121 protein-coding genes, 1 other RNA gene, 7 pseudogenes and 1 other annotated feature (1 of these 130 running past the window's edge) are annotated in these 115,343 nt (G+C 41.1%); of the genes and pseudogenes, 89 read left to right on the top strand and 40 right to left on the bottom strand.

Annotated elements, in window-relative coordinates; all coding sequences use genetic code 11:
- Nucleotides 1–824, bottom strand: partial view of a stage V sporulation protein B gene (gene spoVB, locus M0696_RS13815; protein WP_248602067.1) — the 5' portion only. 733 nt of this gene lie to the left of the window's left edge; only the first 824 of its 1,557 coding nucleotides appear in the window; the start codon lies at nt 822–824; the stop codon falls past the left edge of the window.
- 114 nt (nt 825–938) lie between these two features.
- Here spoVB and comN point away from each other — a divergent pair, with 114 nt between their 5' ends.
- The 8 genes from comN (at nt 939) to dtd (ending at nt 10,324) form a co-directional block, all read left to right on the top strand.
- Nucleotides 939–1,235, top strand: coding sequence for a post-transcriptional regulator ComN (gene comN / locus M0696_RS13810; RefSeq protein WP_003222684.1), 297 nt, complete (start codon nt 939–941; stop codon nt 1,233–1,235).
- Between the two features lie 38 nt (nt 1,236–1,273).
- A complete protein-coding gene (secDF, locus tag M0696_RS13805; protein ID WP_248602066.1) occupies nt 1,274–3,487 on the top strand; it encodes a protein translocase subunit SecDF in 2,214 nt (737 codons plus the stop codon).
- A gap of 156 nt (nt 3,488–3,643) precedes the next feature.
- Entirely contained in the window at nt 3,644–4,141 is a 498-nt protein-coding gene (locus tag M0696_RS13800; RefSeq protein ID WP_019715225.1) for a cation:proton antiporter regulatory subunit, read from the top strand.
- A gap of 79 nt (nt 4,142–4,220) precedes the next feature.
- Nucleotides 4,221–4,553 carry a LapA family protein gene (locus tag M0696_RS13795; RefSeq protein ID WP_019715224.1) on the top strand — a complete coding sequence of 111 codons (333 nt, stop codon included), beginning with the start codon at nt 4,221–4,223 and terminating at the stop codon, nt 4,551–4,553.
- Nucleotides 4,554–4,619: 66 nt separating this feature from the next.
- Nucleotides 4,620–6,980: a single-stranded-DNA-specific exonuclease RecJ gene (recJ, locus tag M0696_RS13790; protein WP_248602065.1), complete on the top strand. Its 2,361-nt coding sequence runs from the start codon at nt 4,620–4,622 to the stop codon at nt 6,978–6,980.
- A gap of 5 nt (nt 6,981–6,985) precedes the next feature.
- Nucleotides 6,986–7,498, top strand: a complete 513-nt coding sequence (locus M0696_RS13785) for an adenine phosphoribosyltransferase (RefSeq protein ID WP_019715222.1) — start codon at nt 6,986–6,988, stop codon at nt 7,496–7,498.
- A 168-nt stretch (nt 7,499–7,666) separates the two neighbouring features.
- Nucleotides 7,667–9,871: a GTP diphosphokinase gene (relA, locus tag M0696_RS13780; protein ID WP_248602064.1), complete on the top strand. Its 2,205-nt coding sequence runs from the start codon at nt 7,667–7,669 to the stop codon at nt 9,869–9,871.
- Nucleotides 9,872–9,883: 12 nt separating this feature from the next.
- Nucleotides 9,884–10,324: a D-aminoacyl-tRNA deacylase gene (gene dtd, locus M0696_RS13775; protein WP_166850192.1), complete on the top strand. Its 441-nt coding sequence runs from the start codon at nt 9,884–9,886 to the stop codon at nt 10,322–10,324.
- 24 nt (nt 10,325–10,348) lie between these two features.
- On the opposite strand, the gene M0696_RS13770 is transcribed toward dtd, so the two are convergent.
- Entirely contained in the window at nt 10,349–11,902 is a 1,554-nt protein-coding gene (locus tag M0696_RS13770) for an N-acetylmuramoyl-L-alanine amidase family protein (RefSeq protein WP_166850195.1), read from the bottom strand.
- 133 nt (nt 11,903–12,035) lie between these two features.
- Here M0696_RS13770 and M0696_RS13765 point away from each other — a divergent pair, with 133 nt between their 5' ends.
- The 5 genes from M0696_RS13765 (at nt 12,036) to M0696_RS13745 (ending at nt 16,751) form a co-directional block, all read left to right on the top strand.
- Nucleotides 12,036–12,206 carry a YrzK family protein gene (locus M0696_RS13765; protein WP_166850198.1) on the top strand — a complete coding sequence of 57 codons (171 nt, stop codon included), beginning with the start codon at nt 12,036–12,038 and terminating at the stop codon, nt 12,204–12,206.
- Nucleotides 12,207–12,265: 59 nt separating this feature from the next.
- Nucleotides 12,266–12,497, top strand: a binding site (T-box leader).
- 89 nt (nt 12,498–12,586) lie between these two features.
- Nucleotides 12,587–13,861: a histidine--tRNA ligase gene (gene hisS / locus M0696_RS13760; RefSeq protein ID WP_222143255.1), complete on the top strand. Its 1,275-nt coding sequence runs from the start codon at nt 12,587–12,589 to the stop codon at nt 13,859–13,861.
- Between the two features lie 13 nt (nt 13,862–13,874).
- Entirely contained in the window at nt 13,875–15,653 is a 1,779-nt protein-coding gene (gene aspS, locus M0696_RS13755; RefSeq protein WP_222143254.1) for an aspartate--tRNA ligase, read from the top strand.
- Nucleotides 15,654–15,713: 60 nt separating this feature from the next.
- Nucleotides 15,714–15,906, top strand: a non-coding RNA gene (gene ssrS / locus M0696_RS13750) — 6S RNA.
- An 80-nt stretch (nt 15,907–15,986) separates the two neighbouring features.
- Entirely contained in the window at nt 15,987–16,751 is a 765-nt protein-coding gene (locus M0696_RS13745; protein WP_166850204.1) for a tRNA threonylcarbamoyladenosine dehydratase, read from the top strand.
- Nucleotides 16,752–16,797: 46 nt separating this feature from the next.
- Here the strand turns inward: M0696_RS13745 and M0696_RS13740 are convergent, their stop codons facing one another.
- Complete coding sequence (locus M0696_RS13740; RefSeq protein ID WP_222143253.1) at nt 16,798–18,063, bottom strand: replication-associated recombination protein A; 1,266 nt, start codon at nt 18,061–18,063, stop codon at nt 16,798–16,800.
- Nucleotides 18,064–18,265: 202 nt separating this feature from the next.
- Between M0696_RS13740 and cymR the strand changes: the two genes are divergently transcribed.
- The 21 genes from cymR to M0696_RS13635 all read left to right on the top strand — a co-directional run bounded on the left by cymR (nt 18,266) and on the right by M0696_RS13635 (nt 38,441).
- A complete protein-coding gene (gene cymR, locus M0696_RS13735) occupies nt 18,266–18,682 on the top strand; it encodes a cysteine metabolism transcriptional regulator CymR (RefSeq protein ID WP_166854618.1) in 417 nt (138 codons plus the stop codon).
- Between the two features lie 18 nt (nt 18,683–18,700).
- The gene (locus M0696_RS13730; RefSeq protein WP_222143252.1) at nt 18,701–19,843 is read left to right on the top strand and encodes a cysteine desulfurase family protein; all 1,143 of its coding nucleotides are present in this window, start codon (nt 18,701–18,703) and stop codon (nt 19,841–19,843) included.
- A 27-nt stretch (nt 19,844–19,870) separates the two neighbouring features.
- Nucleotides 19,871–20,986: a tRNA 2-thiouridine(34) synthase MnmA gene (gene mnmA, locus M0696_RS13725; protein WP_222143251.1), complete on the top strand. Its 1,116-nt coding sequence runs from the start codon at nt 19,871–19,873 to the stop codon at nt 20,984–20,986.
- An 85-nt stretch (nt 20,987–21,071) separates the two neighbouring features.
- Entirely contained in the window at nt 21,072–21,692 is a 621-nt protein-coding gene (locus M0696_RS13720) for a tetratricopeptide repeat protein (protein ID WP_217501620.1), read from the top strand.
- A gap of 24 nt (nt 21,693–21,716) precedes the next feature.
- Nucleotides 21,717–24,113 carry an SF1B family DNA helicase RecD2 gene (gene recD2, locus M0696_RS13715; RefSeq protein ID WP_248602063.1) on the top strand — a complete coding sequence of 799 codons (2,397 nt, stop codon included), beginning with the start codon at nt 21,717–21,719 and terminating at the stop codon, nt 24,111–24,113.
- Between the two features lie 56 nt (nt 24,114–24,169).
- Nucleotides 24,170–24,694 carry a PRC-barrel domain-containing protein gene (locus tag M0696_RS13710; RefSeq protein ID WP_166850221.1) on the top strand — a complete coding sequence of 175 codons (525 nt, stop codon included), beginning with the start codon at nt 24,170–24,172 and terminating at the stop codon, nt 24,692–24,694.
- Nucleotides 24,695–24,705: 11 nt separating this feature from the next.
- Complete coding sequence (locus M0696_RS13705; protein ID WP_003225893.1) at nt 24,706–24,897, top strand: hypothetical protein; 192 nt, start codon at nt 24,706–24,708, stop codon at nt 24,895–24,897.
- A gap of 21 nt (nt 24,898–24,918) precedes the next feature.
- Nucleotides 24,919–25,050 (top strand): YrzQ family protein, encoded by a 132-nt coding sequence (locus tag M0696_RS13700; RefSeq protein ID WP_019715211.1) that lies wholly within the window; start codon nt 24,919–24,921, stop codon nt 25,048–25,050.
- Between the two features lie 97 nt (nt 25,051–25,147).
- Entirely contained in the window at nt 25,148–26,209 is a 1,062-nt protein-coding gene (locus tag M0696_RS13695; protein ID WP_248602062.1) for an AI-2E family transporter, read from the top strand.
- A 333-nt stretch (nt 26,210–26,542) separates the two neighbouring features.
- Complete coding sequence (gene alaS, locus M0696_RS13690; protein WP_248602061.1) at nt 26,543–29,179, top strand: alanine--tRNA ligase; 2,637 nt, start codon at nt 26,543–26,545, stop codon at nt 29,177–29,179.
- Nucleotides 29,180–29,263: 84 nt separating this feature from the next.
- Complete coding sequence (locus tag M0696_RS13685) at nt 29,264–29,530, top strand: IreB family regulatory phosphoprotein (RefSeq protein WP_003225903.1); 267 nt, start codon at nt 29,264–29,266, stop codon at nt 29,528–29,530.
- A gap of 7 nt (nt 29,531–29,537) precedes the next feature.
- Nucleotides 29,538–29,954 (top strand): Holliday junction resolvase RuvX, encoded by a 417-nt coding sequence (gene ruvX, locus M0696_RS13680; protein ID WP_003225905.1) that lies wholly within the window; start codon nt 29,538–29,540, stop codon nt 29,952–29,954.
- Nucleotides 29,955–29,971: 17 nt separating this feature from the next.
- Nucleotides 29,972–30,253 carry a DUF1292 domain-containing protein gene (locus tag M0696_RS13675; RefSeq protein ID WP_003237470.1) on the top strand — a complete coding sequence of 94 codons (282 nt, stop codon included), beginning with the start codon at nt 29,972–29,974 and terminating at the stop codon, nt 30,251–30,253.
- Between the two features lie 140 nt (nt 30,254–30,393).
- Nucleotides 30,394–31,476, top strand: coding sequence for an endolytic transglycosylase MltG (gene mltG / locus M0696_RS13670; RefSeq protein ID WP_166850232.1), 1,083 nt, complete (start codon nt 30,394–30,396; stop codon nt 31,474–31,476).
- Nucleotides 31,477–31,627: 151 nt separating this feature from the next.
- On the top strand, nt 31,628–32,281 hold the full coding sequence (locus tag M0696_RS13665; RefSeq protein ID WP_166850235.1) for an O-methyltransferase: 654 nt from the start codon (nt 31,628–31,630) through the stop codon (nt 32,279–32,281).
- Between the two features lie 5 nt (nt 32,282–32,286).
- Nucleotides 32,287–33,216: a peptidase U32 family protein gene (locus M0696_RS13660; protein WP_166850238.1), complete on the top strand. Its 930-nt coding sequence runs from the start codon at nt 32,287–32,289 to the stop codon at nt 33,214–33,216.
- An 18-nt stretch (nt 33,217–33,234) separates the two neighbouring features.
- Nucleotides 33,235–34,503: a peptidase U32 family protein gene (locus M0696_RS13655; protein WP_166850241.1), complete on the top strand. Its 1,269-nt coding sequence runs from the start codon at nt 33,235–33,237 to the stop codon at nt 34,501–34,503.
- Nucleotides 34,504–34,508: 5 nt separating this feature from the next.
- Complete coding sequence (udk, locus tag M0696_RS13650) at nt 34,509–35,144, top strand: uridine kinase (RefSeq protein ID WP_003225916.1); 636 nt, start codon at nt 34,509–34,511, stop codon at nt 35,142–35,144.
- 249 nt (nt 35,145–35,393) lie between these two features.
- Entirely contained in the window at nt 35,394–35,867 is a 474-nt protein-coding gene (gene greA, locus M0696_RS13645) for a transcription elongation factor GreA (RefSeq protein WP_166850244.1), read from the top strand.
- 53 nt (nt 35,868–35,920) lie between these two features.
- Nucleotides 35,921–37,675, top strand: coding sequence for a peptidoglycan D,D-transpeptidase FtsI family protein (locus M0696_RS13640; RefSeq protein WP_166850247.1), 1,755 nt, complete (start codon nt 35,921–35,923; stop codon nt 37,673–37,675).
- Nucleotides 37,676–37,739: 64 nt separating this feature from the next.
- A complete protein-coding gene (locus tag M0696_RS13635) occupies nt 37,740–38,441 on the top strand; it encodes a YrrS family protein (protein WP_222143247.1) in 702 nt (233 codons plus the stop codon).
- Between the two features lie 36 nt (nt 38,442–38,477).
- On the opposite strand, the gene M0696_RS13630 is transcribed toward M0696_RS13635, so the two are convergent.
- Nucleotides 38,478–38,681: a YrzA family protein gene (locus M0696_RS13630; protein ID WP_003225924.1), complete on the bottom strand. Its 204-nt coding sequence runs from the start codon at nt 38,679–38,681 to the stop codon at nt 38,478–38,480.
- Nucleotides 38,682–38,872: 191 nt separating this feature from the next.
- Between M0696_RS13630 and M0696_RS13625 the strand changes: the two genes are divergently transcribed.
- The 5 genes from M0696_RS13625 (at nt 38,873) to M0696_RS13605 (ending at nt 42,671) form a co-directional block, all read left to right on the top strand.
- Nucleotides 38,873–39,514, top strand: coding sequence for a class I SAM-dependent methyltransferase (locus M0696_RS13625; RefSeq protein ID WP_222143246.1), 642 nt, complete (start codon nt 38,873–38,875; stop codon nt 39,512–39,514).
- Between the two features lie 20 nt (nt 39,515–39,534).
- A complete protein-coding gene (gene mtnN, locus M0696_RS13620; RefSeq protein ID WP_222143245.1) occupies nt 39,535–40,230 on the top strand; it encodes a 5'-methylthioadenosine/S-adenosylhomocysteine nucleosidase in 696 nt (231 codons plus the stop codon).
- Nucleotides 40,231–40,293: 63 nt separating this feature from the next.
- Nucleotides 40,294–41,217 carry an O-acetylserine dependent cystathionine beta-synthase gene (locus tag M0696_RS13615; RefSeq protein ID WP_248602060.1) on the top strand — a complete coding sequence of 308 codons (924 nt, stop codon included), beginning with the start codon at nt 40,294–40,296 and terminating at the stop codon, nt 41,215–41,217.
- Nucleotide 41,218: 1 nt separating this feature from the next.
- Nucleotides 41,219–42,358, top strand: coding sequence for a bifunctional cystathionine gamma-lyase/homocysteine desulfhydrase (locus tag M0696_RS13610; protein WP_222143243.1), 1,140 nt, complete (start codon nt 41,219–41,221; stop codon nt 42,356–42,358).
- 82 nt (nt 42,359–42,440) lie between these two features.
- Nucleotides 42,441–42,671, top strand: coding sequence for a YrhC family protein (locus tag M0696_RS13605; protein WP_248602059.1), 231 nt, complete (start codon nt 42,441–42,443; stop codon nt 42,669–42,671).
- 36 nt (nt 42,672–42,707) lie between these two features.
- Here M0696_RS13605 and M0696_RS13600 read toward each other — a convergent pair whose 3' ends face one another.
- Both M0696_RS13600 and fdhF read right to left on the bottom strand, forming a co-directional pair.
- Nucleotides 42,708–43,190: a helical membrane plugin domain-containing protein gene (locus M0696_RS13600; protein ID WP_222143242.1), complete on the bottom strand. Its 483-nt coding sequence runs from the start codon at nt 43,188–43,190 to the stop codon at nt 42,708–42,710.
- Between the two features lie 18 nt (nt 43,191–43,208).
- On the bottom strand, nt 43,209–46,151 hold the full coding sequence (fdhF, locus tag M0696_RS13595; RefSeq protein WP_222143241.1) for a formate dehydrogenase subunit alpha: 2,943 nt from the start codon (nt 46,149–46,151) through the stop codon (nt 43,209–43,211).
- Nucleotides 46,152–46,464: 313 nt separating this feature from the next.
- On the opposite strand from fdhF, the gene M0696_RS13590 reads away from it, so the two are divergent.
- The 7 genes from M0696_RS13590 (at nt 46,465) to cypB (ending at nt 53,475) form a co-directional block, all read left to right on the top strand.
- A complete protein-coding gene (locus M0696_RS13590; protein ID WP_166850270.1) occupies nt 46,465–46,833 on the top strand; it encodes a Na-translocating system protein MpsC family protein in 369 nt (122 codons plus the stop codon).
- Nucleotides 46,834–47,096: 263 nt separating this feature from the next.
- Nucleotides 47,097–47,897, top strand: a complete 801-nt coding sequence (locus M0696_RS13585) for a formate/nitrite transporter family protein (RefSeq protein WP_222143240.1) — start codon at nt 47,097–47,099, stop codon at nt 47,895–47,897.
- Nucleotides 47,898–48,291: 394 nt separating this feature from the next.
- Entirely contained in the window at nt 48,292–48,441 is a 150-nt protein-coding gene (locus tag M0696_RS13580; RefSeq protein WP_003237348.1) for a YrzI family small protein, read from the top strand.
- A 156-nt stretch (nt 48,442–48,597) separates the two neighbouring features.
- A complete protein-coding gene (locus tag M0696_RS13575) occupies nt 48,598–48,756 on the top strand; it encodes a hypothetical protein (RefSeq protein WP_003229817.1) in 159 nt (52 codons plus the stop codon).
- A 189-nt stretch (nt 48,757–48,945) separates the two neighbouring features.
- A complete protein-coding gene (locus M0696_RS13570) occupies nt 48,946–49,488 on the top strand; it encodes a class I SAM-dependent methyltransferase (protein WP_166850276.1) in 543 nt (180 codons plus the stop codon).
- A 220-nt stretch (nt 49,489–49,708) separates the two neighbouring features.
- The gene (gene fatR / locus M0696_RS13565; RefSeq protein WP_166850279.1) at nt 49,709–50,293 is read left to right on the top strand and encodes a transcriptional regulator FatR; all 585 of its coding nucleotides are present in this window, start codon (nt 49,709–49,711) and stop codon (nt 50,291–50,293) included.
- A gap of 17 nt (nt 50,294–50,310) precedes the next feature.
- Entirely contained in the window at nt 50,311–53,475 is a 3,165-nt protein-coding gene (gene cypB, locus M0696_RS13560; RefSeq protein WP_222143239.1) for a bifunctional cytochrome P450/NADPH--P450 reductase CypB, read from the top strand.
- Between the two features lie 242 nt (nt 53,476–53,717).
- Here the strand turns inward: cypB and M0696_RS13555 are convergent, their stop codons facing one another.
- The 5 genes from M0696_RS13555 to M0696_RS13535 all read right to left on the bottom strand — a co-directional run bounded on the left by M0696_RS13555 (nt 53,718) and on the right by M0696_RS13535 (nt 58,554).
- Nucleotides 53,718–54,014 (bottom strand): YrhK family protein, encoded by a 297-nt coding sequence (locus M0696_RS13555; RefSeq protein ID WP_222143238.1) that lies wholly within the window; start codon nt 54,012–54,014, stop codon nt 53,718–53,720.
- A gap of 125 nt (nt 54,015–54,139) precedes the next feature.
- Nucleotides 54,140–56,056, bottom strand: a complete 1,917-nt coding sequence (locus M0696_RS13550; protein WP_248602058.1) for an acyltransferase family protein — start codon at nt 56,054–56,056, stop codon at nt 54,140–54,142.
- A 110-nt stretch (nt 56,057–56,166) separates the two neighbouring features.
- A complete protein-coding gene (rsiV, locus tag M0696_RS13545; protein ID WP_222143236.1) occupies nt 56,167–57,024 on the bottom strand; it encodes an anti-sigma-V factor RsiV in 858 nt (285 codons plus the stop codon).
- The gene (gene sigV, locus M0696_RS13540; RefSeq protein ID WP_222143235.1) at nt 57,024–57,524 is read right to left on the bottom strand and encodes an RNA polymerase sigma factor SigV; all 501 of its coding nucleotides are present in this window, start codon (nt 57,522–57,524) and stop codon (nt 57,024–57,026) included. Before sigV ends, rsiV begins: the two co-directional genes overlap by 1 nt.
- Before the next feature lie 202 nt (nt 57,525–57,726).
- Nucleotides 57,727–58,554 carry a TrmB family transcriptional regulator gene (locus M0696_RS13535; RefSeq protein ID WP_166850311.1) on the bottom strand — a complete coding sequence of 276 codons (828 nt, stop codon included), beginning with the start codon at nt 58,552–58,554 and terminating at the stop codon, nt 57,727–57,729.
- A 151-nt stretch (nt 58,555–58,705) separates the two neighbouring features.
- On the opposite strand from M0696_RS13535, the gene M0696_RS13530 reads away from it, so the two are divergent.
- Nucleotides 58,706–59,338: a LysE family transporter gene (locus M0696_RS13530; protein WP_222143420.1), complete on the top strand. Its 633-nt coding sequence runs from the start codon at nt 58,706–58,708 to the stop codon at nt 59,336–59,338.
- Nucleotides 59,339–59,447: 109 nt separating this feature from the next.
- Here M0696_RS13530 and M0696_RS13525 read toward each other — a convergent pair whose 3' ends face one another.
- Entirely contained in the window at nt 59,448–60,836 is a 1,389-nt protein-coding gene (locus M0696_RS13525; protein WP_222143234.1) for an amino acid permease, read from the bottom strand.
- Between the two features lie 250 nt (nt 60,837–61,086).
- Between M0696_RS13525 and M0696_RS13520 the strand changes: the two genes are divergently transcribed.
- From M0696_RS13520 to M0696_RS13475, 10 genes are all read left to right on the top strand, one after another.
- Nucleotides 61,087–61,299 (top strand): hypothetical protein, encoded by a 213-nt coding sequence (locus tag M0696_RS13520; protein WP_248602057.1) that lies wholly within the window; start codon nt 61,087–61,089, stop codon nt 61,297–61,299.
- A 26-nt stretch (nt 61,300–61,325) separates the two neighbouring features.
- Nucleotides 61,326–61,721, top strand: coding sequence for a hypothetical protein (locus M0696_RS13515; protein WP_248602056.1), 396 nt, complete (start codon nt 61,326–61,328; stop codon nt 61,719–61,721).
- A 127-nt stretch (nt 61,722–61,848) separates the two neighbouring features.
- Nucleotides 61,849–62,475 carry a hypothetical protein gene (locus M0696_RS13510; protein ID WP_248602055.1) on the top strand — a complete coding sequence of 209 codons (627 nt, stop codon included), beginning with the start codon at nt 61,849–61,851 and terminating at the stop codon, nt 62,473–62,475.
- Between the two features lie 391 nt (nt 62,476–62,866).
- Nucleotides 62,867–65,671 (top strand): transcriptional regulator LevR, encoded by a 2,805-nt coding sequence (gene levR, locus M0696_RS13505; protein ID WP_248602054.1) that lies wholly within the window; start codon nt 62,867–62,869, stop codon nt 65,669–65,671.
- A 190-nt stretch (nt 65,672–65,861) separates the two neighbouring features.
- Complete coding sequence (gene levD / locus M0696_RS13500; protein WP_166850329.1) at nt 65,862–66,302, top strand: PTS fructose transporter subunit IIA; 441 nt, start codon at nt 65,862–65,864, stop codon at nt 66,300–66,302.
- Nucleotides 66,302–66,790 (top strand): PTS fructose transporter subunit IIB, encoded by a 489-nt coding sequence (levE, locus tag M0696_RS13495; protein ID WP_166850333.1) that lies wholly within the window; start codon nt 66,302–66,304, stop codon nt 66,788–66,790. The genes levD and levE overlap by 1 nt, the downstream gene beginning before the upstream one ends.
- 16 nt (nt 66,791–66,806) lie before the next feature.
- Nucleotides 66,807–67,613, top strand: coding sequence for a PTS fructose transporter subunit IIC (gene levF, locus M0696_RS13490; protein WP_166850336.1), 807 nt, complete (start codon nt 66,807–66,809; stop codon nt 67,611–67,613).
- A gap of 21 nt (nt 67,614–67,634) precedes the next feature.
- Nucleotides 67,635–68,462 carry a PTS fructose transporter subunit IID gene (levG, locus tag M0696_RS13485; protein ID WP_024714937.1) on the top strand — a complete coding sequence of 276 codons (828 nt, stop codon included), beginning with the start codon at nt 67,635–67,637 and terminating at the stop codon, nt 68,460–68,462.
- 118 nt (nt 68,463–68,580) lie between these two features.
- Complete coding sequence (locus tag M0696_RS13480) at nt 68,581–68,685, top strand: hypothetical protein (protein ID WP_248602053.1); 105 nt, start codon at nt 68,581–68,583, stop codon at nt 68,683–68,685.
- Nucleotides 68,642–70,651, top strand: coding sequence for a glycoside hydrolase family 32 protein (locus tag M0696_RS13475; protein WP_248602777.1), 2,010 nt, complete (start codon nt 68,642–68,644; stop codon nt 70,649–70,651). Before M0696_RS13480 ends, M0696_RS13475 begins: the two co-directional genes overlap by 44 nt.
- 83 nt (nt 70,652–70,734) lie before the next feature.
- Here the strand turns inward: M0696_RS13475 and yraA are convergent, their stop codons facing one another.
- The 4 genes and pseudogenes from yraA to M0696_RS13455 form a co-directional block, all read right to left on the bottom strand.
- Nucleotides 70,735–71,244 carry a cysteine protease YraA gene (yraA, locus tag M0696_RS13470; RefSeq protein WP_222143230.1) on the bottom strand — a complete coding sequence of 170 codons (510 nt, stop codon included), beginning with the start codon at nt 71,242–71,244 and terminating at the stop codon, nt 70,735–70,737.
- Between the two features lie 150 nt (nt 71,245–71,394).
- Nucleotides 71,395–72,444, bottom strand: coding sequence for an NAD(P)-dependent alcohol dehydrogenase (locus M0696_RS13465; protein ID WP_222143229.1), 1,050 nt, complete (start codon nt 72,442–72,444; stop codon nt 71,395–71,397).
- A 185-nt stretch (nt 72,445–72,629) separates the two neighbouring features.
- A complete protein-coding gene (locus M0696_RS13460) occupies nt 72,630–73,025 on the bottom strand; it encodes a cupin domain-containing protein (RefSeq protein ID WP_248602776.1) in 396 nt (131 codons plus the stop codon).
- A 48-nt stretch (nt 73,026–73,073) separates the two neighbouring features.
- Nucleotides 73,074–73,364, bottom strand: a pseudogene (locus M0696_RS13455) (carboxymuconolactone decarboxylase family protein); the annotation flags it as partial.
- A gap of 187 nt (nt 73,365–73,551) precedes the next feature.
- Between M0696_RS13455 and adhR the strand changes: the two are divergent.
- Nucleotides 73,552–73,956 carry an aldehyde stress transcriptional regulator AdhR gene (gene adhR / locus M0696_RS13450; protein WP_222143227.1) on the top strand — a complete coding sequence of 135 codons (405 nt, stop codon included), beginning with the start codon at nt 73,552–73,554 and terminating at the stop codon, nt 73,954–73,956.
- Between the two features lie 100 nt (nt 73,957–74,056).
- The gene (locus M0696_RS13445) at nt 74,057–74,464 is read left to right on the top strand and encodes a MerR family transcriptional regulator (RefSeq protein ID WP_396021421.1); all 408 of its coding nucleotides are present in this window, start codon (nt 74,057–74,059) and stop codon (nt 74,462–74,464) included.
- A gap of 186 nt (nt 74,465–74,650) precedes the next feature.
- Here M0696_RS13445 and M0696_RS13440 read toward each other — a convergent pair.
- The 6 genes and pseudogenes from M0696_RS13440 to M0696_RS13415 all read right to left on the bottom strand — a co-directional run.
- Nucleotides 74,651–74,866: pseudogene (locus M0696_RS13440) on the bottom strand (helix-turn-helix domain-containing protein); the annotation flags it as partial.
- Between the two features lie 61 nt (nt 74,867–74,927).
- Complete coding sequence (locus M0696_RS13435) at nt 74,928–75,227, bottom strand: spore coat protein (RefSeq protein ID WP_003226009.1); 300 nt, start codon at nt 75,225–75,227, stop codon at nt 74,928–74,930.
- 15 nt (nt 75,228–75,242) lie between these two features.
- The gene (locus M0696_RS13430) at nt 75,243–75,440 is read right to left on the bottom strand and encodes a hypothetical protein (protein WP_003226012.1); all 198 of its coding nucleotides are present in this window, start codon (nt 75,438–75,440) and stop codon (nt 75,243–75,245) included.
- A gap of 19 nt (nt 75,441–75,459) precedes the next feature.
- The gene (locus M0696_RS13425; RefSeq protein WP_061186638.1) at nt 75,460–76,596 is read right to left on the bottom strand and encodes a zinc-dependent alcohol dehydrogenase; all 1,137 of its coding nucleotides are present in this window, start codon (nt 76,594–76,596) and stop codon (nt 75,460–75,462) included.
- A gap of 18 nt (nt 76,597–76,614) precedes the next feature.
- Nucleotides 76,615–76,983, bottom strand: a complete 369-nt coding sequence (locus tag M0696_RS13420) for a spore coat protein (protein ID WP_248602052.1) — start codon at nt 76,981–76,983, stop codon at nt 76,615–76,617.
- Nucleotides 76,984–77,000: 17 nt separating this feature from the next.
- Nucleotides 77,001–77,246 carry a spore gernimation protein GerQ gene (locus M0696_RS13415; protein ID WP_166850373.1) on the bottom strand — a complete coding sequence of 82 codons (246 nt, stop codon included), beginning with the start codon at nt 77,244–77,246 and terminating at the stop codon, nt 77,001–77,003.
- A 402-nt stretch (nt 77,247–77,648) separates the two neighbouring features.
- On the opposite strand from M0696_RS13415, the gene M0696_RS13410 reads away from it, so the two are divergent.
- The 5 genes from M0696_RS13410 (at nt 77,649) to M0696_RS13390 (ending at nt 82,353) form a co-directional block, all read left to right on the top strand.
- Nucleotides 77,649–78,008 carry an SH3 domain-containing protein gene (locus M0696_RS13410; protein ID WP_014114562.1) on the top strand — a complete coding sequence of 120 codons (360 nt, stop codon included), beginning with the start codon at nt 77,649–77,651 and terminating at the stop codon, nt 78,006–78,008.
- A 50-nt stretch (nt 78,009–78,058) separates the two neighbouring features.
- A complete protein-coding gene (locus tag M0696_RS13405) occupies nt 78,059–78,415 on the top strand; it encodes an SH3 domain-containing protein (RefSeq protein ID WP_248602051.1) in 357 nt (118 codons plus the stop codon).
- Between the two features lie 307 nt (nt 78,416–78,722).
- A complete protein-coding gene (locus tag M0696_RS13400; protein WP_248602050.1) occupies nt 78,723–79,472 on the top strand; it encodes a metal-binding protein ZinT in 750 nt (249 codons plus the stop codon).
- A 338-nt stretch (nt 79,473–79,810) separates the two neighbouring features.
- On the top strand, nt 79,811–81,592 hold the full coding sequence (locus M0696_RS13395; protein ID WP_248602049.1) for an acid phosphatase: 1,782 nt from the start codon (nt 79,811–79,813) through the stop codon (nt 81,590–81,592).
- Nucleotides 81,593–82,020: 428 nt separating this feature from the next.
- Complete coding sequence (locus M0696_RS13390; protein ID WP_061186629.1) at nt 82,021–82,353, top strand: MmcQ/YjbR family DNA-binding protein; 333 nt, start codon at nt 82,021–82,023, stop codon at nt 82,351–82,353.
- Nucleotides 82,354–82,576: 223 nt separating this feature from the next.
- On the opposite strand, the gene M0696_RS13385 is transcribed toward M0696_RS13390, so the two are convergent.
- Complete coding sequence (locus tag M0696_RS13385) at nt 82,577–82,714, bottom strand: hypothetical protein (protein WP_248602048.1); 138 nt, start codon at nt 82,712–82,714, stop codon at nt 82,577–82,579.
- Between the two features lie 122 nt (nt 82,715–82,836).
- On the opposite strand from M0696_RS13385, the gene M0696_RS13380 reads away from it, so the two are divergent.
- The 3 genes from M0696_RS13380 (at nt 82,837) to M0696_RS13370 (ending at nt 84,527) form a co-directional block, all read left to right on the top strand.
- Entirely contained in the window at nt 82,837–83,682 is an 846-nt protein-coding gene (locus tag M0696_RS13380; protein WP_072566596.1) for a MerR family transcriptional regulator, read from the top strand.
- Nucleotides 83,683–83,763: 81 nt separating this feature from the next.
- On the top strand, nt 83,764–83,931 hold the full coding sequence (locus tag M0696_RS13375; protein ID WP_087986838.1) for an arginase: 168 nt from the start codon (nt 83,764–83,766) through the stop codon (nt 83,929–83,931).
- Between the two features lie 26 nt (nt 83,932–83,957).
- Complete coding sequence (locus M0696_RS13370; protein ID WP_014114549.1) at nt 83,958–84,527, top strand: flavin reductase family protein; 570 nt, start codon at nt 83,958–83,960, stop codon at nt 84,525–84,527.
- Between the two features lie 705 nt (nt 84,528–85,232).
- On the opposite strand, the gene M0696_RS13365 is transcribed toward M0696_RS13370, so the two are convergent.
- Nucleotides 85,233–85,310, bottom strand: coding sequence for a YjcZ family sporulation protein (locus M0696_RS13365; RefSeq protein WP_222143418.1), 78 nt, complete (start codon nt 85,308–85,310; stop codon nt 85,233–85,235).
- Nucleotides 85,311–85,447: 137 nt separating this feature from the next.
- Between M0696_RS13365 and M0696_RS21160 the strand changes: the two genes are divergently transcribed.
- Complete coding sequence (locus tag M0696_RS21160; RefSeq protein WP_222143216.1) at nt 85,448–85,546, top strand: peptidoglycan-binding domain-containing protein; 99 nt, start codon at nt 85,448–85,450, stop codon at nt 85,544–85,546.
- Between the two features lie 951 nt (nt 85,547–86,497).
- Nucleotides 86,498–87,802 carry a hemolysin family protein gene (locus M0696_RS13360; RefSeq protein WP_222143215.1) on the top strand — a complete coding sequence of 435 codons (1,305 nt, stop codon included), beginning with the start codon at nt 86,498–86,500 and terminating at the stop codon, nt 87,800–87,802.
- 177 nt (nt 87,803–87,979) lie between these two features.
- On the opposite strand, the pseudogene M0696_RS21155 reads toward M0696_RS13360, so the two are convergent.
- The 3 genes and pseudogenes from M0696_RS21155 to blt form a co-directional block, all read right to left on the bottom strand.
- Nucleotides 87,980–88,063 (bottom strand): annotated as a pseudogene (locus M0696_RS21155) (ImmA/IrrE family metallo-endopeptidase); the annotation flags it as partial.
- Nucleotides 88,064–88,066: 3 nt separating this feature from the next.
- Nucleotides 88,067–88,525 carry a spermine/spermidine acetyltransferase gene (gene bltD, locus M0696_RS13355; RefSeq protein WP_222143214.1) on the bottom strand — a complete coding sequence of 153 codons (459 nt, stop codon included), beginning with the start codon at nt 88,523–88,525 and terminating at the stop codon, nt 88,067–88,069.
- Nucleotides 88,526–88,806: 281 nt separating this feature from the next.
- The gene (gene blt / locus M0696_RS13350; RefSeq protein WP_222143213.1) at nt 88,807–90,009 is read right to left on the bottom strand and encodes a multidrug efflux MFS transporter Blt; all 1,203 of its coding nucleotides are present in this window, start codon (nt 90,007–90,009) and stop codon (nt 88,807–88,809) included.
- A gap of 123 nt (nt 90,010–90,132) precedes the next feature.
- Between blt and bltR the strand changes: the two genes are divergently transcribed.
- Nucleotides 90,133–90,954 (top strand): multidrug efflux transcriptional regulator BltR, encoded by an 822-nt coding sequence (bltR, locus tag M0696_RS13345; RefSeq protein ID WP_222143212.1) that lies wholly within the window; start codon nt 90,133–90,135, stop codon nt 90,952–90,954.
- Nucleotides 90,955–91,173: 219 nt separating this feature from the next.
- Nucleotides 91,174–91,371, top strand: a pseudogene (locus tag M0696_RS13340) (recombinase family protein); the annotation flags it as partial.
- A gap of 120 nt (nt 91,372–91,491) precedes the next feature.
- Here M0696_RS13340 and M0696_RS13335 read toward each other — a convergent pair.
- The 4 genes and pseudogenes from M0696_RS13335 to M0696_RS13320 form a co-directional block, all read right to left on the bottom strand.
- Nucleotides 91,492–91,890: pseudogene (locus M0696_RS13335) on the bottom strand (sigma-70 family RNA polymerase sigma factor); the annotation flags it as partial.
- On the bottom strand, nt 91,883–92,404 hold the full coding sequence (locus tag M0696_RS13330) for an ImmA/IrrE family metallo-endopeptidase (protein ID WP_222143211.1): 522 nt from the start codon (nt 92,402–92,404) through the stop codon (nt 91,883–91,885). The gene M0696_RS13330 and the pseudogene M0696_RS13335, both read right to left, overlap by 8 nt.
- A gap of 580 nt (nt 92,405–92,984) precedes the next feature.
- Nucleotides 92,985–93,512 carry a PadR family transcriptional regulator gene (locus M0696_RS13325; RefSeq protein WP_222143417.1) on the bottom strand — a complete coding sequence of 176 codons (528 nt, stop codon included), beginning with the start codon at nt 93,510–93,512 and terminating at the stop codon, nt 92,985–92,987.
- Nucleotides 93,509–94,351 (bottom strand): sialate O-acetylesterase, encoded by an 843-nt coding sequence (locus M0696_RS13320; RefSeq protein WP_222143416.1) that lies wholly within the window; start codon nt 94,349–94,351, stop codon nt 93,509–93,511. Before M0696_RS13320 ends, M0696_RS13325 begins: the two co-directional genes overlap by 4 nt.
- Nucleotides 94,352–94,807: 456 nt before the next feature.
- On the opposite strand from M0696_RS13320, the gene M0696_RS13315 reads away from it, so the two are divergent.
- From M0696_RS13315 to M0696_RS13300, 4 genes and pseudogenes are all read left to right on the top strand, one after another.
- Complete coding sequence (locus M0696_RS13315; RefSeq protein ID WP_248602047.1) at nt 94,808–95,209, top strand: hypothetical protein; 402 nt, start codon at nt 94,808–94,810, stop codon at nt 95,207–95,209.
- Nucleotides 95,210–95,471: 262 nt separating this feature from the next.
- A pseudogene (locus M0696_RS13310) lies at nt 95,472–96,080 on the top strand (phage portal protein); the annotation flags it as partial.
- Nucleotides 96,081–96,124: 44 nt separating this feature from the next.
- Nucleotides 96,125–96,547 carry a phage holin family protein gene (locus M0696_RS13305; RefSeq protein WP_003246208.1) on the top strand — a complete coding sequence of 141 codons (423 nt, stop codon included), beginning with the start codon at nt 96,125–96,127 and terminating at the stop codon, nt 96,545–96,547.
- 44 nt (nt 96,548–96,591) lie between these two features.
- Nucleotides 96,592–97,410, top strand: a complete 819-nt coding sequence (locus M0696_RS13300; protein WP_084995576.1) for a peptidoglycan recognition protein family protein — start codon at nt 96,592–96,594, stop codon at nt 97,408–97,410.
- Between the two features lie 36 nt (nt 97,411–97,446).
- Here M0696_RS13300 and M0696_RS13295 read toward each other — a convergent pair whose 3' ends face one another.
- The 4 genes from M0696_RS13295 to phrE form a co-directional block, all read right to left on the bottom strand.
- A complete protein-coding gene (locus M0696_RS13295) occupies nt 97,447–97,734 on the bottom strand; it encodes a hypothetical protein (protein WP_014664698.1) in 288 nt (95 codons plus the stop codon).
- A gap of 13 nt (nt 97,735–97,747) precedes the next feature.
- Nucleotides 97,748–99,673 (bottom strand): ribonuclease YeeF family protein, encoded by a 1,926-nt coding sequence (locus tag M0696_RS21075; RefSeq protein WP_222143210.1) that lies wholly within the window; start codon nt 99,671–99,673, stop codon nt 97,748–97,750.
- Nucleotides 99,674–99,787: 114 nt separating this feature from the next.
- Nucleotides 99,788–100,201, bottom strand: coding sequence for a CDI toxin immunity protein (locus M0696_RS21150; RefSeq protein WP_425523455.1), 414 nt, complete (start codon nt 100,199–100,201; stop codon nt 99,788–99,790).
- Between the two features lie 109 nt (nt 100,202–100,310).
- Nucleotides 100,311–100,445 (bottom strand): phosphatase RapE inhibitor PhrE, encoded by a 135-nt coding sequence (phrE, locus tag M0696_RS13280; RefSeq protein ID WP_084995811.1) that lies wholly within the window; start codon nt 100,443–100,445, stop codon nt 100,311–100,313.
- Between the two features lie 409 nt (nt 100,446–100,854).
- On the opposite strand from phrE, the gene M0696_RS13275 reads away from it, so the two are divergent.
- Nucleotides 100,855–101,985, top strand: coding sequence for a response regulator aspartate phosphatase (locus M0696_RS13275; RefSeq protein WP_084995809.1), 1,131 nt, complete (start codon nt 100,855–100,857; stop codon nt 101,983–101,985).
- A 474-nt stretch (nt 101,986–102,459) separates the two neighbouring features.
- On the opposite strand, the gene M0696_RS13270 is transcribed toward M0696_RS13275, so the two are convergent.
- Nucleotides 102,460–103,338 carry a LysR family transcriptional regulator gene (locus tag M0696_RS13270; protein ID WP_168767824.1) on the bottom strand — a complete coding sequence of 293 codons (879 nt, stop codon included), beginning with the start codon at nt 103,336–103,338 and terminating at the stop codon, nt 102,460–102,462.
- Nucleotides 103,339–103,599: 261 nt separating this feature from the next.
- Here M0696_RS13270 and M0696_RS13265 point away from each other — a divergent pair, with 261 nt between their 5' ends.
- Together M0696_RS13265 and M0696_RS13260 are read left to right on the top strand one after the other, a co-directional pair.
- Nucleotides 103,600–104,061, top strand: a complete 462-nt coding sequence (locus tag M0696_RS13265) for a molybdopterin-dependent oxidoreductase (protein ID WP_168767823.1) — start codon at nt 103,600–103,602, stop codon at nt 104,059–104,061.
- Nucleotides 104,045–104,227, top strand: coding sequence for a rhodanese-like domain-containing protein (locus tag M0696_RS13260; RefSeq protein WP_246609277.1), 183 nt, complete (start codon nt 104,045–104,047; stop codon nt 104,225–104,227). The genes M0696_RS13265 and M0696_RS13260 overlap by 17 nt, the downstream gene beginning before the upstream one ends.
- Nucleotides 104,228–104,869: 642 nt before the next feature.
- Here M0696_RS13260 and M0696_RS13255 read toward each other — a convergent pair.
- From M0696_RS13255 to M0696_RS13240, 4 genes and pseudogenes are all read right to left on the bottom strand, one after another.
- Nucleotides 104,870–105,436, bottom strand: a complete 567-nt coding sequence (locus M0696_RS13255; RefSeq protein ID WP_222143209.1) for a dihydrofolate reductase family protein — start codon at nt 105,434–105,436, stop codon at nt 104,870–104,872.
- 159 nt (nt 105,437–105,595) lie between these two features.
- Nucleotides 105,596–105,952, bottom strand: coding sequence for an MmcQ/YjbR family DNA-binding protein (locus tag M0696_RS13250; protein WP_222143208.1), 357 nt, complete (start codon nt 105,950–105,952; stop codon nt 105,596–105,598).
- Nucleotides 105,953–106,076: 124 nt separating this feature from the next.
- Nucleotides 106,077–106,246 (bottom strand): annotated as a pseudogene (locus M0696_RS13245) (DUF255 domain-containing protein); the annotation flags it as partial.
- 238 nt (nt 106,247–106,484) lie between these two features.
- Nucleotides 106,485–107,480 carry an NADPH:quinone oxidoreductase family protein gene (locus M0696_RS13240; protein WP_084995722.1) on the bottom strand — a complete coding sequence of 332 codons (996 nt, stop codon included), beginning with the start codon at nt 107,478–107,480 and terminating at the stop codon, nt 106,485–106,487.
- Nucleotides 107,481–107,638: 158 nt separating this feature from the next.
- Here M0696_RS13240 and M0696_RS13235 point away from each other — a divergent pair, with 158 nt between their 5' ends.
- The 11 genes from M0696_RS13235 to M0696_RS13185 all read left to right on the top strand — a co-directional run bounded on the left by M0696_RS13235 (nt 107,639) and on the right by M0696_RS13185 (nt 115,237).
- Complete coding sequence (locus M0696_RS13235) at nt 107,639–108,232, top strand: TetR/AcrR family transcriptional regulator (RefSeq protein ID WP_222143207.1); 594 nt, start codon at nt 107,639–107,641, stop codon at nt 108,230–108,232.
- Nucleotides 108,233–109,268: 1,036 nt separating this feature from the next.
- Nucleotides 109,269–109,835 carry a cupin domain-containing protein gene (locus M0696_RS13230; RefSeq protein WP_222143206.1) on the top strand — a complete coding sequence of 189 codons (567 nt, stop codon included), beginning with the start codon at nt 109,269–109,271 and terminating at the stop codon, nt 109,833–109,835.
- A gap of 423 nt (nt 109,836–110,258) precedes the next feature.
- A complete protein-coding gene (locus M0696_RS13225; RefSeq protein ID WP_084995728.1) occupies nt 110,259–110,582 on the top strand; it encodes a sulfurtransferase in 324 nt (107 codons plus the stop codon).
- 21 nt (nt 110,583–110,603) lie between these two features.
- Complete coding sequence (locus tag M0696_RS13220) at nt 110,604–110,864, top strand: metal-sensitive transcriptional regulator (RefSeq protein WP_024122213.1); 261 nt, start codon at nt 110,604–110,606, stop codon at nt 110,862–110,864.
- Between the two features lie 166 nt (nt 110,865–111,030).
- Nucleotides 111,031–111,513: a DsrE/DsrF/DrsH-like family protein gene (locus M0696_RS13215; protein WP_084995730.1), complete on the top strand. Its 483-nt coding sequence runs from the start codon at nt 111,031–111,033 to the stop codon at nt 111,511–111,513.
- A gap of 58 nt (nt 111,514–111,571) precedes the next feature.
- Nucleotides 111,572–111,940 carry a rhodanese-like domain-containing protein gene (locus M0696_RS13210; RefSeq protein WP_084995732.1) on the top strand — a complete coding sequence of 123 codons (369 nt, stop codon included), beginning with the start codon at nt 111,572–111,574 and terminating at the stop codon, nt 111,938–111,940.
- Between the two features lie 57 nt (nt 111,941–111,997).
- Complete coding sequence (locus M0696_RS13205) at nt 111,998–112,555, top strand: sulfurtransferase TusA family protein (protein ID WP_084995734.1); 558 nt, start codon at nt 111,998–112,000, stop codon at nt 112,553–112,555.
- A 21-nt stretch (nt 112,556–112,576) separates the two neighbouring features.
- A complete protein-coding gene (locus tag M0696_RS13200; protein ID WP_222143205.1) occupies nt 112,577–112,972 on the top strand; it encodes a DsrE/DsrF/DrsH-like family protein in 396 nt (131 codons plus the stop codon).
- 38 nt (nt 112,973–113,010) lie between these two features.
- Nucleotides 113,011–114,138, top strand: coding sequence for an MBL fold metallo-hydrolase (locus tag M0696_RS13195; RefSeq protein WP_084995738.1), 1,128 nt, complete (start codon nt 113,011–113,013; stop codon nt 114,136–114,138).
- A 34-nt stretch (nt 114,139–114,172) separates the two neighbouring features.
- A complete protein-coding gene (locus M0696_RS13190) occupies nt 114,173–114,400 on the top strand; it encodes a sulfurtransferase TusA family protein (protein WP_084995740.1) in 228 nt (75 codons plus the stop codon).
- 60 nt (nt 114,401–114,460) lie between these two features.
- Entirely contained in the window at nt 114,461–115,237 is a 777-nt protein-coding gene (locus tag M0696_RS13185) for a sulfite exporter TauE/SafE family protein (protein WP_222143204.1), read from the top strand.
- Nucleotides 115,238–115,343: the final 106 nt, after the last annotated feature.

Below are 115,343 nucleotides of genomic sequence, written 5' to 3'. Positions count from 1 at the left end.
TATTGCTTTGTGGCGGCAACTGTCGCTACACCGGCGATAGCAAGGCTTTGAGCGACGACAATCGGCTCGAAAAACCAAGAAAGGTTGCCAATAAAGCGGCTCCCGGTCGTTGGAAGGGACACACTCATTAATTGGGAAAATGTTTGTTTTCCGTTTTTAATCGATTGGAAAAAGTGCTTTCTGATTTTAATTGTCTTTTTATATTTAAAACAAACAAATAAATACAGGAGTGACGCCAGCTCCCCTGCGACTGAGGATAGCATTGCCCCCGCTGCGGCATATTCAATTCCGTAAGGGAGAAAAATCGTTGTACAGAGAGCGACGAGTGAAATGCGGACGACCTGCTCAAGAACCTGGGACACAGCAAGCGGGTTCATATTCTGTTTTCCTTGAAAGTATCCCCTCAGCACACTTGATATAGCGATAATCGGCACAACCGGCGTAATGGCCAGGAGCGGGTAAAGTGTTCTCTTATCTGTCAGCATCGTCTCAGCCATAACCGGGGCGAAAAACAGAAACAGCGGTGTAAAGATCAGGCTGAGCACTCCTGTGATGGTAAGAGACATGACTAAAATATTTTTTGTTTTTTGATGATCTCCGCGTGCGCTGGCTTCAGCGACAAGCTTGCTGATCGCGACCGGCAGACCGAATTGAGTTAATGTAGTGGCCAAGAAGAAGGTAGGCGCCGCCATCATGTAAAGCCCGACTCCTTCTTCACCGATAAAACGGGCGATAACCACCCGGTTGACAAACCCGAGCATTCTTGTAACCATTCCTGCTGCGATCAGAATAAGAGTGCCCCTTAAAAACGTCTGTTTCGCCATTTTTACCCCCTGCCTTCTCAAACTACCTGTAATCATATACAATAAAGATATGCGTATATATCGTCCAAGCATGACAAGTCTTCTTGAAAAACAATAAAAAGGAGCGTGGAATTCATGGAGAAGCATCCTGCTGATCTATATAAAGACCACGTCAGGCCGTTTCTTTACAGCAAACTGGAAGAGTTTAAGATTCTAGGGTATGATGATGTTGAACTCGAAAGTTTGTGGTCATACTTAACAGGCAAGAAGTGGAAAAAGAAAACAGAACTGCACATCTATGAAATGACGAGTGATATTTTATCAGTGAAAATTGGCGAATTTATGAACTATGCAACTGTTGAGTCATTTAAAACGTCTAATTGGCTGGGCAGTGAAGAAGGCCAGGAAGCATTGGAAGAACTGCTGAGATAGCAGGTTGATTTGCACAGGTTTAAGGGAGGATATACATAATGAAAAAAGGACGCTTGATTGCGTTTTTCCTTCTCGTTTTATTGATCGGCACGGGCTTGGGCTACTTTACGAAGCCTGCCGCGAACAATATTACGTTAGGATTGGATTTGCAAGGCGGATTTGAGGTGCTGTATGATGTACAGCCTGTAAAAAAAGGTGACAAAATCACAAAAGACGTTCTGGTCAGCACAGTAGAGGCGTTGAACCGCAGGGCCAATGTTCTCGGTGTTAGCGAACCGAACATCCAAATTGAAGGAGATAACCGGATTCGCGTTCAGCTCGCTGGGGTGACAAACCAAAACAGAGCGCGTGAAATCTTGGCCACTGAAGCGCAGCTTTCTTTCAGGGATACAAATGATAAGGAATTGCTGAATGGCTCTGACCTCGTCGAAAACGGGGCTAAACAAACATATGACGCCAAAACAAATGAGCCGATAGTCAGTATTAAACTGAAGGATGCTGATAAATTCGGCGAAGTGACCAAGAAGGTCATGAAAATGGCGCCAAATAACCAGCTTGTCATTTGGATGGATTACGAAAAAGGGGACTCCTTTAAAAAAGAAGTTCAAAAAGAACTTCCTAAATATGTATCAGCTCCAAATGTAAGTCAGGAATTAAACACAACAGACGTTACAATTGAAGGACAGTTTACTGTTCAAGAAGCGAAAGATTTAGCCAACATTTTAAACGCCGGCGCGCTTCCTGTGAAACTGACTGAAAAATACTCAACTTCAGTAGGTGCACAATTCGGCCAGCAGGCGCTCCATGATACGGTGTTTGCCGGTATTGTCGGTATCGCAATTATTTTCTTATTTATGCTTTTCTATTACCGCCTGCCGGGATTTATTGCGGTGATTACGCTATCGGTTTATATCTACATTACACTTCAAGTCTTTGACTGGATGAATGCTGTACTCACGCTTCCGGGAATTGCAGCGCTCATTTTAGGTGTCGGGATGGCTGTCGATGCCAACATCATCACCTATGAGCGGATTAAAGAAGAGCTCAAGCTAGGAAAATCAGTCCGCTCTGCCTTCCGTTCAGGAAACAGACGGTCATTCGCAACGATTCTTGATGCGAATGTTACAACGATTATTGCTGCTGTTGTGCTCTTCATCTTTGGGACAAGCTCTGTTAAAGGGTTTGCAACGATGCTGATTCTGTCGATTTTGACAAGCTTTATCACTGCCGTTTTCTTATCAAGATTTCTTCTCGCTCTTCTTGTAGAAAGCAGATGGCTTGATCGGAAAAAAGGCTGGTTTGGCGTCAACAAGAAACACATTATGAATATTCAGGATACAGATGAAAATACAGAGCCGCATACGTTGTTCCAAAAATGGGATTTCACGAGCAAACGCAAGTATTTCTTTATCTTCTCAAGTGCAATCACAATTGCCGGGGTTATTATCCTGCTTGTATTTAAGCTGAATCTGGGCATTGACTTTGCGAGCGGTGCACGGATTGAAGTCCAAAGTGATCATAAGCTGACGACAGAGCAGGTGGAGAAAGATTTTGAATCACTTGGCATGGACCCTGACACCATTGTTCTGTCAGGCGAAAAGAAAAATATCGGTGTTGCCCGTTTTGTTGGAGTGCCAGACAAAGAAACGATTGCCAAAGTAAAAACGCACTTTAAAGACAAATACGGGACAGAGCCAAATGTCAGCACAGTTTCACCGACAGTCGGTAAAGAGCTGGCGAGAAATGCTCTGTACGCACTTGCTATAGCTTCTATTGGAATCATTATTTACGTTTCGATACGGTTCGAATATAAAATGGCGATCGCCGCGATAGCTTCACTGCTTTATGACGCATTCTTTATTGTCACGGTTTTCAGTATTGCAAGGCTGGAGGTAGATGTTACGTTCATCGCTGCTATACTGACGATTATCGGATATTCGATTAACGATACAATCGTTACATTTGACAGGATTCGCGAGCATATGAAGAAGCGCAAGCCGAAAACATTTGCCGACCTCAACCATATTGTAAACCTGAGTCTGCAGCAAACCTTTACACGTTCAATTAACACTGTATTAACTGTCGTGATTGTTGTAGTGACACTGCTCATCTTTGGAGCATCTTCGATTACAAACTTCTCAGTCGCTTTATTGGTCGGACTGTTAACAGGCGTTTATTCCTCTCTCTACATTGCCGCACAAATTTGGCTTGTATGGAAAGGAAAAGAACTGAAAAAAGATTCGGTGCAATAAAAAATTCAGGCTGTCCTTTGCAGGGCAGCCTGAATTTTTAAGTTTCATTGAACTTAAAATAGACATTTGCTATAATGACATACGCTTACATTTACACATATAAATGGTGTTAAGCGTGTTTGTGGCTGTTTTTCAGATATGTAGGAGGGTTTATGTATGAGGATTCGCGAATCGCAGCTGCCGGGCATAGGGCATAAATTTGAGATCATTACTAGAAATCGCGATAAAATTTCAATTATCATTCATCATGACGGCCGGAAGGAGCTGTACTATTTTGATGAAAATGATCATGAAGAATGTGTTGCTTCCGTGCAGTTTGATGATGCTGAAGCGAGGCAGATTTCTGCAATTCTCGGCGGAATGGCATATAAACCGAAAGTATTAGAAAGGGTCGAGGCAGCCCTTGATGATTTAATCATAGAGTGGTGTAAAGCAGAGACAGGTGCGCCTGCTATCCATCATACAATTGGTGATTTGGATGCGAGGCAGGAGTACCATGTGACTGTCATCGCGATTATTAAGAAAAATCAGGATAAACAACTAAACCCAGGATCTGAAACAGTCATTGATGAAGGTGATACACTAGTGATGTCCGGTGATGGAAACGGATTGAAGAGACTGATCAGGGAAAAATTAACTGCAAAAGAGGTTTGATCAAGAGCGTCAAGTCATGTTTAAAATCAGTTCTGACAGGGAAAGTTACCTCAGGTAAATAAACTTTGGGGGATAGAGAATGAATAAACAATGGACAATCATTTTCGCACTTATTTTTACCTTAATTGTCGCTATTTTTGCAGTCATTAATGTTAGATCCGTAGAAGTTGATTACCTGTTTGGCAGATCGGAGTGGCCGCTCATTCTTGTCATTTTAGGCTCGGTTTTAATGGGTGCGCTGATCGTATTTTCTGCCGGCATTTTTCAGGTGATGAGATTAAAGCGGGAAATAAAAGCGTTGCGGAAAGAAAACAAAACAACACAAGAGACGATACATAAACAAGAAGATACACTGTATCCTGAACAGAACGACATAAAGGATGCATCAACCGGACTTGAGAAAAAAGACTAGTTTTTGAATAATATTTGAAACCCCTCAGCCTGCTCTAGTATAATAGGGTGGTTGAGGGGTGAATTTATGTTAGCGTCAAAAATGCGATGGGAAATCCAGCGACCAGATCAGGATAAGGTCAAATCACTCACAGAACAATTGCATATAACACCTCTTGTTGCGTCCCTGCTTGTAAAAAGAGGCTTTGATACGGCAGAAAGCGCAAGGCTGTTTTTACATACAAAGGATGCCGATTTTTATGATCCTTTCGAAATGAAAGGCATGAAAGAAGCGGCAGATCGTATAAAACAGGCGATATCACAACAAGAACAGATTATGATATATGGCGATTATGACGCCGATGGAGTTACCAGTACGTCAGTGATGCTTCACACACTGCAAAAGCTGTCGGCTCAAGTTGATTTTTATATACCTGACCGCTTTAAAGAAGGATATGGCCCTAATGAACAGGCATTTCGTTCGATTAAAGAGCGGGGCTACTCTCTGATTATTACAGTTGATACAGGAATTGCCGCTGTGCATGAAGCGAAGGTAGCAAAGGAACTCGGGCTGGATGTCATTATTACCGATCACCATGAGCCGGGACCGGAGCTTCCGGATGTCCATGCGATCGTCCACCCGAAGCAGCCAGGCTGCACCTACCCGTTTAAAGAACTTGCCGGGGTCGGGGTCGCGTTTAAGCTCGCCCACGCTTTATTGGGCGAACTCCCGGATGAACTGCTTGACCTGGCGGCAATCGGCACTATTGCCGATCTTGTCCCGTTGCATGGCGAAAACAGATTAATTGCAACACTAGGACTTGAAAGGCTTCGTCGGACGAATCGACTGGGCTTAAAAGAGCTGGTCAAGCTGTCAGGCGGAGACATCGGAGAAGCGAACGAAGAAACTGTCGGGTTCCAAATAGCACCAAGGCTGAATGCCGTCGGACGAATCGAACAGGCGGATCCCGCTGTTCATTTGCTCATGTCAGAGGATTCGTTTGAAGCGGAAGAGCTTGCCGCTGAAATTGACCAGCTGAACAAAGAGCGCCAAAAAATGGTTAGTAAAATGACGGATGAAGCGATTGAAATGGTTGAACAGCAAGGTCTCGATCAAACTGCTATTGTTGTGGCCAAATCCGGGTGGAATCCAGGAGTCGTGGGGATTGTGGCTTCAAAGCTTGTGGACCGTTTCTACCGTCCGGCCATTGTGCTTGGCATTGATGAAGAAAAAGGGATTGCTAAAGGCTCGGCCCGAAGCATCAGAGGCTTTAACTTATTCGAGAGCCTTTCAGAATGCAGAGATATTCTTCCACATTTCGGCGGCCACCCAATGGCTGCGGGAATGACGCTGAATGCCGAAGATGTGCCGGATTTGCGACACAGGCTGAATGAAATAGCAGACAACACGCTTACGGAAGAGGATTTTATTCCCGTACAGGAAGTCGATCTTGTCTGCGGTGTCGAGGACATTACGGTTGAAAGCATCACAGAAATGAACCTGCTGTCCCCATTTGGCATGCTGAACCCGAAACCGCACGTCCTCGTAGAAAACGCTGTGCTGGAAGATGTCCGCAAGATCGGCGCTAATAAAAATCATGTGAAAATGACGGTCAGAAACGAGTCGTCTCAGCTTGATTGCGTTGGTTTTAATAAAGGTGAGCTAGAAGAAGGCATCGTCCCGGGTTCAAGAATATCAATTGTCGGTGAGATGTCTATCAACGAATGGAACAATAGAAAAAAACCGCAGTTAATGATTAAGGATGCCGCTGTTTCTGAATGGCAGCTGTTTGATTTAAGGGGAAAACGGATGTGGGAAGACACAGTTTCCGTCCTTCCATCTGCTAAACGGGCCATTGTCTCTTTCAAAGAAGACTCAACAACACTTCTTCAGACTGAAGACCTTCGCCGTGAAGTGCACGTCATCAGCTCTGAGGATCAAGCGAAGGCGTTTGACCTTGATGGTGGATATATTGTATTGCTGGATCCGCCGCCTTCGTTGGACATGCTCGCACGTTTGCTGGAAGGCAAGGCGCCTGAGCGGATATATTTCATTTTTCTCAATCAAGAGGACCACTTTTTATCAACATTTCCCGCAAGAGACCACTTTAAATGGTATTATGCGTTTTTGCTGAAAAGAGGCGCTTTTGACGTAAAAAAACATGGTTCAGATCTTGCGAGACATAAAGGCTGGTCTGTTGAAACAATCAATTTCATGACAAAGGTGTTTTTTGATCTAGGTTTTGTTAAAATAGAGAATGGTGTGCTGTCTGTGGTTAGCGGAGTAAAGAAACGCGACTTAACGGACTCACAAACATATCAGGCAAAACAGCAGTTGATGGAATTGGATCAAAAGCTGAATTATTCTTCTGCTGAAGAGCTGAAGGAATGGCTGAATAAGCTGATGAAACAAGATTCAGAGGCTTATGAAAGTACGAGGAGGACATAAAACAGATGGATTTAAAACAATACGTAACAATTGTACCGGATTACCCGAAAGAGGGCGTGCAATTTAAAGATATTACGACACTGATGGATAAAGGCGACGTATACCGCTATGCCACAGACCAAATTGTTGAATATGCGAAAGAAAAGCAAATTGATTTGGTCGTCGGCCCTGAAGCGCGCGGCTTTATTATCGGCTGTCCCGTTGCTTACGCGCTTGGCGTAGGTTTTGCGCCGGTCCGCAAAGAAGGCAAATTGCCTCGTGAAGTGATCAAAGTGGACTACGGTTTGGAATACGGAAAAGACGTATTAACGATCCACAAAGATGCGATTAAACCGGGTCAGCGTGTGCTTATCACAGATGACTTGCTTGCGACAGGCGGCACAATTGAAGCAACAATCAAACTTGTTGAAGAGCTTGGCGGCGTTGTTGCTGGTATCGCTTTCTTAATCGAGCTTTCTTACCTTGACGGCAGAAAGAAACTTGAAGATTATGACATATTAACATTGATGAAATACTAAAGATAATCGCATACCGAAAAAAGCACTCCATGTCAGGGTGCTTTTTTCCTATTGTTTTGCAATTATTTTATATAATATTTGGCTATTTGAACTTCTGCTCTTTACATCTTTCGGTTTTTTCTTGATAATAAACTACAATACAGTTTACATTCTAAAAAAGGTGATTCCATGGCGAACGAACAAGTATTGACTGCCGAGCAAGTTATAGATAAAGCGCGCAGCTATCTATCTGATGAGCATATCGCATTTGTCGAAAAAGCATATCTTTACGCTGAAGATGCTCATCGCGAGCAATACCGCAAATCGGGCGAGCCATATATTATTCATCCGATTCAGGTTGCGGGAATTCTCGTTGATCTTGAAATGGACCCTTCCACAATCGCGGGAGGATTTCTGCACGATGTCGTGGAAGATACAGATGTGACGCTCGATGACCTGAAAGAAGCATTTTCCGAAGAAGTGGCAATGCTTGTGGACGGCGTAACGAAGCTCGGTAAAATTAAATATAAATCTCAAGAGGAACAGCAGGCGGAAAATCATCGCAAAATGTTTGTCGCTATGGCTCAAGATATCCGGGTCATACTGATTAAGCTGGCGGATCGTCTCCACAATATGCGGACGCTGAAACATCTGCCTCAGGAAAAACAGCGGAGAATTTCTAATGAAACACTGGAGATTTTTGCACCATTGGCGCATCGTCTCGGGATTTCAAAAATTAAGTGGGAATTGGAAGATACGGCGCTCCGTTATTTGAATCCTCAGCAATATTACAGAATTGTCAACCTCATGAAGAAGAAACGCGCAGAACGTGAGCTTTATGTCGATGAGGTTGTCAATGAAGTGAAGAAACGTGTCGAAGAAGTGAACATCAAGGCTGACTTCTCGGGACGTCCGAAACATATTTACAGCATCTATCGAAAAATGGTGCTGCAAAATAAACAATTCAACGAAATTTACGATTTGCTGGCTGTCCGCATTCTTGTGAATAGCATAAAGGACTGCTACGCGGTGCTCGGCATCATTCACACATGCTGGAAGCCGATGCCCGGCAGATTCAAAGATTATATCGCAATGCCGAAGCCGAATATGTATCAATCGCTTCATACAACGGTTATCGGGCCTAAAGGTGATCCGCTGGAAGTGCAGATCCGCACCTTTGAAATGCATGAAATTGCGGAATACGGGGTTGCGGCTCACTGGGCTTATAAAGAAGGGAAAGCGGCCAATGAAGGCGTAACCTTTGAGAAAAAGCTTTCTTGGTTCCGTGAAATACTAGAATTCCAAAATGAATCAACAGATGCAGAAGAATTTATGGAATCGCTCAAAATCGATTTGTTTTCTGACATGGTATATGTTTTTACGCCGAAAGGAGATGTAATCGAGCTTCCATCCGGTTCTGTTCCGATTGATTTTTCTTACCGGATTCACTCGGAAATCGGCAATAAAACAATTGGTGCCAAAGTAAACGGAAAAATGGTAACGCTGGACCATAAGCTTCGGACAGGTGATATCGTTGAAATTCTCACTTCTAAGCATTCCTACGGTCCGAGCCAGGATTGGGTCAAGCTTGCGCAAACATCCCAGGCGAAGCATAAGATCCGTCAATTCTTTAAGAAACAGCGGCGTGAAGAAAATGTCGAAAAAGGCCGTGAACTGGTCGAAAAAGAAATTAAAAATCTGGATTTTGAAGTGAAGGATGTCTTAACGCCGGAGAATATCCAGAAGGTTGCTGACAAGTTTAATTTCTCAAATGAAGAGGATATGTACGCCGCGGTTGGCTACAACGGCATTACAGCCTTACAGGTGGCAAACCGCCTGACGGAAAAAGAGAGAAAGCAGCGCGATCAGGAAGAACAGGAAAAGATCGTTCAGGAAGTCAATGCGGAATCTAAACCATACCCGCAGGGCAGAAAACGGGAAGCGGGCGTTCGTGTCAAAGGCATCGACAATCTTCTTGTCCGTTTATCAAAATGCTGCAATCCTGTACCTGGTGACGATATAGTCGGATTTATCACAAAAGGCAGAGGGGTTTCGGTCCATCGTGAAGACTGTCCGAATGTCAAAACGAATGAAGCTCAGGAACGGCTGATCCCGGTAGAGTGGGAACATGAGTCACAGGTTCAAAAGCGCAAGGAGTACAATGTTGAGATAGAGATTCTTGGCTATGACCGCCGCGGATTGCTGAACGAGGTGCTTCAGGCAGTGAATGAAACGAAAACAAACATTTCATCTGTCTCTGGCAAATCGGATCGCAATAAAGTGGCAACCATTCATATGGCGATTTTTATTCAGAACATCAATCATTTGCATAAAGTCGTCGAGCGTATTAAACAGATAAGAGATATCTATTCTGTGCGCCGCGTCATGAATTAAAGGGGTTAGAGAATGAGATTAGTTGTTCAGCGAGTAACAGAAGCAAGCGTTACAGTGGATGAAGAGGTCGTCGGCCAAATTGGACAAGGCATCATGGTGCTGGTCGGCATTACTCACGATGATACAGAAGAGGATGCAGCTTATTTAGCCGATAAAGTTGTTCATCTTCGTATTTTCGACGACAGTGAAGGAAAAATGAATCTGTCTCTTTTAGATATAGGAGGAGAGATTTTGTCTGTCTCACAGTTTACGCTTTACGGAGATACGAGAAAAGGGCGCCGTCCGAACTACATGAACGCCGCTAAACCTGATAAAGCTTTAGGTCTATATGAAAAATGGAACGACCTGCTTCGTGAAAAAGGAATCAAAGTGGAGACCGGAACGTTTGGAGCGATGATGGATGTCCAGCTTACAAACTCCGGACCGGTCACGCTCATAATGGATTCAAAATAAAAAAGCTGCCAAAAGGCAGCTTTTTTATTGGAAATATTTCTCTAATCCGCTTTCGATCCCGTCTGTAACTTTTTCTTGGTATGAATTGCTATGTACAATGGCTTCTTCCTGCGGATGGCTTACATATCCCAGCTCATACAGCATCGCGGGCTGTCTGTTTTCACGTAGCACATAATAATCTCCGAATAATACGCCGCGGTCCGGAATGGAAGAACGTTTCACCACTTCAGAGTGTACATCCGATGCCAGTTCCTCATCTTTGGCAGGACTGTAGTAGTAAGCAGTGCTGCCTCTCGTGGAAGTATCCGCATAGCTGTCATAGTGAATGCTGATAAATGCGTCAGCGTTGCGGTAGTGAGATGTGGAGACACGTGACTGTAAGCTGACAAAGGTATCATCCTGGCGTGTCACATACACATCTGCTCCAGCTGATCTGAGTTTGCTGGCGAGCAGTTTTGCTGTTTTGATCGTCAGGTTTTTCTCGAATTTACCCGAATAGCCGATCGTTCCGCTGTCTTTTCCTCCGTGTCCCGGGTCAACAATAATCGTTTTATTGTTCAGAGAACCGTTTCCGGACGGGGAATCAGAGACAGGGGGTTCACCTGCTTCTTCTGCGCTTTTAGACGTTTGGACCACCCAATTGGCTACATAACCAGTCTGTCCGTTATCAAGCTTAATCTCATACCAGCTGCCCTTTGAACCTGTAATGGTGAACGAATCTCCTTTGGCAGCGCGTTCAACGATCGAAGCTGATGTTGATGCATCACTTCTTACATTCGTTCCTCCGTATACAATATAGGCTTTTTTAGCGGAGGATGAACTGCCGGCATTTGCCGAACTTTCCGCTGGATCAGAACTAGTCAAAAGGTAATGGCTTGCAACCCAGCCTTTCAGCCCTTTCACCTCGATGTGAGCCCAGCCGTTTTTCTCGTTGAGAATCGTCAGCTTCGTTCCGCGATCAAGTCTCGTTATAATCGCTGCGTCATGTGAGGCGGAGGCTCTTACATTTAGTGAAGATACACCGACCGTGCCCGTTGAAGCACCGGAAGATTCGGTTTGAGAACTCTCCGAAGACGCTGAACTGCTGTGGCCTGATGTCACATATTCAGATGACACCCATCCGGTAGCATTTTGATAGGATATCTTGACCCAGCCCGAACCTTTATCAATGACGGACGCTTGGCTGCCTTGCGGGAATTTGCCGATGACTTCGTATGAAGTGCCTGGTCCAGTTCTCATCCGCAGATCGGGGTCTGTTGATGTCACAGTATCACTGCTTTCCGAAGAGCTTGTGCTGGCCTGGCCTTCCTTTGTAATAAGCCAGGAGACCACCCATCCTTTTTCTCCGGAACCAAGCTGTATCTGCACCCAGTCTCCATCTTCCTTTAAAATCGGATAGCGCTCTCCTTTTTTTGCTTCCGCTGTAATGCCGTAGCTAAGCCCAGGGCCGCTTCTGACGTTCATTTCGTCTGTTGCGATGACAGCCTCTCCTTGAGCGGCTGTAACGGAGGAAAGTGGCGGGAAAAGCGCCCCGGCGAAAATAATAGATACAATAAGAACAAAGTATTTCTTGCTCATTGTGTCCTCCTTTCTGATGATCATTAAAAAAAGCATTCTTGCTTATTATCGTAAAGTCCTTTCTGATTTTTAAATAAAAATAAAATGATTTGTTTATACTAGGCGTAAATACAATCAAAAAGGTGTGCAAATCATGAAATATCATCCAAAAATGGGACGTGCATTTCACGACGGTGAAGCAAATCTGCATTACAGCGATCACGAAGATCCTGATACGACCGGTTATCTTACTGAAACAGCATCTGAATTTGGTCTTATGTCTAAAGAAGCAGCGATGAGGAAAAACAACCGGAATAAAGCTTGACAGAGAACCCCAATCCCATTATTATAATAGAAATTGAGTACATAGCAAATGATGAAAGATTTGAACCAATAATGGAGAAGAGTAGGTCAGATTGCATGGCTAGAGAGGAACCGCCCCAGGCTGAAAGCGGATCCCATTGCGTCTTTCTCGAAACAACACTCCGGAGGTTTCCTGCTGAACGCGCTAATCCCGTCATTAGGCAGTGAACGTGAACCTGCGTTAAAGGATCGAGCGGGAATATGAACATATTCCAACTAGGGTGGCACCACGGGTATAACTCTCGTCCCTACTATACATGTATAGTAGGGACGAGAGTTTTTTTCATTTTCATCATTAACGATCATTGTATATTTATAAGGGATACATAAGGAGGTCTACATATGGGATATAGCATTCCAAGAGGAACACAGGATATTCTGCCTGGAGAATCAGATCGCTGGCAGTTTGTTGAACAAGTTATGAGAGACACTTGCCGCACTTATCAATATAAAGAAATTCGAACACCGATTTTTGAGCATACAGAACTGTTTGCCAGAGGCGTCGGAGAATCCACGGATATCGTTCAAAAAGAAATGTATACCTTTCAGGACCGAAAAGGCAGAAGCCTGACACTTCGTCCAGAAGGAACAGCAGCGGCGGTTCGCGCTTTTAATGAAAACAAGCTATTCGCAAATCCTGTCCAGCCGACAAAACTTTATTATGTTGGGCCAATGTTCCGTTATGAACGTCCGCAGACGGGCCGCTACCGCCAGTTTTATCAGTTTGGAATTGAAGCGATAGGCTCGAAAGATCCTGCAATCGATGCCGAGGTAATGGCGCTTGCGATGAGTATTTATCAAAAAGCAGGATTGCAAAACGTTAAGCTTGTGATAAACAGTCTCGGCGACCAAGAAAGCCGCAAAAGCTACAGAGAAGCACTCGTAAAACATTTTGAGCCTCGCATCGAAGAGTTTTGTTCAGACTGCCAGTCACGGCTGCACACAAACCCGCTCAGAATCTTGGACTGCAAAAAAGACCGAGATCATGAGCTGATGAAATCGGCACCTTCGATTCTGACTTATTTAAATGAAGAATCGGCCGCTTATTTTGAAAAAGTGAAACAATACTTAAACGATCTGGGCATTTCGTATGAAATTGACCCTAACCTTGTGAGAGGGCTGGATTATTACAACCATACCGCATTTGAAATCATGAGCAATGCGGAGGGCTTTGGCGCAATTACGACACTTGCCGGCGGCGGACGCTACGACGGACTTGTCGAACAAATCGGCGGCCCTGAAGCGCCGGGCATCGGTTTTGCGATGAGCATTGAACGCCTGCTTGCCGCAATTGATGCTGAAAAAAGAGAGCTGCCTGTTGATCAGGGAATCGACTGCTATATTGTCACACTCGGTGAAAAAGCGAAGGATTATTCTGTTTCATTGGTGTACAAACTGAGAGAAGCAGGCATTTCCAGCGAAATCGATTATGAAAATAAGAAAATGAAAGGCCAGTTTAAAACCGCTGACCGCCTGAATGCCAGATTTATTGCGATATTGGGTGAAGATGAGCTTGCCCAAAATAAAATCAATGTAAAGGATGCACAGACGGGCGAACAGATTGAAGTGGCACTTGATGAATTTATACATGTGATGAAGGCAAACCAAAAGGGATAAGGAGTGGAATGCATTGTTTGGAAGAACATATTATTGCGGTGATATAACTGAAAAAGCAATTGGCGAATCTGTAACGCTGAAAGGCTGGGTCCAAAAAAGACGGGACCTTGGCGGATTGATATTTATTGACTTGCGTGACCGTACAGGAATTGTTCAAGTCGTGTTTAACCCTGATGTGTCAAAAGAAGCGCTTGCTATTGCGGAAGGCATTAGAAACGAATACGTTCTTGATGTTAAAGGGAAAGTGGTAGCACGTGAAGAAGGCACAGTCAATGCGAATCTGAAAACAGGCGCAATCGAAATTCACGCTGATGGAGTGACCGTATTAAGTGCTGCAAAGACACCTCCGTTTGCGATTTCTGACCAAGCAGAGGACGTATCAGAGGACGTCCGTTTAAAACACCGTTACTTAGATTTGCGCAGACCGGCTATGTTTCAAACGATGCAGATGCGCCATAACGTGACGAAAGCTGCCCGCAGCTTTTTAGATGAAAACGGGTTTCTTGATATTGAAACGCCGATTTTAACAAAAAGCACACCTGAGGGCGCACGTGACTACTTAGTGCCGAGTCGTGTGCACGAAGGTGAGTTCTATGCGCTGCCTCAGTCTCCACAGCTATTTAAACAGCTTCTGATGGTATCCGGCATTGAACGCTATTATCAAATTGCCCGCTGTTTCCGCGATGAAGATTTGCGTGCAGACCGCCAGCCTGAGTTTACGCAAATCGATATTGAAATGTCCTTTATGAGCCAAGAAGACATTATGTCATTGGCTGAGGACATGATGGCAAAGATTATGCGCGAAACAAAAGGCGTGGAACTCAAGCTTCCTCTTCCTCGAATGACGTATGACGAGGCAATGAACAAATACGGTTCTGATAAACCTGATACGCGTTTTGACATGCTTTTGACAGATGTGTCTGACATTGTGAAGGATACCGAATTTAAAGTATTCTCATCAGCAGTGGAAAACGGCGGCGTAGTAAAAGCCATCAATGTAAAAGGCGGAGCCGGCGATTACTCCAGAAAAGACATCGACGCTCTTGGCGCTTTTGCTGCTAACTATGGGGCAAAAGGACTTGCCTGGGTAAAAGTTGAGGCAGACGGAGTCAAAGGCCCGATCGCCAAATTCTTTGATGAAGAAAAGCAGTCTAAGCTGATTGAAGCACTTGATGCTGCTGAAGGTGATTTGCTGCTGTTCGGAGCGGATAAATTCGAGGTTGTAGCCGCATCACTAGGCGCCCTGCGCTTAAAGCTTGGGAAAGAGCGCGGACTGATTGACGAAAACCTGTTCAATTTCTTATGGGTCATCGACTGGCCGCTTTTAGAGCATGATCCGGAGGAAGGGCGTTTTTACGCAGCACACCATCCGTTCACAATGCCTGTCCGTGAAGACCTTGAATTGATTGAAACAGCGCCTGAAGACATGAAAGCACAAGCCTATGACCTCGTCTTAAATGGCTATGAGCTTGGCGGCGGTTCAATCCGTATTTTCGAAAAGGATATTCAGGAAAAAATGTTTGCGCTCCTCGGCTTCTCACAAGAAGAAGCGGCTGAGCAGTTCGGATTCTTACTGGAAGCATTTGATTACGGCGCTCCTCCGCACGGCGGAATCGCGCTTGGCTTGGACCGTCTTGTCATGCTTCTGGCAGGTCGTACGAACCTAAGAGATACAATTGCATTCCCGAAAACGGCAAGTGCAAGCTGCCTGATGACAGATGCGCCAGGGGAAGTGAGCGACGCTCAGCTTGACGAGCTTCACCTTGCTATTAAGAAAAAAGTTAAGAGCTGAATAAGCAGTTCGATTCTTGAAAATCAAAATCGTCTGTGATATGATTTTGACAAGTTAAATAAAGTCCTGATGTGTTAGTTGTACACCTAGTTTTGACCGAACATTTTTTTGATTTGGGAGCCCGCATTTTTAAATGGCGTACATGCCTCTTTTCATTCGGTAAAGAGGACTTACTAGATTTAAAAGAGGGCACCCACCTGCTGAGAGCGGGTTCAAAACAAAGGAAAGCTACAACGGCACTATTGGGACTTTATTTTTGTGCGCAGAAAAGACGGCTGCTTTTGAACAGCCATTTTATAGATGAAACCAGAATACGAATGTGGAGTGAGGTTCTTGTTACACCAGTTTTCACGCAATGAATTAGCTATCGGAAAAGAAGGCCTTGAAACGCTGAAGCACAGCACGGTTGCTGTGCTTGGGGTCGGCGGAGTCGGATCGTTCGCAGCGGAAGCTCTTGCGCGGTCAGGCGTCGGGCGCATTCTGCTTGTAGACAAAGATGATGTGGACATTACAAACGTAAACCGTCAGCTTCACGCGCTTCTTTCAACAGTCGGACAGCCGAAAGTTGATTTAATGAAAGCGCGAATCGCAGACATTAACCCGGAGTGTGAAGTGATCGCGTTAAAAATGTTCTATACGGAAGAAACGTATGAGCAATTTTTTGAATATAATCTTGACTATGTCATTGATGCGTCAGACACCATTCATTATAAAATCCATTTAATGAAAGAATGTTTGAAGCGGGATATTCCGCTCATCTCCAGCATGGGTGCCGCGAATAAAACGGATCCGACACGTTTCCAAATTGCTGATATTTCAAAAACGCACACTGATCCAATTGCGAAGGTCGTCCGTACGAGATTACGCAAAGAAGGCATCAAAAAGGGCGTTCAAGTGATTTTTTCTGACGAAAGCCCGATTGTCATTCGGGAAGATGTCAGAAAAGAAGTGGGAAATGACGAAGCGAAAATCCGTAAAGCAAAAATGCCGCCATCCTCTAATGCTTTTGTACCGTCAGTTGCCGGTTTGATTATGGGCGGGCATGTTGTCATGGATCTTTTGAAAGACATTGAAATCAAACGCGTGAAAGATAAATAACGCATAAAAAACAGCCTTGATAATCAAGGCTGTTTTTGTTTTATTTTCATTTTCTTTTCATTAATTTGTCGTACACCTGCTTTAACGCAGATTCGAATTTTCCTGTCTGTTTCGGCTTGTAATATTGCTTGTTCTTTAAAGGATCAGGAAGATATTGCTGTTCAACCCATCCGTTGTCGTAATTGTGCGGGTATTTATAGTCGATTCCTCTCCCTAATTCCTGAGCTCCTTTGTAATGCGCGTCTTTTAAATGCTTTGGAACATCCCCGATTTTTCCGGCTCTGATATCTGCAAGCGCCTCATCGATTGCCAGAATGGCTGAGTTTGATTTCGGCGAGAGACAAAGTTCAATGACTGCGTTGGCCAGCGGGATTCGCGCTTCGGGAAATCCGACTCGCTCAGCGGTCTGAACAGCGTGCAGCACTCTTGGACCGGCTTGCGGGCTTGCTAAGCCGATATCTTCATAGGCGATGACAAGCAGTCGTCTTGCGATGCTTTCCAGGTCACCGGCTTCAATTAATCTTGCCAAATAGTGAAGAGCGGCGTTGGCATCAGAGCCGCGGATCGATTTTTGAAAAGCGGACAATACATCATAATGCGCATCACCATCTTTATCGTGAGAAAAGCTCTTTTTCTGCAAACATTCTTCCGCAGTTTCTAATGTAATGTGAATTACGCCGTCGGCTGACTCCTTCGTTGACAAGACGGCCAGTTCAAGCGCATTTAAAGCGGAGCGGACATCTCCTCCGCATCCGTGGGCAAAATGCTCCATCGCCTGATCATCGATCGATACAGAATATGTGCCAAGGCCCCGATGCTCATCACGAAGCGCCCGTTCCAAAGCCTGTTTAATCAGTTCCGGTGTTAACGGCTCAAGCTCAAAGATCTGTGTCCGGCTTCTGATCGCCGGATTAATGGCATGATACGGGTTTGCCGTGGTTGCTCCGATCAAAATGATCATCCCGTTTTCTAAATAGGGCAAGAGAAAATCTTGCTTCCCTTTATCCAGCCTGTGAACTTCATCCAGAATTAAAATCACTTGGCCTGACATTTTAGCTTCCTGGGCTACGATCTCCATATCTTTTTTATTGTTAATGACAGCGTTCAGCTTTCGAAAAGCAATACTTGTTGAACCGGCGATTGCTGTTGCGATTGATGTTTTTCCAATTCCGGGCGGCCCGTACAAAATCATGGATGACAAATGTTTTGCCTGAACCATTCTGCCAATAATTTTATCTTCAGCCACCAGATGCTGCTGGCCGATAATATCCTCTATTTTAGTCGGACGCATCCGATATGCCAATGGCTTCATCATCATCTCTCCTTACTTAATTACAGGGTAACGGAAAAGCGGACATTAGAAAAGGGGGGAAGGCCCGTTTCCGCCTGCCTCAATGAAAATTAGCTGAAGGTATGTTATAATAACAGTTGGTCTATTAGATAATAAACGGACGAATCATATAGAAATTACCATTATAAATGTGGAAAATCATGAAATAACAGAGGTGTTCATGTTGAAAATATCAACTAAGGGAAGATACGGTCTCACGATTATGATTGAGCTTGCAAAAAAGCATGGTGAAGGCCCGACTTCATTAAAAAGCATCGCACAGACGAATAATTTGTCCGAGCATTATTTGGAGCAGCTAGTATCGCCGCTCAGAAATGCCGGTTTAGTAAAAAGCATCAGAGGTGCATACGGCGGATATGTATTAGGCAGCGAGCCGGTTGCGATTACGGCGGGAGATATTATCCGTGTACTTGAGGGGCCGATTAGTCCTGTTGAAGTGCTGGAAGACGAGGAGCCTGCCAAGCGTGAGCTCTGGATTCGCATACGGGATGCTGTGAAAGAGGTTTTAGACAGTACCACATTAGAGGATCTTGCCAGCTATACAGACGGAGAGCAAGAAGCTTATATGTTCTATATTTAGATCAGAGGTGTAAACATAATGGAACGGATTTATTTAGATCATGCCGCAACGTCTCCGATGGATGACCGGGTGCTGGAAAAAATGATACCGCATTTCTCCGGAAATTTCGGTAATCCATCCAGTATTCATTCATTTGGAAGAGAATCTCGAAAATGGGTGGATGAAGCAAGAGCGCAGATTGCAGAAGAAATCGGAGCGGCAGAACAGGAGATCATTTTTACAAGCGGGGGAACGGAAGCCGATAACTTGGCTATCATGGGAACCGCGCTTGCAAGAAAAGATCTGGGCAGACATATCATCACGACAAAAATTGAGCATCACGCTGTGCTTCATACATGTGAAAAACTTGAGGAAGACGGATTTGAAGTAACGTATTTGGACGTTGATCAAAATGGAAGAGTCAGTGCAAAACAGGTGAAAGAAGCACTGCGTGATGATACAATCCTTGTGACAGTGATGTATGGAAATAATGAAGTCGGAACTGTGCAGCCGATCGGTGAAATCGGTGAGTTGCTCAAAGAACATCAGGCTTATTTTCATACCGATGCTGTTCAGGCATTCGGGTTGCTGCCAATCAATGTGAAAAACAGCCATATTGACCTTCTGTCTGTTTCTGGGCACAAGCTCAACGGGCCAAAAGGGACAGGCTTTTTATATGCAAGTAAAGATGTCAAGCTTTCCCCGCTCTTATTCGGAGGAGAGCAAGAAAGAAAACGCCGTGCCGGAACAGAAAATGTTCCCGGCATTGTCGGGCTGAAAGAAGCGATCAAGCTGTCAAATGAAGAACGGGACGAAAAAAACGAGAAGTATCATTCGTTTAAAACAATCTTTGTCGATACGCTTGAAAATGCCGGTGTGGCATTCCAGATTAACGGGGACAATGCGCATAGTCTGCCGCATGTTCTGAATCTTTATTTCCCCGGTGTATCAGTGGAAGCGCTGCTGGTGAATCTTGACATGGCGGGAGTCGCTGTCTCAAGCGGGTCAGCATGCACGGCTGGTTCAGTCCTGCCGTCACATGTTCTGACTGCCATGTTCGGAGAAGAGAGTGACCGGCTGACGTCCTCGATTCGGATCAGCTTCGGCCTTGGCAATACGGCTGAGCAAGTGAAAACTGCTGCCAAACATGTGGCTGACGTTGTAAAACGGCTCACACAATAAGGCAGCTTAGTTATTGGAGTGAATGAAATGGAAAAACGGCCGGAAGATACAAGAGTCGTCGTCGGCATGTCCGGCGGAGTAGACTCATCTGTGGCGGCCCTGCTGTTAAAAGAACAGGGCTATGATGTAATCGGAATCTTTATGAAAAACTGGGATGATACGGACGAAAACGGTTTTTGCACGGCGACAGAGGATTATGAAGATGTGATCCGCGTCTGCAACCAAATCGGAATTCCGTACTATGCCGTTAATTTTGAAAAGCAATATTACGAGAAGGTATTTCAATACTTCCTTGATGAATATAAAGCAGGCAGAACACCAAACCCGGATGTGCTGTGCAACAAAGAAATTAAATTTAAGGCATTTTTAGAGCACGCCCTGTCACTTGGCGCAGACTATCTAGCGACTGGCCACTATGCAAGGGTAGACAGAAGCGGCGGCAAAGTCAGAATGCTGCGCGGCATTGATGAAAACAAGGATCAAACGTACTTCTTGAATCAACTGACAGAAGATACGCTAAGCAAAGTCATGTTCCCGATCGGCGAGCTTCAAAAAAGCCGTGTGCGTGAAATTGCCAAAGAAGCAGATCTTGCAACAGCGACGAAAAAAGACAGTACAGGCATCTGTTTTATCGGTGAACGCAACTTCAAAACATTTCTCAGCCAATATCTTCCTGCACAGCCGGGCGATATGATGACGATGGACGGCGAAGTAAAAGGACGCCACGACGGGTTGATGTACTACACGATCGGACAGCGTCACGGCCTTGGCATCGGCGGAAGCGGCGAGCCGTGGTTTGCGGTTGGTAAAGATCTTGAAAAGAACATTCTCTACGTGGATCAAGGGTTCCATAACCCGCTTCTTTATTCCGACAAAATCACAGCAACCAATATCAGCTGGGTTCGTTCGGATATCATGAAGGGCGAAGAGATTGCCTGCACGGCTAAATTCCGTTACCGCCAAGAAGACCATAAAGTAACGGTGCGCATGACGGGTGAACGAGAAGCGGAAGTCATCTTTGATGAACAAGTCCGCGCTGTAACGCCTGGACAAGCCGTTGTCTTCTATGACGGTGAAGAATGCCTTGGCGGCGGAACAATTGATGATGTGTACAAAGACGGAACAAAATTGTGGTACGTATAAAAGATGAAAAACCTCAACACTGAGTTGGGGTTTTTTAATGAAAGGAAGATGATCGGTGGATTATAATCAACTCGGTATAGAGGCGATGCAGGAAGGCGATTACGAGAAAGCGGCAGAGGCATTTACAAAAGCGATTGAAGAAAATAAAGAAGACGCGATTCCGTATATCAATTTTGCTAACCTGCTCTCATCCGTAAACGAGCTGGAACGGGCGCTTGCTTTTTATGATAAAGCGCTTGAATTAGACAATAGCGCAGCCACTGCTTATTATGGGGCAGGAAATGTCTATGTTGTAAAAGAAATGTACAAAGAAGCAAAAGACATGTTTGAAAAAGCGCTTCGAGCCGGGATGGAAAACGGCGACCTGTTTTACATGCTAGGAACGGTTCTTGTCAAACTCGAACAGCCAAAGCTTGCACTGCCTTATTTACAAAGAGCGGTCGAGCTGAATGAAAATGATACGGAAGCGCGCTTTCAATTTGGGATGTGCTTAGCGAACGAGGGCATGCTGGACGAAGCGCTCAGCCAGTTTGCAGCTGTAACAGAGCAAGAACCGGGCCACGCTGATGCATTTTACAATGCCGGTGTTGCTTATGCTTATAAAGAAAATCGAGAAAAAGCGCTGGAAATGCTGGACAAGGCGATCGATATCCAGCCAGATCATATGCTTGCGCTTCATGCTAAAAAACTAATCGACCCATCATAACAGGCACAGGAGGAGGGACAGCTCGTGCAGCAGCATCCGGATCAGCTTAAACTGGAGGAAGAGCCCTATTTAAAGGGGACAGTCAACACAGTCATCTATCATAATGAGACCAATTTATATACGGTTCTGAAAGTGAAAGTTACAGAGACCTCCGAAGCGATTGAAGATAAAGCCGTATCCGTGACGGGCTACTTCCCTGCGCTTCAAGAAGAAGAGACCTACACGTTTTACGGAAAGATCGTAACCCATCCAAAATTCGGGCTCCAATTTCAGGCGGAGCATTTCAAAAAGGAGATCCCGACGACTAAGGAAGGTATCATTCAATATTTATCGAGTGATTTGTTCGAGGGTATCGGCAAAAAAACAGCTGAAGAAATTGTGAAAAAGCTGGGCGACAGCGCGATTAATAAAATTTTGGCTGACGCCTCAGTGCTTTATGATGTACCGAGACTGTCAAAAAAGAAAGCTGATACGCTAGCCGGCGCTTTGCAGCGGCATCAGGGACTTGAGCAAATCATGATTTCCCTGAATCAGTTCGGCTTTGGCCCTCAGCTGTCTATGAAAATCTATCAGGCCTATGAATCCGAGACGCTTGAAAAGATTCAGGAAAACCCTTATCAGCTTGTGAAAGATGTAGAAGGGATCGGGTTTGGGAAAGCGGATGAGCTTGGCAGCAGAATGGGACTTTCGGGTAATCATCCTGAGCGGGTAAAAGCCGCCATTTTGTACACGCTTGAAACGACTTGTCTGTCAGAAGGGCATACGTACATAGAAACGGAGCAGCTGATTATCGACACCCAATCACTGTTGAACCAGTCAGCAAGGGAAGGACAGCGCATCACAGAAATGGATGCCGCTAACGCGATTATTGCCCTTGGAGAAAATAAAGACATTGTCATAGAAGACGGCCGCTGTTATTTTCCATCGCTGTTTTACGCAGAACAAAACGTTGCAAAGCGTGTGAAACATATCGCAAGCCAAACCGAATATGATGACCAGTTTCCTGAATCAGAATTTCTGCTCGCTTTAGGAGAACTGGAAGAACGGATGAATGTTCAGTATGCCCCGAGCCAGAAGGAAGCGATTCAAAAAGCCCTTTCCTCACCAATGCTTCTTTTAACTGGAGGCCCGGGAACAGGGAAAACGACGGTAATCAGAGGAATTGTCGAACTATACGGAGAGCTTCACGGCGTGTCACTAGACCCGTCAGCTTATAAAAAGGATGAAGCTTTTCCGGTTGTATTGGCCGCACCGACAGGAAGAGCGGCGAAACGGATGAGTGAATCAACGGGTCTTCCGGCAGTCACGATACACAGGCTGCTTGGCTGGAACGGCGCTGAAGGCTTTACCCATACAGAGGATCAGCCGATCGAAGGAAAGCTGTTAATTATCGATGAAGCCAGCATGCTTGATATATGGCTGGCGAACCACTTGTTCAAGGCGATCCCTGATCATATTCAAATCATCATTGTCGGAGATGAAGATCAACTGCCTTCTGTCGGTCCGGGCCAAGTGCTGAGAGACCTTTTGGCATCTAAGGTAATTCCGACTGTGAGACTGACAGACATCTACCGCCAGGCTGAGGGGTCATCAATCGTTGAGCTTGCCCACCAGATGAAAAATGGATTGCTGCCGAACAATTTGACTGCCCCGACGAAGGACCGTTCCTTTATTCGCTGCGGTGGCTCGCAAATAAAAGAAGTAGTCGAAAAGGTTGTCGCCAATGCATTGAAAAAAGGCTATACGGCAAAGGACATACAGGTTCTCGCCCCGATGTACAGAGGGAAAGCAGGCATCAATGAACTGAACGTGATGCTGCAGGACATCTTGAATCCTCCTAAAGAAAAACGGAGAGAATTGAAGTTCGGAGATGTTGTCTTCAGAACGGGAGATAAAATTTTGCAGCTTGTCAATCAGCCGGAAAACAATGTGTTCAACGGAGATATTGGCGAAATCACGTCGATATTTTATGCGAAGGAAAATACAGAAAAAGAAGACATGGCCGTTGTTAATTTTGACGGCAATGAAATGACATTTACGAAAAAAGATTTTAACCAGTTTACCCACGCGTATTGCTGCTCTATTCATAAATCGCAGGGAAGTGAATTTCCGATTGTGGTTTTGCCTGTTGTGAAAGGCTACTATAGAATGCTCAGAAGAAACCTTCTTTATACAGCTATTACAAGAGCAAAGAAATTTCTCATTTTATGCGGGGAAGAGGAGGCGCTGGAGTGGGGCGTAAAAAATAATGACGCAACTGTTCGACAAACTTCCTTGAAAAACAGGCTGTCATTACAGGTTGAGGAAATGGATGCCGAGCTTGAAGCTTTGCAAAAAGAGCTCCCGTTCAGCGTATACGATGCCAATATTGGCATGGAAGGCATTACACCATTCGATTTTATGAAAGAAGAACAGCTGTAAATAGGCTCCCGTGTTAGCGGGAGTTTTTTCATTTGCGGTGGAAGTGATTTCATCGTATGAGTCAAAGGCGCAAAGCAAAACCTAAGCCTGTTCAACAAAAGGTGGTTGATCACACTTTGAGAACATGCCATGAAGTAGAAGGATTCCCAGTATACTCAGAACGTACTTCTTGTTATCTCGGGACAATTTCTGATATTTGTTTTTCTCTGAAAGGAGATTGTCTCGGGTTTATTCTTGCACAAAAACGCTTTTTGCATCATCATCATGCGCTTTTACGGGCGTGTGATATCTCTTGCATTCTTGATGACCGCATATTGGCCTCGGTCAGTTCAGGCCAGCTTCTGCCTCTTCCGAAGTCATGCTTCACATACGAGCAGATGAAAATGAAGCTTGTGAAATCGCAAGAGGGGGATATATTGGGGATGCTGGAAGATGTATACTTTTGTTTGGACAGGGGCATAATCGTAGCATATGAACTCTCGGACGGTTTCTTTTCAGACCTGGCGGGAAGCAAGCGCCAGATCCAAAAAGCGGATTCGCTTGTCGAGGTGCGGAAAGATGAGATCGTTCTGAACGGATAGAGGTGTGAGATATGCTTATATGCCCGAACTGCAAAAGTAAGGATATCGGGAAAATTGGCGTGAACCAATATTATTGCTGGGGCTGTTTTATTGAACTGACAGTGGCGAAAGGGAAGATTGCAACTCATCAGGTGGAAGAAGACGGAACGTTAAGCAGCTTGGATGATTTGTTTTCTGAGGATGAACGCAGCATCAATTTTTGATCATGAAGGGAGATGCGCAGGATGAATCGGACGATGACTTCTCTTTTGGCATTGGGAGCCGGGGCTCTCGTGTACCGAATGGCGACTCAATCCGACATGCTGAATAATCGAAGCATGAAGCGGATGAGAAAAAGAATAACGAAAATGTTTTAATCCCAAAAAAGGATACTCTCTGAAGAGTATCCTTTTTGTTATAAGGAGAAGAATAATTCGCACCGTTCCTCAAAAGATATAGAAGAGGTGAAAGCAGATGCTTCAAAAACCGGTGCAGCTTTTGTTGTGGGTGGCAATTTGTTTGCTGGTCCTGTTAACAGTTTACGTCTTTTTTATGCTTGATATGTTATGGTCGCCCTTTTGGCTCGTTATAAAAACAATCTTTATTCCCTTGATCATTTCCATTTTTATTTCTTATTTATTGCTTCCGGTCTCGGAATGGCTGCACGGCAAAGGATGGCCGAGGACCTTGAGCATCTTGGTGATTTATGTTCTTTTTTTTGGAGGAATTGGCTGGGCGCTGTATAAAGGGGTGCCTGTTTTAATTGTGCAGCTGACGGATTTATCAGAAAATATACCTATGTTTGCCGAAACGTATAACGGGCTCCTTCTTCATGTCCATAACCATACGGATGACTGGCCTGACGGCATGCACCATCGTATAGATAAAATGATCCGCCAAACGGAGGCATTTTTCGCGGGAACGATCGAAGGTGCAATTAGCGGGATCCGCAACGTGCTGGACTATTTCTTAATTGCAGCCACAATTCCTTTTCTCGTGTTTTATATGGTAAAGGACATTGAATTGATGAAAAAGACGGTATGGTACTTGACTCCGAAGTCGTGGAGAAAGCGGGGCAGCGCCTTCTTGCGGGATGTGGATGACTCCCTTGGCAATTACATTCGCGGCCAGCTTCTGGTCTGTTTGATTCTCGGCGTGATGGCGGGCATTACGTTCTGGATATTCGGGCTTCCGTATCCGTTGATCTTAGGTCTTATTTCTGGGATAACGAATGTCATACCTTATTTTGGTCCGTTTATCGGAGCGATTCCTGCGCTTTTAATTGCGATGACAATCTCAGTGAAAGCGATTCTTGTTGTGGTGATTACAGTGTTTATTCTGCAGTTTATGGAAGGGAATATCCTCAGCCCCTTCATTGTCGGCAGAAGCCTTAAAATGCATCCTGTCGTCATCATGCTTGCGCTGCTTGCCGGAGGAGAGCTTGCGGGAATCGTCGGAATGATTCTGGCGGTTCCTGCGACGGCTGTTTTAAAAGTGATGATGATCCATTTTTTGCGGATGAGGACGGAGCATTGACATTGGCGTGCAGCTTGTCTATAATTTCTCGTAGAATACATACGAATCTCGAGTGACGGATCTGAGTACGCCGAAGCCCTGTTAAAGAGAGAAGCTCCGTAAGCTGAAAGGAGCTTTATCAGAAGATCGGAGGAAGCTAATCCTGAGTGCAGTTAATCTCTGCCGCACATCCTGCGTTACAGGGTAAAAGGTGACGGGCGAATGATGAAGCCCGTAATCAGGGTGGTACCGCGAGACAGCTCTCGTCCCTGTGTAAACGCGTGGTTTGCATAGGGGGAGGGCTTTTTTGCTGTCACTAAAGAGAATTTCGATTTTTATAGAGGAGGAAATACAATGAAACAGTTAACTTCTGCGGAAGTGCGTCAAATGTTTTTGGATTTCTTTAAAGAAAAAGGACATGCTGTAGAACCAAGCGCGTCATTAGTGCCTCATGAGGATCCTTCATTGCTTTGGATCAACAGCGGTGTGGCGACGTTGAAAAAATATTTTGACGGACGTGTCGTTCCGGAAAATCCAAGAATCGTAAACGCTCAAAAAGCGATCAGAACAAACGATATTGAAAATGTAGGTAAAACTGCGCGCCATCACACATTCTTTGAAATGCTCGGTAACTTTTCCATCGGCGATTATTTCAAAGAAGAAGCCATTACATGGGCTTGGGAGTTTTTAACGAGCGACAAGTGGATCGGCTTCGACCAAGAGCTTCTTTCTGTTACGGTTCATCCTGAAGATGAAGAAGCGTATGAGTTCTGGGCGAAAAAAATTGGTATTCCTGAAGAAAGAATTATCCGTCTGGAAGGGAACTTCTGGGACATCGGTGAAGGCCCGAGTGGTCCGAATACTGAGATCTTCTACGACCGCGGTGAAGCATACGGTAATGATCCAGAAGATCCGGAGCTTTACCCAGGCGGAGAAAACGACCGTTACCTGGAAGTATGGAACCTTGTGTTCTCTGAGTTCAATCATAACCCTGACGGCACGTACACACCGCTTCCGAAGAAAAACATTGATACGGGCATGGGGCTTGAAAGAATGGTATCTGTCATCCAGAATGTCCCGACAAACTTTGATACCGATTTGTTTGTTCCGATCATCAAAGCTACAGAATCTATTTCTGGTGAAACGTATGGCGAAGACAATGTGAAAGACACTGCGTTTAAAGTGATTGCCGACCACATCAGAACGGTTGCCTTTGCTGTCAGTGACGGAGCGCTTCCGTCAAATGAAGGCCGCGGCTATGTATTAAGACGCTTATTGCGCCGGGCTGTGCGTTATGCCAAAACGATCAACATCCACCGTCCGTTCATGTACGATTTAGTGCCGGTTGTCGCTGAGATCATGGCTGATTTCTATCCAGAGGTGAAAGAGAAAGCGGATTTCATCGCAAAAGTCATTAAAACCGAGGAAGAGCGCTTCCACGAAACACTTAATGAAGGGCTTGCCATCCTGTCAGAAATGATCAAAAAAGAAAAAGACAAAGGCAGCAGCGTTATATCAGGTGCCGACGTGTTTAAACTGTACGATACGTATGGATTCCCGGTTGAGCTGACTGAAGAATACGCAGAAGACGAGAACATGAAGGTTGACCATAAAGGCTTTGAAGAAGAAATGAATCAGCAGCGTGAACGGGCAAGAAACGCCCGCCAGGATGTCGGCAGCATGCAGGTGCAGGGCGGTGCATTACGGGATGTTACCGATGAAAGCACATTTGTCGGCTACTCTCAAACAAAAGCTGATGCCAATATCATTGTGCTCCTTCAGGACGGCCAATTAATGAATGAGGCTCATGAAGGAGAAAGCGTACAAATTATTCTTGACGAAACACCATTCTATGCAGAAAGCGGCGGCCAAATCGGCGATAAAGGCTATCTCCGCAGCGAACAGGCAGTGGTAAGAATTAAAGATGTGCAAAAAGCGCCGAACGGCCAGCATGTGCATGAAGGTGTTGTGGAGAGCGGTACTGTTCAAAAAGGCTTGCATGTTACGGCTGAAGTTGAAGACCATATGAGAAGCAGCGTCATTAAAAACCATACGGCAACGCATTTATTGCACCAGGCACTAAAAGACGTTTTAGGAACTCATGTCAATCAGGCAGGATCTCTTGTGACTGAAAACCGACTTCGTTTTGACTTCTCGCACTTTGGCCAAGTGACAAAAGAAGAGCTTGAACAAATCGAAAGAATCGTAAACGAAAAGATCTGGGCGAGCATCCCGGTCAGCATTGATTTGAAACCGATCGCTGAAGCAAAAGAAATGGGCGCGATGGCTCTGTTCGGCGAAAAATACGGCGATATTGTACGGGTCGTTCAGGTCGGAGACTATAGTTTAGAGCTGTGCGGCGGCTGCCATGTCAGAAACACAGCAGAAATCGGACTGTTTAAAATCGTTTCTGAATCTGGAATCGGAGCAGGGACAAGACGGATTGAAGCTGTAACGGGACAAGGCGCTTACGTCGAAATGAACAGCCAGATTTCAGTATTAAAGCAGGCTGCTGACGAGCTGAAAACAAATATCAAAGAAGTGCCGAAACGGGTTGTGGCTCTGCAGGCTGAACTGAAGGAAGCACAAAGAGAAAATGAATCTCTTCTTGCGAAACTCGGTAATGTGGAAGCAGGAGCGATCCTGTCGAAAGTAAAAGAAGTTGATGGTGTGAGTGTGCTTGCGGAAAAAGTAAATGCAAAAGACATGAACCATCTCCGCACAATGGTGGATGAACTCAAAGCAAAGCTTGGCTCTGCGGTGATTGTGCTTGGTGCGGTACAAAACGATAAAGTCAATATCTCTGCCGGAGTAACAAAGGATCTCATTGAGAAAGGCCTTCATGCCGGCAAGCTGGTCAAACAAGCTGCGGAAGTTTGCGGCGGAGGCGGCGGAGGCCGTCCGGATATGGCGCAAGCAGGCGGCAAACAGCCGGAAAAATTAGAAGAAGCTTTGGCTTCTGTAGAAGATTGGGTGAAATCCGTTTTATAATTTGCCCATGTAGTGTAGAATGATGGTAAGATTAGGACCCCAGGCTGAACTTTGCCTGCGAATTTGGGAAAGAGGTGCAAAACGGTGAGCTCGTTTGATAAAACGATGAAATTTAATTTCTCCGATGATTCTGCCGAAACTAACGTAAATGAGGTGCTGATTACAGTGTATGACGCGCTTCAGGAAAAGGGCTACAATCCAATCAATCAGATTGTCGGATACTTGCTGTCAGGTGATCCCGCTTATATTCCTAGGCATCGTGACGCTCGTAATTTAATTCGCAAACTTGAAAGAGACGAATTAATCGAGGAATTGGTGAAGTCTTATTTAGAACAGCATAAAGAGGCGTAAATAAAGAATGAGAATATTAGGACTCGATTTAGGAACCAAAACACTCGGTGTTGCTCTGAGCGATGAAATGGGCTGGACTGCTCAAGGCATTGAGACCATAAAGATCAATGAAGCGGAAGGCGATTATGGTTTATCCCGTTTATCTGAACTGATAAAGGAGTATACTATAGATAAAATCGTGCTCGGCTTTCCTAAGAACATGAACGGAACAGTCGGCCCGAGAGGTGAAGCCAGCCAAACATTTGCGAAAGTGCTTGAAACAACGTACAATGTTCCTGTTGTGCTGTGGGACGAGCGTCTTACCACAATGGCGGCTGAAAAAATGCTGATTGCCGCTGATGTCAGCAGGCAAAAACGAAAAAAAGTCATTGATAAAATGGCGGCTGTCATGATTTTACAAGGATATCTCGACAGCTTAAATTAAAGCCAGAGGTGAAGGAAATGGAACACGGCGAAAAAAATATTACAATTGTTGACGATCAAGGAAATGAACAGCTTTGTGAAGTGCTGTTTACATTTGAAAACGAAGAGTTTGACAAGTCTTATGTGCTGTACTACCCAATTGAAACAAAAGATGACGAAGAAGTAGAAATTCTCGCTTCAAGCTTCACGCCAAACGAAGACGGTGAAAACGGTGAGCTATTCCCGATCGAAACTGACGAGGAATGGGATATGATTGAAGAAACACTAAACACATTCTTAGCGGACGAAGACGAAGAATAAAACACCGCGCCAAACCAAAGCCGGAGCCATACTGCTCCGGCTTTTTTTCTGCTTTATGAAGGCCTCTTTCACCTTTTTTTGTAATAAATTGCCGAAATACAATGAATCATGTAGTATAAGAGCTGATGGGAGGAGACCTAATGTATATCAATCAGCAAAAAAAATCATTTTTTAATAAAAAAAGAATCATACTGTCTTCCATTATTGTGCTGCTTCTCATCATCGGCGGGGCATTTTTATATGGGAAATCATTGCTTGAACCTGTAGAAAAGGACAGCAATACGACAGTTAACATTAACATTCCAAGCGGCTCGTCTGTTTCGGCTATCGCATCGATATTAAAGAAAAACGATGTCATAAAAAGCGAGAAAGCATTTCAGTATTATGTGAAATATAAAGGTGCTTCCGGGTTTCAGGCGGGATTCTACCATCTGAATAAAGGAATGGATTTGGATGAGATTATTCATAAGCTGACAAGCGGGGCTACAAGCTACGCCTTTCAAATTACGGTGACTGAGGGAGCGCAGCTGACTCAAATCGCGGCCGCTATTGCTGATGAAACAAAATACTCTAAAAAACAAATCATAGCGAAACTGGACGATGAAACATTTATCAATCAGCTGAAGAAAGAATTTCCGGACACCGTGACAAACGATGTTTTCAATAAAAACATTAAGCATCCGCTGGAAGGGTACTTGTTCCCGGCTACATACCCTTTTAACGATCCGGACACGTCACTTGAAGACATTATCACGGCAATGATCAAACAGACAAATTCTTATGTGGAAACATACAAATCAGAAATGAAGAAAAATAAACTATCTGTGCATAAGCTGCTGACGATGGCTTCTTTAATTGAAGAAGAAGCAACTGAAAAAGCCGACCGCCATAAAATTGCGAGCGTCTTTTATAACCGCCTGAAGAAGAAAATGCCGCTCCAAACGGATCCGACCGTGCTGTACGCGGCAGGCAAGCATAAAGATCGGGTATTTTATAAGGATCTGGAAATCGATTCGCCGTACAATACGTATAAAAACACAGGACTGACCCCAGGGCCGATTGCCAACGCCGGCATGTCGTCATGGGAAGCGGCACTGCATCCGGATCAAACGGACTATCTGTACTTCTTGGCCAAATCAAATGGTGAAGTCGTATTTACAAAAACGCTAAAAGAGCATAATAAAGCAAAAGAAAAATACATTTCCTCAAAAAATGAGAAATAAAAGGAGAGCAAAAAGCTCTCCTTTTATTCGCTTTCCGCAAGGTTTTATGATAAAATATATCGGGTTGTTTACCGATGTATCATGATGTATTCAGAGAGTGTCCTGTATAAAAGACTGGGGCACTCCTTTTTAGAACGGGAGGCTGTTTGTTGTGACTGACCGCTATGAACAAATAAATGACTATATAGAAGCATTATTGAAGCCTCGGCCGGAAAATGTGAAGAAGCTTGAAGCATATGCAGAAGAACATCATGTCCCGATCATGGAAAAAGCGGGCATGGAGGTGCTGCTTCAACTTTTGTCTGTGAAACAGCCGAAAAAAATATTAGAAATCGGAACGGCCATAGGTTATTCCGCCATTCGAATGGCGCTGGAGCTGCCGTCTGCTGAAATATATACAATTGAACGCAATGAGAAACGCCATGAAGAAGCGGTAAACAATATCAAGGAATTTCAGCTTGATGACCGGATTCATGTTTTTTACGGAGACGCGCTTGAATTAGCTGACGCCGTTCATGTAACAGCGCCTTACGACGTCATTTTTATTGACGCTGCAAAAGGTCAGTATCAAAACTTTTTTCATTTATATGAACCGATGCTTTCACCGGACGGGGTGATTTTAACAGACAACGTGCTGTTTAAAGGTCTGGTTGCAGAGGATTACAGCAAAATAGAACCGAAAAGAAGGCGCAGGCTGATAACAAAAATTGATGAATATAATCATTGGCTGATGAATCATCCGGATTATCAAACTGCGATTATTCCTGTCGGGGACGGACTTGCGATAAGTAAAAAGAAGAGGTGAACGTCATGAAAAAACCAGAGCTCTTAGTGACGCCGACGAGTACAGCGGACATTTTGCCGCTGATACAGGCGGGGGCAACTGCGTTTTTAGTTGGGGAACAGAGATACGGCTTGAGATTAGCCGGAGAATTTCCTCGTGAGGATGTAACAAAAGCTGTAGAGATCGCTCACAAAGAAGGGGCAAAAGTATACGTTGCTGTAAATGCAATTTTCCATAACGATAAAGTAGGTGAGCTTGGCGAATATCTCGCTTTCTTAGCGGAAACCGGTGTCGATGCAGCGGTATTCGGCGATCCGGCGGTGCTTATGGCTGCTCGTGAATCTGCGCCTGACCTGAAGCTTCATTGGAGCACAGAAACGACCGGCACCAACTACTATACATGCAACTACTGGGGACGAAAAGGCGCGGCGCGTTCTGTGCTTGCCAGAGAGTTAAACATGGACAGCATTGTGGAGATTAAAGAAAACGCTGAAGTCGAAGTTGAAATCCACGTGCATGGAATGACGTGCATGTTCCAATCGAAGCGTTCTTTGATTGGAAACTATTTTGAATACCAAGGTAAAGTCATGGACATTGAAGGAAAGAAAAAAGAATCGGGCATGTTCTTGCACGATAAAGAACGTGATAATAAATATCCGATTTTCGAAGATGAAAACGGCACGCACATTATGAGCCCGAACGATGTATGCATCATTGATGAGCTTGAGGAATTGATAGATGCAGGCATTGATTCTTTCAAAATCGACGGTATCCTGAAATCGTCTGAATACCTAATAGAAGTCACCAAAATGTACAGAGAAGCGATTGATCTGTGTGTGGAAAACCGTGACGAATACGAAGCGAAAAAAGAAGACTGGATTGAACGCATTGAAAGCATCCAGCCCGTTAACAGAAAAATCGATACCGGATTCTTCTTCAAAGAAACGGTTTATTAATCAAAAGGAGGTTAAGCTATGACTGCCGTAAATGATAAGATATCCACAATCGTCGATGGAAAGCGTGTAATTACGAAAAAGCCGGAGCTTCTCGCACCCGCGGGGAATCTTGAAAAGCTGAAAATTGCTGTTCATTACGGAGCGGACGCGGTCTTTATCGGAGGACAGGAATACGGGCTGCGCTCAAATGCCGATAACTTTACGATCGAAGAAATTGCAGAGGGCGTTAAATTCGCAAAGCAATATGGCGCGAAGATCTACGTCACGACAAATATTTTCGCCCATAATGAAAACATGGACGGGCTTGAAGAATACTTAAAAGCACTTGGAGACGCCAACGTTGCCGGCATCATTGTGGCAGATCCGCTTATTATCGAAACATGCCGCAGAGTGGCGCCTAACGTTGAGGTTCACTTGAGCACACAGCAATCTCTTTCAAACTGGAAGGCTGTTCAGTTCTGGAAGGAAGAAGGCCTTGACCGCGTTGTGCTGGCACGTGAAACAAGCGCTCTTGAAATCAGAGAAATGAAAGAAAAAGTAGATATTGAAATCGAATCTTTTATTCACGGTGCGATGTGTATTGCATATTCCGGCCGCTGTGTCCTAAGCAATCACATGACAGCTCGGGATTCCAACCGCGGAGGCTGCTGCCAGTCTTGCCGCTGGGATTATGATCTTTATCAAACAGACGGTGCCAACGCCGTTGCTTTGTATGGTGAAGAAGATGCACCATTTGCGATGAGCCCGAAAGATTTGAAGCTGATTGAATCCATTCCGAAAATGATCGAAATGGGCATCGACAGCTTAAAAATCGAAGGTCGCATGAAATCAATTCACTATGTAGCAACAGTTGTCAGCGTATACCGCAAAGTCATTGACGCTTATTGCGCTGATCCGGATAACTTTGTGATTCAAAAAGAATGGCTTGAAGAGCTTGATAAGTGCGCCAACCGGGACACTGCGACAGCTTTCTTTGAAGGAACGCCAGGCTATGAAGAGCAAATGTTCGGTGAGCATGCCAAAAAAACGACGTTTGATTTTGTCGGCTTAGTGCTGAATTATGATGAAGACACACAAATGGTCACACTTCAGCAGCGCAATTTCTTCAAAAAAGGCGACGAAGTGGAATTTTTCGGTCCAGAAATCGAAAACTTTACACATACGATTGAAACCATTTGGGACGAAGACGGAAATGAGCTAGATGCTGCCCGCCATCCCCTGCAAATTGTCAAATTCAAACTAGACAAAAAGATTTATCCGAGCAACATGATGAGAAAGGGGAAGTAACACCCATGGGTAAGAATCCAGTAGTCATTGGAATCGCAGGAGGTTCCGGTTCAGGAAAAACGAGTGTCACACGGTCCATTTATGAACAATTTAAAGGACACTCGATTTTAATGATCCAGCAAGACCTTTATTATAAAGACCAAAGCCATCTTCCATTTGAAGAAAGGCTCAACACAAACTATGATCATCCGCTTGCGTTTGATAATGACTATTTAATCGAGCATATTCAAGATCTATTGAATTACCGCCCGATTGAAAAGCCGATTTACGACTATAAGCTTCACACACGTTCAGAAGAAACGGTTCACGTAGAGCCAAAGGATGTTATTATCCTTGAAGGCATTCTAGTTCTTGAAGACAAAAGACTCCGTGATCTGATGGATATCAAGCTTTACGTTGATACAGACGCTGACTTGCGTATCATCAGACGGATTATGAGGGATATTAATGAGCGCGGCCGCTCTATTGATTCTGTCATTGAACAATATGTGTCAGTCGTCCGCCCGATGCATAACCAATTTGTCGAGCCGACGAAACGATACGCTGATATCATTATCCCGGAAGGCGGACAGAATCACGTCGCAATTGATCTGATGGTCACAAAAATCCAAACCATTCTTGAACAAAACGCGATTTTGTAATACCATAGCATAGACATAAATAACTCTGACCATATTATGTATAGGCAGGAAGGGGATGTCAAATTCCCTTCTTTCCCTGTTTATAAACGCGAAATATTTGCAGAACGACAAGATTCAGTTTAAGATAAACAGTACCTATATGGGAGAGAAGAACGAGGACTGCCCTGTGTTCTCATTCTTGTATTTTTTAGTTTATGCTCTCATACATAATCGAAGATGATGAGGGACAACCAGAAGGAGTGAAGGGACATGGCACAAGAGAAAGTTTTTCCTATGACTGAAGAAGGAAAACAAAAACTTGAACAAGAATTAGAATATTTGAAAACGGTTAAACGAAAAGAAGTAGTAGAACGCATCAAAATTGCGAGAAGTTTCGGAGACCTTTCCGAGAACTCTGAATACGATTCAGCGAAAGAAGAGCAGGCATTCGTAGAGGGTCGTGTGACGACTCTTGAAAATATGATCCGCAACGCGAAAATCATTGAAGATGACGGCGGCTCTAACGTTGTCGGTTTGGGTAAAACAGTCACTTTCGTCGAACTGCCTGACGGTGACGAAGAATCATATACAATCGTCGGAAGCGCTGAAGCAGATCCGTTTGAAGGGAAAATCTCAAACGACTCACCGATCGCAAAAAGCCTGCTGGGCAAAAAAGTAGATGACGAAGTCACAGTTCAAACACCGGGCGGAGAAATGCTCGTGAAAATTGTGAAAATTTCATAATATCCGTTTAGCAAAGAAACACCTCGTCCACAATGTGGGTGAGGTGTTTTTTTATGAAGATATCGAAACGAATGAAGCTGGCAGTCATTGCTTTTTTGATCGTGTTTTTTCTGCTTCTGCTGCGACTGGCGGAAATCCAGCTGTTTTTCACAGAATCATTTTCTAAAAAGAAAATCAATTTGATCCAAGAAAGTGTAAAACAGCGGACGGAGGAAGTGCTCATTTCTGACGGAAGAGGCTCCTTTTTAGATCGAAACGGGCAGGCGCTGACCGGCAAAAGCGAGCCTGCGGTTGTTTTGTTCCCTTTTCTGCTGACGCAGGATTGGCCGATCAAAAAAGTTGCGGACATCCTTGGCATGTCTGAAGATGAACTGCACCAGACACTTGCAAAGGCGAAAAAACCGGTCATTTTGCAACAAAAGAAAATCAAAACACTTTCGAAACAATCTATCACAAAAATCAATTCTTTGAAATATCCCGGCATTTACGGCGTATATATGGAGAATGAAGACAAGCCCAGCCTTGCTTCACATACGATAGGGAGCACGAATCAAGATCCGGCGCTTCTCCGGAAGAAATATCCTGATAAGGAGAACCTTCCGATTACAACAGAAATCGGGACGACCGGTTTAGAACGGACATTTGATGAGTTTTTGCTTCCGGAACAAGACACAAAGCTTTTATATCATGTGGACGGAAAAGGAAACCCTTTGTTTGGCATGGACGTCAAATATACAGCTGAAGCCAATACGTTTTATCCGCTCCAGATCAAAACAACGATCGATCAAAGCATTCAAAAAGCGATGGAGGAGGTAGTGGATGAACAGGGGCTGAAAAAAGGAGGAGCTGTGCTGCTGGACATCGAAAATAGCAGTGTTCTGGGCATTGTAAGCAAACCGGATGCCGATGTCTCAAGGCAAAACACGCTTCAAAATTATATGCTGACGCCAATCTATCCCGGTTCTGTTTTTAAAACAGTCATTGCCGCAGCTGCGATCGAAAATGATACGGTGAAGCCGAGCCAAACCTTTAATTGCAATTTAAACCTGTACGGGGAACCGGGCGATGACAAAGGAACCTTGTCTTTTGATGAAAGTTTTGCCCAAAGCTGCAATTACACATTTACGAGTCTTGCAGAACAATTAATGAAAAAAGACAGCTCGGTTATTGAAGACATGTCCGGAAAGCTGGCTCTGACTGATCGGGCAGGCTGGGAAGGAAAACTGTATCACGAAACAGATTTCCGCCAGTTGTATAACGAAAAAAGCGGCGTGATTTGGGGGGATGAAAAAGACAAATCAGTCAAAAAAGCCATTGCGCAAACAGCGATCGGGCAGAAAAATGTAAAGGTAACGCCGCTCGAGGTAGCCAATATGATGGCGACAATCGCTCGCGGCGGAGAAAAGCGGCAGGTGAAAATCACTGAACAAATTGAATATAAAAACGGCACAACACTCGTTAAGTTTAAAGATCAGAAGCTCAAAGGAGAAACGATAGATAAATACACGGCACAGCAGCTTCAAAAAATGCTGCGGCGGGTGGTGGAATCTCCTTCCGGAACGGGCAGAAGGTTTCAGGATCTTCCGTATACTGTAGCAGGGAAGTCAGGCACAGCCCAGACAGGCAAGCTTTCAAAAGAAAAAGAAACGCTCTATGAAAAATGGTTTGCCGGATATTTTCCTGCTGATAAGCCGAAATACGCTCTTGTCGTTTTACACATGGACACGCCGGGGGATAAGGCTCTGACAAATTCAGTGTTTTATGATATTGTTAAAAAAGTACACGAAATTGAAATCAATCAGAAATAGAACAACTTCTCAGCACATGGTAAAATATATGCTGAGCCAAGAGGGATAAAGGAGTGCAGAATTATTGAGCAATAATCAATCTCGTTATGAAAACCGTGATAAGCGCAGGAAAGCTAATTTAGTGCTTAACATTTTAATTGCAATCGTATCCATACTAATCGTCGTAGTAGCAGCTAATCTCTTCATTAACAGTCCTTCTAGCAAAGATGTCAGCAAGGATTCTGAAACAGCGCAAAAACAGGAATCTCCGGCTTCAGGAAAGACTGAAAAGAAATCGGACGAGGATATAAAAGACAGCAAGAAAGATACATCTGACAGCGAAAAGGATTCTGAGAAGTCTTCTGACTCAGAATCAGATTCTAAAAAAGATGATTCTTCTAAAAGTGATGATTCTGATTCAGACTCAAACTCAGATTCAGATGACCCGCTTAAAGATGCAAAAGTTACTGAAGGCGGCTCATCAAGCGACGTGGAAAAAACGTATGAAAACCCTGACTGGAAAGCAGTCGGAACTGAGCAGACGGGCGAGCATGCCGCCACCTATGACTCAAGTTCACAAGACTGGGCTGAGATGCTAAAAGCCATTTCATATGCAACCGGTGTCTCAACAGATCACATGACGGTGCTCTGGCTCGGAAACAACGGCAGCCCTCAGGATGCCAAAGGCAAGATTTTAGATAAGACGACTGGGGATAAATATCAAGTCACGATTACATGGGTTGATGAAAAAGGCTGGAAGCCGACAAAAGTAGAAAAACTAAAATAAACAAAAGCAGCCGGTGTAGAACCGGCTGCTTTTGTTTTAAGCTTCAGCTGCGAAATGAACAACCGCGCTGTACAATATTCTTCCGTCTGCCACAGCGGTTTGGTGTGAAACAGATTTCACCCGGAGCATGATGGCTTTATTGTTTTCAATTTGTGTATTGATTTTCTTTTCAAGCTCCTGCAATGAAGCCGCTTCGAAAAATTCAACTTTGTCTTTTATCAAATCTAATTGAAAATTCATGTCTCGACCCTCCAGCTTTCACAAGTCATATGAAGTATAAGCTTTTTTGCGGGTAACGCGCAATATAGATGGCATAAAATACACAAAGTGTTTTAGTACCTGCTTTCCAGAAGATGTGGTATTATAGGAACTGTTCCATCATTAATTCATAGTATGCTTATAGGAATTATAAAATATGGAGTGTGACAAATATGGGACGTGAATTTATCCCTCTCTTTGAAGATTGGGCAGCAACTTATGATCAAACAGTACAAGGCTTTGATATTCAGTATAAAGAAGCGTTCAGAGGCTACGATAATATCCTTGATGCCATCGTCAGCAAATCTGGAACGCATGTGTTAGAATTTGGCCCGGGGACGGGGAATTTAACAGCCAAGCTGCTGGAGGCGGGTAAATCTGTATTTGGAATTGAACCGTCTCCCGCAATGCGCAAATTGGCTTCTGACAAGCTGTCAGGCAGGGCGGAAATCGTTGACGGAGACTTCCTGACATTTCCCGAGCCGCCATTTTATGCTGACACAATTGTCAGTTCATATGCTTTTCATCATTTGACTGACGAAGAAAAGCGGGCTGCCATAAAGCAATATGGCAAATACCTTCACTTGCATGATAGAATAGTGTTTGCCGATACCGTCTTTGAAGATGTGCAAGCATATCAACAGGCTATTGATAAAGCCCGTTCTCAAGGCTTCTATCAGCTGGCAAATGATTTAGAGACGGAGCATTATCCCACATTGGATGCGTTGAAAGAGATGTTTACAGCTGAAGGTTTTGCAGTCCAATTCACTCAGCAAAACGACTTCGTGTGGATAATGGAGGCGATCAAACGGTAAAGTGAAGGGAATGTGAATAGATGAAACTAGCAGTCATCGGAGCAATGGAAGAGGAAGTTACCATCCTAAGAAGCAAACTTGAACATGCAAAAACAGAAACAATCGCACACTGTGAATTTACCACAGGCGAATATGAAGGAACTGAAGTGATTCTTTTAAAATCAGGAATTGGAAAAGTAAATGCTGCCATCAGCACAACACTTTTGCTTGACCGTTACAAGCCTGATTATGTGATTAACACAGGCTCAGCGGGCGGATTTCATCATACACTGAATGTAGGAGATGTCGTTATTTCTACTGACGTTCGCCACCATGACGTAGATGTAACAGCCTTTGACTATGAATACGGCCAGGTTCCGGGTCTTCCGGCTGCTTATGCGGCAGATGAAAAGCTGATCAGCATCACTGAAGAATCGATTTCTGAACTAGACGGCATTCAGGTTGCAAAAGGGACGATCGCAACAGGCGATTCTTTCATGAACGATCCGAAGCGGGTTGAAGAGGTGCGTGCGAGATTTTCTGATCTGTATGCGGTTGAAATGGAAGCTGCGGCAGTGGCTCAAGTGTGCCATCAATTTAAAACGCCGTTTGTCGTCATCAGAGCGTTATCTGATATCGCAGGAAAAGAATCACATGTATCATTTGACCAATTTTTAGAGCAGGCGGCTGTCAATTCAACAGAGCTTGTGTTAAAAGTGATCAAACGAATTCATTAAAACGGGGGGAGAGTTCTCCTCCGTTTTCCCTAAAAACAACCTCTATCAAGGAGGAGGACATATATGACGGTTATTACGGATATTACCGAGCTGATTGGAAACACACCGCTTCTCCGCCTGAAGAACTTCGATGTTCCTGAAGGAGTCGCAGTGTATGCCAAGCTTGAAATGATGAATCCCGGCGGAAGCATTAAAGACAGACTGGGAGATATGCTGATTCGTGACGCGCTGGAGTCAGGCAAGGTGAAGCCCGGCGGAGTGATTATAGAAGCCACGGCAGGCAATACTGGGATCGGTCTAGCGCTGAGTGCCAGAAAATATGGGTTACAAGCGATTTTCTGTGTCCCTGAACATTTCAGCACAGAGAAACAGCAAATTATGCAAGCGCTTGGAGCTTCAATCATTCATACACCGCGTCAAGACGGAATGCAGGGAGCCATTCAAAAAGCCGTTCAGCTGGAGATAGAAATTGAAAATTCTTATTGTGTTTTGCAATTTAAAAACCGAGTAAATCCATCGACTTACTATAAGACGCTTGGACCTGAAATATGGGAAGCGCTTAACGGCAATATTCATACGTTCGTCGCAGGGGCAGGATCAGGAGGCACATTCGCAGGAACTGCTTCCTTCTTAAAAGAAAAAAATCCAGCAGTCAAAACAGTGATTGTCGAACCGGAGGGCTCTATTTTAAACGGAGGAGAGCCACATGCTCATAGAACAGAAGGCATCGGCATGGAGTTCATCCCCGATTATATGAATGAGAGCCATTTTGATGAGATCTACACCGTAACAGATGAGAATGCGTTTAGACTTGTGAAAGAAGCGGCAGAAAAAGAAGGTCTGCTGATCGGAAGCTCTTCAGGTGCAGCGCTTTATGCAGCATTGGAGGAAGCGAAAAAAGCATCCGCAGGAACAAACATTGTCACCGTATTTCCTGACAGCAGTGATCGATATATCAGCAAACAAATATACGAAGGAGGCATCTAATATGAAGAAAAAAACATTGATGATTCATGGCGGAATCACAGGTGATGAGAAAACAGGAGCAGTGTCCGTGCCTATTTATCAAGTTAGCACGTACAAGCAGCCGAAAGCAGGGCAGCATACCGGCTATGAGTATTCAAGAACGGCCAATCCGACTAGAACCGCTCTCGAAGCACTTGTGACAGAACTGGAAGGCGGGGAAGCAGGCTATGCGTTCAGTTCTGGAATGGCTGCTATTACAGCGGTTATGATGCTGTTTAACAGCGGAGATCATGTCGTGTTGACTGATGATGTGTACGGCGGAACTTACCGCGTGATGACAAAGGTACTTAATCGTCTTGGCATTGAATCAACATTTGTCGATACAAGCAGCAGAGAAGAAGTTGAAAAAGCGATTCGTCCTAACACAAAAGCTATATATATTGAGACACCGACAAACCCGCTGCTCAAAATCACCGATTTGTCGCTCATGGCTGATATTGCAAAAAAAGCAGGTGTTCTGCTTATCGTAGACAATACCTTTAACACTCCTTATTTCCAGCAGCCGCTTACTTTAGGAGCTAATATCGTGCTTCACAGTGCGACAAAATATCTTGGCGGACACAGTGACGTCGTCGGCGGTTTAGTTGTGACAGCTTCGAAAGAGCTTGGAGAAGAGCTGCATTTTGTGCAAAACTCCACAGGCGGCGTCCTTGGCCCTCAAGATTCCTGGCTGTTAATGAGAGGAATTAAAACATTGGGACTCAGAATGGAAGCGATCGATCAAAATGCGCGGAAGATCGCAAGTTTTCTTGAGAATCATCCTGGTGTCCAAACGTTATATTATCCTGGTTCTTCAAATCACCCCGGACATGAGCTCGCAAAAACACAAGGGTCTGGCTTCGGCGGCATGATCTCCTTTGATATCGGGAGTGAAGAGCGGGTTGATGCGTTTTTAGGGAATCTGAAACTGTTTACCATTGCTGAAAGCCTGGGCGCGGTAGAAAGCTTAATTTCTGTTCCTGCAAGAATGACACATGCCTCTATTCCGAGAGAGCGCCGGCTTGAACTAGGCATTACGGACGGATTGATCAGAATTTCTGTAGGAATTGAAGATGCGGAAGATTTGCTGGAAGATATCAAGCAGGCGCTTGCAAATATATAACAAATGGATAGAATTACTTTCTCTGTAAGCTGCCAGATTATATTATAATAGTCGTATACTATGAATCTGGCAGGTGATTCTTTTGAATAAAAATAGAATGAAATCTTTAAAAGAAGGCTACAAGCATTTTGCTTTTACATTGCTTGCAGTCAGCACTTTTATATATATAGGCGCAGTTCTTCCCGATCAGGGCTTAACGTTAGGCCAGAAATCGATGATGTTTTTAGCGGATTGCGTATTTTTAGCAGGTGCTTTCTTTTGCGCTGATCGTTCATTGGTTTACAAGAAGCGTTTGGAAGAAGCCGACAAATAAAAAACAGCCATCAACTCAGCGATGGCTGTTTTTTTGTTATTTTTCTTGCAGTTCTTTTCCCATGCCTTTTAAAAACTGAAGGCCGAAGCCGACGGCTCTGTTGATATCAGGATCGTTCATTGCTTTTAAAAGGTCAAGAATTCCGACTTTCTTGTCTTCTTTTAAAAAGCTTTGCGCCTGTTCAGTTCCTGCCATCACGCTTTCTATGAGCTTTCCAGTAAACTGAGGATCTGCTTTTGTCAATGCGCCTCCGGCAGCCATCATCGTGTTGATGAGATTGGTGACAGGCTCACGCGAAACCTGGCCAAGCGCTATTTTGGCAATGTCTTCCTTCGCTCTCAGCATGCTTGTTGCCGCGTCAAATATCCCAAGTTCATTGAGTTCATTCATTAACGTCATCGTTTTAGAGACAGCATCCTCATTTTCCGCCAGCAGCTCTTTCAGCTCTTCAATTTTTTCAAGCTTCATTTGCTCTGCTGTTTTTGTTTCTTTTTTGATCGTCGTAATAGGAGTGGCCATTCGTATTCCCCCTTTCATTTAATCAGTCAGATGGACATAGCCCGGACGGTTCCATTTTCTTTCTGCTTCCACCCCGTTTTGCGGGTGCCGTTTTTTGTTGCGCGGATTTGTTTTCGGAAGCGGTGCTGTTTCGCAGCCTCCAAGCACCTCCATGCGGACCTTTGTCTGTTTATAAGCAGGCGTGTTCGTCCGTTTATCAGCTGCAGGCCCTGTCAGGAAGTTAATCGCTGACTCCTTGTCTGTTGAGTTCATTGGCAGATAGAGTTCATTTTTCCGCACACGGTCTGTGATCAGTGCGTTTAATTTGACTGCTCCGAACGGAGAAACGAGCCGTACAAGCGAACCGTCACAAACACCTCGCTCCTGTGCAAGCTCAGGCGAGATTTCAACAAATACATTCGGCACTTTTGCTTGAATGCCTTTCGATTTATTTGTCATGTTTCCTTCGTGGAAATGCTCCAGCATCCGGCCGTTATTGATATGAAGATCATATTCTTCCGGAAATGCCGCTGGCTCAGTCCAATCAGAAAGGGCAAAACGGGCTTTTTTATCAGGGAAATTAAATCCGTCTTCATACAGAAGCGGTGTGCTTTCACCTGAGTAGCTGCCCCATAGGAAGCTGTTCCAGCCTTCAAGCACCTCATAGCTTGCTTTGCCAAACAGAGGAGAAAGGCTCGCCATTTCTGAGAAAATGTCACTTGGATGGCTGTAATTCCAGTTCGCTCCTAAGCGGTTTGCCACCTCTTGAATAATCCACCAGTCCGGTTTCGCGTCACCAAGCGTCGGAAGCGCCTGATATAATCGCTGCACACGGCGTTCTGTATTGGTAAATGTTCCGTCTTTCTCAAGTGAAGGAGTAGCTGGCAAGACGACATCGGCATATTGAGCTGTTCTTGACAAGAAGATATCCTGAACCACGAAGAAATCAAGGCTTGATAAAATATCATGTACGTGGTTCGCGTTTGAATCGACAAGTGCCATATCCTCGCCAACAAGATACATCGCTTTCATTTTTCCTTCTTCAATGGAATGAAGCATTTGAATATTATCTAAACCAGGCTTTCCGTCAATCGTGACACCATAAGCCTCTTCAAATTTAGCGCGGGCATTATCATCTGTAATATGCTGATATCCCGGCAGCCAGCCTGGCAATGTTCCCATATCGCAAGCGCCTTGAACGTTATTATGTCCGCGCAGAGGATAAGCGCCGGCACCCGGACGGCGATAGTTGCCAGTAGCGAGAAGCAGGTTTGAAATTGCTGCTGACGTATCAGAACCGCCTGTATTTTGTGTGACACCCATCCCCCAAAGGACACAAGTGCCGTCAGCGTCACGAATCATTTCGGCAATTCGAATGATGTTTTCTTTAGAAAGGCCTGTGATGCGTTCTGCATAATCAAGCGTATAGGTTTTAAGCGTTTCTTTATAATCTTCAAAGTAATTCACGTTCTCATCAATAAACGCCTGATCGTGCCAGCCTTGGTCGATCATATATTTCGTAACAGCCATCAGCCAAACTTGGTCTGTGCCTTGTTTAGGGCTGATGAACAGATCAGACCGCTCAGCCATCTCATTTTTACGCAGGTCGGCAACAATCAGTTTTTGGCCGTGGAGCTTGTGCGCCCGTTTGACACGTGTTGCTAGCACAGGGTGTCCTTCTGCCGGATTGGCGCCGACAATGATGACGAGACCGGCTTTGGCAATATCTTTAATCGTGCCGGCGTCACCGCCCATGCCGACAGTGCGGAACAATCCGTCTGTAGCAGGGGACTGGCAGTAGCGTGAGCAGTTATCGACATTGTTTGTTTCAAATACCTGACGCGCTAATTTTTGAATGACATAGTTTTCTTCATTCGTAATCTTAGAAGAAGAAATAAACCCGACAGATCCATTGCCGAACTGCTCTTTAATCGATCCTAATCTGCTTGCGACAAGATCGAGGGCTTCTTCCCAAGAAGATTCAACAAAAGCCCCGTTTTTACGGATTAAAGGCTTTGTGATCCGCTCTTCAGAGTTGACGAAATCCCAGCCGAATTTCCCTTTGACACATGTAGAAATCGCGTTAACCGGAGCGTCAGAAACAGGCTGTATTTTCAAAATATCCCGTCCTTTTGTCCATACTTCAAAAGAACATCCGACACCGCAGAACGTACATACAGTTTTGGTTTTTTTCGTTCTCGTTTCACGCATTGCCGCTTCGACTTCAGAAATGGCAAAAATGCTGCCGTACCCAGGTTCAACGTTTTTCACGAGGTCAATCATCGGCTCCATGACATCCTCTTTGATGCCTGTCATAAAGCCGGCTTGCCCGAGCATTGATTTTTCCATCAGCGCATTACATGGGCATACTGTGACACACTGGCCGCAGCTGACACAAGAAGATTCATTGATCGGAACTCCCTCATCCCAAATCACGCGAGGACGTTCGCGTTCCCAGTCGATTGAGAGTGTTTCATTTACTTGAAGGTTTTGACATACCTCAACACACTGGCCGCAGGCAATACATTGGTTTGGATCATAGCGGTAAAACGGGTGAGACATATCAACCGCGCAAGACGGATCTTCTTTTGGCGTGTATGGGTATTTTTGATGCTCGATACCCATCATTTCCGCTGTGTTATGCAGCGTGCAGTTCCCATTGTTGTTATCGCAAACCGTACAATACAGCAAATGATTTTCAAGAAGGCGGTCCATCGCTTCGGTTTGCGCTTCTTTCACCCGATTGCCCGAAAGGTCAATTGACATTCCATTTTCTGCAACAGTAGAACATGAACGAACCAGCTTGCCGTTTGCCTCTACAATACAAGTATCACAAGTTTGAATTGGGTCTACCTCTGGAACGTGGCAAATCTGCGGGTACTCAATCCCGTTTTCATTTAAAATGTCTAAAATTGTGGCCCCTGCTCGTGCTTGAATTTCTGTTCCGTCAACACGGACACTGATCGACTTAACGTCCATCATATTCATATTCCCCTCCATCTTTCTTTCAAGAAGTCAAAAAAAGCCATGTATAGATACACCTGTCCTTAACTCTAAGAAGGTGTAAACACACATGGCGGAATAGTTCACTAGCAAGTCTTACTAACAGACCAATCCTTGATTTTTATAAAACGATAGACTCATAACAAGATCTTATTACAAATCCATCACACTGCTTTTATTATAATGTGATATTTATTATAATACAATATAGCAGGAAAATTTTAACCAAGTGAAATGTCCTGAGGGGGACCGGGAAAAGCCTTATGAGGCAATATCGGAAGGGGTAATTAGCATGTCTAAAAAAATTCATGAGTTCAATGATATTATTCGAAAACTTCGCAAAGAATTGTTTGGAAAAGGGCCTGAAAGGATTCATACTGTATTTGTTGAAAACATGGCAGTCTCAACACTGTACGGAAATCTGAGTGCAAGCGAGCAGTTTATCGCCCGCACACCTGAAGGAAGAGAAATGGTACATGCGGCCCGGACAAGCCTGATTCAAGATCTTTATTCCAAACAAACGCCGGAAGGAATGGAGGAGCTGATCGGGGCTAAGCTTGTCCATTTGTTTTCTGATATAAAAATTGAGGAAAATATCGCAATATCTGTGTTTGTCTTTGATCGAAAAATAGATGATCAAAAAGAAGCTCTGCAAAGCTAGCATATTTGTCATTGACACAAATTTGTCACATTTGATATGATGTTGCTACAGTTATAGAAGGCTTAAAGCAATGGAATGTATGCACGAACTGTATACATTCTCTTTCAATATCTTACATTCTGCTTGATATTGTTGTATGGGTATGCATACAAGTTAGGCAGCATTCAAACGCCTGGTTTCACACAGGTTATTTGAGTGCTGCCTTTTTTAATGCCTTTCTGCCATAACTGTAAGAAAAGAAGAAACAATGGAGGCGTTTTAGTATGGCTTTTCGGAAACCGGATGAAATAACGGATGCAGCAATTGAAGCAGGGGTGAAAAAAATAAAGCTTCCTCTGCCATCGCTGCTTGTGCTGGGTTTTTTAGGAGGCGCATTTATCGCGCTCGGGTATTTGCTTGATATCAGGGTAATCGGCGACCTTCCGAAAGAATGGGGAAGCCTGTCCAGCTTGATTGGGGCTGCAGTATTTCCCGTCGGCCTGATACTTGTGGTTCTCGCTGGCGCTGAACTGATCACAGGAAATATGATGTCAGTTGCGATGGCTTTATTTTCGAGAAAAATATCTGTTAAAGAATTGGCGGTTAACTGGGGAATCGTCACGATTATGAACTTAATTGGCGCATTGTTTGTTGCTTACTTTTTCGGGCATTTGGTTGGACTGACTGAAACGGGTCCTTATTTAGAAAAAACGATCGCAGTTGCGCAAGGAAAGCTTGATATGAGCTTCGGCAAGGTTCTCATTTCCGGCATCGGCTGTAACTGGCTTGTATGTCTTGCGGTGTGGCTTTCTTTCGGCGCCCAAGACGCAGCAGGAAAAATCCTTGGCATCTGGTTCCCCATTATGGCTTTTGTGGCAATCGGATTTCAGCACGTTGTCGCCAACATGTTTGTGATTCCCGCTGCCATTTTTGCTGGCTCGTTCACGTGGGGGCAGTTTATCGGAAACATCATTCCTGCTTTTATCGGCAATGTCATCGGCGGAGCGGTATTTGTCGGTCTCATTTATTTTATCGCATATCATAAGAAAGACCGCTCCAGAAATGAAATGAAGCAGGTGTCATGACCAAAGGACAAATCTATTCGATGATTTGCACAATTTCTGTCCATTTTTAGAAAAAGATGTTTACAAAATGGAATTTGGTGGATATACTTACAAAGTAAGAAAAAAGCAAAGGAGGCTGAACAAAATGACAATGAGACAACGACGTCAACCTGTACGTGATACACAAGTAAAAGTTCATGGTTTATTCAGCCTGTGGAAGAGTTCGTGTCCTTCCTTAACCGATGCTTATCGCACGCATTAAATTCGGATTAGTCGGACATACGCAACTCCCCGCAGGCAGTAGAGGCATTAGTTTGGTGTCTTCTTTTGTCTGCGGTTTTTATTTGCCCGCGGCAGAAGGAATGATGCCGCGGGTTATTTCGCTTGAAGCGGACTTTGAAAGGGGGTGAGCGATATGACGATTAACCTATTCTTTTTAACGTTAACGATTAACAAACGGTTTAAAAGCCCGGAGGAATTCGAACGAGAACAGCAGATTGAGCAGATTTACGATGAAATGAAAGAGTCTCAGTTAAAGCATCTTTATTTAACAAACTGGCGCTAAAAGCAATGAAAAAACTGAAGGGGGAGATGACATATGCTTAGAATGGAATTATTGATGCATTATACGATGGAGAAGGATCAAGTTTAGCGAAACAGCTGTCAAGAAAATGTCGGCCTGCATATGATAAATCAACGTTACGGTAAGGCAGGTGATGGCATGATGAACGATTATCAAAAAAGGCTGCCGTCGATAGGCCATGGTTATGCGTCAATGCCGCATTCCTTCAAACATGGTTATGGAAATCCATTCCGTCAGCAGAGGCTGATGGCCATGCAGCAGCAAAGGCTGTATGTATTCCCTTATCATTGGCATTAGAAAGAGGGCAGAAAACATTTTGTTTTCTGCCTTTTTTTGCGGAAAAAAATGAAAAAGTTAAGTTCTGTTGAAACATTTTTAAACACATTGCCGTCTAGTTGGTATCTTCATTCCCATTTAGAAATGAAGGCGATGTTTATTTTATTAATATAATAAATGAACATAGGAAACCAAAAGCAGGTGTTTATAATGCTAGAAAATAGACTCTATAACCGATCGAATCTTTTGAAATTATTTTCTCGGAAATATAAGCAAACCAAAACAATTGAGCATATGATGATAGACTCTATAGACATACAAGAAAATGACAGAATTTTAGAAATTGGAATCGGAAATGGCACTGTTTTTAAGAACATAACCGAGAAACTGGAAAAGGGAAGCTTCAAAAGCATTGACCCTTCAAAGCGAAAGGTAAGGCAAATATCACGCGCGAATCGAAAGAAAATGGGGAAAGGGGAGATTTTTCATGGCTATCCTGAGAACATTCCTTTTGATGACCGTACCTTTAATAAAGTGTTTTCCTTACATACGGTTCAGAGCTGCACTGATATGAGGCTTGCATTAAGAGAAATTTACCGGGTGCTTCAAATTGACGGCCGATTTTACATCAGTATTGATGCAAATACCGGTGAAAAAGAGAAAATGTATATTCAACTGCTGAAAGACCAGCATTTCAGGGATCTTTCTGTCATCAGGCGTGATTCCTGTCTTTGCATTGTGGCTGTTAAATAAAATCATTTCTCGGGAAATATATCCAGAGCCTTTTTTGGGGATTTGGGTATATTTTCTTAATTTTTTATTTTTTGCATATACTTTATATTAAAAAAAGTTTTTTTCCTATAAACTGATAACAGAAGAAAGGGTAAAGAGGTGATTCAGACAGATCGGACATTCATTATGAACAAACGGAATGAATATTCATTCCGCGAAAAATCGGAGGTTTTAAGATTACATGTTATCCGCATCGAGCAGTAAACACGACATGATTATGAAAGCGGCGGTCTCACTTTTTACAGAAAGGGGATTTAATGCTACCACTATCCCTATGATAGCTGAACGAGCTCATGTGGGAACAGGAACGATCTACCGCTATTTTGACAGCAAAGAAACACTCGTCAACATCTTGTTTCAAGAAAGCATCCAGCGCTTTACGGAAAAACTGAAGCAAGATTTTTCGGAATTGCCTGTCAGAGAAGGCTTCCACCACGTATTTTGCTGTCTCGTTCAATTTACGAAAGAGAGTGACTATGCGCTTTTTTTTCTTGAAACGAAGAAAGACGCTCATTACTTAAATGACGCAAGCAGAAAAATGATAGAAAATCTGACACATATGCTTAATGACTATTTTAACAAGGGAAAAGCAGAAGGTGTAATTCGCAGCTTGCCCTCTAATGTGTTAATTGCGATTGTGTTAGGGGCATTTCTCAAGATATATCAGCTCGTCCAAACGGGTGATATAGAGATGGACATGGATTTAATTACTGAATTGGAACAATGCTGCTGGGACGCCATTAAGCTTCATTCATCACAAAAATAGGAAAGGAAGATGTATTAATGAAACAGGCAAGCGCAATACCTCAGCCCAAAACATACGGACCTTTGAAAAATCTTCCGCATCTGGAAAAAGAGCAGCTGTCTCAATCCTTATGGCGGATCGCTGATGAATTGGGTCCGATTTTCCGTTTCGATTTTCCAGGGGTGTCCAGTGTTTTTGTATCCGGTCACAATCTCGTGGCTGAAGTGTGTGATGAAAGCCGCTTTGACAAAAACCTTGGCAAAGGCTTGCTAAAGGTGCGCGAGTTCGGCGGAGACGGCTTATTTACAAGCTGGACGCACGAACCGAACTGGCAAAAAGCCCACCGCATTTTGCTTCCGAGCTTCAGTCAAAAGGCGATGAAAGGCTATCATTCTATGATGCTGGATATCGCATCCCAACTGATTCAAAAATGGAGCCGGCTTAATCCTAATGAAGAAATTGATGTAGCGGACGACATGACCCGTCTGACACTTGATACGATTGGGTTATGCGGGTTTAACTATCGTTTCAACAGCTTTTACCGTGATTCACAGCATCCGTTTATTACCAGTATGCTTCGTGCCTTAAAAGAGGCGATGAATCAATCAAAAAGACTGGGCCTGCAAGATAAGATGATGGTCAAAACGAAGCTGCAGTTTCAGAAGGATATAGAAGTCATGAACTCCCTTGTTGATAGAATGATAGCGGAGCGAAAAGCGAATCCGGATGAAAACATTAAAGATCTTCTATCACTCATGCTTTATGCAAAAGATCCTGTAACAGGTGAAACGCTTGATGATGAAAACATTCGATACCAAATCATCACATTTTTAATTGCAGGGCATGAAACAACAAGCGGTTTGCTTTCCTTTGCGATTTACTGTCTACTTACACATCCGGAAAAACTGAAAAAAGCGCAAGAGGAAACGGATCGTGTGTTAGTTGATGACACGCCAGATTATAAACAAATCCAGCAGCTGAAATACATACGGATGGTTTTAAATGAAACACTCAGGCTGTATCCAACAGCTCCGGCATTTTCTCTCTATGCCAAGGAAGATACTGTTCTAGGCGGAGAATACCCAATCAGCAAAGGGCAGCCTGTCACCGTTTTGATTCCAAAACTGCACAGGGACCAAAATGTTTGGGGCGAGGATGCAGAAGATTTTCGTCCGGAACGGTTTGAAGACCCTTCGCGTATTCCTCACCATGCGTATAAGCCGTTTGGAAACGGGCAGCGCGCTTGTATCGGCATGCAGTTTGCTCTCCAAGAAGCGACAATGGTTCTCGGTCTTGTATTAAAGCATTTTGATTTGATGAACCATACTGGATACGAACTGAAAATCAAAGAGGCATTAACGATCAAACCGGATGACTTTAAGATTACTGTGAAACCGCGGAAAACAGCTGCAATCAATGTACAGAGAAGAGAACAGGCTGACATCAAAACAGAAACGAAGCCAAAAGAAACACAACCTAAACATGGCACACCATTACTCGTTCTGTACGGTTCAAATCTTGGGACAGCGGAAGGAATAGCCGGTGAACTGGCTGCTTACGGACGCCAGATGGGCTTTACAGCCGAAACGGCTTCGCTCGATGATTATATTGGCAAGCTTCCTGAACAAGGCGCAGTCGTCATCGTTACGGCTTCCTATAATGGGGCGCCGCCTGATAATGCTGCCGGCTTTATAAAATGGCTGGACGAGCTTGAGGAAGGACAATTGAAAGGTGTTTCTTATGCGGTATTCGGCTGCGGAAACCGGAGCTGGGCCAGCACGTATCAGCGGATTCCCCGCCTCATAGATGACATGATGAAAACAAAGGGAGCATCACGATTAACAGCGATTGGGGAAGGCGATGCCGCCGATGATTTTGAAAGCCAGCGCGAGTCGTGGGAAAACCGCTTCTGGAAGGAAACGATGGAGGCATTTGATATAAACGGAATATCTCAGAAAGAAGACAGGCCCTCATTATCAATTACTTTTCTCAGTGAAGCGACGGAAACGCCGCTTGCCAAAGCATATGGCGCGTTTGAAGGGAATGTTTTAGAGAACCGGGAGCTTCAGACGGCTGATAGCCCGCGTTCCACCCGCCATATTGAATTGCAGATTCCTGACGCCAAAACATATAAAGAAGGCGATCATATCGGCATACTGCCAAAAAACAGCCAGAAGCTTGTTCAGCGGGTCCTCAGCCGATTCGATTTGCAGTCCAATCATGTGATAAAAATAAGCGGAGGCCCTCATATGGCTCATCTTCCGATGGATCGGCCAATCAAAGTGACGGATTTGTTGGGGGCCTATGTGGAGCTGCAGGACCCGGCTTCAAGGCTTCAGCTGCGGGAGCTGGCTTCTTATACAGTCTGTCCGCCGCATAAAAAAGAGCTGGAACAGCTCCTTTCAGATGATGGCATTTATAAGGAGCGGGTACTGGCAAAACGTCTCACCATGCTTGATCTTTTAGAGGACTACCCTGCCTGCGAAATGCCGTTTGAGCGGTTTTTAGCACTTTTGCCATCACTAAAACCGAGATATTATTCCATTTCAAGCTCACCGAAAGTCAACGCCAATATCGTGAGCATGACAGTAGGCGTTGTTAAAGCTTCAGCCTGGAGCGGGCGAGGCGAATACCGGGGCGTCGCCTCTAATTATTTAGCAGAGCTGAATACAGGTGATGCAGCGGCCTGTTTCATCCGAACGCCTCAATCCGGATTCCAAATGCCAGATGACCCTCAAACGCCTATGATTATGGTCGGGCCTGGTACAGGAATTGCGCCATTCAGGGGCTTTATTCAGGCAAGATCTGTTTTGAAGAAGGAAGGAAGCGAGCTCGGTGAAGCTCTTTTATACTTTGGCTGCCGACGACCCGATCATGATGATCTTTACAGAGAAGAGTTGGATCAAGCGGAACAGGATGGTTTGGTTACCATCCGCAGGTGCTACTCACGCGTCGAAAACGAACCAAAAGGATATGTCCAGCACTTGCTCAAACTAGATGCACAGAAGCTGATATCACTTATTGAAAAAGGGGCTCACATTTACGTATGCGGTGATGGATCGCAAATGGCTCCTGATGTAGAGAAAACTTTGCGTCTGGCATATGAAGCTGAAAAAGGAGCAAGTCAGGAAGAATCCTCCTTATGGCTGCAAAAGCTGCAAGACCAAAAACGCTATGTAAAAGACGTTTGGACAGGAATGTAATAAAAATCAAATCCCGCCATCAATCAGATGGCGGGATTGCTTTGCATGTGAGAAAACCGGCACGATAATGAAATCTACTGAAAAGGATGTTATAGGGAGTATCGCGCCGGCCTTATTGTTAATATCGTCAAACAGGGACAAAAGTTTAGGTTTTTCACCTTATTTTTAAAAATAAATAGTCTAAAAGTCTTGTTTTTGAGTTTGCGCATCGTTTTTTTTGGTATATTATACCCACCTATTCCTCAAGATGATCCACCTGTTGAAGATCGATGTTTCAATTTGCGTTCCACATGTTTTCGGTAATGAAAGTCATGAATCAGCCGAATCGTGGGCCTGATTAACAGCAGCAAGCTTCCAATCGCAAACAGCCATATCCCTGCTGACTTGAACTGGTCATAAAAAAAGAAAAAGCTCCCGACGAGAAACAAAGCACCAATGGAAAAATCGTTCACTGTATAAAGAATCTTATATCGTTTTTTGAAAAAAAGTTCGTATCGTTTCAGTTCTTTTTTGATGTCATGTTCTTCATTAGCCGCCACTATCATCCCTCCATTCTATTTTGGCTTACCCTCACGTAAACGACATGTAAACATAAGAATTGGTTTGAAAAAATGGGGATGATGAGAGAAAGATGAGCAATGTTTTTAAATAGGGCTTCTTTTTTTTACAAAAACGATTCCATCGCCTGAACAATAAGACCAGTCAAAGCTTTAGCCCCTTGTGGAACCAAGTGTACGCCATCAGGTGTAAAGTATTCTGGATGCTGAAGAGCCACTGTATGCCAGTCAACTAACGTAACATTTTGATGTGCGTGGGCCTGTTGTTTCAAAGATTCATTTACTTTGCTTTCCCATTGGCGGGGAACTCTAGTATTGACAAGATAGATATGAGCTTTTGAGAAAGATTGAATCAATTGTTCAATTTGGCTGTTTGTAAAGTAGCCATTGGTTCCCAGCTCAATAATGACAGCTCTATTCGGCTGATTAAAAGACTTGTATTCCCTTGTAAGCTCCAAAGCTTGAGACATCTGCCTCCCCACTTTTCCATCAATCGTAACATGTGAAAGTGACTGACGGAGGTGTGAGGCAATATCAAGCATGACGGAATCTCCTATAGCTAACACTTCTTTATCAGAGTCTTTGGGTTCTTTCGCCTGCTGAGATTGCGTGTCTTTATTTTTATTAGCTTCTTGTCTATTATCTTTGTTCTCCTTTTGGTCTTGATTGGAGTCTGTTGTCTTTTGATCGGCATCGTCTTCCTTGTCTTTATCAGCTGCAGCTTTCTTACTATCCTCAGAAGTCTGGCTGGTATGAGCGTTTGTTTCTTGTGAGCTATACGTCCACTTGGTGGGGTGCTTTTGCTCTCCGGCTAGTCCAGACAGTCCTCCCGCAAAGATAAGTAGAGCGATAATGATGAAACCAATTGACATTTTACTGATGACAGATGTCGTTTTCCATTCCTTGATTCTATGTATAAAAACACGGCGGAAAAAGGATCTAAATCCCTGAGTCCTTATCGGCTTCTCAATGCACTGATAAGAAAACTCTGCGAGTATAAATGTAGCAATGACCTTTAGCACGATATGCCAAAAAACAGGGTTTCCGATTTCTTGGACTGGCGTGCTCAACACAATAACAGGATAGTGCCAAAGATAAATACCATAAGACCTTGTTCCAAGCCAACGGAGCGGCCTCCATGAAAGCAGATTGCCTAAAAAGCTGCTCGGATGGCAAATACATGCAATAAGGATTGCGGCGACCATGCTAATCAAAAGCATGCCGCCTCTGTAAAGAAAAGGCTCGTATTCATCTGTGAAATAGACACACAGCACTAATATACAAAATGCCGTAAGTTCAGTAGCACGCAAAGTGTGCTTCAGTTTGTTTGGCAGCCTGTTGGAAGACAGCCTTTTCATCGGCCATACCAATGCTAAGGCACATCCGATGAGAAGTTCAAACGAACGAGTATCTGTACCGTAATACACGCGGCTCGGATCTGCGCCGGGATCATACAAAAAGCTCATCATCACGGCTGAACAAAGCGCCAGCAATGACACCGCGGCCGCCAATCTGGCGCGGCTTTTAAATATGTACATTCCAGCAACAAGGAACATCGGCCATATCATATAAAATTGTTCTTCAATCGCCAGCGACCAAAGGTTTTTTAGAGGTGATGGGGAACCGAAACTATCAAAATATGATAGCTTGTGAAAAATAAACCACCAATTACTTATATAAAAAAGAGAAGAAATGGCATCTCCGCGTACAGTATGCAATAGTTCCCTATCAAACAATACAACCCAAATAACAGCAGAAAAGATCATAAGGTAAGCTGCTGGCAGGAGCCGCCGAATTCGGCGAACCCAAAAGTCCCGAAAATCAAGGCTGATAGCATTTCCATGTACCGGCAATAGAATGGATGTAATTAAATAGCCGGATAAAACAAAAAAGATATCGACTCCAATGAAGCCGCCATTAGCCCAATTGAAGTTTAGGTGATATGCGATAACTGACAGGACGGCAAAAGCCCGAAGGCCATCGAGTCCAGGGATGTATCGATGATGCTGTGTCTTGTGATACATGGGTATTCCTCCAATAGTATGCAGATATTCTCGTTGTTTTTGATAGCTAGATTACGACCTCAAATAGAGAAGATAGAAAACATCCATCATGTCAGTTGGATGTTTTTTTATTATCGAATATAACGATCTCCCACGAGCAAGCTTGATATGACGCTGGTTGGAATTTTAAACTCGGTAACGCCCATATATCCGGGGGCGACTTCATATTCATCAAATGAGATCACAAGTTTATGATCTTCGGTAATGTAAAACGTTTGATCAGGAAGAATCGTTTTGAATGGTTCTGCATCTTCATCAGTGAGCCAATATATTTTATTTGGATCTTCCTTCATTTGCTGTTTCATTTGTTCTTTGATGTTTTGGCTGATGGCTTTGATATAACGCTCATCTTTGAATAAGCTTTTTAATGTCAGTAAGATATCATTTTTTTTGTCAATTGTGATATAACGGCTTTGGGTGTAAGAAGATGCTTGTATTTTTTCAATATCGCGCCGGATAGAGAGTAGATCTGGCGTGTCTGTTACTGTCTCGTAATCACTATAGATGCTGAGATGTCCTTTTTTGTTTTTGGATGTGGCCTGTATAAATTCCTTGTACAGCTGCTTGCTTTCTTTCAAGTATTTCTGGTTAATGCTGTTTTCAAGCTCTTTATTAGAAAGTCCGGATAGAGCAGGTGTTTTAACATCGATGCTCGATTGATCTTTTTCTTCTTTAATCTCAATAAAAGTGATGGCTTTGACAATCTTACCGATGACAGGGATTTTCGACATTGCTTGCGCTGCGTCAGGGTTGATGTTTACAAGTGCAGTGAATAAAATAGCCGCCGCAACAGCTGCTGATGTCGGCCACATGACGATTTTTTTCTTTTTTGTTTCTTGCTGAAGGGCATTTTCAACAATGATATCAAGTTCTTTAGGAATCTGAACACTTTTATATTCTTCTCTTAATTGCTGCAATCTTTTATCCATTAAGAAAGATCCTCCTTCGTCAACTGAATGCGCATCAGCTTCAATGCTCTGTATAGGCGCGTTTTGACGGTATTAATGTTTTCCCCTGTTATTTCTGCAATTTCATCTAATTTGAGATCTTCAAAAAAACGCAAAATAATAATGGTTTTATAGCGGTATGGCAACTCGTCAAGCGCTTCATGAAGATCAGTGTCCTTGTAGTGGTCTTCTTTTCCGTTGCTTAAAAACTCTAACGTATCGTCATCCATCACTTTTACCTTTTTTTGTTTGCGCAAAAAATCAATAGCTGTACGTACTAAAATTTTATAAAACCAGCTTTTTATCGTTTCAGGGTTTCTGACCGTTTCAACTGAGCTCAGCGCTTTTTTTATAGATTCTTGAATAATATCTAATGCGTCGTCTTGATTTTTTACATAACTGAAAGCCAACCGGTAGAAATCTTGTTTATGATTAGTTATGCACGTGACAAGCAACGCTTTTATTGTTTGTTTTTTCTTCATTGCAATAAAGGGCTCCTTTTTGTATATACGTATATCATAGGCTGTTACCTAGGATAGACGCGGAAGGCTGAAAAATAGTTTGCGCAGAATAGCATTTTTTTAAAAGAAATGATCAGAGAGGGAGGATCCTAAAAACTTTGTAGAAAGAATGCATAAAAAAACATGGCTTGTTGATACAAGCCATGTTTTTTGTACTATTGTTCTATTCCAAATAATGTTTTTTGAAATCTGAGTGGATAGAAAATTTGCGGCGCAGCTGGATGAGGTTTTTTCCAAAGCTTTCTTCTAAAAGTCCTCTATGTTTTTTCAAAATTTCCATGAGGTACAGATCATGAATGATCACTTCAGTAATAGGCATGACTAATCCTACATGCATTGTCCATGCAGCACGGCTGTCGTTGCCAAGAGAGACGATACCTGCTACGACTTCTGAATCATCTCCGCTATAGACAAGCCACCGTCCGTCATACTCTTCTGTAATTTCACTGCTCATATCATGAAGGTAAACAGTAGCAAAATCAGATACGATGTCTCCGTACGCAATAATGGTGACAATGACACCTTGATTTGCCGCCTGCTTTAGCTCTGATTCTATCTCTTCAAAATCCTCTTTCCATATTTCTAAGAGGATTCTTTTTTTGGCAGATAAAATACAAGCCTTCACCTTTTCAAGAATTTCTTTGCGTCCGGTGATATTCCAGATATTCTCCCGGTCGTTTGCAGTCTGCTCGAATTTTTCAAAGTATTTCTCAGCCTGGTCAAAATGCTCTTCCGCTTTGAGCCGGCGGTTTTTAATCAGTTCTTTAGCGGGGACAGGGACATACTGAGGCGTATTTCCATGACTTACAAAAACATCTCCTCTGATGACAAGGCTTTCCAAGACTTCATAAATTTTAGAACGGGGCACTCCGGATTTTTTGGCGACGGCATAGCCTGTTAAAGGTGAATCTTGCAATAAAGCAAGATATGCTTTTGATTCATATTCGGTAAAATTGAGATTTTTTAAAATGTCTAACATATTTTCCTTCATACATCCTCCAATATAAAAAGCAGTCGTTGCCTTTGTACTCGCTATTTTAACAAACCATATTGATTTATTCCAAACCCATTGATACAATTTTATAAGTAGTTACTTTTGTAGTCACTATATGTTGTGGGGATTTTTTAAAGGGGGAGAAGAAATGCACAGCTTACTCACATACATACCGATCGCTGCCATGATGGTTATTTTACCGGGTGCAGATACAATGCTTGTTATGAAAAATACCCTTAGATACGGCGCAAAGGCTGGCCGTTATAACATTCTTGGATTGGCAACAGGACTTTCCTTTTGGACGGTTATCGCCATTTTAGGTTTATCAGTGGTGATTGCAAAGTCGGTTTTTCTTTTTACAACAATCAAATATTTGGGAGCAGCATACTTAATTTATTTAGGAATCAAAAGTTTTTTTGCCAAAAGCATGTTTTCTATAGATGACATGCAATCCCAAGCAACAACCACGGGAAATTCTCCGAAACGTTATTATAAGACTTCCTTTATGCAAGGATCACTTAGTAACATTCTCAATCCTAAAACTGTTTTGGTTTATGTTACAATCATGCCCCAATTTATCAATCTGAAGGGGAATATAAACCAGCAGCTCATCATTTTAGCTTCAATCCTAACCTTGTTAGCGGTGTTATGGTTCCTGTTTCTCGTTTATATCATTGATTTCGCAAAAAAATGGATGAAAAACTCGAAATTCCAGAAAGCGTTTCAAAAAGTAACCGGTATTATATTGGTAGGTTTTGGCATCAAAACTGGTTTGAATTAAGATTCGGTTCTGTTGGCTGGTCGCCTAAAATACTATTGGAGACCCAAAATATAAGCAGTGTCCGGCGCATACAAAAAAGACAAGGGAGGGTGTATCCCTTGTCTTTTTGTTATTTCATTTTACTTCCTCTGGTGGTCTGTACCTTATACATAATAATCAATAAAATAAACCAGACCGGAGTGACAAACAAAGCTACACGTGTATCATTCGCCAGTGCCAATACGACAAGAATGAATGCGAGAAATGCGAGTGTTAAGTAGTTGGATAATGGGTAAAAAGGCATTTTAAATTTGCTTTCTTTCGCATTATCCTGCCTTGTTTTTCGATATTTCAGATGGCAAATCACCGTAATGCCCCAAATGAAAATGAAACATATAGTAGAAACACTGGTAATCAGTGTGAAGACTTGCTCTGGCATTATATAATTCAGGCTAACGCCAATCAGAATGGCGATGGTTGAAAAGAACAGCGCATTGCTTGGAACTTTAGATGAAGTCAGTTTCTTTAGCAATCCAGGTGCGTGATGATCCTTGGCAAGAGAATAGACCATGCGGCTTGTGCTGAATAAAGCGCTATTGGCTGCTGATGCAGCTGATGTTAATACAACAAAATTGATTATACTGGCAGCGGCAACGATGCCTACAACAGAAAAGACTTGAACAAATGGGCTTTCATTTGGGTTCAAAACATTCCAAGGATAGATACACATAATGACAAAAAGTGCGCCGACATAAAAAAGTAAAATCCGGGCAGGGATTTGATTGATGGCTTTAGGGATTACTTTTTGGGGATTTTCTGTTTCACCTGCTGTCAGGCCAACAAGTTCAATTCCCACAAAAGCGAAGACAACCATTTGGAATGAAAGGATAAATCCATGCCATCCATTTGGAAACATGCCGCCGTGGTTCCAAAGATTCGTGAGGCTGGCTGAGCCGGAAGCTGTGGAAAAACCTTTGGCAATCAAAAAAATACCAGTTACGATAAGAGCCAGTATGGCAATGACTTTGATCAATGCAAACCAGAATTCTAATTCTCCGAAAAGTTTAACGGTGGCAAGATTCATGATCAGCAGGATGATCAGCGCAAGAAGACCTGGCAGCCATTGAGGCACACCTGGCAGCCAATATTGCGTATAAATCCCGACCGCCGTCAAATCAGCCATCGCGAGAGAAATCCAGCAGAACCAGTAGGTCCAGCCAGTGATAAACGCTGCCATGTTGCCTAAATAGTCTCTTACAAAATCAACGAAAGAGTGATACCCCGTATTTGATAAGAGCAGTTCTCCGAGGGAACGCATAATGAAAAAGCAAAATACTCCGGTGATCAAGTAAGCAAATAAAATGGATGGTCCCGCAAAGTGGATGGATTTTCCTGAGCCTAAGAATAAACCAGTCCCGATTGCACCCCCAATCGCCATTAATTGTATATGCCTGTTTTTAAGGCCTCTAGACAATTTTTGTTGTTGTCCCAAATTGTCTTTGTTAGAATTGCCTGTCAATTTTATTTTCCTCCAATAATAAAAGATGAATAAAGTTTTATCGGATATTATACCATTTAAGAGAATATAATGTTTAATTTTTAAATTTTAAAAATATAATTTCATTTACTTGTTTGTAAAGGTGCTAAATATCTCTCACTCTATTTCTACTTTCATTTCTATTTATTAGTAGAGAAAACAGGAAAATGTTCAGTGTTGTTTATATTGAAAAAACTGTAAAATATTCTTGTTCAGCAAAAGAGGAAAAAGTATGAATTCGCTGAAGAAAATGATGTTGATCAGCATTTTCACCCTTGTACTATTGATATTATGCATGACGGTGTCTCCCAAAAGCTCACAAGCAGCTATAAGAGGTTTTATGGGAACTTGGGATTTAGACGGAGACGGCAGCAATGAACTGGCATACAACCTCGGACAACGTCTTGAAATTCAAAATCAGGAGGCTTCAGCTTTACATACCTAATTGGAGCAAGCTGGGGTTTAAATCAGGTGACTGATACAGATGGAGATGGTGTCACTGATTTAGTATTTTTGGCAGTTGATGGCGGTAAACAGGGCGTAAAAGTCTTGCATCATAAAACACATAACTTAAGATTCTATCAAGTCCTTGGTTCACCATCTATCGGGCTATATAAGGACACACCGGGAGTCGATTTAGATGGAATTCCCGGTTCTGAATTAATTGTAAAAAAACAAAATCTATTAATTGTGATACATGATCGTGATGGTTCTATGTATCAATATAATTTAGGCGCAGATAACTGGGGCATTCACTCGATTTCAATTGCGGATTTCGATGCCGAACCAGGAAAAGAGATCTTGGTGAAACGCCCTACTGGCGTAACTGTCATTCGTGACCGAGTGAAAACAGCAACAAATATGTAATGGCAAAAGACATCGTTTTGACGATGTCTTTTTTGTTTTGCTAGGATAGATGATGACAGTATACTTACGAGGGCCAGCTCATTAAAAAGGATACAGGCGAAATGAATGACACGAGGCAGGACATATAATGAAAATACATACAGCGAAGCTATTGACAATCTTATCAGAATATCGGTTTTTTGATTGGGAGCACCAAAAGAATAATAAACATCGAATCATGATTGGTCTCCCGGAGAATATGCTTATCATAAAAGAGTTTTATCAATCATTCGGTTTTGACTCAGTCGAGAATCCGTATTCAAACATAAAACTATCGAAAAAGCAGTGGGTCCATATGGAGGATCTATTTTTTCAATGGATAATTCCTTATCTATCAACTTTCGAACTAACGATTGTTACGCCTTTTCTGAGTAATGACTGGGAGGGAGAATGTCATCTGGACGATATAATGGATGATGAGTTTGCTGACGCTTATAAAGCGTACAAGTCTTTTCTAATAGGTAACGGATTGTATGATCATACGTCCACTTTGATTGAAAACTGCAGGGGATATCAAATTGATCATATCGGTGATTTTTCAATCCTGGGCAAGATGGCTGTTAGAAATCATCATTATTTATTCTTTGCTGATGGAGATAAAGTTTTTAAGTTTACTGATTCATTGACCTTCCAGATGTATTGTAAGAATGAAGAAGTTTTGCATCATGAAAAGAGAAAGATCGAGCAGTTGCTGAATCCTGATTTCTTATCATGAATCACTATGGCGGACACATAAAGTGTCCGCTTTTTTTGTTATTCAATTGATGTCATGGGCGGGAATATGTTTTGGGAAGTTTGTCCTGGTTCATAAGTTTTGTTTTTTGTCATTCATGATTTTGACATCATTCCATTCCTCAAGAATGATAAACTGTTTACTGATCATTACTTTTGAAGGGGTCCTGCCCTTAAGAACTGCGATTCTAAAATACTAATATGAGATGTAAATGATTTGTAGTGATAAACACATAGGTATAAAAGGTAACGTTGTCAATCTGCTATAGAGACCTTTCTGGGAGAATATCAATAGATAAAAACAAGGCTGTCCGCCATAAAGATTCGGAATATTCTTGTTAAGGGCTTATTAATAAGGACAAAGGATGATAGACGTGAAAAGAATAGAAAAAATATACCATCAGCTCATGCATAATTTTCAGGACTCCAGCTTAGATCATCTTTTAAAAGTACAGGGGAATTCAGCAAAGGAAATTGCTGAGCAGCTGAAAATGGAGCGGTCCAATGTCAGTTTTGAATTGAACAATCTCGTCCGGTCCAAAAAGGTTATAAAAATTAAAACATTTCCTGTGCGATACCTGCCAGTCGAGATAGCGGAACGGTTATGCAACAAAAAATGGGATACAGAGATGATGGAAGTGAAAGGCCTGGAGCCATTTTCCGGGAATCCCGAAAAGAATCATCAACATATCTCCACGAATCCTCTAGAGCTTATGATTGGGGCAAAAGGCAGCTTGAAGAAAGCAATCTCCCAGGCAAAAGCAGCTGTCTTTTATCCGCCGAACGGTCTGCATATGCTCCTCTTAGGGCCGACAGGTTCGGGTAAATCCCTTTTTGCGAACCGGATATACCAGTTTGCCATTTACTCTGACATTTTGAAGAGCGGTGCACCATTTATTACATTTAACTGTGCAGATTACTACAACAATCCTCAATTACTGCTTTCTCAACTATTCGGACACAAAAAAGGTTCATTTACAGGTGCCGGCGAGGATAAGGCTGGTTTAGTCGAACAAGCCAATGGAGGCATTCTTTTTATGGATGAAATCCACCGTCTCCCTCCTGAGGGGCAAGAAATGCTGTTTTATTTTATTGACAGCGGTTCTTATAACCGGCTTGGAGAGTCTGAACATAAACGAACATCGAACGTATTGTTTATTTGCGCCACTACAGAAAATCCGAGTTCTGCACTATTGAAAACATTTTTGCGAAGAATCCCAATGACCATTCAGATTCCTTCGCTTGAAGAACGATCGCTTAAAGAAAGAGTGGATCTGACGACGTTTTTATTAGGAAAAGAAGCAGAGCGAATTAAGAAAAATCTGAGTGTGCACATAGATGTCTATAATGCGCTTATTCATTCTGCAAAATTTGGGAATGTGGGACAGCTGAAATCAAATGTCCAGTTAGTTTGTGCACACGGGTTTTTGCACAATCTTGACAGACATGAAGTTATTGAGCTGACTGTTCGGGATCTGCCGGATGAAATCAAGCAAGAATGGATGTCCAGCAGCAAAAATATGCAAAGAAGCAAAGCCATTTCTGAATATGTCAATATAACAACGATTATCTCTCCGATTGTAGAAGATGAAACAACAAAAATGGACGAAGACCTCTCATTTAACTTGTATCATTTGATTGAGGAAAAGGTGAAAACCCTAATGAAAGAAGGGTTATCCAAAAAGGATATTAATCAATACATCTTGACTGATATCCATTTGCATGTCAGAAGTTTTTTTCATCATCGGGCGTTTCAAAAGGACAGCCTGCTGACATTCGTTGAAGATGACGTGATTCAAATGACAAAACAATTAAAAGAAATAGCTGAACATGAGCTCGAATGCACATTTGACCGTAAATTTATTTATTTCTTAAGTATGCATATTGACGCATTTTTAAAGCGCGGAAAGCAAATTGATGTTTTAAATACACAGGAGACTAATGAAATCCGTGATACTCATGTGAAAGAATATCGGGTGGCGATGATTTTTAAAGAAAATATTCAGGAATATTTTAAAGTGGCCATTCCGGAAATAGAGGTTATCTACCTAACGATGCTGATTCATTCCATCAAATCGTTAAAAGAAAACAAAAGAGTCGGTATTATTGTGGCTGCACATGGGAATAGCACGGCGAGTTCAATGGTTGAAGTTGCGACAGAACTGTTAGGAAGCACTCCAATTGCAGCAGTTGATATGCCGCTTTCTGTTTCACCTTCGGAAATTATCGAATGCGTAGCGGAAAAAATGAAACAGGTTGACGAAGGCGAAGGTGTTTTAATGCTGGTAGACATGGGGTCACTTGCGATGCTGGAAAGTAAGCTTGAGGAAAAGACAGGCATTTCCATTAAAACAATCAGCAATGTTACGACCTCAATGGTGCTGGATGCTGTCAGAAAGGTGAATTATTTGGATTTGAATTTGCATGCAATTTATCAATCGGTCACGAAGGATTTTATTGAGTTATGGGGGCGGCAGCCAGCGGCATCCGGCAAAAAGAAAGCACTGGTCTCCATCTGCACGACAGGCAGCGGAACAGCCAAAAAGCTGGAAGAAATCCTGACCACGATCGTAAACAAGGCCTCCGATACCCCGATTCATATATTGACCGTTTCATCCATTAAATTGGCAAATAGCATAAAAGAAATCGAAAAAGAGTATGAGATCCTTGCGACAGTTGGAACGAAAGATCCTAAAATCAATGCTCCGCATGTATCTTTAGAAGTGTTAATTGAAGGGGAGGGAGAGAAGCTGATTCAACAGGCGATTACTAAAGGCAGCATCCCCTTGAGCAATGGATTGAACGCAAATATCATTGTCAGGGAGCTTTGCGAAGATAGCTTAAAAAAGTACCTTGTCTTTTTGAACCCCCATCATATTAACGAAATGTTATTAGAGTGGCTGCAAACTGTTCAAGATGAGCTGGGAGTCATTTTCAATAATGCAGTTTTGATCAAAGTCATCATGCATACGGCGTTCGCCTTTGAAAGGGTGATTAAGCAGAATCCGATTGCTTTCTCAGAGGAAGAAGAAATAAATGATCAGCTGAAAGAAATGGTAAACGTGACAGAGCGGACATTAGCCCCATATGAACAAAAGCTTGGGCTTCGCATAAGTGATGATGAAAAATTATTTATTGCCGCCATCTTCGCTGAAGAAGTGCATGGCCAGCTGTTTTAAAAGCGGTTTTTTCATGTGAACCTGTATTAAATGGAACGCCATTTTAATACAGGTTATTTTTTTTGATTTCAAGTGTTTTAACAACAGAATGTCATTGGCTGAAAATTTAATGAAAACGCTTAACACAACTTTGTTGGCACGATCCTTGCATTATAAATGGATGTACAAAACAAAGGAAGGAGCAATGGATATGATTTCAGTTATTATCAGTGGTCATGGAGATTTTCCCATAGCATTAAAAGAGTCTTCAGGGATGATATTCGGTGAAGAAAATAACCTGATTGCAGTGCCGTTTTTTAAAGGAGAAGGGATTCAAACGCTGCAAGAAAAATATCAACAGGCGCTCAAGGATATTCCGGAAGAAAATGAAGTGCTTTTTTTAGTTGATATTTTTGGAGGGACCCCATATAACGCGGCAGCTTCTTTCATTGCTGAGGATCAAAGAATGGATATGGCAGCCGGCGTAAACCTGCCGATTCTGCTTGAGGTATTAAGCCTGAGAGAACATCTGACCCTTAAAGATTTGCTGAACAACTTAAAAGCAATGAGCCAGCAAAGCTTTCAAGTGTGCAGTGAACATTTAGAAAAAGTGAAAACAGCCAATCAAGAAACAAGAGAGGATGAATTGTGATGAACATTGTGTTAGCCAGAATTGATGACCGCTTTATTCACGGCCAAATCCTGACAAGGTGGATTAAAGTGCATGCGGCAGACCGAATTATCGTTGTTTCTGATGATATTGCACAGGACGAAATGAGAAAAACATTGATCCTTTCTGTTGCACCTTCAAATGTAAAAGCGAGTGCCGTTTCGGTTTCAAAAATGGCAAAAGCGTTTCATAGTCCGCGCTATGAAGGAGTAACGGCGATGCTCTTGTTTGAAAATCCGTCCGACATTGTATCTCTTATAGAAGCAGGCGTGCCGATCAAAACCGTAAACGTCGGGGGAATGCGTTTTGAAAACCACCGCAGGCAAATCACTAAATCAGTCAGCGTCACAGAACAAGATATAAAGGCGTTTGAAACGTTAAGCGGCTTGGGTGTGACACTGGAATTGAGGCAGCTGCCTTCAGATGCCAGCGAGGATTTTGTACAGATTTTACGGAACGTAACAAAATAATCAAGGGGATGAGAATATGTCTTCATTACAAATTATTTTGTTGTTAATCATTGCAGCAATCACCGGCATCGCAAGTGTATTGGATGAAGGACAGACACACCGGCCGCTTGTGGCCTGCACGCTAGTTGGCTTGGTGCTCGGAGATTTAAAAACAGGGATTATCCTCGGAGGCACACTGGAACTGATGGCGCTGGGCTGGATGAATGTCGGCCTTGCCATGGCGCCTGATACAGCGATTGCCTCTGTCATCTCAACCATTTTAGTCATTACCGCTGATCAGGGGATTGGAGAAGGTATTGCCGTCGCTGTTGCTTTGGCAGCTGCGGGTCAGGCGCTGACGATTTTTGTGCGGACGATCACTGTCTTTTTCATTCACCGCGCTGATCGATATGCAAAAGAAGGAAATATAAAAGGAATTGAAATTATGCATATTACCGCGATGGTGTTTCAAGCTTTGCGCGTCATGATTCCTACATTGATTGTTGCTTTGATTAGTGTCAGCGCTGTTCAGGCGTTCCTCGGAAATATTCCGGATGTGATTACAAAAGGGCTGCAAATAGGCGGAGGCATTATTGTTGTTGTCGGGTATGCCATGGTGATCAATATGATGAATATTCCTTATTTAAAGCCATTTTTCTATATCGGTTTCTTATTAGCGGCGTTTACTGATTTTAACTTAGTGGGATTTGGAGCTCTTGGTCTCTGTCTGGCGCTTTTATACCAGCAGGTGATGCAAAAACATAACGCGCACGGAGCGGTGGCCGCCGCATCAGACAGTGGCCATGTGGCTGTTTATGATGACGATGATGATCTTGATGCCTAAACAATGAGGGGTGATGAAACAATGGAGAAAGAAAAACGATTAACGAAAAAAGAAATTTTCAGCATGTTTATTCGTTCAAATTTTTTGCTTGGCTCCTTTAACTTCGAACGTGTGCAGGCCATGGGATATTGTTATGTCATGATACCGGCGATCAAAAAATTGTACGGACCCGGAGCGAAAAGAAACGAAGCACTGCAGCGGCATTTGGAATGGTTTAATACTCATCCGTGGCTGACAGCGCCTATATTCGGCGTGACGGCAGCCATGGAAGAAGAAATGGCGAACAATAAAGGAATTGATGGAAAAGCAATAAGTGGAATGAAAATCGGTTTGATGGGCCCGATAGCGGGTGTAGGCGATCCGATTTTCTGGGGAACGGTTCGTCCGGTCTTAGCTGCGTTAGGGGCATCCCTCGCTTTAGGAGGAAACATTGCCGGCCCTTTGTTATTCTTTTTCTTGCTGAACGCCATAAGATTAAGCACAAAATATTACGGGTTAAAGTATGGCTATGTAAAAGGAATGGAGATTCTGCAGGATTTAGCGGGGAATCGCATTCAAAAGCTTACAGAGGGTGCTTCAATTCTCGGGTTATTTGTCATGGGAGCTCTCGTTTCCAAATGGACCACGATCAACATTCCAATCGTTGTGTCCAGGATTAAGGATGAAAGCGGAAAAGTGGATGTTCAAACCGTACAAAATGTGTTAGACAGCATTATGCCGGGTGCGCTGCCTTTAGGGTTAACGTTATTGGTGGCATGGATGCTGCGCAAAGGGGTGAATCCTCTTCTCATTATTTGCGGGATCTTTATTATCGGGATTCTTGGATATTGGGCTGGATTTTTAGCATAAGCTGTGTGATGTAAGAAAGAAGAGGGAAACTGCAGCAATCTACCATATATCAATCATTCGGATAACAGCGAACAGAGGAGAATTGCCAGAAACGGATTAGCTTGCGCAGCAGTCTCTCTTGAAAGTGATCAAACATGAAGAGAGGAGCGAAACAAATGAAAAAGAGACTTATTCAAGTCATGATCATGTTCATCCTGCTGTTGACTATGGCATTTCCGGCTGAGGCAGCCGATTCAAGCTACTATGACGAGGATTATCGTCCTCAATATCATTTCACGCCGGAAGCAAACTGGATGAATGATCCAAACGGGATGGTATATTATGCTGGAGAATATCACTTGTTCTATCAATACCATCCATACGGGCTTCAGTGGGGCCCCATGCATTGGGGGCATGCCGTGAGCGAAGATTTGGTTACGTGGAAGCACCTTCCTGTTGCGCTGGCTCCGGATGACAAAGGCACGATCTTTTCAGGAAGCGCAGTTGTAGACAGGAATAACACAAGCGGTTTTCAGACAGGCAAAGAGAAGCCGCTAGTGGCTATTTATACACAGGATCGAGAAGGCCATCAAGTGCAGAGTATCGCCTATAGCAATGACAAAGGAAGAACGTGGACGAAATACGCTGGCAACCCTATCATTCCAAACCCGGGAAAAAAAGATTTTCGCGATCCAAAAGTCTTTTGGTATGAAAAAGAAAACAAGTGGGTGATGGTGCTTGCGGCCGGAGACCGGATCCTTATTTATACGTCCAAAAATCTGAAGCAGTGGACGTATGCAAGTGAATTTGGACAGGGGCAAGGAAGTCATGGGGGAGTATGGGAGTGCCCGGATTTGTTTGAGCTTCCGGTAGACGGCAATCCGAATGAAAAAAAATGGGTGATGCAGGTCAGTGTCGGAAACGGGGCGGTTTCGGGAGGATCAGGCATGCAATATTTTGTAGGGGACTTTGATGGGACGCATTTTAAAAATGAAAATCCGTCAGACAAAGTTCTTTGGACGGATTACGGCAAAGACTTTTATGCGGCTGTATCCTGGTCTGATATTCCAGCCTCGGACGGCCGGCGGCTTTGGTTAGGCTGGATGAGCAATTGGCAATATGCGAATGATGTTCCTACATCCCCATGGAGAAGTGCAGCCTCCATTCCAAGAGAGTTAAAATTGAAAACGCTTACTGGAGGAGTTAGAGTAGTCCAAACTCCAGTAAAAGAGCTGCAAACCATTCGCGGGACCTCTAAGAAGTGGAAGAAAAAGACCATATCGCCCGCAAGCCAAAATGTGTTAGCGGGCCTGTCTGGAGATGCATATGAATTAAATGCAGAGTTTCAAGTATCTCCAGGTTCAGCTCCTGAATTTGGTTTTAAAGTTCGAACAGGCAGAAATCAATTCACAAAAGTCGGCTATGATCGAAAGAACGCCAAACTGTTCGTTGACCGGAGCAAGTCGGGGAACGTCACCTTTAATCCGACCTTTAACACCGGAATACAAACAGCTCCGCTAAAACCGGTAAATGGAAAGTTAAAGATGCGTGTTTTTGTCGACCGCTCTTCAGTTGAGGTATTTGGGAATAACGGACAGCAGGTCATAACTGATATCATTTTCCCGGATAGATCAAGCAAAGGTCTTGAATTATATGCTCAAAATGGCAGTGTAAAGCTAAAATCTTTAACGATCTATCCTTTAAAAAAGGTGTGGGGAACGTCGCCTTTTATCTCAAATTTGACTGGCTGGACGACTGTAAACGGCACGTGGGCCGACACAATTGAGGGGAAACAAGGGGGGTCAGACGGCGATTCCTTTATCTTGTCTTCAGCATCCGGATCAGACTTCACCTATGAAACTGATATCACCATTAAGGATGGAAACGAAAGAGGGGCAGGCGCGCTTATGTTTCGCTCTGATAAAGATGCCAAAAACGGTTATCTTGCCAACGTGGATGCGAAGCATGACCTAGTGAAATTCTTTAAATTTGAGAACGGTGTCGCTACTGTCATTGCTGAATACAAAACGCCAATAGACGTAAATAAAAAGTATCATCTGAAAACTGAAGCACGGGGCGATCACTTTAACATCTATTTAGATGATCGTCTTGTGATCGATGCAAATGATTCCACATTCTCAGAAGGTCAATTTGGCTTGAATGTGTGGGATGCGACTGCTGTCTTTCAGAATGTAAACAAGGAGTCTTAAAATAAAATAATGGGATTTTCATGTCATATATCAAGTTCAATTACTGAAAGAAGGCACAGACCCAAACGGTCTGTGCCTTCTCATTATTTCAACAAATTCAATGATTCGCGGTTAAATGCTTCCAAGTCATCAGGTGTTCTGCTTGTGACAATGTTGTGGCTGACGACTACTTCTGCATCTTTGTAGTTTGCGCCGGCATTGATTAAATCTTTGCGGATGCTGCGGTAGCCTGTGATATCTTTGCCTTTCAGAAGATCAGTATCAATCAGTACTTGCGGGCCGTGGCAAATAGCGAAAACCGGTTTTTCATTTTCGATGAATGCTTTCGCGAATTCACCAGGGCGATCATCTGCACGAAGCAAATCCGGAGAGAATCCCCCAGGAATTAAAAGTGCATCAAATTCACTTGCATCCACATCTGAGATTGCTTTATCAATCTTTACTTTCTCGCCATGCTTACCGGTAACTTCTTTGCCAGCTTCCAAATCGATAGCTACGACACTGTAGCCAGCTTCCTCGTATGCTTTTGCCGGACTTGTATATTCGATATCTTCGAATTGGTCTGTAACGAGAACTGCAATTTTTTTGCTCATATAAAAAACCTCCTATAACCTCTCTATGCCTATAGGATAACAGGTAGATTGACCGGCCTTCAAAACATTTGCTTAAGGAGGCCGTTTTTCGTGAATTTCTATTAAATAAAAGCGGGTCAGCCCATTTAAGGACTAACCCATTTTTTCGACTTACAATGTGGAAATATCAATCACAAATCGATAACGGACATCACTTCGGAGGATACGTTCGTATGCTTCGTCCACTTGGTCAGCGCGGATTACTTCGATTTTAGGTACGATGCCATGTTCAGCAGCGAAATCAAGCATCTCTTGAGTTTCGGCAATTCCGCCGACAAGGGAACCTGCAATGCTGCGGCGACCCATGATTAAGGAAAACACACTGTATGTGTCCTGCTCAGCAGGTGCTCCGACATTTACAAGTGTTCCGTCAATACGAAGCATTGATAGATAGGCGTCTACATCAAGATTTGCGGATACTGTATTTAAGATCACGTCAAAACGCCCGGCCAATGCAGTGAATGTAGCTGGGTCACTTGTAGCAAAGTAATGATCTGCCCCAAGTTCCAGAGCTTCCTCTTTTTTATTCATGGAGCGGCTCAGGACGGTTACCTCTGCACCCATCGCATGTGCAAATTGAATTGCCAAATGTCCTAGACCTCCAACGCCTACAATGGCAACCTTTTTACCAGGCCCAACATTCCAGTGCTTCAGCGGGGAATACGTTGTGATACCTGCACACAACAGCGGACTGGCAACATCCATTTCCAAACTGTCTGGAATACGGACAACAAATCTGTCAGTGACAACGATTTTTTGGCTGTACCCGCCATACGTCGGATTTCCATCGTAGTCTAGTGAGTTATAGGTTTGAACAACACCCTTTGTGCAGAACTGTTCCTCGCCGCTGAGACAGTATTCGCATTCTCCGCAGGAGTCAACAAAACAGCCGACACCAACGCGGTCCCCGACAGCAAACTTAGTCACTTCTGCTCCAACAGCTGTTACGACACCGGCAATTTCATGTCCGGGCACCATTGGGAATATGCCTCCGCCCCATTCATCAAATGCGCTATGGATGTCTGAATGGCAAATCCCACTGAATTTTATATCGATTAAGACATCATGCGGCTGTAATTCTCTTCGCTCAATCGTCGTTTGCTCAAATTTGGCTTTTGCATGTGATACGCTTAATACACGGGTTTGATGTTGATTACACATATGAACCTATCCTTTCTTCATCATAAGTGTTGTAAAAAACATGCACTTATTTATGTTTTATCGTGTCTTCAACATAACGATAAACCTTAAAGTCCGCTTTAAGGCAAGGGTTTTTTTGAAAAAAACTTCATTTCAAATTGAATCTGATAGATAACAAGCTTGGCTGAATATAAAAAGGGAACATTTTATAAGGTATAGTATAGGTCATCATGAACAGGCTCTAACCAATCCGTTTCCCCCGGCGTAATGGCTAAATGCACAAACCAACTGTCTTTCGTGGCACCGTGCCAATGTTTTACATAGGGAGGAATATTTATGACATCTCCGGTTTTGAGTAATTGAGTTGGTTTTCCTTCTTCTTGATACCAGCCTTCACCGCCTGTCACTAACAAAACTTGCCCGATTTTATGAGAATGCCAGTAATTGCGGGCTCCCGAAGCAAAGGTGACATTCCCGATTGAAGCATTGAGAGGTGTCTCATCGGTAAATATCATTTGTAAATATGCATCCCCAATAAAGTTCGCTTCAATTTTTTCACCTATCGGAAAGATTGTGCTATTGCTTAATTGATCAGATGTCATATGTTGACCTGCTTTCTTTTCATTTTTAAAGATGCCTTTTGCGATATGAAATGCTGACCAAGCTTTGGGCCATCCGGCATAAAACGAGAGGTGAGTGATGATTTCTGCAATTTCCTCTTTTGTTAATCCGTTTTCCTTCGCTTTTTGAAGATGCGGAGTTAATTGTTCGAAGTTTCCTCCAGCAATTAACGCAGAAACTGTAATCATGCTGCGATCCCGCGGAGACAGTTTTTCCTCTCTTGCCCAAATGTCACCGAACAGAACATCATCGTTAAGTTCAGCAAACTTTGGCGCGAATTCTCCTAGTATATCTCGTCCAGCAGTTTGTTTCTTTGCCATTTAGCAATCCCTCCATCTAAACTGTTTTTATTGCATGGAGAAGTATAGAGCTTAAAGTGTGCTTTAAGGCAAGCCCTGTATGTTTGAAAAAAAGATTCAGCAGTTAAAACTTGTTTCCGCTTGACTTAAAGTTAACTTTAAGTGTTACCTTCAAAACATACAGGACAATGACAGAGAGGTGAAGAGTATGAATATTGCGCAGGTGGCAAAGCAGTTTGGCCTAACAGCTGCAACACTCAGATATTACGAACGTGTAGGATTGATCCCGCCGGTAAAACGAAAACAAAGCGGCATTCGCGATTATGATGAAGAAGATATCAAATGGATTGAATTCATTAAATGCATGCGAAATGCAGGACTATCGATAGAAGCGTTAATTGAATATACAACGTTATTTACTGAAGGAGATCGTACGGTAGAAGCTCGCAAAAATATCCTGGCTGATGAAAGACAGCGGCTCATAGAGAAGCGGAAAGAAATTGATGAAACAATTAAAAGATTGGATACAAAAATTGAAGATTATGATGGGAAATTGCGCGAAAATGAGGCTAAGCTCAAAAGCAGGCCTAATACGGAAAGTCTTCACGGATAAATGAAGCAAGATAGCATTCTTTGTGTCCGAGGGGGCAGGTTAAAAATAAGGATTTTGTTTCGAACTTGTTTCCTCCGCCAATAAATGGATACCGAAAGAGGTGGTTACGATTCCTTATTCGATTGGAGAATTTGCAAACATCATCGGTGTGACAACAAGTACCCTCAGGTATTATGAAAAGGAAGGGCTCCTGACTCCCCATCGAAATGAGAATAATATACGGGAATTTACGGATCATGATATCGGCTGGGTGCGATTTTTACTCCATTTGAAAGATTCAGGAATGACGATGACAGAGCTAAAACAATATACAGCATGGCGAGCAATGGGGGATGAAACGATTCATGATAGGATGCATTTACTTGAAAAGCGTAAGCATATGGTAGAATTAGAAATTCAAGCTTTACAGCAAAATCTGCAAGTATTAAACCGTAAGATTGAATTCTATAAGGACCAGATAAAGGGGGATCAATATGAGTTTGTCCTTTATCCAAATAAAGAGGATTAGTCATAAAAACAAACGCTTTAAGGCTGAAGGTGATTTTTAAAAATGAAAATTCCCTTCAGCCTATTTTATTGTTTATTGATGAGAAGGAAACCAGCTTTTATATTTGACGTTAAGTCGAACGTTTACTTTTGCTATCAAAAAAACAGTTAGTACAGTTTATAAAAAATATAGATCCCCGTTGTTCATTTAGTCAGATTTTCCCCTCAGCCGTTTGATATCTTCTTTAGGCGGAAAACCAAATATGCGGGATTATTCACGGCTGAATTGTGATGGGCTTTCATAGCCGACCCGGAATGCAGCATCTGCGGCATCTGTTGACTTCATGAATAACAGGCGTCTGGCTTCCTGCAATCTCAGCTGTTTTTGGAATTGAATCGGGCTCATGGCGATCCAACTTTTAAAAAACAGAAGCTGAGGGACAGTTGTGGTCAATCAATACTGTTCCTCAGCAAATCAAAAGAGGTTAAAGGGTTGGCAACTGAATCGCGGTTTCGATATTTTGTAAATTCAGCTTCACTTGTTCATCTGTGTTCCAAGGATGATACCAGCCCTTTTCCATCATATAGCTTGAGATTTGTTCGTGCATATCGAGGGCTTCCTCTAAATGCCGGGTAAGGATCTCTTTCACTTCAGGCGTACCAGCTTCCGTTGCGGCCATCGCATAATTTCTGACTCCGTTTTTTGCTGCAATCAATAAGTCCATGGCAATGATTTGGTCTGTTAAAACGTTCATGCCAGTCAGATATTCAATGATAGGATTCATTAATCATTCATCTCCTCATTCATGCTTTGCATTAGATAAAATAGAGGCAAATTCCTGTAGCTGCCGTGTGGTAGTGTCAACGTCTTGCTGCATGATTTCTTTTAGCTTCGGATCAGATACCAGCGCCTTCATTGTTTTGGATTTTGTTAAACAAAGTGTCTTAAATGCAGTCATTTCTTGGACTTCTAGCACTTCATGTAAGGCGTATTCCATTTCTGTCACCTCCGTTTTTTTAAGGTTTTAACACAACTTTTATACAATCATCCATTTTTGAATCAAAAATGTCATAACCATGCTTGGCTTCACTAAGCGGCAGGACATGGCTTACAACATCTCCAGGATCAATTTTACCCGTCGACACTAATTCAAACATGTATGGCATGTAGTGGATCACCGGAGCCTGTCCAGAGCGTATATTGATGTTTCGCTGCATGATATCACCTAACGGAAAACCGTTATATCTGCCGCCATACACTCCTGTAATTTGTATGGTTCCTCCTTTGCGAACGGCTTGGGAAGCAATGACCAATGCACTCATCGTTCCGCCATGAAGCTTTAATCCGCTGGCAAGGAACTCGAGGTCGCTCATTTTCCCATCCATCCCAACAGCGTCAATGACAACATCTGCTCCGCCTTTGGTGATTTCCTTCAAGTAACTCCCTGTATTTTCATGGTCTTCAAAATTAACGATTTCGACTTTGTTGGTTCGTTTGGCATGCTGTAAGCGATAGTTTACATAGTCAACTGCTATGACGCGTTTTGCGCCCTTTAGCCAACAAAACTTCTGGGCAAACAGGCCGACAGGTCCGCAACCGAGAACGATAACTGTATCACCGTCTTTTACCCCGGCGTTGTCAACACTCCAAAAGCCGGTGGTCATGGCATCGGCAATCACGCTTAATTTCTCATCGGGCTCCTCACAAGTTTCAGGAATTTTAAAATGGGTAAAATTCGCAAATGGCACTCTTAAATATTCAGCCTGCCCGCCTGGATAACCGCCAGTATGACCTGAATAGCCGAAATAGGCACCCATTTCTCCATTGTCATTAGATTGATCACATTGGCTTTCCAGTTGGTTTTTACAAAAAAAGCATTCACCGCAGGCGATCGTAAAAGGAATAATGACACGGTCACCTTTTTTCACCTTTGTAACCCCTGGCCCAACTTCTTCAACGATTCCCATTGGTTCATGGCCGATGACATAGTCTTCATGCAGATTGGGAATCAATCCATGGATTAAATGTAAATCTGATCCGCAAATGGCTGTACTGGTGACTTTTATAATCATGTCATCTGACTTTTCAATCTTTGGATCTGGTACATCTTTGACAACAACATTTTTAATGCCTTGATACGTTACTGCCTTCATGCTGTAAAACCTCCAGTGCTAGTGTTCATCAGGTGTCCGGTCAAACATCCCTTTTCGATTTGTTTCATCAGGAAAAAGGTTCATGTTGCCGACCATGATCGTGTTTTTTGCAGAGAGCTGATCCAGCTTATACTGTTCGCTCAGCTCATACGGGTGGAACCATTTTTTGCTTATCATCAGTTCCGTAATCTCTTGGTGCATCGCGATTCCTTGCATCAGCTGTTTCCGCAACAAGGCTCTTACATCTGGTGAAGCGGTTTCAGTCAAAGTTACAGCGGTATTTCTCACGCCTTCTTTTACTCGAATAAGAAAATCCATCGCAAATGTAGTGTCTGCAAGTTCAGGCATATTTAGCGAATTAATAGGGTCTAGGTGATCATGATTCAAAGGGGCTTACCTTCCTTTCAATTGATGATTGGTGTTGGGCGGCTTTGAGGGACAGGGGCCTGAAATGGGGCACGCTCATAAACCGCTTGTAAATCAGTAAGGTCTTGAATGGATTGCTGTACATCTTTTTGCATCAAGTCCTTAAGATCTTGGTCAAATACAAGTCCTTGCATTAACTTCGATTTCGCTATACAAAGTGTTTTAAAGTTAACGATTTCATGTAGATCTACAGCCTCGTGAGCAGCTAATGTTTTATGATCCATAGTGATCAACCTCCTTTAATCAACGTTACATTTCCCGAAATTAGGGTGTAGCATACAGAAAGAACGTTTCTCCGCTAAAAATAACATATACGGAATGATTACAAGTCGCTTTATTCTCATCAAGCACAATTGTTTATCTAAACAGCTTCTGTTGCGCCGCTTAATCACAAAAAGTGTATAAAAGCCTTGTCTTATTAAAAATGGACTCATATTTGCACATTCTGAAGATGCAAAATGTCACGTTTTTTTTTTGTCGAAAACATAGGAGTAATTCCACTTTTTAAAGATCTAGTTTATGGTACATTGATAAATATATGGAAGGGGAGGGGCGTGGTTTTCTGAAAGGTAATTTCTTTTACTGGATGTAAGAAAGCAGACGTATTATAAGGGGGATAGTATAAGGTGAATAAGCTAAAAATGCTAAGTACGCTAACGGTGATGATTGCATCATTGCTCATTTTCTCTAGCCATGCACTTGCCGCTCAGTATTATACGGTCTCAACAAGCAGCGGTGCACCTGTAAATATGCGCAGCGGCCCAGGTACAAGTTGGGGGATTGTAACGACTATTCCGAGCGGCAGCCGTATCCCGATCTTTTGCTACAAAACCGGTACAACTGTAACTGGAAAGTATGGAACGAGTAATATTTGGAATTACACAGAGCGGACGCTTGCCAGCGGAGAGGTCGTTTATGGGTTTGTCTCTGATACATATGTCTACACGGGTTCAGACGGTCCGGTTGTTCCTAAATGCAGCTGGTAGCATATGTTCTATCGCTTTAAAATGAAGGAATTGAAGAAAGAGGGATGACATTGACAAAACTGAAAATGCTGAGTATGTTAACCGTTATGATAGCATCATTGTTCATTTTTTCCAGTCAAGCACTTGCCGTTCAGTACTTTACGGTCTCAACAAGCAGCGGTGCCCCTGTAAATATGCGTAGCGGTCCAGGTACAAATTATCCTATTATGCTTTCCATTCCAAGCGGCTCGCGTGTTCCTTACTATTGTTATGCTTATGGAACGACTGTTACAGGGAAGTATGGAACGAGTAATATTTGGGATCAAATCCAGTGGAAAGATTCTCGGGGTGTCGTGAATATTGGATATGTTTCTGACACATATGTCTACACAGGCTCAGACGGCCCGGTCGGTTACCGATGCAACTAGCTGTATACTCCGTACAATAGAGTCTCTTCTTTAGGGCCTATCTGAATAAACCATACCAACTTTGTTGGTGTGGTTTTTCCTGTTTATAAATACCTCAATCGCTAGGATAGCCCACTCATTAATGATAACTTTAAGTACATAAATGAAAGACCGAGGAAATTGTGTTTGTATTTGTATGAACAGTCAAGAGGGCAGAAAGTAAGATGATGAAATCATGAAAACATCTCATTTTCCCTTTGATCTTTGCATAAGATAAATGTATAATACAAATCGTAATAATTTCGGTTTGAGGAGAAGGAGTGTTATAATGAAAATTTTATTTGCAAAGAGGTTAGGGATATTAGCGATTGGTTCATTACTAGTATTGGCAGGATGTCAGACTTCAGGTTCATCTAAAGGTGAGTCTAATAAAACAGCATCATCCTCAGCAGTTGAAGAAGACTCTTCTAAAACGGTAGAACAAACATCAGAATCTCATAATCATGATCACGATCATAGTCATGCACATGATGAAGAAACAGAAAAAATTTATGAAGGCTATTTTAAAGACAGTCAAGTAAAGGATCGGCCACTTTCTGATTGGGAGGGAGACTGGCAATCTGTATATCCATACCTGCAAGATGGTACTCTTGACGAAGTATTTTCATATAAATCAGAACATGAAGGTGACAAGACAGCTGAAGAATATAAAGAGTACTATAAAAAAGGGTATAAAACAGATGTTGACCGTATCTTAATCAAACAAGATACTGTAACGTTCTTCAAAAATGGAAAAGAATATTCTGGTAAGTATACGTATGATGGGTACGAAATTCTAACATATGATGCGGGAAATAGAGGGGTAAGATACATATTCAAACTAGCTAAAAAAGCTGAAGGACTTCCTCAGTATATTCAGTTTAGTGATCATAGTATCTATCCGACTAAAGCTAGTCATTACCATCTGTATTGGGGTGATGACCGTAAAGCTTTACTCGATGAAGTTAAAAACTGGCCTACCTACTACCCGTCAGAAATGGACGGCCACGATATTGCCCATGAGATGATGGCGCATTAATTGAGGAGTAACATGGCCATGAAGTATGGTATTTCTTTTACACAAACGGTCATTTTGGGAAATACGCCTAGCCTTTAAGTAGATTGAATACTTAGATAGCCTGTGTTAGCTGCTGACTCCTCGTCAGCAGCTTTTTTGCCCTTTTTAATTTTCTTCCTTTCCTTTCTCTCAGCCCGAGGGCAACTTCTATAGCAATGGCGCCTAGATAAAATAAACAAAACATTAATAAAACAGCGCTATTTCATTAACAAAGTTAAGATACGATCAATAATAACTTGACGGTGGGAAAAAGTGTTTTGGAGAGATCGATTAAGAGTAAGGGAGAGTATGATGAAAAAATGAAATTACTAAGGATGAAGAAGCATTTAGTAGTGGCTTTATTTTCTCTGATATTATTTCAAAGTTCTGTGAGTGTATGTTATGCGAGCACAACAGCGAAAGCAAAAACAGTAACTCCGCCGCCGCCCCCTGCTTCAGGATACTTCGTAGATCATTACAAAAATAACAGCTCTGCTAATACTACAGTGAATTCTAATCCTGCAATCGGGGTGCTTTCCGAATTTAATAAGCTTTGGACGCCCGGAAATACCTGGGATAGCGGAGCCAAACTGAACAGCAGCGTATTGGATGCCAACATTCAAAAAGTTGTAGACATTGCAGAACGCCGTACTTTCAGTGAGGAAAATGCCGCATATTTTGATGATCGCAGGAATCAGAGCTACAGTGTGATTGACGGTCTTGGTCCGCTTACTGATGTATATCGAATGAAGGCGGAGGCGACAACAACGATTAACAGTATTCCGGCAGATGCCACGATCAAAAAATATCATGATGAAGGAACCAATTCTGGCAGCACGAGTTCCAGTCTCGGCAGCGTTGTGAGTTTGGTCAATACGTTACGCGGCCCTTATTCTTCAACGAACCCGGCTAAGGGATACTTTCATTATCCCCGCCCGTTTCGCTGGGAAAGCAATTCTATTCTTGTTCCGACCCTTGTTCCTGCTATCAATCCTGATCCAGACAAAGACGGAGGTTTTCCCAGCGGGCATACGAATGCCGCATATCTCAGCGCTTTTGCTATGGCTTATGCCGTACCGGAGCGTTATCAGGAACTCCTTACCCGAGCTTCAGAACTCGGGAATAACCGCATTGTTGCCGGCATGCATTCCCCGCTTGATGTAATGGGAGGACGTGTCATGGCAACTGGCTTGGCGGCTGCTATTTTATCTGATCCAGCCAATAATCGTTTGAAAAAGGCTGCTTATGATGAAGCTCACAGTAAGTTGTTAACACAAACTGGTACAGCGGAAGATCGATTCAGCGATTATGACATGAATAAAAAACAACATTTTCAACGATTGACATACGGATTTGGGCAAATCAATCCAACTGCTAAACCAATGGTGGTTCCTAAGGGAGCTGAAGTCCTGCTGGAAACCCGTTTTCCTTACCTTGATAAAACGCAGCGCCGCTGGATTTTAGCTACGACCGGTCTTCCTGCCGGCTATCCTGTTCTTGATGACGCTGAAGGATGGGGACGGCTTAATCTCTTTTCGGCTGCCGATGGATATGGCGCTTTTGCCAAAAACGTTACCGTGAATATGGATTCTTCAAAAGGCGGCTTCCATGCATTGGATCGCTGGCGCAACGATATCTCCGGCTCCGGAAAGCTGACCAAAAAGGGGACAGGCACGTTAAAGCTGGAGGGGAACAATACATATTCCGGCGGTACGCGGATTGATCAGGGGACACTTGAGGGCGACTCGAAGACAGCATTTGGAAGAGGTGATGTTTCAAACAACGGAGGCACCCTGAAGGAAGATGTGTCAGGAAAACTGATCATCGGAGGAGACTATAAACAATCTGCCAAGGGTATACTTGAGCTGAATCTCAGCGGGAAAAATGACCTGCTTCACATTAAGGGCAAGGCAAAAATGAAAGGAACATTACGACTCCATTTTTCGAACAATTATGTACCGGCAGACGGATCCACGATCATCACCTATCATAAACGTCATGGATCATTTTCATCAATTGAGACTGTAGGTTTACCAAGCAAGTACAAAGTGAAGATCGTCTATAAGTCCAACAGTATCCAATTAAAAGTCAGGGCAAATTAGTTTGTATCCCAGCAACTTAAAAAATGAGCAATGGTCATTACTTGGGGGAGTTTATTCAATAAGAATAGTTTTCAAGCTGGTGCTTATTGCCGCCAGCTTGTTTTATGTTTATCGGAGCTCGTGATGATTGATGACGGTGAACAGGCTGACGGACCGCCGGGAAAAATACATAGTCAGTAGAACCAACGAGAGCTTCTATTTGTTCAATGCTCCCTTTGAGTAGGAACATAGCAAAAACGTTGAAAAAAGCAACTAACAATTTAGCGTTGGAAAATTTTTTTATGCGCGGGAAAGAGTATAGAGGTATGATTTAGATAGTGCTGATCTTGCAAATTGACCAATAAGGTTGTTTTATTCACTTATTCATTTTTGGTTAAATAAAGTTGAGAAAAAACTTAGGCAGTTAACTGTTGAAGGAGAGACAACCAATGAAAAATAGAGAGGAAGCAATTGATTATTGTTTGAGTTTTAAAGATGCATATGAAGATTATCCATTTCGTGATAAGAATTGGACATTAATGCGACACGCTAAAAACAGAAAAGTGTTTGCGTGGATATTTGAAAAAAATGATCATATTTGGATCAATGTGAAGTGTGAACCCGGTTTTCTCGATTTCTGGAGACACAAATACACTTCGGTAGTTCCAGCATTTCATCTCAATAAAGACCATTGGAATTCTATCATTCTTGACGGAACTGTTCCAGATGAAGACATATACGATATGATAAAACAAAGCTACATGTTAACTAAAACGAAGTAAGCGATAGACCCGAGGGAGAGGGTATAAAACCTTGAAGTGCTACAAGAGCATTGTGTCGCATTATATGGAATCTATAAAGTGTAAGATGGCAACTGGTTTGAACATAGTAAAGGGAAAAAGCTTAATCTTTTTAAGGATTAAGCTTTTTTTAAAAGTTCAATTATATTTAACGTCTGAAGGAATGACCCATATGCATAATCTATGCCTATCAATCTTAAATATATTACTTCATAAAGTCAGCCATTAATTCCTTAACGATGTCTTCACAGCTCTTTACTTCAGTAATGACATCAATAGCTGTGTTCATAGAAATAATTCCTTCACCCAGCTTTCCTTCTAGCATTCCTGGACGAAGACTCATTTCCTCCTCGGCAGGTTTTCCTTAAACAGGTTTTATCTCAAGTTCGTTCAGTTAGGATTTTGAAGGTAACCGTGTATAGTGGAAGAAAAAATTCTTAGAACTTAGAAGAAAGGATGAGATTGATGAAGGAATATTTTACAATTGGAGAAACAGCCCGTCTCAATAACATCTCAATTCAAACATTGCGCTATTATGATAGGATCGGAATTTTCAAGCCTTATTATACAGATCAGGAGAATGGCTATCGATATTACCATGTGAAACAGTTCTTTTATTTAGATATTATCAAGTATCTAAAATATATTAGAACACCTCTGGAAGAAATCAAGCGTTTCGGCTCATATACTTGTACCCCTGAAGATATACAACACTTTCTTGAGGAGCAAGAAAGCGTTATTGTGCAAGAAATGGAAAAACTCGAACGTGCTCGTCAATTACTTCATAGGAGAAGGAATCAGCTTAATGAACAATTAGACATATGCAGGAAAAAAGATGAAGGTTTCGTTTATTTTCGGTATATAGATGAACAAACCATATTAAAAGTAGAGACGCCTCAAGTTAATCCTCATGATCAATCGGATTTGTATTACAGAAAGCTGGCTGATGTTATTGAAAAAATAGGAGATGTAGTAGATAACTATTATGGATTCATTTATGATTTCAAGCCCTATAAGGATTCTCGTGACATTTATTGCAACAGTATTTATACCACTGTTTGCAATGAAAAAAAGATAGACATAGGAGAAAAAAACATAAGGTTAGACACGATCCCGTCAGGTGAATATGTATGTATCGCATTTGATTGGTCTGCAAAAAATTATGATGAATATTATCAAAAACTTTATCAATATATTGAGTCTCATGGCATCCAAACAGATGGAAACGTATATCAAGTTTCTCTTCCAATCGACTTTAACTCATTAAGAGAAGAAAACTTCCTCACAGAATTAAGAGTGCTAAAAAAATAACTAACCCTTGACCCTATAGTTGCTATAGGGTTTATGATTTGTGCATCTTCTTATGAATATTTGAAAGGAAGGATGTATAAGATGACAAACGAAGATAAGACGCTTCGGTTACTCATGCCGCAATGGCAAGTCGGAACCAATCTGCCGGGAGCCCATTTATTAAACTGGCCTGCATCTAAAACGAATGGTCCATTTGAAGAAGCACCTGACGATTTAGATGCGAGCCTCTCAAGTTCTAATAAAAAATGAATCTTAAACAAAAGGAGCGATGAAAGATGAGAGCACCGATAGATGAACCTATTTGGTACGCCTACCCTGGAATGGTAGCTGTCGTTACGGCTCAATATGAAGGTGAAAAAAACGCAATGGCTTCCGGTTGGCATACGTATATCGGATCTTCTCCTGGGATGTATGGGATATCAGTAAACAAAGAGACATATACTTACAAAATGATTGAGAAAAGTGGTGTTTTCGGTGTGAATTTTCTTCCAGGAAGATATTCGGAATTAATCCAAGCATTAGGCACCCATAGTGGTAGAGATATCAATAAGTTTGAAGAATTTAATATTCAATACGAAGAAGGGCTAAAAGCTGAGATACCGATTTTAACTGATGCGTATTTTGCTTATGAGTGTAAAGTACACAGTATTTCCACTTTGGGCGATCAAGAGTGGATTGTGGGAGAAGTTTTACAGAGATATCAAGATAAAGAGCTTTTCTTAAAAAATGGAATGCCAAATTTAGAAAAATTGGATATTCCGCTTCATATTGGAAAGTCTAGCTACCGAATATTAAATAGTAAAGCAGAGGAACGTCAACACGCCTTTTACCCCAAAACTGATTGAAACATGCAGGTTCCTCCACCTTCATGGTTACGTGGCATACCTTGAGTTCATCTCACACGATAGAGTAGAGGAAACCTTTATCAAAATAAAAAATCAGTGGATGTATGTGCAGTGGATTCCGCTGGAACCATTGACTGATATTAAGCAAAAAAGAGACCCAAAGACCGCAAAGCTTATTTAAGATAGCTTTGCGGTCTTTTATATTCTAAGACTCAATTCATCTTACCGTGGAAATATATATTCCAACTTTTTCTTCCTATCAACTATAGTTCATAAAGGAAAGAACACTTCCTCACAAAATGAAGGGTACTTGACACTATAGTTACGGTAGGACTTATATTTGCATAGTTCTTATCAATATTTTGAGAAAAAGGAGGATCATGTAATGCGTTATTTCTCTTTTATTAGCATTTCTAGCAGGAGCAACCCTTAGCTTTGAAGGAGGCATATATTCTGAATTAGGAAAAACAAGCTGAGCGTATAAAATGGCTTCTAAATCAATAGTGAATTGTATTAAGGTAAACACTGAGGATAATTTAAAAAAGCTCATGGGCAGGAAAATAGATGAAGTTTTGTGAAAAATGGTCTAATTTTTCACTCACTGGTTAAGAAACTTTGTCAGCATATGGTGAGTTAATCACATAACAAAACAAACGCCATAAAGATTTCTTATGGCGTCTGTTGGATATGGGGGAAGGTGAGTTCTTAATAGCCACCGATGAAAGAGGTCCCAACGATGATTAACAGGATGAATAGCACCACTATTAATGGAAATGACCGCATAACATCACCTTCCTTAAAAGAGGATAGTACATGATATGCTGATCGAGCTCATTCGATAGTGATGATAGTTTAATTGATTTTAAAATATGTTTTAGCCTAAGTAGAATAATACTAAAAAAACTCAATATATACTAAAGATGAGAACCAATGTTGATGCAGTTAAACTGTTTCAGAGTTTGCACAGGCTCAATTCTGACGGCATTTACGGACCGAAAACAAACGAAAGCAAAACTTGAACGATAATTGTAAATAAAAAAGCGCCCTGTTTCTCTATGAGGGGAGGCCTGCTCTTTTTTGAGGGCTTGCACCGTGACTGGCATCAAATACATGTTGGAAGCAGGGTACCCCGCTTTTCTGTATACATGAATAAAAGATAACTTTGGATTTCAGGTAAAAATCATCCCTAAGGATGTCGAAAAATCGAAAAACCGAAAAACAACGTTTTGAATTATTATTTGTTACATCTTTTAACTGGTTTAAACATGGTTTTCTCAAGTCGCTTTCACAATCATTTTCCTCAACGATGTTTTCATTCTTTACAGATTGTGTCGCTGGTAATTTTCTGCTCTCGTAATATTTTTGTTCACATTCACAAAATGAGTAGGAGGGACATGTCTAATCCGTTGATTGGTTGGGGTATTAATCACATTTGGAGTAAGAGAAACATCGCTTCTACCTTGTTGCCTCCATTGAACCTGCCATTGTTCCCAGACGGGATACAAAAATGAATTCGTCAACATTTCTAAATCCACCATTGAAGCTCATCACATCACCTTTCCATATAATCTTGGCTCACAACACTTTGAACTTGCATATCTTCATGTGGAAAATCTATCTTTGAAAATTATATAGCCAAGAATCTTATAAGAGGTTTAACTATAAGTTATACCTTTGTGAAAAAGGGGAATGAAATGAAGACAAGTGGCTATATTCAATAGTTACAATTTTGGCGTTGGTTTTTCGAGTGCTTCTCTTCTCTTCATGGGAACCACTTTCCACAGGATAAAAGATTATTTAAAATCATTCAAGGGTTGATATTGAGGTTCGTTTGAACTTATAATGTTATTATATAAATATTTTTTGTTTATTCAGAAAAAACAGCTTGATTAATGAACGTTAAAAATTATTAATAATATAAAGAGGATCTTTATATGGGAGGTGTATGCCTTACTTGGTAAGGCAAATCATTGACAACCATTAATCTTATCATCTTTACTATTTTAATTGTCTTAACAGCATTTTTTGTTGCGACTGAATTTGCAATAGTGAAGATTAGATCATCAAAAATTGATCAACTCATATTAGAGGGAAAAAAAGGTGCTGTATCAGCCAAAAAGGTCATTACTCATTTGGACGAATATTTATCAGCCTGTCAATTAGGGATCACGGTTACAGCGTTAGGAATTGGTTGGGTTGGAGAATCGACTTTTGAAGTGATTTTGCACCCCTTATTTGCTCATTTTCATGTAAGTGAAGCAGTTTCACATGTATTGATCTTAGTGATTGCTTTTGTTATGGCGACTTTTTTGCATGTTGTAGTTGGTGAGCTTGCTCCTAAAACACTCGCTATCCAAAAAGCTGAAACCATCACTCTTTTGACTGCAAAGCCAATTATTTGGTTTTACCGCATCTTGTTCCCTTTTATATGGTTTTTAAATGGTTCAGCCCGGTTTATAGTCGGACTCTTCGGTTTGAAACCTGCATCAGAACATGAGCTTGCCCATTCTGAAGAAGAACTGCGCATCTTATTGTCTGAAAGCTATAAGAGCGGTGAAATTAATAAAAATGAGTTGAAATATGTAAATAATATTTTTGAATTTGATGAAAGAATTGCTAAAGAAATTATGATTCCAAGAAGAGAGATAGTAGCGATTTCAATCGACGATTCTTATGAAACTATTGTTAAAACCATTAAGACAGAGAGCTATACAAGGTACCCTGTTCTAAATGGAGATAAAGATACAATTATAGGTTTTATCAATGCTAAAGAGTTCTTGTCAGCCTATATTGACACAGATCAGAAAATAAAAGAGAATTTCAAGTTAGAAAATCATATCAACCCTGTTATACATGTCATTGAATCCGTTCCAATTCATGATTTATTGGTAAAAATGCAAAAAGAGCGTACCCATATTGCTATTCTTGTTGATGAATATGGTGGTACTTCAGGTTTAGTCACTGTTGAAGATATTCTTGAAGAAATTGTTGGAGAAATCAGAGATGAATTTGATGAAGATGAAGTACCTGATATTAGAAAAGTAAAAGACAATCATTATATCTTAGATTCGAAAGTGCTCATTGAGGTTGTAAATGATTTATTGGGAACGACGTTAGTGAGTGACGAAGTGGATACGATAGGCGGCTGGTTTATGACTCAAAATATAGACGCTGCAGTTGGATCTGTTTTAGAAGCTGAAGGTTATATTTTCAAAGTGCACAAAATAGTTGGGCGACATATTAACTATTTAGAAGTTGTCCGAAAAAAAGAATAACATCTATATAAAATGAAGTGAATTTTTTTCTTATGAGATCATAAAGCCTGAGATGAATTGGATTTTTCATCCAGGCTTTTTTTCTGCTTTTATACTTATGAAAATCCCCTCATTCGTACAAACAGCTATAACATAGCTTTACCCAAGGGGTAATGCATTTTAATCATCATTGAGAGACTATTGAATAAATAAATGATGAGTCAGCTTCCGGTAATAAAGGTTCAAACGTTTCTTAGCAAATGAAGGGAGGCTTGGAAACAGAACCTATAGCTCTTTTACCATTACTTTTTCGCCATTAAAATCGAGTTCACCATTAAATTGAAAACCAAACCTTTGATAAAGGCGAAGAGCATGACTATTATTTTCAAATATACTTAAATAGATCCTCTTACTTTCATATAGCTCAGCAAGGTGCTGAATGAGAGTTTTAAGCATTTTCTTTCCTAATCCTTTTCCTTGATAGTGTGCGTCAATAAAGAATCGATCAAGCCAGACTCTTCCATTTTTATTATCTTCATCATACTCAGGAAACAATCCATACATTGCAAAACCGACTAGATCTCCTTCATAGTAAAGTCCGACAGGTTTATAATAATGACATTCTTTTGCATCCTCTAAACATACTCTCGCTGATTCAATATATGATGTTTGATTCTCGCTGACATGAAGAGCAAGAATTGCAGCACGATTATCATCAGTTACTGCTTTTATTTTTATACTCATTCTACATACTCCTTATGTTTCTAATTCCAAAAAGGATAATTTTCAATGGATGATCATAAATAATGTTGTTGTACCTCGGGCTAACGGAAATGCAAGCAATATACGTCCGAGAAATATAGGAAGAGGACAGGTATCAATAAAATCAGGCTTCTGCTTAGGGTGATGGCAGAGATAAACTATATTCACCTCAAGAAACATGTAGCCGATCAAATAAAGATGACCTTTCCTTTTTGTGCCTATTCAGAGGCATTTCCTGCTATCCAAATGTCAAGAGAATAAAGTTAATTCAAGGCTGAAGCATCATTCCATTTTTCTTTCCAAACCATTGTAAGGCCAAGGCCGACAGTCATAACGAAACCTGCAAAAAGGAACGGATAATGAATGTTAAGATCAAATAGTATACCGCCTAGAGCAGGACCAAATATATTTCCTAGGCTGGTGTATGTGGAGTTCATGCCTGCTACGAAACCCTGCTGGTTACCAGCCATATTGGATAAATGAGTAGTTAAGGCCGGTCGCAGCAAATCGAACGCCAGAAAAATAAAACAAGTGACAAGCAAAACAGTTAAAAATCCAGACACAATAGTAGACACAAAAGCTAAGATCGCTCCGGTTATTAAGCACAGCTGAATCATTCTTTTTTCTCCAAGTTTGTTGACCAATTTCCCGAATAGTAAAACTTGAATAACTACCGCAACAATGGAACTGATCGTAATAATGGTTGCAATATCTTTTGGTGTGAAACCAAATTTATGATCAGAAAACAAGCTGAATACCGTTTCATAAGCTGATAAACCGAAAGCCATTACAAAGACGATAATAAATGCAATAAAATAGACAGGATGAATGGACCTCTTCAAGTCTTTAAAAAAACTTGATTCCTTAATATGAGATGAGAGTTGATGGCGTTCTTCTAGTGACAATGACTCTTTTAGAATAAAAACGGAAGATACAGCTGCTATCAATGCTATGGCGGAAGCGAAGAAAAACGGCATGCGGATACCAAAGCCGGCAATAAACCCGCCCGCACCAGGTCCAATAATAAAGCCAGTGCTAATTGCAGCAGAAACATACCCCATAGCCTTTGACCTTTCCTCTAGGGTTGTCATATCAGCTACATATGCTGTTACAGCGGGCATGATAAAGGCTGCACTTATACCACCCAATATCCTCGAAAAATAAAATATTGAAACATGGGTCCCTAATCCGAAAATCAACTCTGATAAACTGAATATAAGCAAACCGAGAACAATCATTTTTTTTCGCCCGAAACGGTCAACCCACCTTCCTGCAAAAGGTGAAGTAATTAACTGAGATATGGCAAAAGCCGCAACAAGATAACCCATAGTGCTTCCAGATAAATTCATGATTTTCATAAAAGAAGGCATAACTGGAATAATTAAACCGATACCAAGAAAGGCTACGAAGATGTTGCTTAATAGTATAATGAATATCGTTTTTTGGTCATTTATAGATTTTTTCATCTGAAGTCCCCTTTACTAAAATTGAAACCTTCTTTGTCTATCCTTTTCTTTGTAGATTAAAGATCTTTTCAAGTACAATCAAATCATAAGGTATATGGTTACCGTATAGTCAAGGAGGTTTTTATGAGCGAAGATGTTAGGAAGTATTTCACAACAGGTGAGTTTTCGAAGCTCTGCCGTGTAAAAAAACAAACCTTATTTCATTATGATGAGCTTGGTCTTTTCTCGCCGGAAATAAAAAAAGAAAATGGGTATAGATATTATTCCTATCATCAATTTGAGATTTTTCAAGTCATCAGTCTGTTTAAAGAGCTTGGGGTTCCTTTAAAAGAAATAAAGTGTCTAATAAAAGGAAAAACACCAGACAAGATCCTGCATGTTCTAAAAGAAAAGTCCATTGAGATTGATAAAAAAATAAATGAGCTTAAGCAGTTGCAAGCGATCTTACAAACAAAAGTGGCTCTTACTGAACAAGCACTTGAAACTGATTTTTCCTCGATTTCTTTTGAATATTTACATGAAGAAAAATTCATGTTAAGCCGAAAAACATTAAACTTGCCGGAACGAAAATATGTGGCTGCCATTTCAGAACTCATTCATGAAGTTCAACAATATGAGTTAGATGAAGGGTATCCGATAGGCGGAATCTTTGCACGGGAACAAATATTAGAAAAAGACTTCTACAATTACAGTTACTTTTATATAAAAGTAAAAGGTGGGATAGAGAAAATAAATTATCATATTCGGCCAAAGGGCCTGTATGCAGTTGGGTATGAAATAGGCGGAAACACTGAAGAGGCTTACCGCAGAATCATTGAGTTCATTGAAAAGAATGGAATGCAAATAGGGGACAATGCATATGAGGAATATATGCTGGATGAGATGGTAGTTGACGGATATGAAAATACATATGCAAAAATCCTCCTGCAAGTTAAGGAGGGGTAACGTTGATTTTAAGATCGACAATATAACAAGTTACTGTGATTTTGATTTCAAGATATTTATACTCTTGAAAATCTCCTTATTAGAACAAACATTCTTTACATTACATTCATTACCTAAGGGGTGATGCATTTTATGAAGGAGATAATCATCGAAGGGCCGAAAAGCTGACAAATGCATTAACGATTGCTATCTTTAAAACTTTATAGGCAGGACATCTAGATGCTAGCGATATATGTAAGGGTGTCAGCCGAGGAACAATCGATAAAGGGATCGAGCATTGACAGTCAGATTGAGGCCTGTATAAAGAAGCGGGGACTAAGGATGTGCTGAAGTATACGTCCGGCTTTGAATCGTTTGAGGGAGGATGCAAGTAAAGGGCGGACTAGTAAGGTTATTTGGTACGACCCAGACCGGCTTATCTTGGAGAGCTATCAGTGATGACAAAAAATGATTTTCATAAATCTTTTTCTATTTCAATGAAAAGAAACCTTTAAATGAATAGAGAAAGCCGGAATATGAGATCCGGCCTCTTCTGCGTTATTTCCCCTTCGCTTTCTTCCGCTTTTCCTTCTCCGCCCGGTAAAACTCATGAAACATCTTCATCAGCGCCCGCTTTTCAATCCGTGATACATAGCTGCGCGAGATACCGAGTTCTTTGGCAATCTCACGCTGCGTTTTTTCCTTCTTCAAATCAAGCCCAAACCGCCCGACAATCACTTCTTTCTCACGATCATCTAAAATGTCAATGTATTGTTTCACTTTTTCAAGCTCCATATTGAGTTGGATCGTATCTATCACGTCTTCGTTTTCTGATTTCAAAACGTCAATCAGGCTTATTTCATTCCCTTCCTTATCCTGCCCGATCGGATCATGAAGGGAAACGTCTTTTTTTGTTTTTTTCAATGCGCGCAAATGCATGAGGATTTCATTATTCATTACAAAAGGGGGGTGCACAGATTTCCCGTGTTTGATTAAATAAATGTTGAGTCAGTTTTCTGTAATAAATGCTTAAACGTTTCTTAGCGAACGAAGGGGATACTTTAAAAAGCCAAGCTGCATTTTCAATTGCATGTGTTTGTATGTACGAAAGGTTGATGTCACGCAACATGAAAGTTGGAATGCAAAAGTGATATGTAAAATAATTGGACTGCCACTCTAAATAATCAGTCCAGGTTGCTGGCATTGTTTTTTTATCGCCTTCGTGTCTATATATATGGCAAAATTCATGAGCGAAATCATACCATTGTTCAATTCGGGTTTTTCGGCTGTCCAAACATATATTATAAATCCCGCTGTGCTTTAGTGCGAAGCCTGAAGCAGGTGTAAACAAAAGCCTGATATCTAAAGCCTCGGCAATCCGTTCAAAATTAATTTGTTCAGGTTCTGTCATATCAATCTTCCTGTATAAGTTTTCAATCCAATCCTCTGAATGACTGTTTGTACACCTCAAGATGAAAAACCTCCTTAAAGACGACAATCTAAAAATTGGATTCGTTAAATATTATAGGGAAGACACAACTTTTTTAGGAAAAACGTCCAAAAGATTCAGGATTATCCAAATGAAATGGATTGTTAAACGGAGTTTTCTTGTTGGAGGGGTTTAATATCAATCAATTGAAAGTTGCTTACGCAGAGGTATATAAAAAATTTTAGTTTATGTCGAGAACGATGTTCACCTTCACTGCCTGGTTAATTAGAGGAAGTGATTCTTCCTTAAGGGAGATCACTTTTTCTTGTTCGACTAAAGCAGCAGTTTAGCGGAAGAAGGAGAAAAATCAGTTGACTTACTTGAATACTAAATAGGTGTAAAAAGTGGTTATGAATACGAAGGATTGAAAAAGAAGAACACGCAGCAGATTCACTTGCTCTTGTTGGGGGGCAAGTGTTGACAACCCTATTACTGGTTTAATTAAAGAAGGAGTATAAAACCTGTATCAATGATGTTACTAGATATCTACGACACAGGTTTTATATTTAGGTAACTAATATTCTTATATATTTAACATTGCATTTATTTATTATGCAATAGTTCACTCTATTTCAGCTTTCAATTTTTCGAACCACTCTAAATTAACTAAGTGATGTGAACGGGAATTTTCGTTCATACGGCGAAAGTAATTGATTGTGCCGGGAATTTCTTGAGTGATGGACAGGTATTCATCAAGGAGCTCGATTCGTGTTTTAGTCTGATCGATTTGTGATTGGATCAGATCCAGTAATTTATTTTTGTCGAATTCATCGGCAAAGAGTAACGCCCCATAAAATTGCAGGTTCACATATTCCGATTTGGTGCCGTATTTGATCATTAATTTTTCGAATTCTGCCCTTCCCGATTCTGTGACTTTAAAGTTACGGATTTCACGCCCACTGGTTGAGGGTTTATGCTGAATCTGTTCAATAAAACACTTTTCTTCAAGTTGCTGCAGATTGTAATAAAATGAACCTTTTGTGAAGTTAACAATGTATTTGTAATGACGTTTTTCCATTAAGGCCAGAAGTTCATAGCCGTGAGCTCCGGGGTTTTGGATTAGCAAGCCAAGGATAAGTAAAGGAATTATGGTTTCATCACCTTCGCCATCCGCGCCTCAAATTCCGCGTACGTGATTTTCCCCGAAGCCAAATCCATACTATGAAGGTAAATCTGTTCTGTTTTAGAATAGTCACCATTCACTTTCAGTGATTGCTCCTCTCCCGAAATGGGTTTTAGGATATGGTACTTTTTCGAAAAAGCCTCGAAATAGCGGTAACCGAATTTGCGTTGTGAAGCTGCGTCTAAATGAATGCCATCAGGATTCGCAGCCAAACCTGATGCAGTAACAAAGTAACAATTCTGTTGTTCATTAGCAAAACGCAGCAATTGTTCATTAACCTGTCGAAATTCAGTCGCGTGCTGTCCAAAACCGGTCTTCCCAAGAAAGTCACCAAGCCCTCCAATAATCAACGGTATCTCATCAAGTTTCAACTCGTTTCTTAGCGTCTCGATGATAAGAGTTAATTTCTCGTAATAAGTTTCATGTAGCGACTGATAACTGTCACTCTCACCCTGGTGCCAAAGGATTCCGCAAATTTGACTGGACCGGAGGGCGAAGCGGGCTTCGGACAAAGCATGCTGAAAAAGGATGCCTTCCGGATGCCAGTCATTCAATGAACTGCCACCTTCCGCACAAGGGATCAAGCCAATTTCTTCATCGGGATGAGCTTTCGACCATGCATCTGCAAAAGATGCCGCCAGGCCAACGCCGGAAACCGGACGGTCGTAATTAATCGGCTCTGTCATCATCTGCCACTGTCCATTGCGCAGCATTTTTATTTTTTCATTATAGATAGGGTCTACTTCATTCAAAAATCCACGCCCCGCCATATTCGACTGCCCCAACATTAAAAAAGACTTTATCATCTCATTTTTCACTTCTTTACATCAATATTTTAGTCTAATTAGACTATAGTCAATTCAGTTTGTCTTGTAAAGTTTTAATAAGGTTTTACTTTTATTATTAGTATGTATGAACAACAAACTAACATTGAAAATTTGGTGGATGTATTTGAGAAATAGCAAGTTCTTTTGCTTTTTCTTATCCAACTATCGGTGGCTTTCGTTCAATAACGATCTTCCACAATCGGGCGCGATTATTGAACAAAAACTAAAGGAGTGATACATATTAGTCATGTATAATATGTATCACTCCTTATTTTTTATGGCTTTTTTTGATTTAGGTCTTGATAAACAATGAAAAAACAACAAAAAACCTGTCTTGTAAGGGTTTCTATGAGGTTCAAAATCATTTTTCATAGGAAATACGTTCAATGATGGGGGTGTATCCCAAATGAAATGGATTGTTAAAAAGGGAGGGCTATGTTGAAGGGGTTAAATATTAATAAAAAATTATTTAAAAGGTTAACGATTGTACCAATTCTATTCATTTGTTATGTTTTATTTTTAAATCCTGAAGTTATACTTGAAGAGCAATGTCCTAATAAGCCTTATAGTTTAACAATCGTAAAGCACGGGACAGGTATATTCGATAAGAAAATTGTTTTAATATATTACAAGATCAACGGAAAAACAGTAGCTGTTGGGAATTTGGTGTTTTTTGAGAATTTTGACAGAGATATCGATGTTACTTGGGATACTAATACTGATGATGGAACTTGGTGGATAGATAAAAGCGTACATTTAACCATGACCTATGCTAAACATTTTAAGGGGGATTTAGACAAGAAAGATATTGATTTTGATTATGGTACTGTCCAATAATAATGAAGCAGTTTATTTAATATAGGAATATACACTAAAAGAACCGCCAGTCGCGGTTCTTTTATGTTCAGGTTCAAACTGATTTAGGAGCGATTTTTTCTTTCCTTACAAATACCATGATTCCAGGGATGATCATAAGTATAGCCGGTATTAAGTAGAACCAGTCAGTGTATATAAGTCCTCCAATCCCTGAAATAAAAAGTAAAACACTGCTCAACTTTGATTTGAATAAGACAACAATTGAAGCGGTAAAACCAACGCAATCTCTTCATTGGTTGTTAAAGCAAATACACTTGGTGAGACTGCATGGATTCATTTAACTAAACGCTATTTCCGTTTCAGATATGTAAATGGTAACCTACAGCAATCTGAATTTTTACTATAACAGTCACTGGGCGCAGGTGAAGAGGATATAAACATTAACCACACTGTTCCTATTACAGCAGTTGCTCCGTTGTCAGTTCAGTTAGATAAAAACGGTTTAACTAATGATGGTCGTTTAAAAGTTCAAACTGAAGGCTTGAACCTTAGCTCATTAGACACTCAAGCAAAAACAATGGATATTGTCTTTCACGATAAAACAGAAACCATAGGTGAGGGTAACCCATTCACCGTTGGATCATTCAAAACGTTACTCATTGAGGTTTATGGGACGGCTGAGACAAGTGAATTGAAGTTCTGGGGTAAATCCTTATCGGGAACAAAAAGAGCCCTTAGAGGGCAGAAAGTAGATGACGGAACATTTGCCACTAGCACCAAAGGGAAATCAGAAGCTTGGTCTTTTAACATTACTGGCTTTAAAGAAATTGTTATGGAGCTTACAGCTTTAACAAATGGAAACTTTTCAGTTAGAGGGACGGCCGTCTCATAAGATCCGGCTGTCCTTTTTTATTTGCCTCGGAGGAGGTGATTAGAATGGAGGAGACAAGTTTGTTTATCAATTTTGAAACATTAGATTTAGCAAGAGTATATTTATTTGGAGGGGTGAAGTACCTTGATTTACTTCTAGTACTTAGCATAATTGACGTTTTAACAGGAGTAATCAAGGCATGGAAATTCAAAAAACTGCGAAGCCGAAGCGCATGGTTTGGCTATGTCCGCAAGCTACTCAATTTCTTTGCGGTCATTTTAGCAAACGTGATTGATACAGTACTCAATTTGAACGGTGTCTTAACCTTTGGTACCGTTCTTTTTTATATCGCTAATGAAGGTTTGTCAATAACTGAAAACTTAGCACAGATCGGTGTTAAAATACCATCATCAATAACAGATCGATTACAAACAATTGAGAACGAAAAAGAACAGAGTAAGAATAACGCAGACAAAGCTGCTGGCTAAGCCAGTGGCTTTTTTTATTACACAGACAGAAGGAGAGAGGATATATGGCCATTAAAGTTGTAAAGAATCTAGTCTCCAAATCAAAGTATGGATTGAAATGTCCTAACCCTATGAAAGCTGAATACATCACTATTCACAACACTGCAAATGATGCTTCAGCAGCCAATGAAATTTCATATATGAAGAATAACTCTAGCTCAACGAGCTTTCACTTTGCAGTAGACGATAAGCAAGTCATTCAAGGTATTCCAACGAATCGTAACGCTTGGCACACAGGAGATGGAACAAACGGTACAGGGAATCGTAAGTCGATTGGTGTCGAAATTTGTTATAGCAAATCAGGAGGGGCACGATATAAGGCAGCGGAAAAACTCGCTATTAAGTTTGTAGCTCAACTACTGAAAGAACGCGGATGGGGTGTTGATCGAGTCCGCAAGCACCAAGACTGGAACGGCAAGTATTGCCCACACCGTATTTTGTCAGAGGGAAGATGGAATCAAGTTAAGGTTGCCATTGAAGCAGAATTGAAAAAGTTGGGCGGGAAAACAAGCTCAAGCAAAAAAAGCTCAGCAAAAAAGAAAACAACAAACTCAAACAGTAAAAAATCGTCCTACCAGCTCCCGCCCGGTATTTTCAAAGTGAAGAGCCCAATGATGAGAGGGGAAAAGGTAACTCAGATTCAGAAAGCACTGGCAGCACTATACTTCTACCCGGATAAAGGAGCGAAGAATAATGGTATTGACGGCGTATACGGTCCGAAAACAGCAGATGCAGTTAGACGATTCCAGTTAATGCATGGCCTTTCTGCTGATGGAATTTATGGACCTAAGACTAGAGAGAAAATTGAAGCGTTAATGAAATAAAAAAGGCTCTCTTTTCAAGAGGCCTTTTTTATAATATTAATCCTCAATATTTTCGATTACCTGTCTAACCATCTCATGTATTTGGTCAAACTGCCATTCTATATCACCTATTACTAAATGTAACTGTAGTAATTCAGAAGTTAGTTTTTCTTTATCTTCAATTTGACTTAAATTAGCTAAAATTTTATTCATTCTTTCATCTATTTGCGGAAGTTCTTTAATATTTTCCTCTTCCTCTAAAAGTTCTTCTGTTGAAATTAATGTACTATTATATTTTTCATTTAATTCTTTTAAAGCACTAAAGATTTTATCAATATTTTTCATCTATTATAACCACCTATTTTAATTTTCTTCCAATGGCATTCTTAGTCTTAACTTCGTTCAATGTTCCATCCAAATTCAACACTGCTCTTAAATTTCCTCTTTTATCGAAAACTTCTAAATGATCCTTGTGCAAATTATCTAAATAAAATCTATCTCCTTTTTTCAGATACGGATTATCCAATTTTTTATTAACTTCATAGATTGATTGGCCTTGGAATTGATTTTTTGTTTTTGTAACATTGTTTTTTATACTTTTTCCAAATCCATCATTAAAAAATTCTTTCATATTCGGTACTGATTTAGCTTCACTGGTAACCTTACTACTATTAGCATTCCCCTTAGAATCATGATCAACATCAAAAGACTTTTTAATTTGTTGAATTGTATCTTGTCCAGATTTTTGTAAGTTTAGCACATTTATAGGAACATCACTAGCTAACAGAAGTTTCTTAGCAAAAGGATTTGGTATTGAATCTAAACCTTTTTTTAAAAGTTCCCCAAAATCTTTGGTGTCTTTTATTACTTTTTTTGATGCAGACTTACCAACATTTCCGGCGCTGTTTACCCCTTTTTTACCCGACTTGCTGATTCCCTTCTCTGCGACTCTCCCGACTTTTGAAACGACGGATCCACTCTTTGTAACAGCACCACCGCCACCTGATATGAATAAGCTGGCTACATTTAAAGTGAAATATGTGGTGTAGTGCGATTGTGAATACATATCTCCGTGTACAAAGTTTTTATCCCAGCTTTCTTTTACCTCATTCCAAGTAGAATCCCAGGCTTTTTTATAGTCGAATTCAAAAACGGACTTTATCGTTCCTTTTGGATCTAAACCAAGATCGATCCCGAATTTTACAATTCCTAAGAGCCCTTCACCAGTTTCTTTCGAAAAATCATAATATGCCATTTGTTTGCCTTTATAGTATTCATATACTGGACCTAGATATTTTTTACCCGCCGCATCTATAGGGGCTAAATATTCTTTAACTGTCTTCTCTGTATCATCTATACCGGCTAATAAACCTTCATATACACCGTCAATCTGTTCTTTCAAAATATCCTTGGTCGCTCGAAGAGGATTATCCCAAAACTCGAGGGATTTAACATACTCCTGTTGTTCAGTGGTGAGGTTGTCGTATCCAATCTCTTTAGCAACTTTTAGATACTCGTCAGGATCATCAACCAACGTATTGAGCTTTTTCTGTAATTCTTTGATTTCCCGTTCTTTTTCTTCTTTCTTTTTAATCGTCAAATAAGCTTCCGTTCGCTTCTCAATATCACCTTTTTTCTTATGTATATCACTCTCACGGTACGCCTTGGCGTTGTAGTGAATGGGCGTAGCGTTTTTGCCTTTGCCCGTTGCTTCTTGGAGCTTTTGGAAGTCTGACTTGATGAATTGTTCATTAGGTACTGACATAGCATATTCTGTCAGTAAATCTTCGTCAAGATCACCTAGTTTTTCAATTGTTTTTTTACGTTTATCATTGGCATCTGCAAGCTCATCTTTGAAGGTTTCTGTTGAAAACAAGTCGAGCGGGAGGATGTCGTCGATATCGTTTAGAATATCTTTCATGGCTTTTTTCTGTTCAGACATGATGGATTTGGATTTTTTATGGGCGTTAGCCAGTTCATGTTCTAAAAAAGACTCTTCAATATAAGCATCAGAGAGGCCCTTGTCCTCGACAGCTCCGGCAATGCTGTTAAAAAATGCGATCTTCATGTCAATGTAGTCGATCCATTGATCAGTGACACCAACATGATCGTGATAGAATGCTTTAATGTTATTAGCGCCTTTACCTGAGAATTCGCTGTCGTCAAGTTCAGCGACGCTTTGTAAGGCTTTTCTCAAGTTGACCATTTGCGTCCTTAGTTCTTTATATTCTTTGGCTCGGTCTGTAGCTTCAGACATAAGTGTTTTAGCTTCAAAGACTTTCATAATCATACCCTCTCATTTAATCATATAACAAAATATTACCATGGAAGAATGATGAAACTAACTGTTATGTGGATCAAAGGGTGGAAATGAATCGTTAGATCTGTGTCATTTTACCTATTTGCTAATCGTTTCCAAGAAAGGGCACTTTCCAATTGTAACATCGCCATCATGGAAAAATTCGATAACGTAGCCGGATTCACTAAACATAAAAGTATCTGAACCAACGGCAGTTACATCATCAATTACGTTTAATGCATGTTCAAGACTAGTTTTTAATGCTGGCTGTTCTCCGTAACCCCATAGAATGATAATGTTTCTATCTTTAAAATGGTGTTTAGCTAGCCAATCGTAAATCTCTTCCTCGTAATCTATAGATTGGTGACAACAAACTTCTTCCCACTTGATTCGTCCCCAAGATGTAAAGGGAAAACTGTTTGAAAGTAGTTCATAATATTTTGCCGTTAATTCTTCTGATAAGATTTCTTTGTTTTTTCCTAGAGCTTCTAAGCATTCATCAAATAAGTCCAAAATGTTCACCTCAAAAGCTTTATGTATGATGGATTTTTTCAGTATTAGAAATAAGAAAAAGCCGTTATGAAACGGCTAAAGGGAATCAGAACTAATGTTGTTTATCGAATCAAACAAGGAATTTATGAGTAGGTGCTAGAGTTACATTCCGGGATGCTTCCTTCATTTCGCCATTAGACATAGATCCGAAAAAGGCAAGTCCAATTAAAACGGCGGATAAACTGATAAACAATTTAGATTTCATACATGCATTCCCCTTTCGATATTTGCTTTTTAGTATATACACTATTTTAGGGGAATGATAGTCTATTGCTATTCGTCCTGCGCATATCATGCTACACCTTTTATGATGAAAACAATTTCAGAATGTTTGTGAAAAGTATTATACTATAAATAATTCTTTAATGAGGATTATCATAGTAAGGTGCAACGGATAAAATACGTAAAAAGCCCATATCATAAAAATACTTGAATAACTTTCTTTACCGTTATACAGGAGAAAGAACGGATAGAGTCCTTACAAAAAAGCAGGCATAATGCCTGCTTTTTTATTATGAACAAACCGAATAAAAAAGTTTGCGGTTTTTTTGCGGTCCAAACACTTTTTGGAAATGTTAGAATATTACATAAAAAGACATAAAAGGAGGGGTCCTGTGAATCCGGTTTTATCATCGTCAGAAGTTGGCGTAAAGATCAATGAATGGTATAAAATGATACGTCAATTTAGTGTCCCGGATGCAGAGATTTTAAAGGCTGAGGTGGAACAAGAGATCAATCAGATGGAGGAAGATGAGTATTTACTTATTTACTTCTCTCTAATGAAATTCCGTCATCAGCTTATGTTAGATTATTTGGAACCAGTTACAACAAGAATCAGGCCAACTATTGATGAACTGCTTGAAAAAATAGAAGCATCCAATAAGGGGATAACTGGTCTGTTGTCTTACTACTCTCTGTTTTTTCGTGGAATGTATGAGTTTGATAAGAGGGAATATGTCAAAGCAATTGGTTTTTATCGAGAAGCAGAAAAACACCTTACTCATGTTAATGATGATATTGAGAAGGCGGAATTTCATTTTAAGTTGGCTGAAGCTTACTATATTATGAAGCAAAATCATATCTCGATGCACCATGTTAAACAAGCGATGGACATTTATAATCAATATGAACTTTATAAAGTGCGAAAAATACAATGTCATTTCGTGATATCTGGAAATTACGTTGATTTTAAACATTTCGAGAAAAGCTTGCCGCACCTTGAAAAAGCCTTAGAGTTGTCCAAACAATTAGAGCGCAATGAAAGGCTGCTTAGCTCGGCTTACTACAATCTCGGAAAGAATTACGCAGATTTAGGAATAAATGATAAAGCAGATCATTTCTTAAATGAGGCTGCCAAGGTATCAGAAAGTGCTAAGTTGAGCAATTTACCACATTCACTGTTTACATACGCTAAATTTCTTTTTAAGCAAGGGAAAACAAGTGAAGCAATAAAAATGAGTAAAAAGGGTTTATCCGCTGCAATATCCCAAGGTGATAAACTTTTTGTGTCCTTGCAAAAGTATTTGGAAGCACTTTATATTAATGCAGTAGATCAAGTGGGAATCAAAAAAACGATTGATTACTTAGAAAGAAATAAGAATTATGCGTATGTGGAAGATATCGCAATTGATACGGCTGAAGTTTTTGCAAAATCAAAGGAATTTGAAACATCATATGTTTATCATCAAAAAATGCTTGAAACGCAAAAACAAATTCAGAGGGGAGAATGCCTGTATGAATTTTAAAAAGGGCGTAATCATTATTCTTACTGCAGTAACTTTAAGTTTAGGTCTCGTTACTACTTTTACTGTTGAGCAAGATATTGCATATCACCAACTTTCTGACCGCAATCAAACATGAAAACAGATCAGATTAAACCCTCTTAATAGAGGGGTTTTTTATTGATGTATTGGGTTTAAACTTGCTAATTGAGTCAAAGGAAATCCACTTTTAAATCCTTTACGTTTAATTTTAGTTTTAAGGAGAGATAAAAAGATAATAAGACACGATAATTACAATTCAATTTTCAGTGAGACCGCAATAACTTTTTTATTTACAACTACTTGTTGAGTGCCTTATCTTTTTGTTTTAGAGTGATTCAATTTCTCTAGAGTACCTATGACGTGGCATCAAATACAAGTCAATGAAGGTGCACCTCCATCAAATGCACAATTAGTCGCAAGTTTCATAGTGGTAATTTAAAAAGCAGCGAGCGACATTTAATCACTTTCATTAGCGAAAAGAGTACGAGCTGTTTGGATAAAGACATCTGTTGCTTTAGAGATATCTTTCATATCTGGAACAGCTATACCGATTTCTCTAAACGTGTTTGGCTTTAATTCACGAAAAACAACATTTTCCGGTAGTGATAGAATGTTTTTTTTCGTTGTAATTGTAATTCCTAATCCTTCTTGTACCATACATAATGCTGTGTCTATATAATCAATGACAAACCGTACTTTAGGCTTCAATTTAAAATCTTTAAATAAAGAGTGAATTTGTACCTCATAACCGCCTCTTCCAATTATTATATCCTCATCTTGTAAGTCGGGAATACCTATTGTTTCTTTCTGATATAAAGGATTACTGGAGTGCATAATGACAATCAATTGATCTTTCGTTAAGGGCACGATATCGAAATCTTCTACAGGAGGAATAATCATTCCTACATCAACAGATTTAGAACGTAACCATTCTTTGACTTGATCTACACTTCCTTCCGAAATCTTGACTTCAAGACCTGGATACTTATCTTCCATTGTCCGTATAATTTTGGGAATAAACCTAGTGCATGCAGTTGGGTAAGCTCCAATATGAACCTTGCCTATTTCTAATCCTTGTTCAGCTGCAATTAATTCATCTACTTTCTGTAATTCACCCAGGATATTTCTAAAATTAATTAAGACACGCTCTCCTACATCAGTAAAAAACAATCCGTTCTTCTTATTTCTCTTAATTAACTTCGTCCCTAATTGCGATTCAATCGTTGCTACGGCACGACTTACCGCAGGCTGTGTCATGTGTAGCTCTTCACCAGCTTTTGTAAAACTTCCTGTTTCCGATATCTTAACAATCAGTTGAATTTGTGATCTATTCATATCGTTCTTGTTATCTCCTATATGATTAATATGCATTTTATTTATGATGAAATCTAATGTACCATAAAAGAGAATAAAGCTTCAAGATAATAACAATAACCGTAGACAAGCAGAAGACATTCAACAAAAGCTGGATAAGAATCACAAGGAATTCTAGAATATGTGATCCGTATTTGAGATGTATTCCAAACTATGTTCGACCGAAAAGGTTCCTAGTTTTTTGTTATCACTATTTAACTCAACCTTAAAAAGGAGAGAAGTATGATGAATACTAGTGAAAAAAAAAGAGCGGGGTTTTGTTCGCAATGCGTTTCAAAATGTGGGGTTATATCCATTACGGAAAATGATCGGTTAAAAAAGGTGATTCCAGATAAAAGTCATCCGAATGGGGGAATCTGCCCAAAAGGAGCGTCAGCCCCTCAAATAGTCAATCATCCTGATCGTATTCTATTCCCTTTAAAAAGAACTAACTCAAAGGGACAAGAACCGATATGGGAAAGAATCACATGGGAAGAAGCCATACAAACCATTACTGATAAGTTAAAACAAATTCGTTCTGAAACAGGGGCAGAATCAGTGTCATACACTTTTCCAACTGTTGGTGCGAGCGGAAGTTTTAACTGGGGACCATACCTGCAGCGCTTGATGAATCTTTACGGCACTCCCAACTATATTTCCCATACAAATGTCTGCCAATGGGCAAGGGATGAGGGATCAAAATAAGGATAAAGAAATTATTGTTTACTGTTGGGATGTCTGGTGCAATACAGCTGCCAAAGTTGCTAAGTTTTTATTAGAACATGGATATAAAGTCAAAGAATTGACCGGTGGTATTGCAGCATGGAAAGAAATGAACTTTCCTGTCACAAACTCAGATCAAGTCTTGTGACTTAACGAATAAAACAGCAGAGAAAAGTTTGCGGTTTTTTTGCGGTTCAAACACTTTTTGGAAATGATCGTGATAGAATGCTTTAATGTTATTAGCGCCTTTACCTGAGAATTCGCCTTTGAATTTAACATTAGATCAACTTCGTTCTCAGCCTGCAGGGATATCAATCCCCTTACAAGTAAACTATTGTAAATATAGTGAAAAAATGAATGGAGAAGTCAGTGGCTTTTCCACCCCAACGCGGAAGTTGGAGATGTATTCCGAGTTTTTGTTACAGCATGGGTATGATCCGTTGCCCCAATTTGAAAAACCATTAACTGTTCTGTATTATCAGGATAATTGTTAGTGTGCATGGGATCATCTTCTTTCGTTTTTTTATAAATACAAAACTTAGCTGATTACTTAAAAGAGGGAGAAGGAAATATACTATAATGCTTAATTATGTTAATGGAGAAGACGCCGTCCTTTTCAATCTTCTTTTATTACAAAAAATTGAATAATTTTAGCTCTGTTGAAATTTGATATTGATAATTCCATAGTATATTAAGGGGAACCCATTATTTATGGATTCCCCTTTAGTTCAATAAGAAAAATAACTGTCGAGTGTTACCTTACAATGTATATTTTGGAGGGAAAATTTTTTTAGCCATTCCAATGATAAACGATCTGCACAACGCCAGAGGAAAATGTTCTTGTATTCACCATTTTTAAATTTATCCTCTGTTTTAAATCCATAAACAACGGTTTTCCTTCTCCCAAAACAACAGGGTGAATAGATAATCTAAATTCATCAACAAGCCCCAAATTTATAAAAGTTTTAATGAGACTCGCTCCACCATATAGCCAGATGTCTTTGCCAGGCTTTTTCTTCAATTTATTTACTTCTTCAAGAATATTATCATTTAAAAATATGGCTTGATTATCAATCTCATTTTGTGTTCTGGAAAAAACATATTTCTTTTTACTATGAACCAATTTCCAAATATCCTCTTCTGTATCAGAGTATTCATTTTTTGGAATATATTGTCCCCATAAATCGTAGCTTTTTCTACCATATAAAATAGTATCAATTTGATTTAAGAAATCAGTAAACCTCATATCAGGATCCATAATGCACCAATCAACTTCTCCATTTTTCCCTTCAATAAAACCATCTAAAGTAACTGCTAAATCTAAAATTATTTTTCTCTGTTTTAAGTTATTTGTCATAACTATTCATCCCTTTACATAAGAAGTTGGTAGAAATTCTTCTCCCACTCTCACACCAGATAGACTAAGTTGCGTTTATGGACAGAGTGAAGAACAATATCCTAAAATGAAAGTGCCCACTACTCTTCGCAGCTTGATTAGCAGGAACACTCTTTATCTTCACTTGGTTAAATGAAAGCTCTGCTCGATTAAGTTATAGATTTCGCCTTCTGGATCTGTCCGTTCTAAAACAATTGAAATCCAATGTTCCTTATCCATATGATATCCGGGTAAGATATTTTCCCCGTTTCTTAAGCTATCACTTATTTCAGGGGGAAATTTTAGATTCTGAATATCTATTTCGCCATGACCATCCAACCCTAATTTTTCTGGGAGAACATTCATGAGAAGACCGTACCATTTTTTGTTTGATGTATGTCTCAAAGAAGCATAGTTTGGGTATTTCTCCCACGGGTAATCAGGCGATGTACCGTATTTTTCTTTGACGTGTTTAAAGATATCTTCTCTTGTTAACATACTCAATCACTCCTTTATTCACTCTAATTTCTTCTTGGAAAAGTCAAAGAGCGATCCTTGGTTGTCCTTTGGATACTTCAATAGAGATGTCACCAGTGACACGTGGGTATAGCTACCCGAGCTAGCTATACCCAATAGATACGAGAACAGGTTTGTTTTCGCGTTTCGCTTTTTCAAATGCTTCTTCTCCCCAAGGCAACCAATTCACAGGGTTATGAGCATGTTGAAGTAAATATGGAGACTTCTCAGCATTAGTCTATTGAGTTTATTGTGACAAGGTGGGTTCCTATTTATTTGAGCTTTGTTTGCCCATAACGAAACTCCAGACTAGGAGCCACATTTATAATGTACGATGAATAAGCGTTTTCATATCATTAAGACTGTGTAAGCTGCATGGGGAGGATCCTCCTTATATTTTTGCATTAACATAAAGTAAGGTATAATAAGTAAAGGAATTCCTGTTGAGAATCCCTTTACTAGCCCTTTAAGACATTGTTTCATCTTTAGCAACTGGATGAGTTCTGATGAATAATCATACGATATTTACAATCGTTCTCCCTCTTACTTGTCCTTCCAATATTTCAGGAAGAACGTTAGGAAGTTGATCTAAAGTAATTTCTTGTGAAATAAATTCCTCTAAATTAGATGGTTTAAAATCTGTTGCTACACGATGCCATGTTTTTAACCGTGTTTCCATTGGACAATATACAGAATCAATCCCAAGTAAATTAACACCTCTTAAGATGAATGGAAAAACAGTAGTTGGCAGTTTTGTTCCAGCTGTTAATCCACTAACAGCAACGGAACCTCCATATTTAATTTGACTTAAAATAGAAGCAAGAGGTTCCCCGCCTACAGGATCAACAGCTGCCGCCCATTTTTGTGATCCTAAGGCTTTAACATTCCCTCCATAGGTCATATCCCGTGAAATAATTGTACTAGCTCCAAGATTTCGTAAGTAATCATATTCTGACTCTTTACCTGTACTAGCTTCTACTTGATAACCGAGAGAGTTAAGGAATGAAACAGCAAAACTACCAACGCCACCTGTTGCTCCTGTTACCAGAACTTTTCCTTTTTCAGGAGATAGGTTATTTTCTTCTAGACGTTGAATAGATAGTGCTGCTGTGAAGCCAGCTGTTCCTACTATCATCGCTTCTTTGAGGGTCAAATTATCAGGTAAAGGTACAATCCAGTCTCCTGAGAGGCTTGCATATTCGCTAAAACCGCCAAAATGAGAAACACCTATATCATAACTTGTGGCAATCACCTTATCCCCCTCGTGAAAGCGAGGATCATTAGAAGAAATGACTATACCTGCTAAGTCTATACCCGGTATAAATGGGTACTTTCTTACGATTTTCCCATCGGGGATCCCTGCAAGTCCATCTTTGTAATTAATTCCAGAGTAGTGTACTTGGATGTGGACATCACTTTCTGGTAAAAACGCTGGAGAAACATTCTTTACTTTAATTGAAAATTCATCATCAACTTTGTTTACAACTAGAGCCTTGAATTCGTCTTTCATTTTATAAATCCTCCAATATGCTATCTTGATGTGAAACCACTTTTAGTATACCGAATTATTCTGACCGGTCAAACTATTTTGTCTGGTCAGAATAATTTTGTGTGGATTTCATGAACTGTTGTATACTAATTGAAGGTTTAGCTTTCTGGAGGTTTATTATGAAGAAAAAAGCAGAAGAAAGAAAGAATCAAATATTAAGGGCAGCTTTCCAAGCTGTGTCAACACAAGGTTATAATTCAGTTACACTACAAAGTATTGCAGATCACGCAGGAGTTAGTAAGGGCGTCGTGCATTATTACTTTGATAATAAGGAAGATACCCTTTCTCAACTACTTGAGTGGCTTACAAATAAAATTTATAAACATGAATTGGAAGCAGTGGATTCGGAATCTACGCCACTGGATAAGTTGAAAGCTTATGTAAATTCAATATTTGTCTCTCCCGAGGAAAATGAAAAGTTTTATAAGGTTTATTTAGATTTCTTGTCTCAGGCAACCCGAAATGAAACGTACAGGAAAATTAACCATAGCTTTTATCAACAGTGCTGGGGCATCACATCTAACATTATTATTTTTGGACAGGAAACAGGCGTATTTGACCAAAGTATAGATGTTGAAAATGCTTCAAAAACAATGCGATCTATTGCAGATGGATTGCTCATTCAATGGCTAATGAGTGAAGATATAAATTCACATGAATATTATAAAGAGATTTGTTATCAGAGCTTTTTGAAGCATTTAAAGCTCACTTAATTCTATTGGTTTATCTCCATTCTTTACGTAACAGAAAAAGACATAACGAATCTAAAAACAGAATATGTCCCTTAATTAAGAAGTTAAATATAACAAGCGTTGATGAAGTAAGAAGGGGGCTAGAGTGTTATCTTTACAACCATATAATGAATGACTTCAGTGCTTCAAATAAAAGTTTTTTGTAATTATGATAAGCATCCACTTTATTGAGGGACTCAAACTAATAAAGAAGATACCAAACTGTATTGATATCCCTTTTGTTTTGGGAGTTTTATTAAATCTCCTTTATGAGTTCATGAATTGGCATCATTGACACATGCAATGTCATAAAAATATTCAGTGGTTTACATTTATTGAGGTACTTGAAGAATGAGGATACTAAATGAACAGGTTGGTATCTTTATCGTTTTAGCTCACCATTTTTTAACCATATTTCATATAAACGTATAGAAATGATGGCAAATAAATATAAGGAGTGTAGTGAAAATAAGCTTTCATAACTAATGATATGAATTTACTATGTTGAGGGCCTAGTCGATGTCGAAAAACCGATCGTTTTAACTATCGGTTTTTAAATGCTTTTTTCACACTCATTGAAAATGATTTCATTAGGACAAACAGTTATTACATAGCATTACCCAAGGGGTGATGCATTTTATGAAAGTGATAATCATCGAGGGACCGCAAGCTGACAAATGCATGAACGATTGCTATCTGGTTAGTGAATTTTAACTTCCAGAAACGATTATAGAGTCGGTGATAAATTATTCATCCGAATCAAATGGTGATCGAACAAAACGTTACTTAGAAGTAGATATTATAGAAGCATCTAGTGCAAATAAATCAGGGGTTATGAATATAAGTGATATGAGAATTCGGAAAGGGACATACAAAGAGGTCTTTTTAAATAATACATTTTACTTTAATTAAGAACGTCTATTTTTGTGTTAAATATAAATTTTCTTGATTTAGTAACACTCCCTTAATAAATGCATAGGATACTATCACAAAAATTTATAATTGTGGGGATCAAAATATGTACTATATACCTTTTTCGCCTCAATGTTATTATTATGTGACCGTACCGATGTATAACGATGGAAGATCTGTTTATTGGACTATTCCAAATGAGATGGAGCACGTACACAGATGTGCCGATTTGCGCTCTTCTTATGAAGATAGAAACCGTCTCTTAAAGGATTATGGACCAAAGCCATTTGTTGTAAATATCAATAGAGCCACAAAACAAAACAAAACGTTCCGTACTGCCTTATGGACAGGAAAACATTTTCAAGTAACTTTGATGAGTATTGGTATTGGAGAAGATATTGGTTTGGAAATGCATTCAAACGTCGATCAGTTCTTACGGATTGAGCAGGGTCGAGGGATCGTTAAAATGGGGAAGAGCAAAGATAATTTAAATTTTCAAAGAAATGTCTATGATGATTCTGCCATTGTTATACCTGCTGGCACTTGGCACAATGTGATTAATACAGGTAATACGCCGTTAAAACTATACTCAATTTATGCTCCTCCAAACCATCCATTTGGTACAGTTCATAAAACCAAAGCAGATGCAGCCGCTGCGGAAAGATTAGCATAATATTCTGCAGAATTCTGAGTAAGTCGAGTCACATCCGGCATGAAACATAGGGAACCAGTACCTACAAATTGTTCTTATACAAATGAAACTCAATTTAATATCCAAGCAGCGGAGGATTGCATGCTGTGCAGCGTATTAAAAATAGTTGCTGAGCAGATGAACATTTTAAAAGTAACTGATTAAACAAGTCGATTTAAATTAAAATCAGCTTGTTTCTTTATTCGAGTTACTATTAGTCGAATTGGCATTAGCGAAATGTAAGCACTTTTTCAAACTTTAGAGATTAAAATTAATCTAACAGTTCAAAGAAATTAACTTTCACACTTGACTATATACCTGCGGGGGTATATAGTTATTTTGTGAATAACATAGAGTTAATAAGGTGGTGTAGGTATCAATTATTTAGTTATTGCTTTCCTGATTATTTTTGTTATTACCATTGCCACGTATAGACGTTATTATCCTATAGTCGGAATCTCTTGTATTCATAAAGATAAATTAGAGGCTATGGACATGACAATATTAGATATTCGCCATTATAACGATGTACCCAATTTTTCGGATGATATTATTTTAAACATCCCATATGCGTATCTAAAACGTTTTTATTTAGAGATTCCTCGTGATAAAATACACATAATAGCTCGTGATCGGGTAGAATTAAATTTAGGAGTGCGTTTTCTAAAGCGCAAAGGTATCCATGTAAACAGTTATGAACTGGCAGCATGTAAATGTAAAAATAAATGAAAGAAAGGATTTCATTGATATATGGAGTATGATCAAAAGATTAAAAACCGCTTACGACGGATTGAAGGACAAATTAAAGGTGTATTGACTATGATGGAACAAGGAAAAGACTGTAGAGAAGTTGTGACTCAATTGGCAGCATCACGCAATGCTATCGACCGAGCATTAGGTGTTATAGTTAGTACAAATCTTGAACATTGTGTTCGTGAAAGCATAGAACAGGGAGAAGACACAGCAAACTTAGTAAAAGAGGCAGTAGACTTATTAGTAAAGAGTCGATAAAAAATTCATCAACCTATAATCTTTAAGGTTGACGAATTTTTATTTGTGTAATAATATACCCATACGGGTATATAGTTTTAACGGATTGCGTAATTGTATATCTTTCATTCAAAAATTTTTAGAATTTGAAATACCCATGGGGGTAATTTAGTTTAGGAGGAGAAACATGCCAGAACAAACAAAACGCACAACGATTGTCTTATTTAGCGGAGACTATGATAAAGCGATGGCAGCCTATATTATTGCAAATGGAGCTGCTGCCTATGACCATGAAGTGACCATCTTCCATACGTTTTGGGGATTAAACGCTTTACGTAAAGAAGAGATGATTCCAGTGAAAAAAGGATTTCTTGAAAACATGTTTGGAAAGATGATGCCTCGTGGTGCTGATAAGTTGGGTTTATCTAAAATGAACTTTGCAGGTATGGGTCCTAAAATGATTAAAAATGTGATGAAAAAGCATAATGCACTTACATTGCCTCAGTTGATTGAGATGGCTCAAGAACAGGGTGTAAAGCTCGTAGCTTGTACGATGACAATGGATCTGCTTGGTTTGCAGGAAAAAGAACTATTAGATGAAATCGACTATGCTGGTGTAGCAGCCTATTTGGCAGATGCTGAAGAAGGCAATGTCAACTTATTTATCTAATGTTATCCATTGCAAATTGATTGTAAATTGAATAAATGAAGGGAGGTTATATAACACTATGGATAGCGGCGTAATTATCAATACTTTACTCATTTTATTTTTACTTTGGATTGTATTTCGACGTTTTTTACCATTGCAAGGTGTTAAACAAATAACAACTGCTGATTTAAAGTCAGAGCTGAAAAATAAAGACATACAGTTTATAGATGTGCGAACACCTTATGAGTTTCGTACAAGGCATATTAAAGGGTTCAAAAATATTCCCTTGACTAACTTGCCTCGTTTAACTAATCAGCTTTCGAAAGACAAAGAAGTTTTTGTTATCTGTCAAAGCGGAATGAGAAGTTTAAAGGCAAGTAAAATATTGAAGAAACAAGGATTTAAAAACATCACAAATATAAAAGGGGGTATGAATACATGGTATTAACTGCTGCTTTTTGTATATTTATATACCCCCACCCCTATATGAGAAAAGGAGGAAAAAATGATGAAAGCAAATATTGTACTAGACGCTAAAGGTTTGGCGTGTCCAATGCCTATCGTAAAAACGAAGAAGAGAATGAAGGATTTAAAAGCTGGTGAAGTATTGGAAATTCAAGCAACAGATAAAGGTTCTACAGCAGATCTGGAAGCATGGGCAAAAAGTACAGGCCATGAATATCTAGGTACTGAAGCAGAGGGGAAAATACTTCGTCATTTTCTTCGAAAAGGAGGAAAGCATTCAGCAGAAAATGCATCTTCAATTCCTGAGATTTCATTAGAAGCTTTCAAACAGAAAGTGGATAGTGACGAGTCTCTTAACATTTTAGATGTACGAGAGATAGAGGAGTATGAAAAAGCTCATATCCCTGGAGTTGTGCATATCCCTCTTGGTGAAGTGGAAAAGCGCTCTAACGAATTAAACAAAAATGATGAAATTTATATTATCTGCCATTCGGGAAGAAGAAGTGAAATGGCGGCCCACACTATGAAAAAACAAGGTTTTAAAAAGGTTATTAATGTTGTTCCCGGTATGCGGGATTGGACAGGTAAAACAGAATAAATAAGAAAAGGATGATAACAAATGAGTACTAGAGTAGCAATTATTGCGGCAAATGGTGGTCTATTTGATGCTTATAAAGTATTTAATATTGCGACTGCGGCAGCAACAAGTGATCAAGAAGTATCTATCTTCTTTACATTCGAAGGATTAAATCTGATTCATAAGCAAGTACATCAAGAATTAGAAATGCCGCAAGGAAAAGAACACTTTGCGGAAGGATTTAAGAAAGCAAACGTGCCGTCTATTCCTGAACTGATTGAAATGGCACAAGAGATGGGTGTTAGATTTATTGGTTGTCAAATGACGATGGACGTTATGGATTTAACAAAAGAAGATTTTGTAGAAGGAATTGAAGTAGGCGGGGCTGTTACCTTCTTAGATTTTGCTAAAGATGCAGATGTATCTTTAACATTTTAGTCTACTTAATAAGATTTTGATATGGGAGGAAATTAAACATGACCTTGCAAGCACTTACCGCAAAAGAAGTCACACAAAAAATCTTTAACAAAGAACCTTTATTTATTCTGGATGTACGTAATGAAAATGATTTTAGCGATTGGAAGATTGAAGGGCATTATTTTGACCATTTAAATGTACCATATTTCGATCTTTTAGATGGCGTAGAAGATATCTTGGAGAAAATTCCTTCTGATAAAGAAGTGCTGGTCGTTTGTGCTAAAGAAGGTTCATCTGTCATGGTATCCGAAATGCTTTCTGAAGCAGGTCTTTCTGTATCCTACCTTAAGGGTGGGATGAAAGCATGGAGCGAACATTTAGAGCCGGTAAAAGTCGGGGATTTAAAGGATGGCGGCGAGATGTATCAGTTTGTTCGAATCGGGAAAGGCTGCCTGTCATACATGGTCATTTCCAATGGTGAAGCAGCGATTATTGATGCGACACGTATGGCGGATATTTTTATAGACTTTGCGAAAGAGAAGGGTGCGGAGATTACTCACGTATTTGATACACATCTTCACGCGGACCATATTTCAGGCGGCAGAGTCATTGCTGAAAAAACAAAAGCAACCTACTGGTTACCGCCTAAAGATGCTGAAGAAGTGGTATTCGATTATCAGCCGTTGGAAGAAGGAAATGACATGATTATTGGAAATACAAAGATTAAAATTCAACCGATTTATTCTCCGGGGCACACGATTGGCTCCACTTCTTTCATTGTCGATGATCTGTATCTTCTTTCAGGTGATATTTTGTTTATTGATTCAATTGGCAGACCAGACTTAGCCGGTATGGCAGAAGATTGGGTAGGAGATTTAAGAAAAACACTTTATAGCCGTTACAAAGCGTTATCAAAGGATTTAATTGTATTACCGGCACACTTTATGATCATTGACGAGCTAAATGAGAATGGAAGTGTTGGTAAAAAACTAAGTACATTATTTAGCGAGAACCATGGTTTGAACATTGCGGATGAAACAGAATTTAGACACCTAGTAACAGATCATTTGCCTCCGCAACCAAATGCATACCAAGAGATTCGAGAAACAAACATGGGGAAAATCAACCCAGATGAAGAAAAACAGCGTGAAATGGAGATTGGTCCAAACCGCTGTGCAATACGGTAACACAAAGTTTCTATTAAAAAGAGGAGAGATGAACATGAAATCAGATAAAGTATTAGACGCAAAAGGCCTGGCATGCCCAATGCCAATCGTCAGGACAAAAAAAGCGATGAATGAACTGCAATCAGGTCAAATATTAGAAGTGCATGCAACAGATAAGGGAGCTAAAAGTGATCTTGCAGCTTGGTCTAAATCAGGCGGGCATGACCTTTTAGAGCAAACTGATGAAGGTGATGTATTGAAATTCTGGATTAAAAAAGGCTAATAATGTGAAAGGGTATCGAACTAAAAAGATACCCTTTTCCTTTGAAAGGAGGAAACCAAAGTGGATATTGCCTTTATCACAACTCTTTTCATTATAGGGTTTATTGGTGCCTTTATTTCCGGAATGATTGGTATTGGCGGAGCAGTTATTAATTATCCAATGCTATTGTACATTCCTTCTTTAGTGGGAGTGATGTCATTAACTGCCCATGAAGTTTCAGGGATAGGGGCTATTCAAGTTTTCTTTGCGACACTCGGCGGTGTTTGGGCTTATCGTAAGAGTGGTCTTCTAAATAAAGCATTAATGATTTACATGGGAAGCAGCATCCTTGCAGGGAGTGTATTGGGGAGTTACTTTTCTCATTACATGTCTGAAAAAGGAATTAACTTTATATACGGAATTCTGGCTATTTTAGCAGTTATTTTAATGTTTATACCTAAAAAAGGACAAGAACATAGCGAAGACAAAGAAGTGATATTTAATAAATGGTTGGCTTCGTCCCTAGCGTTTATCATTGGTGGCGTATCAGGTATTTTAGGAGCTGGCGGCGCCTTTATCCTGGTCCCCATTATGTTATCGATTTTAAATATTCCTGTTAGAATCACAGTCGCTTCATCTCTTGCGATTACATTTCTTTCATCTATTGGCGCAACAGTTGGAAAAGTAATCACGGACCAGGTTCTTTTTATACCGGCTCTTGTTCTTATTATTGCTAGTTTAATTGCATCTCCTATAGGTGCAATAGTTGGACAAAAAGCAAATACAAAATTCCTGCAATGGATTTTGGCGCTATTAATATCAGCGACAGCCATTAAAATTTGGTTAGAGATCCTTTAATATGAGTCAGCTGTATGAAAGGTCAACAAGTTCATCAATCGTTGGTCTCCTATTTATGTTATGACACTTGGTCACGTTCAATAAATGTAATAAGGTTTCGAAGGCA

The sequence above is a fragment of the Bacillus rugosus genome, assembly GCF_023238245.1.
GTDB lineage: Bacteria > Bacillota > Bacilli > Bacillales > Bacillaceae > Bacillus > Bacillus rugosus.
Note: the sequence above shows the minus strand (reverse complement) of the source record. Positions and strands in the feature narration are given on the sequence as shown.

Bases quoted from the DNA above. Each gene is read 5' to 3' on its own strand.
- M0696_RS13465 (WP_222143229.1), bottom strand. From the start codon at position 72,444: ATGTGTAATCAACATCAAACCCGTGTATTAAGCGTATCACATGCAAAA.
- M0696_RS13190 (WP_084995740.1), top strand. From the start codon at position 114,173: ATGAAATCAGATAAAGTATTAGACGCAAAAGGCCTGGCATGCCCAATG.
- M0696_RS13655 (WP_166850241.1), top strand. From the start codon at position 33,235: ATGACTGCCGTAAATGATAAGATATCCACAATCGTCGATGGAAAGCGT.
- M0696_RS13535 (WP_166850311.1), bottom strand. From the start codon at position 58,554: ATGAAGGAAAATATGTTAGACATTTTAAAAAATCTCAATTTTACCGAA.
- M0696_RS13785 (WP_019715222.1), top strand. From the start codon at position 6,986: ATGGATTTAAAACAATACGTAACAATTGTACCGGATTACCCGAAAGAG.
- M0696_RS13230 (WP_222143206.1), top strand. From the start codon at position 109,269: ATGTACTATATACCTTTTTCGCCTCAATGTTATTATTATGTGACCGTA.
- M0696_RS13585 (WP_222143240.1), top strand. From the start codon at position 47,097: ATGGCTTTTCGGAAACCGGATGAAATAACGGATGCAGCAATTGAAGCA.
- alaS (WP_248602061.1), top strand. From the start codon at position 26,543: ATGAAACAGTTAACTTCTGCGGAAGTGCGTCAAATGTTTTTGGATTTC.
- blt (WP_222143213.1), bottom strand. From the start codon at position 90,009: ATGAAAAAATCTATAAATGACCAAAAAACGATATTCATTATACTATTA.
- M0696_RS13395 (WP_248602049.1), top strand. From the start codon at position 79,811: ATGAAATTACTAAGGATGAAGAAGCATTTAGTAGTGGCTTTATTTTCT.
- M0696_RS13415 (WP_166850373.1), bottom strand. From the start codon at position 77,246: ATGGATCATAAAACATTAGCTGCTCACGAGGCTGTAGATCTACATGAA.
- M0696_RS13430 (WP_003226012.1), bottom strand. From the start codon at position 75,440: ATGGAATACGCCTTACATGAAGTGCTAGAAGTCCAAGAAATGACTGCA.
- mtnN (WP_222143245.1), top strand. From the start codon at position 39,535: ATGAAACTAGCAGTCATCGGAGCAATGGAAGAGGAAGTTACCATCCTA.
- relA (WP_248602064.1), top strand. From the start codon at position 7,667: ATGGCGAACGAACAAGTATTGACTGCCGAGCAAGTTATAGATAAAGCG.
- M0696_RS13235 (WP_222143207.1), top strand. From the start codon at position 107,639: ATGAAGAAAAAAGCAGAAGAAAGAAAGAATCAAATATTAAGGGCAGCT.
- M0696_RS13730 (WP_222143252.1), top strand. From the start codon at position 18,701: ATGGAACGGATTTATTTAGATCATGCCGCAACGTCTCCGATGGATGAC.
- M0696_RS13385 (WP_248602048.1), bottom strand. From the start codon at position 82,714: ATGAGTCTTCGTCCAGGAATGCTAGAAGGAAAGCTGGGTGAAGGAATT.
- M0696_RS13550 (WP_248602058.1), bottom strand. From the start codon at position 56,056: ATGTATCACAAGACACAGCATCATCGATACATCCCTGGACTCGATGGC.
- M0696_RS13260 (WP_246609277.1), top strand. From the start codon at position 104,045: ATGAGGGATCAAAATAAGGATAAAGAAATTATTGTTTACTGTTGGGAT.
- M0696_RS13765 (WP_166850198.1), top strand. From the start codon at position 12,036: ATGAAATATCATCCAAAAATGGGACGTGCATTTCACGACGGTGAAGCA.
- M0696_RS13195 (WP_084995738.1), top strand. From the start codon at position 113,011: ATGACCTTGCAAGCACTTACCGCAAAAGAAGTCACACAAAAAATCTTT.
- M0696_RS13270 (WP_168767824.1), bottom strand. From the start codon at position 103,338: ATGAATAGATCACAAATTCAACTGATTGTTAAGATATCGGAAACAGGA.
- yraA (WP_222143230.1), bottom strand. From the start codon at position 71,244: ATGAGCAAAAAAATTGCAGTTCTCGTTACAGACCAATTCGAAGATATC.
- M0696_RS13660 (WP_166850238.1), top strand. From the start codon at position 32,287: ATGAAAAAACCAGAGCTCTTAGTGACGCCGACGAGTACAGCGGACATT.
- levF (WP_166850336.1), top strand. From the start codon at position 66,807: ATGTCTTCATTACAAATTATTTTGTTGTTAATCATTGCAGCAATCACC.
- M0696_RS13215 (WP_084995730.1), top strand. From the start codon at position 111,031: ATGCCAGAACAAACAAAACGCACAACGATTGTCTTATTTAGCGGAGAC.
- M0696_RS13380 (WP_072566596.1), top strand. From the start codon at position 82,837: ATGAAGGAATATTTTACAATTGGAGAAACAGCCCGTCTCAATAACATC.
- adhR (WP_222143227.1), top strand. From the start codon at position 73,552: ATGAATATTGCGCAGGTGGCAAAGCAGTTTGGCCTAACAGCTGCAACA.
- secDF (WP_248602066.1), top strand. From the start codon at position 1,274: ATGAAAAAAGGACGCTTGATTGCGTTTTTCCTTCTCGTTTTATTGATC.
- M0696_RS13625 (WP_222143246.1), top strand. From the start codon at position 38,873: ATGGGACGTGAATTTATCCCTCTCTTTGAAGATTGGGCAGCAACTTAT.
- M0696_RS13770 (WP_166850195.1), bottom strand. From the start codon at position 11,902: ATGAGCAAGAAATACTTTGTTCTTATTGTATCTATTATTTTCGCCGGG.
- M0696_RS13320 (WP_222143416.1), bottom strand. From the start codon at position 94,351: ATGATAAAGTCTTTTTTAATGTTGGGGCAGTCGAATATGGCGGGGCGT.
- M0696_RS13250 (WP_222143208.1), bottom strand. From the start codon at position 105,952: ATGTTAACAAGAGAAGATATCTTTAAACACGTCAAAGAAAAATACGGT.
- M0696_RS13305 (WP_003246208.1), top strand. From the start codon at position 96,125: ATGGAGGAGACAAGTTTGTTTATCAATTTTGAAACATTAGATTTAGCA.
- M0696_RS21075 (WP_222143210.1), bottom strand. From the start codon at position 99,673: ATGAAAGTCTTTGAAGCTAAAACACTTATGTCTGAAGCTACAGACCGA.
- ruvX (WP_003225905.1), top strand. From the start codon at position 29,538: ATGAGAATATTAGGACTCGATTTAGGAACCAAAACACTCGGTGTTGCT.
- M0696_RS13295 (WP_014664698.1), bottom strand. From the start codon at position 97,734: ATGAAAAATATTGATAAAATCTTTAGTGCTTTAAAAGAATTAAATGAA.
- M0696_RS13390 (WP_061186629.1), top strand. From the start codon at position 82,021: ATGAAAAATAGAGAGGAAGCAATTGATTATTGTTTGAGTTTTAAAGAT.
- M0696_RS13590 (WP_166850270.1), top strand. From the start codon at position 46,465: ATGTCTAAAAAAATTCATGAGTTCAATGATATTATTCGAAAACTTCGC.
- dtd (WP_166850192.1), top strand. From the start codon at position 9,884: ATGAGATTAGTTGTTCAGCGAGTAACAGAAGCAAGCGTTACAGTGGAT.
- M0696_RS13255 (WP_222143209.1), bottom strand. From the start codon at position 105,436: ATGACAAATAACTTAAAACAGAGAAAAATAATTTTAGATTTAGCAGTT.
- M0696_RS13365 (WP_222143418.1), bottom strand. From the start codon at position 85,310: ATGCGGTCATTTCCATTAATAGTGGTGCTATTCATCCTGTTAATCATC.
- bltD (WP_222143214.1), bottom strand. From the start codon at position 88,525: ATGAGTATAAAAATAAAAGCAGTAACTGATGATAATCGTGCTGCAATT.
- M0696_RS13220 (WP_024122213.1), top strand. From the start codon at position 110,604: ATGGAGTATGATCAAAAGATTAAAAACCGCTTACGACGGATTGAAGGA.
- M0696_RS13800 (WP_019715225.1), top strand. From the start codon at position 3,644: ATGAGGATTCGCGAATCGCAGCTGCCGGGCATAGGGCATAAATTTGAG.
- sigV (WP_222143235.1), bottom strand. From the start codon at position 57,524: ATGAAGAAAAAACAAACAATAAAAGCGTTGCTTGTCACGTGCATAACT.
- M0696_RS13575 (WP_003229817.1), top strand. From the start codon at position 48,598: ATGATGAACGATTATCAAAAAAGGCTGCCGTCGATAGGCCATGGTTAT.
- comN (WP_003222684.1), top strand. From the start codon at position 939: ATGGAGAAGCATCCTGCTGATCTATATAAAGACCACGTCAGGCCGTTT.
- fdhF (WP_222143241.1), bottom strand. From the start codon at position 46,151: ATGATGGACGTTAAGTCGATCAGTGTCCGTGTTGACGGAACAGAAATT.
- M0696_RS13265 (WP_168767823.1), top strand. From the start codon at position 103,600: ATGATGAATACTAGTGAAAAAAAAAGAGCGGGGTTTTGTTCGCAATGC.
- M0696_RS13640 (WP_166850247.1), top strand. From the start codon at position 35,921: ATGAAGATATCGAAACGAATGAAGCTGGCAGTCATTGCTTTTTTGATC.
- M0696_RS21160 (WP_222143216.1), top strand. From the start codon at position 85,448: ATGAGAACCAATGTTGATGCAGTTAAACTGTTTCAGAGTTTGCACAGG.
- mnmA (WP_222143251.1), top strand. From the start codon at position 19,871: ATGGAAAAACGGCCGGAAGATACAAGAGTCGTCGTCGGCATGTCCGGC.
- M0696_RS13240 (WP_084995722.1), bottom strand. From the start codon at position 107,480: ATGAAAGACGAATTCAAGGCTCTAGTTGTAAACAAAGTTGATGATGAA.
- M0696_RS13510 (WP_248602055.1), top strand. From the start codon at position 61,849: ATGAAAATACATACAGCGAAGCTATTGACAATCTTATCAGAATATCGG.
- M0696_RS13200 (WP_222143205.1), top strand. From the start codon at position 112,577: ATGAGTACTAGAGTAGCAATTATTGCGGCAAATGGTGGTCTATTTGAT.
- M0696_RS13705 (WP_003225893.1), top strand. From the start codon at position 24,706: ATGCTTATATGCCCGAACTGCAAAAGTAAGGATATCGGGAAAATTGGC.
- fatR (WP_166850279.1), top strand. From the start codon at position 49,709: ATGTTATCCGCATCGAGCAGTAAACACGACATGATTATGAAAGCGGCG.
- M0696_RS13530 (WP_222143420.1), top strand. From the start codon at position 58,706: ATGCACAGCTTACTCACATACATACCGATCGCTGCCATGATGGTTATT.
- M0696_RS13205 (WP_084995734.1), top strand. From the start codon at position 111,998: ATGATGAAAGCAAATATTGTACTAGACGCTAAAGGTTTGGCGTGTCCA.
- recJ (WP_248602065.1), top strand. From the start codon at position 4,620: ATGTTAGCGTCAAAAATGCGATGGGAAATCCAGCGACCAGATCAGGAT.
- udk (WP_003225916.1), top strand. From the start codon at position 34,509: ATGGGTAAGAATCCAGTAGTCATTGGAATCGCAGGAGGTTCCGGTTCA.
- M0696_RS13615 (WP_248602060.1), top strand. From the start codon at position 40,294: ATGACGGTTATTACGGATATTACCGAGCTGATTGGAAACACACCGCTT.
- M0696_RS13710 (WP_166850221.1), top strand. From the start codon at position 24,170: ATGAGTCAAAGGCGCAAAGCAAAACCTAAGCCTGTTCAACAAAAGGTG.
- levD (WP_166850329.1), top strand. From the start codon at position 65,862: ATGATTTCAGTTATTATCAGTGGTCATGGAGATTTTCCCATAGCATTA.
- M0696_RS13795 (WP_019715224.1), top strand. From the start codon at position 4,221: ATGAATAAACAATGGACAATCATTTTCGCACTTATTTTTACCTTAATT.
- M0696_RS13370 (WP_014114549.1), top strand. From the start codon at position 83,958: ATGAGAGCACCGATAGATGAACCTATTTGGTACGCCTACCCTGGAATG.
- M0696_RS13675 (WP_003237470.1), top strand. From the start codon at position 29,972: ATGGAACACGGCGAAAAAAATATTACAATTGTTGACGATCAAGGAAAT.
- hisS (WP_222143255.1), top strand. From the start codon at position 12,587: ATGGGATATAGCATTCCAAGAGGAACACAGGATATTCTGCCTGGAGAA.
- M0696_RS13520 (WP_248602057.1), top strand. From the start codon at position 61,087: ATGAATTCGCTGAAGAAAATGATGTTGATCAGCATTTTCACCCTTGTA.
- M0696_RS13300 (WP_084995576.1), top strand. From the start codon at position 96,592: ATGGCCATTAAAGTTGTAAAGAATCTAGTCTCCAAATCAAAGTATGGA.
- cypB (WP_222143239.1), top strand. From the start codon at position 50,311: ATGAAACAGGCAAGCGCAATACCTCAGCCCAAAACATACGGACCTTTG.
- mltG (WP_166850232.1), top strand. From the start codon at position 30,394: ATGTATATCAATCAGCAAAAAAAATCATTTTTTAATAAAAAAAGAATC.
- M0696_RS13570 (WP_166850276.1), top strand. From the start codon at position 48,946: ATGCTAGAAAATAGACTCTATAACCGATCGAATCTTTTGAAATTATTT.
- M0696_RS13210 (WP_084995732.1), top strand. From the start codon at position 111,572: ATGGATAGCGGCGTAATTATCAATACTTTACTCATTTTATTTTTACTT.
- M0696_RS13435 (WP_003226009.1), bottom strand. From the start codon at position 75,227: ATGAATCCTATCATTGAATATCTGACTGGCATGAACGTTTTAACAGAC.
- greA (WP_166850244.1), top strand. From the start codon at position 35,394: ATGGCACAAGAGAAAGTTTTTCCTATGACTGAAGAAGGAAAACAAAAA.
- rsiV (WP_222143236.1), bottom strand. From the start codon at position 57,024: ATGGATAAAAGATTGCAGCAATTAAGAGAAGAATATAAAAGTGTTCAG.
- M0696_RS13475 (WP_248602777.1), top strand. From the start codon at position 68,642: ATGATCATGTTCATCCTGCTGTTGACTATGGCATTTCCGGCTGAGGCA.
- M0696_RS13580 (WP_003237348.1), top strand. From the start codon at position 48,292: ATGACGATTAACCTATTCTTTTTAACGTTAACGATTAACAAACGGTTT.
- M0696_RS13630 (WP_003225924.1), bottom strand. From the start codon at position 38,681: ATGAATTTTCAATTAGATTTGATAAAAGACAAAGTTGAATTTTTCGAA.
- M0696_RS13425 (WP_061186638.1), bottom strand. From the start codon at position 76,596: ATGAAGGCAGTAACGTATCAAGGCATTAAAAATGTTGTTGTCAAAGAT.
- M0696_RS13400 (WP_248602050.1), top strand. From the start codon at position 78,723: ATGAAAATTTTATTTGCAAAGAGGTTAGGGATATTAGCGATTGGTTCA.
- M0696_RS13695 (WP_248602062.1), top strand. From the start codon at position 25,148: ATGCTTCAAAAACCGGTGCAGCTTTTGTTGTGGGTGGCAATTTGTTTG.
- levG (WP_024714937.1), top strand. From the start codon at position 67,635: ATGGAGAAAGAAAAACGATTAACGAAAAAAGAAATTTTCAGCATGTTT.
- M0696_RS13700 (WP_019715211.1), top strand. From the start codon at position 24,919: ATGAATCGGACGATGACTTCTCTTTTGGCATTGGGAGCCGGGGCTCTC.
- M0696_RS13720 (WP_217501620.1), top strand. From the start codon at position 21,072: ATGCAGGAAGGCGATTACGAGAAAGCGGCAGAGGCATTTACAAAAGCG.
- M0696_RS13460 (WP_248602776.1), bottom strand. From the start codon at position 73,025: ATGACATCTGATCAATTAAGCAATAGCACAATCTTTCCGATAGGTGAA.
- M0696_RS13315 (WP_248602047.1), top strand. From the start codon at position 94,808: ATGTTGAAGGGGTTAAATATTAATAAAAAATTATTTAAAAGGTTAACG.
- levE (WP_166850333.1), top strand. From the start codon at position 66,302: ATGAACATTGTGTTAGCCAGAATTGATGACCGCTTTATTCACGGCCAA.
- M0696_RS13740 (WP_222143253.1), bottom strand. From the start codon at position 18,063: ATGAAGCCATTGGCATATCGGATGCGTCCGACTAAAATAGAGGATATT.
- phrE (WP_084995811.1), bottom strand. From the start codon at position 100,445: ATGAAATCTAAATTGTTTATCAGTTTATCCGCCGTTTTAATTGGACTT.
- M0696_RS13610 (WP_222143243.1), top strand. From the start codon at position 41,219: ATGAAGAAAAAAACATTGATGATTCATGGCGGAATCACAGGTGATGAG.
- M0696_RS13375 (WP_087986838.1), top strand. From the start codon at position 83,764: ATGACAAACGAAGATAAGACGCTTCGGTTACTCATGCCGCAATGGCAA.
- bltR (WP_222143212.1), top strand. From the start codon at position 90,133: ATGAGCGAAGATGTTAGGAAGTATTTCACAACAGGTGAGTTTTCGAAG.
- M0696_RS13600 (WP_222143242.1), bottom strand. From the start codon at position 43,190: ATGGCCACTCCTATTACGACGATCAAAAAAGAAACAAAAACAGCAGAG.